We start from the raw sequence: 112720 nt of genomic DNA on the forward strand, positions 1-112720 counted from the left end.
ACGGTGGTGCATCACCCCGAGGACGCCCGGATCCTGCACCGGCAGATCCGCGCGCTCGTGGACGCCGGTCATGAGGTCACGTATGCGGCCCCGTACACGGCGCGGGGCGTGATGGCCCGCTCCTGGGTGAACGGCGTCGACCTTCCCCGCGCCGCCGAGCGCAAGCGGTTCGCGGCCGTGCGCGCCGCGCGCAAGGTGTTCAAGCGCATGCGCGGGCAGGTCGACCTCGTGGTCATCCACGACCCTGAGCTGCTGCTCGCGGTGGTGGGCATGCGCAAGCGGCCCCCGGTGGTCTGGGACGTCCACGAGGACACCCCGGCGACGCTGTCGCTGAAGCCCTGGCTGCCCGCGTTCCTGCGCCCGCCGGTGCGGTTCCTGGCCCGCCTGCTCGAAGGCACGGCCGAGCGGCACCTGCACCTGCTGCTCGCCGAGACCGCCTACGCCGGACGGTTCCGCCAGACCCACCTGGTGGTGCCCAACGAGACCTGGGTGCCCGACGAGGTGACCCCGCCGGGTGACGACCGGGTCGTCTACCTCGGCTGGCTGTCGGGCGCGCGCGGGGTGCGCGAGGCCATCGAGGTGGCCCGGCTGCTCCAGCCGTACCGGGTGGCGGTCGAGCTGATCGGCTACGCCGACCCGCAGTCGCGGCCGACGCTGAACGAGGCGGTCGCGGAGGGCGTGCTGGAGTGGCGCGACTTCATGCCGAACGACGAGGCTCTCAAGCGGCTCGACGGCGCGCTGGCGGGGCTCTCCCTGCTGCACGACGAGCCCAACTACCGGCACTCCATGCCCACGAAGATCGTGGAGTACATGGCACACGGCATCCCGGTGATCACCACCCCCTCGCCTCGCGCGGTGGAACTGGTCGAACGCTACGACAGCGGCATCGTCGTGCCCTGGCAGGACCCCAAGGCCGTGGCCCAGGCGGTGCTCTTCCTGCGAGACGACGCCAGGGAGCGGTATGGCCGGGGCGCCCGAGGGTATGCGGCGGCTCGTGCGAACCACCACTGGCCCAACTCGGCCCGCCGTTTCGTCTCTCAGCTGGAGGCGTGGGCGGGCGTCAAGAGCTGACCTCCGGTACGGCGGGTCCCCCGCCGCCCGCCCGGCTCCTTATGTCTGCCTGATCACAAGAACGGTAGTGTCCTGAACGTGCGCTGGCTCATCGCTTTCCTGGGCGTGGCGATCCTCGCAGGGGTGGCGGCGTTCGTGGTGACCACCCCCGTCGGGAACGGCTCCCCGACGGCGGGGAGCTCGTCGCTCGCGGCCTCGCCCTCGTCCTCGTCGTCCTCGTCGCCCTCCGCCTCCCCCTCGGTCCCGGTGCCGGAGGTGGCCGAGTTCACCGACCCGTGTGGAACGTTCGACACGACGATGCGCTGGCCGTACGCGATCACCGGCTACTGGCTGATCCCGACCGCCGACCACTGCACCTGGCGCCGGCAGTTCGGCGCGATCCACGAGGTGGGCGGCGACACGGTGATCCGGATCGGCTGGGGCCTGCAGGCGCGCAACGTCGACGACGACGGCCGGATCCTCGACGGCGAGGGGAACGTCGACGCCCGCTACGAGCCGTGCGAGGAGGACGGGGTGCCGTGCGCGCTGGCGGCGGAGAACGACCTCAAGGCCGCCAACCCCGGCAACCGGGTGAGCTGGACGTTCGTCTACCGCACCGACGAGGCGTTCGGTCCCGACCTGTTCCGCTGCCCCGAGTTCGAGCGGAAGATCGTCACGGAGAAGACCGTCTTCTACCGGATCGTCGCCACCGACGACGGCACCGACGACGCGAGCTGCGAGAACATCCGGGCCAAGGGACGCGGCTATCACGTGATCCTGGTCGCGGCCGCGCACGAGGACAGCCTCACCGAGTTGCTCGACCTCGGCGACCGGTTCGGGGTGAAGGTCTACCCCGCGCTGCCGCTCGCCCCCCGCGACCCGGCGCAGAAGACCCGGGCCGCCAAGCAGGGCACCGACACGCTCACCACGCTCACCCGGCGGATCATGCAGGACTACGGGGCGCGCTTCCAGGACCGGGAGTCGCTGGGCGGTTTCTACCAGCCGTTCGAGCTGCAGATGCGCGAGATGAAGTACATCGGGGACTCCGAGGCCGACCACCCGACGCTCAGGGTCTACGCCTCGCAGCACGAGATCGTCGAGCAGGAGATGCCCGGCAGGCCCGTCCTCGTCAGCCCCTACCTCGACGCCCGCAAGGAGCGGCCGTTCAGCGCCACCCCCAAGCAGGTCGCCAGGGGCTTCGAGGCCCTCGTCAGGACCGGCGTCGGGATCATCGCCCCGCAGGACAGCCGGGGTACCGGCAAGGTCGGGCTGTTCTGGCCCGACCAGCGCGAGGACGAGGTCGACGAGCGGCTGCGCTCGGTCGTCGACGAGAAGACCAACGGCGACGCGTACCACGGCTCGACCCGCGACTACTATCGCGAGATGTCCCTGGCCAGGACCAGGATGGTCGAGCAGGGTTTCAACGTGCAGCTCTGGGCCAACGTCGAGGCCTTCGAGCCGACCGGCGAGGAGCGGTGCGCCGCGGGTTCCGAGCGGGGGCGCACCGACAAGGAGCGGCTCGACACGGCCGTGGCACAGGTCGGGCGCTACGTCTCCAAGATCGTCTCCTACATGTGGAGCGACTTCTACACCTGCGGCTCCCCGTCCCTCGCCGAGGAGATCGCCCGCGACCACGACCGGCCCATCGCGGCCGACGCGATCCGCATGCCGCGCGACATCCAGGACGGCGTGGAGATCCGCGGCTACAACATCCCCATGGGCTCCAAGATCACGCTCACCTGGAAGGGCCAGGAGGAGCCCCACGTCGTCGACGTGGCCGGGGTGAACCTGACCGAGCCGCCGCCGGACCTGCCGGTGCGGATGAGCACGGCGTGGATCCCGTTCGACTGGTCCAAGGTGCCGGACGACACCTGGGTCCAGGTCTCGGTCGCGGCGGCCGACGGACGCGCCGCCACCGAGCCGCTGCACGTCCGCGTGCGGGTCTGACCGGTGTAACGTGCCTGCCATGGTGCCGCGCATTCCCGTCAGCGTGGACCTTGTCGTCCTCACGGTGCGCCGCCAGGTGCTGAGCGCGCTCGTCTGGCGGCGTGACAACCCGCCGTACGAGGGACGCTGGGCCCTGTCAGGCGGTTTCATCCAGCTCGACGAGGACCTGCCCGCGGCCGCGGCCCGGGTCCTCGCGGAACGGGCGGGCCTGCCGGGTGCCCCCGTGCACCTGGAGCAGCTCCAGACCTACGGCTACCCCGACCGCGACCCGCGCCAGCGCGTGCTGAGCGTGGCCTACCTCGGTCTCGCCCCGCACCTGCCGACCTCCACCGAGGCGCACATGAGCTGGCAGCCGGTCTCCGCGCTGCTGCGCGAGATGGCCTTCGACCACCGGCGCATCATGGTCGACGGGATCGAACGGGCCCGCGCCAAGCTGGAGTACACCCCGCTGGGCGCGGCCTTCTGCCCGCCGGAGTTCACCGTCGCCGAGCTGCGCCGGGTCTACGAGATCGTCTGGGGCCGCCCCCTCGACCCGCGCAACTTCCACCGGAAGGTCACCAAGGCCGAGGGCTTCCTGGTGCCCACCGGCGGCACCACCACCCGCGACGGCGGCCGCCCCGCCAAGCTCTACCGCCGCGGCCCCGCCGTGGCGCTGCACCCCCCGATGCTCCGCTCCCTCAAGGAGTAGCCGGTTCCCCGCCGTCGCCGGAGCCCCGCTGTCGTGAGCCGTGGGGCCTCGCCGCCGATCAGAGGTCGTCGATCTCCGTCAGGTCGACGTCGACGTCGAACGGGACGCTGAGCTTCAGCCGGTCGTGGTGGATCCCCATGAGCGCGTAGGCCTTGGTGGCCGGGTCCAGCTCGTAGACGTAGACGACCGGGCGGCCGTCCTTCTCCTCGATCCGCCAGAAGTGGTCGATGCCCGCCTGGGCGTACAGGACCGGCTTGCGCTCCCGGTCGCGGATCTCCGACTCGGCGGAGACGACCTCGACGGCGAGGACGACGTCGGCCGGCTGGTAGGTGGTCTGTTTCGGATCCTTCACGGCTTCGGCGTGGACCACCAGGAGGTCCGGCTCGGGACGTTGCCGCTTTCCGAGCGTCATCGTCATCTCCCTGCGAACGCGCAGGTCGGCCGGAACGGTCCGACGTAGCGCGCTCTCCAGGAGAAAGAGCGTCGACATGTGGAAGTTGGTCTGGGGGCTCACGAAGACGAGAGTGCCATCGACGAGTTCCGTGTGGGGAGGGATCCCTCGAAGCCGGTCGAGGTCCTCGGCCGAGAAGCCCTCTTCGGGGGGAAACACCCAACTGGGCAGCGGCTCCAGCTCGGGCGACCCCGTCTCGTCCGCCTCGGTGTTCGGCGCCTCGGCGCTCGGCCTCTCGGCCAGCGGTGCGATGCTCATGTCGTCCTCCCGGTCGGGCACGCCTCTCACCTCCAGTGTTACAGGATGCCCCATCCGCCCGCTGCTCATAAAGTAAGGCCATGCCTCGTTTCCGCGCGATCCTGGACACGATGCCCGCCTACCGTGCGGGCAAGGCCGTGGTGTCCGCCGACGGCCGGTCCTACAAGCTCTCCTCGAACGAATGCCCCTACGAGCCGCTGCCCTCGGTGGTCGAGGCGGTCGCCAGGGCGGCGACCCAGATGCACCGCTATCCCGATCCTGCGGCCACGGAGCTGACCGGGGCGATCGCCGAGAGGTACGGCGTCCCGGCCGAGCACGTCGCCCTCGGCGCGGGCTCGGTGACGGTGGCCCAGCAGCTCTTCGAGACCGTGAGCGAGCCGGGCGCCGAGGTGATCTACGCCTGGCGGTCCTTCGAGGCGTACCCGCTCCTGGCCGACCTGGCGGGGGCGACCTCGGTGCGGGTCCCGCTGCTGGGGGAGACGCACCACCTGGAGGCCATGGCCGACGCGATCACCCCGCACACCCGCATGATCTTCGTCTGCAACCCGAACAACCCCACCGGCACGGTCGTGCACGCGGCCGAGCTGGAGGCCTTCCTCGACCGGGTGCCGGAGAGCGTGCTCGTCGTGCTCGACGAGGCCTACCGCGAGTACGTCAGGGACGCCGGGGTCACCGACGGGCTCACCATCTACCGCGACCGGCCGAACGTGGCCGTGCTGCGGACCTTCTCCAAGGCGTACGGCCTGGCCGGGCTCCGGGTGGGCTACCTGATCGCCGACGAGCCGGTGGCGTCCGCCGTCCGCAAGACGACCGTGCCGTTCGCGGTCAACCACCTCGCCCAGGTCGCCGCGGTCGCCTCGCTGGCCGCCGAGGACGAGCTGATGGAGCGGGTCGACGCCGTGGTCAAGGAGCGCGACCGGGTCCGCGAGGCGCTGATCGCCCAGGGCTGGGAGGTGCCGGTGAGCGAGGCCAACTTCGTCTGGCTCCGGCTGGGGGAGCGCACGCTCGACTTCGCCGGTTCGTGCGCGACCGAGGGTGTCGCGGTGCGGCCCTTCGCCGGGGAGGGCGCCCGCGTCTCCATCGGCGACCCCGAGGCCAACGACACCTTCCTGGCCGCCGCGGCGGCCTTCCGGAGCGCCTGACCCGCCCTGACCCGTCTGACCCGCCCTGACCCGTCGGCCCGGCCGCACGCCGGGCCGACTTCCACTCCGGCACGCTCGCGCCGGGCCGTCCCCCGCTCCGGCGACCTCCGCGCCGGACCGCCCTCGCGCCGGGTGCCCGCGGGCTGCACAGCCGGGACGGCCGCGGGCTACACGGCCGCGGGCTCCGGCTTCGTCTCCGGTGCGGGCTCCGGCTTCCTGCGCCGTTCGGTGGAGACCACCAGGGCCACGCCGATGACGATCACCACGCCGGCCGCGACCATCGAGCCGGTGACCGGCTCGCTCAGCACGAGGGCGCCCAGCACGACCGCCACGACCGGGTTGACGTAGGCGTAGGTGGAGATCAGCGAGATCGGCGCGTTGCCCAGCAGCCACACATACGCCGTGAAGGCGACCAGGGACCCGATCAGGATCAGGTAGGCCAGTGCGGTCCACGACCGCGCGGAGACGGTGGCGACGTCGAGGCGCTCGCCCATCACGGCGGCGGTGAGGGCGAGCCCGACACCACCCGCCGCCATCTCGACGGCGCTCGCGGAGAAGGGGTTCGCGGGCATCGGGATGCGGGACGCCAGGAACGAACCGGCCGCCCACGACAGCGACGCCAGCAGGATGATCGTGATTCCGGCGCCGTCGGCCGCGTTGCTCCCGCCGCCCAGCGAGAGCACCGCCACGCCGCCGAACCCGATGAGCACCCCGACGAGCGTCAGCGCCCGCGGCCGGTCCCTGAACAGGACCCTGAAGATGACCAGCCAGAGCGGCGTCGAGGCCACCAGCAGCGCCGCCAGGCCGCTGGAGATGTGCTGCTCGGCCACGGCGACCATGCCGTTGCCGCCGTTCAGCAGCAGCAGGCCGACCAGGGCCGCCCCGCCCGCCTCCTTCCAGGTCATCCGGAAGGCGTCCCGGCCCTTCAGCAGGTACACCGCGGCGCCGAGGACGAGCGCGGCCGTGACGAAGCGGACAGCCCCGCTGAGCAGCGGCGGGATCGTCTCGATCGTGATCATGATCGCCAGGTACGTGGAACCCCACACCACGTAAACGATCGCCAGCGCCCCCCAGACGAGGAGCGCCTTGCGGCTGTCAGCACTGTCTTGACCCATAGCTCATGACAATAGCGGCTGAAACCGACAATCCGCTCGCGGGTTTCGGACCTTGAGATCCGTCGGGGCGGACCGTGACCGGCCGGGTTCCGCGACACCGCGTCCGGTCGGATCCGGCGGAACGCGCTCCGGGGAATCGCGGCCCGGGAATCCTCGCCGTACCGGGACGGGCGAGCCGTAATGGCCGGGCCGGAATGAACGGATCCCGTGAACAGGTCCGGTGAACAGACCAAAATAAACAGGCCGGAATGAACAAGCCACGGTGAACACGCCGGGCCGGGCGGACCGTGGTGAACAGGCCGCGGCGAACACACCGCGAGCCGGCGGGTCACGCCACGCCACGCCGGGCCCGGCGCGCCGTGACCTGGGAGGTTCCGCCGTCCGGGTGCGGCGGAAGCCTCCAGGTCGGTGCGGGCCGTGCGCGGGGCTCAGCGGGTGCCGAGCTTCTCCACGATCAGCCGGTACAGCTGCCGGGGGCGTCCCGGCTGCGGCGTCCGGTTCGGCGGAAGCGGCCACGCGAGTCCCTCGTCTACCAGCGTGCGCAGCAACCGCCGTGCCGTACGCGGGGTGACGCCGAGCATCTTGCCCGCGCCCTCCGCGTCCACCACCGTGTCCCCACCCTCCAGCTTGGCCGCCAGCCGGGCCAGGACCTCCACGCCCTTCGGCTTCAGCGGTCCGGCGCCCTGAGGGGGCATCCTGGGCGCCGGGATCAGCGCCCTGCCCTCGCGGTCGACCGCGAAGCCCTGGGCCTGCTTGCCCGCCTGGGTGCGCGCCAGCGCGGCCCTGGCGTGCGACTCGGCGTCGTGGGTGGTACGGCCCATGCCGACGCCCACCTCGACCGCCAGGCCCAGCTCGTCGCGGACCCGCGCGGCGAACGGCAGGACCCGGAAGCCCTCGGTGGCCGCGGCGACCGACCCGCGGGTCGCGGTGACCATGTAGCTGTGGTCGTCGACCGCGGTGACCGACGCGTTGATCCGGTTGGCCTCCTGCACCAGCAACCGGTGCAGGGACAGCCGGAGCTCGTCGCGCCAGTAGCGCGGCGCGGCCCGGCGGACCGGCTCGCGCAGCGTGGGCACCTCCACCAGGACCACGGTGAGCTGCGACTCCTCCAGTCTGTGGTGCGCGCCCAGCAGGGCCGCCGTGTGCAGCGCCGTGCGCACCGCGGCGGAGGTGGGGCGGATCCTCACCACGGGCACCCCCGCGGTCTGGAGGCGGTCGGCGACCGCGGGCAGACAGGTGAGCGCCCCGCTCGTGCTGCCCTGGCGGGCGAGGCGTTCATGGAAGGCCGCGATCGTACCGGTGGCGCCCGGTTCGTCGCGGCTCTGCACATCCCCTGAGGGAAGGCTCAAATCGTTGTACGCCTCCTCGACCTCCGCTCTGCCCAGGACATCGATGCTGACCCTGCGCGGGTCTATCCGCTCGTCCAGCGCGGCCCTCGCCAGCGCGGCGATCAGCGCGGCGCCGCCGAGCTGGACATACGTCGCGGGCATCGTCAGCACCCCCGATCGCCGGGCCAGGTCGTAGGGGACCGGGCTGGCGAACAGGCATGCGTCCACCCCGGCTCCCAGCCGGGTGACCTTGTCGGCTGCCTCCTGCTCGTCACGGTATGCCGCCGCCACCAGGCGGCAGGGTAACGGGGCAGCCGCATGCCCCATCAACATCACCCGTTCGACGAGGTCATGGGGGCCCACCACACCGATAGTGAGGTCCGGTGTCATGGCACCCGGGCGTGACACTCGTGGCGCTTCTTCGGCCCGCTCGACCAATGTTCGTCCCATCATGCCGTCCGTTTGTTTTCGGCTCTCTTTTGGAACGATCGCTCGCGAGGGCCGTAATGTCACGCCCGATTTGCGGCCAATTCCGGAAGCAACTTCCGGGTTAAAGCCATGACTGGCATCGTTTACACAGGTCAGAGCGGTTTTTGAGCGTCTCAAACCTGCTGATTATGAAGCTGAAATCTCTCGCCGCACATCGGCCCCCAGGGACTGCATACGCTCGGCCAGATAAGAGTGCCCGCGGTCGATGAGATATCCCGATTCGATCACGGTCTCCCCCTCGGCGGCCAGGCCCGCGAGCACGAGCGCGATTCCCGAACGCAGATCGTGCGCGGTCACCTGTGTCCCGGTGAGCGGAGTGGCACCGCGAACGACAGCGCTGTTCTCTTTCACTTCAATATCGGCGCCCATCTTGTTCAGCTCTGAGGCCAGAGCGAAACGCCCGTCGAAGATGCGTTCATGAATGTAACTGGCGCCGTCGGCGAGGCAGGCGACCGTCATGATCGGCGACTGCAGGTCCGTGGCGAAACCGGGGTAGGTGTCGGTGATCACGTTGATCGGGCGCAGCGGGCGGTCCCTGCGCACGTGGAGCACCGCGCCGTGGTCGGCGAACTCCACCCCCATCTGCTCCAGCTTGTAGCGGACCACGCCGAGGTGGTCCAGGTCGGCGCCGACCAGGTTGACCTCGCCGCCGGTGACGGCGGCGGCCATGGCGAACACGCCCGCGTCGAGGCGGTCCGGCATCACGGTGTGCTCGACGGCCTGGAGCTCCTCCACGCCCTCCACGGTGATGAACCCCGTGCCGCCGCCGCTGATCTTCGCGCCCATCCGGGTCAGCATCTCGATCACGTCGAGGACCTCGGGCTCCAGCGCCGCGTTCTCGATCACGGTGGTGCCGCGCCCGAGGGCGGCGGCCATGATCAGGTTCTCGGTGCCGGTGTGCGAGGGGGTGTCCAGGTACAGGGTGGCGCCGGTGAGGCCCGCCGACTTGACGTGGATGACCGAGTCGCCCTCGTCCACGAGCGCGCCCAGGCGCTTGTAGCCCAGGTAGTGGAAGTCGAGGTTGCGGCTGCCCAGGTTGCAGCCGCCCACGCCCTCGATGATCGCCTCACCGAGGCGGTGCAGCAGGGCGGGCACGAACAACACGGAACCGCGGAAGCGACGGGCGATCTCGGCGGGCAGGACCGGGCTGCTGAGCGTCGAGGCGTCGATCACCAGCGTGCGCTCCGCCTCGTGGAGCTCGACCGTGGCACCGACCGTCTCGGCCAGCTCGACCGCGCGGCGGACGTCCTCGATGATGGGGACGTTGCGCAGGACCGTCCGGCCTCTGGACGCCAGCAGCGCCGCGCCGATCATGGGAAGCACGGCGTTCTTGGCACCCTGGATGAAGGCGGTTCCACGAAGTGGGTTGCCACCGCGCACGCGGTAACGGACCATGCGTCATGCTCCTTGAAGTGGTTCGGGTGATTCATGTGGCGCGGGGCGGCAGCCGAGGTTTATCGGCCAACAGTAGCCGTTGGATGCCCCTGAACCGGCCACTTCAGGGGGGAACTACCCCTCGGATCGCCGGTAATCATCGGCCCTCGCGGCGGCGGGCGCCGGCGGCCCGCCCGCCCGTGCTCCCCGGTGTCCCCGCGCCCCTTCGACCATGTCTCCCGCACCGCTCGCGGCCGGACCGCGCAGAAGATCATCTCATGGCCCGGCGGCCGCGGTACAGGGAGGGGCGCGGCCCTGACGGGCGGGCGTCATCTGCTCTTCGTGCCGCCCGCGGCGGTGAGCGGTGAGGCGGCCGACAGGAGGTTGTCGGCCCTCTGGTCCACGAAGCGGGTGACGACCTGCTGGCCGTACCCGAACGCCATCGCCCAGACCAGGATCGCGGGCTGCGAGCCCAGCCCCGCGAAACCGGGCACGAAGCCCGAGTTCAGGATCAGCAGCCCGAGTACCGAGGTGGCCACCCCCGCGGGCGCCTTGAGAAGGTTCTGGACGACCGCCAGCGAGTAGCGGGTGGACAGCTCCGAGCGGGTCGACAGCGAGGCCGCGGTGGCCAGCGCCGCGCCCAGCATGCCGATCAGGGCCACGAGCGGGACGTCGCCGTGGCCGGGCTGCAGGCCACCCGTCGGGCAGATCTGGGCGGGCATCAGCCCCTGGGTGCGGATCACCGACTGGTTGCCGCACATCGGGATGACGTTCGGCCAGATCGCGCCGATGACCACCACGCCCAGCACGATCAGGCTCAGCATGACCACCCCGCCGAGCAGCAGGTTGCGGAAGCTGCGGACCCGCCCGGTCTCCATCGCCTGCGCGGTGTACGCGGCCCGCAGCACCGACTGCATCAGCGGCCTGTCGTTCTCCCCCAGGTCCCCCGCCGCGAGCCTGGCCTGGAGGTGGACCAGCCGGGGGTCGTCGCCGGGCAGGTACGCCCGGCCGATCGCCGCCACCTCCGGGCCCCGCCCGCACAGCTCCGCCGTCGGCAGCACGCCGTACAGCATCACGGTCGCGCTGTTGACGTTGGACCAGGCGCCCTCGATGGCCTGGCCGGTCAGCCAGCGCCGCACGCCGTGCCTGCTGCGCGCGTACGTCTCCGCGCGGGCCAGGTGCGTGCCGATGCCCTCGCCCACCGAGACCAGCTGGCCCGCCTCGTCGCGCATCGTGAGGGCCCGCTCGGCGTCGGCCCTGATCTCCTCGCTGCGGGTGGCCACGTACACCCGCCAGGTGCCGGGCCAGCGCAGCACGCCGGTGTCGCCGATCCGCTCGGGGGGGATCGCGGGGTCAAGCGACATCGTTCCTCCGAAGGGAGCGGCCCGGGACGGGCACTGCCGACTGCCCCAGGCTTACCGCGACATGCCGATCAGGCGCTATGCCTCTCCGGAAAAACGCGGGTTCAGGCGCCGCGGCCCGCGATGTCGGTGCGGTGGTGCGAGCCGCGCATCCGGATGCGCTCCACGGCCTCGTAGGCCGCCGCCCGGGCGGCGGGGACGTCGGGCCCGGTGCCGACCACGCTGAGCACCCGGCCCCCGTTGGAGACGATCCGGTCGCCGTCGAGGGCGGTGCCCGAGTGCAGCACGTAGGCGTCCTCGACCGGGTCGGACAGCCCCTCGATCACGTCGCCCTTCACCGGCTCCGCCGGGTAGTTCTCCGCGGCGATCACCACGGTCACCGCGGCGCCGTCGCGGTAGGAGAGCGGCCCGAACCGGTCGAGCGTCCCGTTCGCGCAGGCGAGCAGCAGGCCGGCGAGGGGCGTCTCCAGCCGGTCCAGCACGACCTGGGTCTCCGGGTCGCCGAACCTGGCGTTGAACTCGATCACCTTCGGGCCCTTGGACGTGAGGGCCAGCCCCACGTACAGCACTCCCGTGTACGGTGTGCCGCGCCTGGCCAGCTCGGTCACGGTCGGCATGACGGTCTCGGCCATCACCTGGTCGGCGAGGTCGTCCGGCGCCCACGGCAGCGGGGTGTAGGCGCCCATCCCGCCGGTGTTGGGGCCCTGGTCGTCATCGTAGGCGCGCTTGTGGTCCTGGGCGGGCTGGAGCGGCACGGCGGTGGAGCCGTCGCAGAGCGCGAACAGCGACACCTCGGGGCCGTCGAGGAACTCCTCGATCACGACCCGCCCGCAGGCGGCGGCGTGCCGGAGCGCCTCGTCGCGGTCGCCGGTGACCACCACGCCCTTGCCGGCGGCCAGGCCGTCGTCCTTGACCACGTACGGCGTGCCGAACTCGTCGAGCGCGGCGGCGACCTCCTCGGGCGTGACGCAGGTGTGCGACCGCCCGGTGGGAACGCCCGCCGCGACCATGACGTCCTTGGCGAAGGCCTTGGAGCCCTCGATCAGGGCCGCCTCGCGCGAGGGCCCGAAACAGGGGATCCCGGCCTCCCTGACGGCGTCGGCGACCCCGGCGACCAGGGGGGCCTCGGGGCCGATCACGACCAGGTCCGCCCGGAGTCTCCCGGCCAGGCCGGTGACCGAGGCCGGGTCGGTGGGCGCCACCGGGTGCAGGGTCGCGACCTGCGCGATACCCGCGTTTCCGGGAGCACAGTGAACCTCGGTGACCTGGGGGTCCGCCGCCAGCGACCGGCACAGGGCATGCTCACGCCCGCCGGATCCAATCACAAGAACGCGCACTCGTCAGAGCCTATCGTCCCCCCGGCGTCCCCCTCGGGCCCGCGCCCGCCACCCCCGGGTCTCGCGGCCCCGGACGGCTTTCCGAGCCCGCGTCCGCCATGCTTTTCCCGTCCCCGCACGGAGGAGGCCGGCACTTCGGGAGGCCCGGGCCGGTCGCGGATCCGCGGAGTCGTCCACAGCCTGTGGACAACTCCGGGTGCCTGCGCGGGGGGAAGTGCCGTAAAGCGCGTGTGAATTTTGTCTGGTTCTACATGATCAACACTTGAACCTGGGAGTAAACTGAGAGACACCCTCCCGATCGTGTTACTTTTGGGTGGCTTTGCGTGTCTCTTGCTGATTGGAGGTGGTTCGGGATGTCCTCTGGCGATCCCAGCAGTACGTGCTCGCGCACGCCTGCTGTGCGCACCCTCGACCACCCCATCTCGGTGCCCGACCGGCGCCGCACGCATCACCTCCCTCACCGGGGGTGACATCGCATCGCGTGTGGATCCCGCCAGGTTGGGCGGGAAAGGCTCGCCATGCGCTCCTCGCTTCTTTTTCCCCGTATCAAGCACACCCGTACGATCCGTGCCGCGCACACGCCTGCCGTCTCGCTCCGTGAGCGGATGACCGGCGTCTGCGTCCCGCCGAGCGACTCGCTCGTCGAGTACGCCGCCTACGTGGGCGGCAAGAAGATCGACGCCCTGGGCATCCCCGACGCCCTGGAGATCGTCCGCGCCCACAACGCCGCCGCCGCCGACGGGGGCTCCGGCGGGGGCAACGCCTTCGTCTGGGTCGGCCTGCACGAGCCCGACGCCCCCGAGGTCGAGTGGCTGGCGGAGGTCTTCGCCCTGCACCCGCTCGCCGTCGAGGACGCCGTCAAGGCTCACCAGCGGCCCAAGGTCGAGCGCTACGGCGACTCGGTGTTCGTGGTCCTGAAGACCGTCGCCTACATCGACCACGACGTGCTGACCGCCACCAGCGAGATCATCGGCACCGGCGAGCTCATGGTGTTCGTCGGCCCCGACTTCGTGGTGACCGTGCGCCACGGCAGCCACTGCCCCCTCTCGGAGGTGCGCGCCCGCCTCGAGGACAAGCCCAAGCTCCTCAACCGGGGCCCCACCGGGGTGCTGCACGCGATCGCCGACCACGTCGTCGACAGGTACCTCAGCGTGGCCGACCGGATGCAGGCCGAGCTGGAGGACGTCGAGGCCATGGTCTTCGCCGACGTCAGCGCCCGCGACATCGGCCGGATCTACAACCTCAAGCGCGAGATGATCGAGATGAAGCGGTCCGTCATGCCGCTCCAGTCGCCGATGTCCACGCTGGCCCAGCGCCGGATGATCCCCTCCGAGATGCGCGAGTACTTCCGCGACGTCGTCGACCACCTCGCCCGCGTCTGCGAGCAGGTCGAGTCGTCCAACGAGCTCTGCAACTCGATACTGCAGGCGGCGCTCGCCCGCTCCAACGCGCTCGCCAACGAGGACATGCGGAAGATCTCCTCGTGGGTCGCCATCATGGCCGTCCCCACGATGATCGCCGGCATCTACGGGATGAACTTCGAGCACATGCCCGAGCTCGACTCCGTGTTCGGCTACCCGCTGGTGATCGGCGTGATGGTCATCGCCTGCACGCTGCTCTACCGGGGCTTCCGCCGCAACGGCTGGATGTGATCCCCCGGCTCCGCACCCCGGTCCTCAGGCGCTCAGGGGGTGCGCGAGGGTGATCGGACCGGGGACGCGCATGCCCCGTCCGGCCCACAGGGCGATCATCCGGTCGGGATAGTCGGTGACGATCGCGGCCGCCCCGAGGTCGAGCAGCTCCGCGGCCCGCCCCGGGTCGTTGACGGTCCACACGGCCAGCGGCAGGTCGGCCTTCTCGGCCAGCCGGGCGAACTCCCGGTCGACCATCACGTGCTCGGGGGAGAGCGTGGTGCCCCCGGCCTCGGCCGCGGCGGCCGGGACGTCGCCGTCGAAGTCCTCCAGGCGGAGGCCGTCGAGCCAGACGCTGTCCATGGTGGCGCGCTCGATCAGGGCGTACCGCCGGGTCGCGGGGGCCAGCGAGCGGGCGATCCGCAGGACGCGCCAGTCGAAACTGAGGATCGCCGCCCTGTCGAGCCGGTGGTGCCGGTCGAGCTCGGCGACCACCCTCTCGGTGAACTCGGCGGGGTCGGCGCTCAGGTCGGGCCGGGTCGGGTCGGATTTCAGCTCCACGTGCACCCGCACCCCGTCGGCGCCGTACGCGTCCATCAGCCCCAGCACGGAGCCCAGGGTCGGCATCCGGGTGTTCGGCACCGGCACCTGGGTCGGGGCGAAACGGTCGTCGGGGTGGCGCGGCACCCGTACCCCGCACTCCAGCGTGCGCAGCTGCGCCAGGGTGAGCGCGCCGACGGGCCGGCCCACGTACGGGAAGGCGGGGTCGCCCGCGAAGGCGGGACGGACGTCGGCGCTGGTCACCGGGGACACGGTGAGATCGTGGGTGAGCACCAGCCGCCGGTCGGCCGTCAGCGCGACGTCGAGCTCCAGCGCGTCGACACCCAGTTCGAGGGCGTGGGCGAAGCCGGGCAGGGTGTTCTCGGGACGGAGCCCGCGGGCGCCGCGGTGACCGTGAATCTCGGCATGCACACAGGGACCTTATCCACCCCGAGCGCCGATCGTCCGGTACGGCTCGCCCCTCGGCGACGCCGGGCGCGGGCCGTACCGGCGGAAACTAGAGCATCGAGTGGATCTGGAGCGTCTCGGTGCGGCCGGGGCCGACCCCGACGGCCGAGATCCTGGCGCCGCTCATCTCCTCCAGGGCCTTCACGTACGCCTGCGCGTTGGCGGGCAGGTCATCGAAGCTCCGGGCGCCGGTGATGTCCTCCTTCCAGCCGGGGAACTCCTCGTACACCGGCCTGGCGTGGTGGAAGTCGGTCTGGGTCATCGGGATCTCGTCGTGGCGGACGCCGTCGACCTCGTAGGCGACGCAGACGGGGATCGTGTCCAGGCCGGACAACACGTCCAGCTTGGTGAGGAAGTAGTCGGTGACGCCGTTGATCCGGGTGGCGTAGCGGGCGATGACCGCGTCGAACCAGCCGCAGCGGCGGTTGCGACCGGTGGTCACCCCGTACTCGCCGCCGGTGGTGCGCAGCCACTCGCCCATCTCGTCGTCGAGCTCGGTCGGGAACGGGCCGGCGCCCACGCGGGTGGTGTACGCCTTCAGGATGCCGATCACGCCGGTGAGCCGGGTCGGCGGGATGCCGGAACCGGAGCAGGCGCCGCCGCTCGTCGGGGAGGAGGAGGTGACGAAGGGGTAGGTGCCGTGGTCGATGTCGAGCAGGTTGCCCTGCCCGCCCTCGAGCAGCACGACCTTGTTCTCGTCCAGCGCCCTGTTGAGAACCAGCGAGGTGTCGGCGATGTGCGGCGTGAGGCGCTCGGCGTAGCCGAGATACTCCTCCAGGACCTTGCCCGCGTCGATCGCCCGGCGATTGTAGATCTTGGTGAGGATCTGGTTCTTCTCGCCCAGCGCGACCTCGATCTTCTTCTGCAGGATGCCCGGGTCCAGCAGGTCCTGGACCCGCACGCCCATCCGGTAGATCTTGTCGCCGTACGCGGGGCCGATGCCGCGCCCGGTCGTGCCGATCTTGGCCTTGCCGAGGTAGCGCTCGGTGACCTTGTCGATGGCCTTGTGGTGGGGCATGATCAGGTGCGCGTTGGCGGAGATCAACAGGCGCTCGGAGGAGACCCCGCGGGCCTCGAGCCCGTCGATCTCGCTCAGCAGCACGCCCGGGTCGATGACGACACCGTTGCCGATCACGGGGACGACGTTCGGGGAGAGCACTCCCGTGGGCAGCAGGTGCAGCGCGTACTTCTGGTCGCCGATGACGACCGTGTGGCCCGCGTTGTTGCCCCCCTGGTATCTGACGACGTAGTCGACCTGGTCTCCGAGCAGGTCGGTCGCCTTACCCTTGCCCTCATCGCCCCACTGGGCACCAACGAGAACGACAGCCGGCATCGTGAGTCTCCCACCACAAAAACGAAAACCCCTGACGCAATCGCGACAGGGGCTCTTGCGTGGAGAGAATACCCGACGGCGTCCGAAATGGGGATCTCCCACCTCGCGAAAGGGGGTGCGGTGAGAGATCCCGGGGGTGGATCGGACGCTGACCGGCGGCTCAGCGAGGCGGATCAGGGGTGGGACCGGCCGCGGGGCCGGGGGTGGGACATCGCCTGGTCAGCGGCTTGTCAGCTCCTCGGACGCCTCGGCGCTGGAGTCCTTCAGGAACTGGAAGCACCGCTCGGCCTCCTCCTTCTCCCCGATGCTCTGGGCGGCGCGGGCCAGCGCGTGCAGGCAGCGCAGGAACCCCTGGTTGGGAAGGTGCTGCCAGGGAATCGGGCCGTGCCCCTTCCACCCCGCCCTGCGGAGCTGGTCCAGGCCGCGGTGGTAGCCGGTGCGGGCGAAGGCGTACGACGTCACGGCGTGCCCCGCCGCGAAGTACTCGTCCGCGAGTACGGCCCAGGCGGCCGGGTACGCGGGGAAGCGCGCGGCGACGTCGGATGCTTGGGCGCCGGATTCCAGCGCCTCCCGGGCCTCGGGCAGGTCCGGGAGCAGGGTGGGCGGCGGGCCGGCGAGGAGGTTCTCGTGCGATTCCATAACGACAGTCCTACCCGGTGTACCCGCGTCAGGCCAAGATCGGCCCCCGGAGTCTTTCCGGAAGCCGATCTCTCGCGATCTCCGCCGTGGCGCTTTCGCGGCCTTAGGAGATCTTCGTGCCCGCGGACTTCAGGTGCTGGGCCGCCTCGACGATGCGCGCCGCCATCGAGGTCTCGGCGGCCTTGCCGTAGGAGCGGGGGTCGTACACCTTCTTGTTGCCGACGTCGCCGTCGACCTTGAGCACGCCGTCGTAGTTCCTGAACATGTGGTCGGCGATCGGGCGGGTGAAGGCGTACTGCGTGTCGGTGTCGATGTTCATCTTCACCACGCCGTAGGAGATGGCCTCGTGGATCTCCTCGAGCAGCGAGCCGGAGCCGCCGTGGAAGACCAGGTCGAACGGCTTCTCCGTGCCGTACTTGGCGCTGACCGCGTCCTGGATCTCCTTGAGCACGCTCGGGCGGAGCTTGACGTGGCCCGGCTTGTAGACGCCGTGCACGTTGCCGAAGGTCGCGGCGAGCATGTAGCGGCCCCGCTCACCCAGGCCAAGGGCCTCGGCGGTCGCGAGGGCGTCCTCGGTGGTGGTGTAGAGCTTCTCGTTGATCTCGCCGACGACGCCGTCCTCCTCGCCGCCGACGACGCCGATCTCCACCTCCAGGACGATCCGCGCGCGGGCCGTCTTCTCGATGAGCTCCCTGGCGATCTCCAGGTTCTCGTCCAGCGGCACGGCGGAGCCGTCCCACATGTGCGACTGGAAAAGGGGATCCTCGCCCCTGGCCACCCGCTCGAGGGAGATGTCGAGCAGCGGGCGCACGAAACCGTCCAGCTTGTCCTTGGGGCAGTGGTCGGTGTGCAGGGCGATCGTCACGGGATAGTTGGCCGCGACGACGCGGGCGTACTCCGCGAGCGCCACCGAGCCGGTCACCATGTTCTTGACCGTGGTGCCCGAGAGGAAATCGGCACCGCCGGTCGACACCTGGACGATGCCGTCGCTCTCCGCCTCGGCGAACCCCCTGAGCGCCGCGTTGAGGGTCTGTGACGAGGTCACGTTGATGGCCGGGTAGGCGAAACCGCCCGTCTTGGCCCGGTCGAGCATCTCGGCGTAGACCTCTGGAGTAGCGATAGGCATCGTGTCATCTCCCTGGAGACGGCTGTGAACAGCTGGCGCGTGGCTATGAGGACATAGCCCGTGGGCCAGTATCCCGGGTTCATGCCCGGCCGGATAGCTCCAGTACCACTTCGATCCGTACCGATGCGCCCCGGCCGTGTCTCCAACCTATCCCCGGCCCCTCCCCGGCCGGAGAGCCCGGGGGGCGCACGACCTGGGCGGGTACGGACGATCTTCCAGATCGCGGTTCTTCCTGACCGATCCGCCGGGACGGTCGTGAAATCTCCTCACGAACCGCTAACCTCCACAGTGTGGGACGCCACAGGTCTGACCCCATGGGTATCGCGCGCCTGGTCCTCGTCGGACTGGCGGTGCTGGCGCTCGTCGCCCTGATCGTGTTCGGAGTCCTCTCGCTGTTCGGCAGCCTGGGCTCCGGCGCGGACACGGTCGCGTCGCCCGCCCCCTCGGCCGGCGTGTCGTCCGCCGCCGTCTCCCCGCCCCCCTCCGCCACCCCCGAGCGCGTCCCGACGGTCCTCGTCGAGTGCCTGCGGGAGCACTGCCCCACGGTCTTCCTGAAGGTCACCGGGGGCGACGTGCTCCTCGACCGGGAGCTGACCCGCGGCGAGCAGTTCCAGGCCTTCGATCCCAAGATCGACGTCGTCCTGGCCGACTCCGCCGCCGTCCGCGTCCAGGTGAACGGGGCCGTCCGCTCCCCGGGCAAGGCGGGGGAGCGCCAGGAGTTCACGGTCTCCCGCGGCTGATCCCGGCTCTCCCGCCGGCTCCGGATCCCCCGCGCGCAAAGCCCTCCGGCGCTCCGTGCACGGCTCCAGGCCAGAGCGGACTCCAGGCCGGATCGGGCAGTGGTCGGCGGGTGCTGCTCTAGGCCAGGCCGAGGTCGGCCAGGTCGTAGGCGGTCAGGTACGGCAGTCCTGCCCCGGTGATCGCCGCGGCGGCCCCCCGGTCCACGATCGTGGCGACCGCCACGACCTCGGCGCCCGCCTCGCGCAGCGCCTCCACGGCGGTCAGCGGGGATCCGCCGGTGGTGGAGGTGTCCTCGACCACCAGCACCCGCCGTCCCGACACGTCCGGTCCCTCGATCCGGCGCTGCATGCCGTGGGTCTTCTGCGCCTTGCGGACCACGAACGTGTCGAGCCTCCCGCCTCGCGCGGCCGCCGCGTGCATCATGGCGGTCGCCACCGGGTCGGCGCCCAGCGTCAGGCCGCCGACCGCCTCGTACTCGAGGCCCTCGGTGATGTCCAGCATGACCCGCCCCACCAGCGGCGCCGCCTGCCCGTCAAGGGTCACCCTGCGCATGTCCACGTAGAAGTCGGCCTCCATGCCCGAGGACAGCACGACCTTGCCGTGCACCACGGCCTTGCCCTTGATCTCCGCCAGCAGGTTCTCGCGATCGCTCATGGCACAAGGTTAGGGCGATCCCCGAACCCGTCCGATCGGACCCCGCCGGGAAACCGGGCCGCCGTAACGCGAGTTTCGGGCCGGAGGTGGCAAAAGTGCAATCCGGGTTTACTCGCGGCGCGTACTGCGGGATTATCCGGCAGGCAACTCCAGGTAATGGCGAGGTCACAATGAGTGTGAAAACATCTCAAGGCGATGCTGAACTGCTGGCTGCCACCAGGAACGGCGACGTGGCCGCCTACCGGGTGCTCCATCAGCGGCACGCCCCCGCGGCGCATGCCCTGGCCCGCCTGCTCCTGCCGGGCGAGGCCGACGTCGAGGGCGTCGTGGAGAGGACGTTCGCCGATGTCCACCACGTGATCGCCCGGGGACACGGGCCGGAACAGGCGTTCCGCGTCCACCTCCTCACCGCCCTCCGCCGCACCGCCGACGCCTGTCCCGGTACGACCGGCACGGGGAACGGCCCGGCGGCCGCCGCACCGGAAGTCGCACCGGAAGCCGGCAGGAAGGCATCGGGGGAGACCGGTGAGCGGGCGGAGGGGGAGGACGGAGAGAGCGCGGGCGGGGAGGGCGGAGGGGGCGGAGAGATCGGCGAGCGGGCGGAGGGAGAGATCGGCGAAGGGACGGACGGGGAGGCCGACGAAGACGAAAGGGCGGACGGGGATGACGGGGGGACCGGCGAGCGGGCGCGGGGGGAGATCGACGAGCGGGCGGACGGAGAGTCCCCTTTCGGTCCGCGCGCGTTTCTCGTCGACCCGTCGGTGGCGGGCCTGGAACGCTCACCGGTGGCCAGGGCGTTCCTCTCCCTGCCCGAGCGGTGGCAGTTCGTCCTGTGGCACGCCGAGGTCGAGAGGCTCAGGGCCGAGGACGTCGGGCTCCTGCTGGGCCTGACGGTCAACGGCGCGGCCGCGCTCGCCCACCGGGCACGGGAGGGGACGCGCCAGGCGTGCCTGCGCATCCACCTGGCCGAGACGTCCGCCCCCGAGTGCCGGCCCGTGCTGATCAGGCTGGGTCCCTACACCCGCGGCGGCCTGCCCAGGGAACAGGGCAGGATCATCGAAAGGCATCTGGACGGCTGCTCCGGCTGCCGCGCGGTGCTCGCGGAGCTGACCGGTATCGGCCAGGGCATCCGCTCGGTGATCGGACCGCTCGTCGCCGGTCCCGCGTTCCCCGCCTACCTGACGGCACTCGCCAGGATGGGCGCCACGGCGGGCGGCGGGCTGTCCGGGCGCTGGCACCGGGCTCCCCGGTCCGTACGGCGCGCCGTCGCGACCGGTGCGATGGCGACCGCGGTCGCGGTGGCCGCGGCCCTCGTGCTGGTGTCGGCCGAGGAGCCCGCCCCCGGGCCGAGCACGGCCTCCGAGCCGATCGTCGTGGCCCCCGCGCCCGGTTCCCCCGCCCCGCGGGGGTCCTCGGACGGGCCGGACACCTCCGGCTCGTCCGTACCGTCACTCTCCGGGCGGCCGACGGGTCCCGACCGCGAGCCCGCCGGGACCGGGACGACGTCAGGATCCGGTGGGGCGAGTGCCGGTGCGGCACCCGGCGCAGGGCTCGGGGGAACGGGAGCCGGGAGCGGTGACCCGGCCGGGACGCCGCCGGGGACGGCGGGAGCGGGACAGGACGGCCGGACGGGTTCCTGGCTCGCCCCCCGCCTGGTGGCCAAAATCGACGCGCTCGGCGCCCTGGTCAGGTCCGAGGCCGGGATCGTCGTGGTGCGCCTCCGCAACGCGGGCCGAGGGCGGAGCGAGGAGGTCGTCGCCGATGTCGGCCTGCCGCGAGGCGTGACGCTGCCGTCCGGGTCCCGCAGGGGAAACGCCGTCGGCGGCGTCACGCCGGTCGGCACGGTCGACGGCTGGTCCTGCCGGGCGAGAAGCCGGGGCGCCCGCTGCGTCCGCGGCCCGCTGCCTGCGGGCCGGGCCACGGCGGTCTTCCTGAGGGTCCTGGTGTCGGGCGACGCGCCCTACGGGGCGGTGCCCTCGGTCACGGTCTCCACCGCGGGGACGCGGGTGGCGGCCAGGTCGCGCGGCGGGGTACGGGCGACGGGGGCCCCGGCCCGGTTCGCCACCGACGGCAGGGTGGCCGTCTCCGCGATCGGCAACACCCTGATGAGCTGCGCGCCCTCGGAGCCCGCGTGCGAGGCCGCCCACTCGCGGCGGGGCGGCAGGCGCGACAACAACAGCTGGGAGATGCGCCCCCTCGACCGCGACGGGGACCCGTCGACGAGCAGTTCGAGCGCCGCCCGGCTCGTCGTGCCGGCCGCGAGCGAGGTGGTCTGGGCGGGACTCTACTGGTCGGCGAGCGCGCCCCCCAGCGAGCGGATCAAGCTCAAGGTGCCGGGCGAGGAGCGGTACCGGCAGGTCAGGGCCACGCAGGTGGTGGAGCGGGAGCTCCCCGCGGGGCGCGGCTACCAGGCGTTCGCCGACGTGACGCGTCTGCTGGGCACGGCCCGCGGGACGTACTGGGTGGCCGACGCCTCGGTGCGGTCCGGGGTGGCGCGCCATGCCGGCTGGAGCCTGGTGATCATCGTGGCCGACCCGCGCCGGCCGTACAGCCAGGCCGTCGTCGTGGACACCGCGACGGTGCTGGACGGGGGGCACCGCTCGGCGCGGATGCCGCTCGGAGGGCTCACCCCCTCCGGCTCCGACGCCCCCGCGAGGCTGGCCCTGGTGACCTGGGAGGGTGACGCGGGCGTCATGGGCGATCGGGTGAGGCTCGGCGGCCGGCCCCTGCGGCCCGCGGGCGGGGAGCAAGACCCGCGCAATCCCTTCGACGGGTCCGCCGCCGGGGCGCGGGGCACCGGCACGACCTTCGGCACGGACGTGGACCGCTTCCGGACGCCCCTCGGCCGCGACCCGGTGCTGGAGCTCAGCACGCACCAGGACGTCCTGCTGTTCGGCGCGGCGGCGGTGAGCGTACAGACCGCCTTCTGACGGGGCGCGCCGTTCGCCCGGGTCCGCTGTGCGGCGAAGGCGTCATGCGGGGTGTGGGGGCACATGGGGCGGGGCGGCGGGAAACCCGAGCGAGTGGCACCTCGCCGGGGGGATCCACGAACGGGACAAACTGGTACGGTCGGCGTGAACGATCCAGCGTATGGTCGAGCGCGGGTGGAATCGTCGGGATTCACCCTCGGATGGTCAGCTGCTTGATTACCCTGAGGAAGGGCCGTCTGTCCGGTCTCTTAGGGGTTCTTTCAGGCTTGTCTGAACCGAAGGATCGGGCCACGTAGGAAGGGCGGTGTCGTGTGGATCGTTGCGCGCTGTTCGTGGACGCCGGCTACCTGCTGGCCGACGGCGCGATGGCGGTGCACGGTACCCGCCACCGCGAGTCCGTCTCCTGGGACTACCCGGGGCTGCTCCAGCTGCTCAACAAGCTGTCGAGAGAGCGCACCGGCCTGCCGCTGTTGCGCTGCTACTGGTACGAGGCGACCGTGGAGGGCCGCCGCACCCCGGAACACGACACGCTGGCCGACATCCCCGGCCTCAAGCTCCGCCTGTCGCGCATCCGCCCCGGCCGTCGCGAGGGCGTCGACGCCCAGGTCCACCGCGACCTGATGACGCTGGCCCGCAACGGCGCGGTCTGCGACGCGGTCGTGGTCAGCGGTGACGAGGACCTCGCGCAGGTCGTCTGCGACGCCCAGGACCTCGGCATCCGGGTCACGGTGGTCCACATCAGCGCCGACGGCAGCTGGGCCGTCTCCCGCACGCTGCGCCAGGAGTGCGACGACCTGATCGAGATCGGCGCCGGTCATCTGCGCCCCCACGTCAGCCTGCTCAGCGGCGAGACGCCCGCCCTGGTGGCCAACGGCCACCAGCACGGCTCCGGCAACGGCCAGCCCGCCACCTCCCGCGGTGCCGGCGGGAGCAACGGCGCCCCGGCCACCAGCCCCATCCCCGCGGTCCAGACCTCCCGCGCGGCCCACGCCCAGCCCGCGCTGCCCTCCACCTACCCGAGCTACACCCAGGAGTCGCCGATCACCCCGGTCGCTCCCGCCGCACCGCCGTCCCCGCCCTCCTCGCCGTCCCCGCCCGCCTCCGCGCCCTCCCACGCGGCCGTCGGCAACCAGACCGGCCCGCTGCCGGCCGCGCCGCAGTACTCGCTGGGCAACACCGGCGGCATGCCGAGCTACCAGTCCCCGCAGATGGGCGCCTACACCGGCCCCCAGCCGGCCCCGGTCCCCCCGCAGAGCTCCGGAACCGGCACCGCGACGACTCTCTCCGACGCGGTGCAGGCCGCCCACAAGGAAGGCCACGACTTCGGCGAGTCCGTGGCCAAGGACGCGCCCGCCCTGTGGCTGGAGGCGGTCCTCGCCCGTAAGCCCCGGATGCCCTCGGACCTGGAGGCGCGCCTGCTCCAGGGCTCCTCCCTGCCGATCGACTTCCTCCTGCACGACGAGGTCCGCCACGCCCTGCGCCGCGGCTTCTGGGACGCCCTGGAGCGCGCCCGCCGCTGAGACGCGTAAGCGCGCTCAGGACCGCAGCGCGAGAACGGTCCGTCAGGTAAGTGCGTCGAAGCCCGCGCGCAGGTGGCTGAGGCGGTTGGACAGGTCGGCCACCGGTCCCGCGAGGCCGGGGTCGCCGCTCTTACGGACCAGCTCGGCGACCCGGCCGAGCTCCTCCTCGACGGCGGCCAGGCGCCTGGACAGCTCGGGCAGCACGGCGGCCTGGTCGGACGCCTCACCGGGCGGCAGCTCCGCGCCGAGGCGCTCGCGGAGCATGGTGGCCTGCTCGGCCAGCCTGCGGTTCATGTTGTAGAGCTCCACGAACACCGCGACCTTGGCCCGGAGCACCCACGGGTCGAAGGGCTTGGTGAGGTAGTCGACGGCGCCCGCGGCGTAGCTGCGGAAGGCGTAGTCGGGCGCGCTGTCGACCACGGTCAGGAAGATGATCGGGATGTTGCGGGTGCGCTCGCGGCGCTTGATGTGGGCCGCCGTCTCGAACCCGTCCATGCCCGGCATCCGGACGTCGAGCAGGATCAGGGCGAACTCCGTGCCGAGCAGGGCCTTCAGCGCCTCCTCACCCGACTTCGCCCGCACGGGTACCAGATCGAGCGAGCTGAGAATGGCCTCGAGCGCGATCAGGTTCTCCTCCCGGTCGTCGACCAGGAGAATCTTGGCTCTGTCCGGCATCGATCACACGCCTTCGTTGGAGTCGCCGGCCGGCTTGCCCCGGGTCAGCCAGCCGCGCAACCTCTCCAGGAGGCGGTCGACGTCCACGGGCTTGGGCACGTAGTCGGAGGCGCCGGACGCGATGCTTTTCTCCCGGTCACCTCGCATGACCTTAGCGGTTAGCGCGATGATCGGCAGATCCGCGAACTGGGGCATCCGGCGGATCGCCGAGGTGGTGGCCCAACCGTCCATCTCCGGCATCATGATGTCCATCAGGACGAGGGCGACGTCCTCGTTGCGCTCGAGCTGCTCGATGCCCTCGCGGCCGTTCTCCGCGTAGATCACCGTGGAGCCGTAGCGTTCGAGCACGCTGGTCAGCGCGAACACGTTGCGGATGTCGTCGTCCACGATCAGGATCTTCGCCCCGGTCAGCGGGTCGTCGCCCTTCCACGGCTTGCCCTCGCCCTGCGGGAACTGCGGCAGGGGCATGTCGTCGTTGAACGTCAGCTCCGGCAGGTCGTCCGGCTCCTCCAGCACGCCGACGAGCGCCGGGTTGCGGGGGGAGGCGCTGGGGGTGCTCGCCCCGCCGTCGCGCGAGGCCAGCGGTCCGCCGTACGACGGGGGCAGGTAGAGGGTGAAGGTGCTGCCCTCGCCGACCTCGCTGATCACGTGGATCTCGCCGCCGAGCAGACGGGCGATCTCGCGGCAGATGGACAGGCCCAGGCCCGTCCCCCCGTACTTGCGGCTGGTGGTCCCGTCGGCCTGGCGGAACGCCTCGAAGATGACCTCCAGCTTGTCGGAGGCGATCCCGATGCCGGTGTCGACCACCTCGAAGGCGAGGATGCCGTCGGCGCCGCGCAGGGTGTCGTCCACGAAGGAGACGGTGCGGCCGGCGTGGATCACGCGCAGCCGCACCTCTCCCTTGGGAGTGAACTTGATCGCGTTGGAGAGCAGGTTGCGCAGCACCTGCTGGAGGCGCTGCTCGTCGGTGCGGAGCTCCTGCGGGATCGAGGGGTCGACCTCGACGGTGAACGACAGGCCCTTGTCCTGGGCGAGCGGCGCGAAGGTGGCCTCGAAGTAGTCGACGAGCTTGGGCAGGGAGATCTGCTGGGGGTGGATGTCCATCCGGCCCGCCTCGACCTTCGACAGGTCGAGGATGTCGTTGATCAGCTGCAGCAGGGCCGAGCCGGCGCCGTGGATGGTCCTGGCGAACTCCACCTGCTGGGCGGTGAGGTTGCCCTCGGCGTTCTCGGTGAGCAGCTTGGCCAGCACGAGGAGGCTGTTCAGCGGGGTGCGCAGCTCGTGGGACATGTTGGCGAGGAACTCGGACTTGTAGCGGGAGGAGACCGCGAGCTGCTCGGCGCGCTCCTCCAGCGTGCGGCGGGCCTGCTCGATCTGGAAGTTCTGGATCTCGATGGCCCGGTTCTGCTTGGCCAGCAGCGCGGCCTTGTCCTCCAGCTCGGCGTTGGAGCGGCGCAGCTCCTCCTGCTGGCGCTGGAGCTCGTCGGAACGCTCCCGCAGCTCGGTGGTGAGGCGCTGCGACTCGGTCAGCAGGTCCTCGGTCCTGGAGTTGGCGATGATCGTGTTCATCGTGACGCCGATGGTCTCGACGAGCTGGTTCAGGAAGTCGTGGTGGATCTCGCTGAACTCGCTGAACGAGGCCAGCTCCAGCACGCCGAGCACCTGCGTCTCGAACAGGACCGGCAGCACGACGATCTGCGCGGGCGTGGAGGTGCTCAGTCCGGTGTCGACGGTCAGGTAGCGGGCGGGCACGTTGCCGAGGATGATCCCCCTGCCCTCCATCGCGGCCTGTCCCACGATTCCCTCGCCGGTCGCGAACCGCTGCCGGGGGCCGTTGCCGGAGCGGGCGCCGTACCCGGCGATGAGGTGCAGGTCGCGGTCGCCGGTGGGTTCGGCGAGGTAGAAGGCGCCGTAGTGGGCCGACACCAGCGGGGTCAGCTCGCTCATGATGAGCTTGGCGACCTCCATCAGGTCGCGGTGGCCCTGCATGAGGCGGGAGATCCTCGCCAGGTTGGACTTCAGCCAGTCCTGCTCCTGGTTGGCGGTGGTGGTGTCGCGCAGCACCGCCACCATCATGTTGATGTTGTCCTTCAGCTCGCCGATCTCGCCCTCGGCGTCGACGGTGATGGAGCGGGTCAGGTCGCCGGTGGCCACGGCGGTGGTGACCTCGGCGATGGCGCGCACCTGGGTGGTCAGGCGGGCGGCGAGCTCGTTGACGTTCTCGGTGAGGCGCTTCCAGATGCCCTCGGCGCCCTCGACGCGGGCCTGGCCGCCCAGCTTGCCCTCGGAGCCGACCTCGCGGGCGACGCGGGTGACCTCCGCACCGAAGGACGACAGCTGGTCGACCATGGTGTTGATCGTGGTCTTCAGCGCGAGGATCTCGCCCTGCGCGTTCACGTCGATCTTGCGGGTCAGGTTGCCGGACGCGACCGCGGTGGTGACCTCGGCGATGTTGCGGACCTGGTAGGTGAGGTTGTTGGCCATGGAGTTGACGTTGTCGGTGAGGTCCTTCCAGACCCCGGAGACGCCGCGTACGCGGGCCTGGCCGCCGAGCTGGCCCTCGGTGCCGACCTCGCGGGCGACGCGGGTGACCTCGTCGGCGAACATCGACAGCTGGTCCACCATGGTGTTCAGGGTGTCCTTGAGCTGGAGGATCTCGCCCTGCGCGTCCGCGGTGATCTTCTTGGACAGGTTGCCCTGGGCGACGGCGGTGGACACCGCGGCGATCTGGCGGACCTGGGTGGTCAGGTTGTTCGCCATCACGTTGACGTTGTCGGTGAGGTCCTTCCAGGTGCCGGAGACACCGGGCACCTGCGCCTGGCCGCCGAGCTGGCCCTCCGAGCCGACCTCGCGGGCGACGCGGCTCACCTCGGAGGCGAACGACGACAGCTGGTCGACCATGGTGTTGATCGTGGTCTTCAGCGCGAGGATCTCGCCCTGCGCGTTCACGTCGATCTTGCGGGTCAGGTTGCCGGACGCGACCGCGGTGGTGACCTCGGCGATGTTGCGGACCTGGTAGGTGAGGTTGTTGGCCATGGAGTTGACGTTGTCGGTGAGGTCCTTCCAGACCCCGGAGACGCCGCGTACGCGGGCCTGGCCGCCGAGCTGGCCCTCGGTGCCGACCTCGCGGGCGACGCGGGTGACCTCGTCGGCGAACATCGACAGCTGGTCCACCATGGTGTTCAGGGTGTCCTTGAGCTGGAGGATCTCGCCCTGCGCGTCCGCGGTGATCTTCTTGGACAGGTCACCCTGCGCCACCGCCGTGGAGACCGCCGCGATGGCGCGGACCTGGGTGGTCAGGTTGCCCGCCATCACGTTGACGTTGTCGGTCAGGTCCTTCCAGACCCCCGAGACCCCGCGCACCTGTGCCTGGCCGCCGAGCTGGCCCTCGGTGCCGACCTCGCGGGCGACGCGGGTGACCTCCTCGGCGAACGCCAGCAGCTGGTCGACCATGGTGTTGACGGTGTTCTTCAGCTCGAACATCTCGCCGACCGCGTCGACGGTGACCTTGCGGCTCAGGTCGCCTCGCGCGACCCCGGTGGTCACCGCGGCGATGTCGCGGACCTGCGCGGAGACGCGGCTGGACATGGTGTTGACGGCCTCGGTGAGGTCGCGCCAGCTTCCCGACATGCCGCGCACGTTCGCCCGGCCGCCCAGGCGGCCCTCGGTGCCGACCTCCCTGGCCACCCGCGTCACCTCGGAGGTGAACAGCGAGAGCTGGTCGACCATGCCGTTGATCGCCTTGCCGAGGCGGCGCACCTCGCCCCTGGCACCGCGGTCGAGGTCGATCCGGCGGGACAGATCACCCTTGGCCACCGCGTCGATCACGTCCGCGGCCCCGCTGACCGGGCCCACGAGCGCGTCGATCAGCGTGTTGACCGAATCGACGCTCTCGGCCCATGAGCCCACGCCGGGACCGGGGGTGAGGCGCTCGCCGAAGCGGCCCTCCTTCACCACCTCGCGGCGGACCCGGTGCAGCTCGTTGGCCAGGTGCTCGCGGCGATCGGCCACCTCGTTGAGCAGCAGGCGGATCTCGCTGAGGATTCCCGGCGGGGCGTGCGGCACCCGGCGGCGGAAGTCACCGTCGCGCCAGGTGATGAGCGTCTGCAAGATTGGTCGCAGATCCGATTCGCTGTAACGTCGCTCCTCGACGTCGGGCACGGTGTTGACCGTGGTCATATGACCTCCTTGACTCCCGGGGGCGCAGCCGTGAGTCACCCCAGTCTGTCACGGTGCGCAATGTGTAGTCCCACCTTCGATTCACCCCATGTCAACGGGAAGTGTGGTAGTCACGGAACAGTGACCAGTGCTCCACGCGCCGTCCTGGCGGCGACCTTCGCCCCAGGACACACGGCCGTTCCTGCCGCCAGGCGGTTCACCATCGAGGTGATGACCGCCTGGGCCGCCGCGTCCGTTCTGGCGGTCGCCGAGCGGCTGGCGGCCGACCTGTCGTCACAGGTGACCGATGCCTCTTTTGAGATCGTTTGGAGCCATCTGGGCGACGGGCTGCAGATCGAGGTGCGCCAGAAGCGGGCCCCCGACGGGAGCCCCGGCGCCCCGTCCGTACCGGTGGAGGAATGGGGTGTCACCTTCGCCGGTCAGCAGCGTACGCACTGGGCCAGGATCCGGCTGCCCGGCTCCTCCGGGCGGCCGTCCTCGGAGTGGACCGCCGAGGAACCCAGCCGCGGGCCGATCTGGATGGGTTTTCTCGCCGACGCCAGCGACCTGCTGGCGGGCACCCTCGACCCTGACATGGTGCCCGCGATCATCTCGCAGATCGTGGTGCCACGGCTGGCCACCTGGTGTGCCGTCTACACCTGGAGCAACGGCGGCGGCCCGCAGCGTCCAGCCTACCTCTGGCACACCGACGAGCGGCGCATCGACGAGCTCCGGGAGGAGCTCGCCAGCGTCCAGATCCCGCAGGCCGGCGGCTCCATGCAGTTCGCCGACTCGCAGGTGCTGGTCATCCCGCTCCTCGCGCGCGGGCGCACGCTGGGCGCGATGTGCCTGGGGCGGCCCGACCGGTTCGCCGAGGACGTCTTCCAGTACGCCGAGGACATCGGCCGCCGTGCCGCGCTCGCCCTGGACAACGCCCTGCTGTACGCCACCCAGGCGGCGGCCAACCGGGCCCTGCAGCGCAGCCTGCTCCCTCCCGACGAGCCCGGCGAGATCCCCGGTCTGGACCCCGCGGTGGTCTACGAGCCCGCGGGGGAGACCAACGAGGTCGGCGGGGACTTCTACGACCTCTTCGCGGCCGGCGACGGCTCCTGGCGGTTCGCGGTGGGCGACGTCTGCGGGACCGGCCCCGAGGCCGCCGCGGTCACCGGCCTGGCCCGCCACACCCTGCGCCTGCTCTCGCGGGAGGGGTACGGGGTGGCCGCCGTCCTCGACCGCCTCAACCAGGCGATCCTGGAGGAGGGCGAGCGCGCCCGCTTCCTGACGCTGCTGCACGGGGAGATCAGGCCCGTGCCGACCGGCCTGGACGTGGCGATGGTCTCCGCGGGGCACCCGGAGGCGCTGCGGCTGCGGCCCAGCGGCGTCGTGGAGGCCGTGGTGACCTCGCAGTCGCTGCTGGGCGTCTTCCCCGAGGCGACCTTCAAGGCGGAGCTCGTCCATCTCGACCCCGGTGACGTGCTTCTCGCGGTGACCGACGGGGTCACCGAGCGTCGCAGGGACGGGCGGCTGCTCGACGACGACGGGGGGCTGGCCAAGCTGCTGGCCGAGTGCGCGGGGCTGTCGGCGAGGGCGGTCGCCGAGCGGATCCGCCGCGCGGTCCAGGACTTCGCCCCCGAGCCGAGCGCCGACGACATGGCGATCGTGGTCCTGCGCGCCCGCTGACGGGGTCGCCCACCCGGGGGAGGAGGCCCGTTGACGGGGCTGCCCACCGGCCGGACGGGCCGTTGACGGGGCCGTCCACCTGCCGGGCGAGATCGCCCGCACGACCCGGGGACCGTACGGGCGAGACCGTCACCCTCTCACCGGGCGATGTGGGCTATATATCGGTATTCACGTGCTTTCTGGCGAAATCCAGCTGGGCCGACATCTGCGCGATCCGCTCGGAGACGACCAGGGAGCCGTGACCCGCGTCGTAGCGGTACACCCGGTGCTCGTGGTCGCGCTCGGCGAGCCGGGCCACGTACGCCTCGATCTGCCCGATCGGGCAGCGCGGGTCGTTCTCCCCGGCGAGGATCAGCAGCGGGGCCTCGACCTGGTCGACGTAGGTGATCGGCGAGCTGTTCGCGTACCGCTCGGGCTGCTCCTCGGGCGAGCCGCCGAGCAGCGCGCGGTGGTAGGAGCGCAGCGCCTCCGTCTCCTCCTCGTAGGTGGCGACGTGGTCGGCGATCGGCACCGTGGCGATGCCCGCCGCCCAGATCTTGGGCTGGGTGCCCAGGCCGAGCAGCGTGAGGTAGCCGCCCCAGGAGGCGCCGGACAGCACCAGCCGGTCGGGGTCGCAGACGCCGCGGTCGACCATCGTGTCCCTGACGGCGGCCACGTCGGCCAGCTCGATGTGCCCGACGTCGCCGTGCAGGGCGTTCCGCCAGGCCGAGCCGTATCCGGTGGAGCCCCGGTAGTTGACCCGTACGACCGCGAAGCCGAGATCCACCCAGGCTGCCACCTGCGGCACGAAGGAGTCGTCGTCCTGGGCGGTGGGCCCGCCGTGCAGCATGAAGACCGTGGGGAAGGGGCCCGAGCCGCGCTCGGGGCGGGAGACCAGGGCGTGGATGCGGCCGCCCGGCCCCTCCACGTCCACGTCCTCGACCGGGACCGACGGGGGCGAGGTGGGGCCGCCGTGGTTCATCACCACGTGGCCGCTGGTCGACCGGATCAGCGGCGGGTGGGCCCCGCTGGACCAGGAGTACTCGACGGAGCCGTCGGGGCGGGGGGCGGCGGCGTCGATCACGCCGTGCTGGGTCTCGATCGGGAAGAGCCCGCCGCCCGGAAGGTCGTAGCGGGTCAGATAGGTGCGCCCCCGGTTGCCGCGCACGACGAGCAGCGAGCGGCCGTCGTCGTACCAGTCGGCGGTGATCTCGCCCGGGTCGCGCAGCCAGATCTCCCGCTGGTCGCCGGTCTCGGGGTCCCAGACGAGGGGCTCGCGGCGGCCCCTGCGCTCGTGCAGGGTGAGCAGGCGGCGGTCCCCGGACAGCGGGGCGAAGCGCAGGCCGACGACCCCCTTGCCGGGACCGTCGTGCAGGTCGCCGACGACCTCGCCGTTGCGCCGGAGCACGCGCAGCCCGGGGTGCCTGGCGTCGCCGTGCTCGCTGTGGCTGATCGCGATCAGCGAGCCGTCCAGGGAGACCGCGGAGACGGCGGCCGCCTCGGTGTGCTCGTAGATCGTCCGCGCGGGCTCGCCCGGCCGTACGAGATGGATGGTGAAACCCTGTCCGGGCCTGGCCATGCCGACGACCGCGTCGCCCGTCGCCGAGAGCCCGAGCCCGGCGGGGAATCCGGGGGCGAGGTCGACCGGCTGGTCGGGGCCGCCGTAGAAGGGCTGGCGCATCCACCGGCCCCACTCGTCGCCGTCGGTGTCGTCGAACCACCAGATCCACTGCCCGGTGGGATCGATCGCGCCGTGCGAGGTGCCCTTGGGACGCGAGGTCGCCTGACGGGCGGAGCCGCCCGCGCGGTCCCAGGCGTAGACCTCCCACGCCCCCGAGGCGTTGCTGCGGTAGACGGACCGGCTGGGAGCCTGGCTCGCCCACACGGGCAACGTCGCGCGCGGCGCACGGAACCTGGCCTGCCAGCGCTCCTCCGCCTTCATATGGCGCTTCCCTCCGTCAAGGTGTCAGCTTCACGCGTCCAGGCGCGGGCTCGCCGGATTGCGGTCCAGTATGTCGCCTTCACCGGCTAATTGCTTGAGTAATGTCAGGGAATTTCGGACTAAAAGTCACATCAGTAACAGGTGCCCCGAAGGGGCTGTCAAGCACACAGCTTGCTCAGAGGTGGTGCTTAAAGATAGACATACGGAAAGAAGCCTCCACGAGGCACATTTCTGGGAGTTCTGCGATCTTTCTTCGCATAACTTCCGTGTCCGTATGCCAGGCGCTGGGCCCCATTCCCACGACCGCCTCGACCGCATCATGCCCCAGGGCCATCTCGAACGCGAGAGTGCTCCGGCCGGTCTCGACGAAGTGCTCGTTCAGGCTCTCCGCCACACGCCGCTCCTTCGAGTCGTCCACCGACAGGAGCCCCAGCCGCTCCACCAGTGGCGATAGGTGCCGCGAGGTCGGTGTGACCACTACGAGCTCACCGTCCCCCTTGAGCACTCGTGCGAACTCTGCCCCATTTCTGGGGGCGAACACATTGAGAAGCACATCTATCGTGTCATCTCCCAGCGGCAGCGGTCTCCACACGTCGGCCACGACCGCCCCCAGCCGGGGATGGGCCCGCGCGGCCCGTCTGATCGCGTGTTTGGAGACGTCCAGCGCCACCCCGGCGGCCTCCGGCAGCCCGTCGAGCGCCCGCGCGAGGTAGTGGCCCGTCCCGGCACCGGCGTCGGCCACCACCCTCGCGTCGGTACGGCAGGCGCCGGCGACCGCCTCCGCCAGCGGGGCGTAGTGCCCGGCGGCGAGGAACGCGTCCCTGGCCGCCACCATGGCCGCGCTGTCGGCCGTTCCCGGCACCCGGGACCCCGTCAGCAGGCTGACGTATCCCTGCCTGGCCACGTCGAAGCCGTGCCCCAGGGCGCACCGCAGGACCCGCTCCCCGAGCTCCAGGGAGCCGCGGCAGACCGGGCAGGCGAGGTGTTCGACGACATCGTCCAGCATCTCCCCATCATCTCGCGTCCCGCCGAAGCCGAATCGTCCCGACGGACGCGGACCCGCGGGGGTCTGCGGGGGTCTTCGGGGTCTTCGGGGGTCTGCGGGGGTCTTCGTGGGTTCGGGGACGGCGGATCAGGCGGTCTGCTGGATCTGCCGGAGGAAGGCCGCGTTGGAGGGGGTCTCACTGAGCCTGCCGGTGAGGAGTTCCAGGGCCTGCTGCCGCTCCAGGCCGCCCAGCGTGCGGCGCAACCGCCAGGTGAGCTGCCGCTCCTGAGGGTCGAGGAGGATCTCCTCGCGGCGGGTGCCGGAGGCGTCGAGGTCGACGGCGGGGTAGAGGCGCTTGTCGGCGAGGGCGCGGCTGAGGCGCAGTTCCATGTTGCCGGTGCCCTTGAACTCCTCGAAGAGGCTGTCGTCCATCCGTGAGCCGGTCTCGACCAGCGCGGTGGCGAGGATGGTGAGCGAGCCGCCGTCGCGCAGGTTGCGGGCGGCGCCGAAGAAGCGGCGCGGGGGGAGCAGCGCCGTGGCGTCGATGCCTCCGGCGAGGGTGCGCCCGCCACCGGGGGCGAGGTTGTTGTACGCGCGGGCGAGCCGGGTGAGGGAGTCGAGCAGGAGGACGACGTCGTGCCCGGCCTCGGCGAGGCGCTTGGCGCGCTCGACGGCGAGTTCGGCGACGGCGGTGTGGTCGCGGTCGGGACGGTCGAACGTGGACGCGGCGACCTCGCCGTGGATGGACTCGCGCATCTCGGTGACCTCCTCGGGGCGCTCGCCGACGAGCACGACCATGAGGTGGCAGTCCGGGTGGTTGGCGGTGATCGCGGCGGCCAGGTCCTGCAGGACCATCGTCTTGCCCGCCTTGGGCGGGGCGACGATCAGCCCGCGCTGGCCCTTGCCGACCGGCGTGAACAGGTCGACGACCCTGCCGGTCAGCGATCCGGTCTCCAGGCGGAGCCGGTCGCGCGGGTGGATCGGGGTCATGTCCGCGAAGTCGGGCCGGTGCCGCCGGGCGGCGGCGCCGTTCACGCTCTCCACCCCCTCCAGCCTCTCGTACGGGGCGCGTGCGGTGGCCACGACGTGGTCGCCGGGGCGCAGGCCGTACTCGGAGATCTGGGAGGGGGGTACGCGGACGTCGCGCGGGGACGGCAGGTAACCGCCTGTCCGCAGGTGTCCGGTCCGGTCGCGGACGTCGAGCAGGCCGGTCACGGTCTCGGCGGGGGCGTCGCGTCCGGGGGACCGTCCGGCCGTGGTCGCGCCGTTCCCCCGAGGGGCCTTCCTGATGGTGCCCGAGTCGCCTCCACGGGGACGCGGCACCTTCTTGGCAGTGATCTTTTCGACGGTGGGTTCTCTGAAAACGGGTTCGGCGGTCATGAATGACCTTTCACGGGAGATCGGGAGATCGGGACCGCACGCCTGGGACAGGGGCGGTGCCGAGAGAGAAAAGCGAGAAACGGGGGCGGATCATCGCACGCGGCCTAGCCAGCGGTGCGTCACGCCCGGTATCACGGTAGCACCGTTGCCCCATCCCGAACAGGAGAGCGGATGCTACATCAACCCATAACGGTCGCCGGGGTCGAGGTGTTCCCGCTGTGCGACGCGGTGGGACCGATGGGCGACGCGATCCGGCGCCCGATGCCGCAGATGTTCCCCGGTGGCCGCCACGGCGAGTCGGACGAGTGGATCCTGCACTTCCACTGCTACCTGCTGCGCGACGCGGCGGGCCGCACGGTGCTGGTCGACACCGGCATCGGTCCCCGCGACTCGCCCGCGGCGAGCTGGGCGCCGGTGCCCGGCGCCCTGGGCGCGGAGCTGGCCCGGGTGGGGACGGCCCCCGAGGAGGTGGACGCGGTGGTCATCACGCACCTGCACAGCGACCACGCGAGCGGTGCGGTGGTCGCGGGGGCGCCGGTCTTCGCCGACGCCCGGCACGTCCTGCAGCGCGCCGAGATCGACGCGGCGGGCGAGGCGGTCCTCGACCACGTCGTCCGGCCGCTGGGCGAGCGGGTGCAGGCGGTGGACGGCGGGGCGGAGGTGCTGCCCGGCATCCGGGTGCTGCTCACCCCGGGGCACACTCCCGGCCACCAGGTCGTGCAGGTCGGCGATCTGGTGCTGACCGGCGACGTGGTGCTGCATCCGGTGCAGCTGGAGGACCCGTGGGTGCCCTACCTCTACGACGCCGACCCCGAGCTGGCCGCCACCACGCGCGTGGAGCTGCTCGACCGGGTCAGGGCGGAGGGCGGGATGATCGGCACCGCCCACTTCGCCGAGCCCTTCACCAGGATCGTCTGAGCCGGGGTCGTCAGGAGCTCGTCCGGACGGCGGCGGCCGGGAGCAGGCGGCGCCGCGCCTTGCCCCGGTAGCGGACGACCTGGACGGCGCCCAGTGCCCAGATCGGGTACTGGGTGGCGAACGCCCACCGGAAGGAGTCCAGGCCGGTGTCGCCCAGGAGGTCGAGGGTGACGCCGATCAGGGCGATCACCACCACGGACGCGACGAAGCCGCCGCCGTTCACGATGCCGGTGGCCGCGCCGATCCGGGTGGCCGGGTTGAAGGTCCTGGCGTAGTCGAAGCCGATCATCGACCCGGGGCCGTTCGCCGCCAGCACCACCACGAGCGCCACCAGCAGCCAGAACGGCGCCCGTCCCGGCCAGACCAGCACGGCGGTCCACGCCCCGGCGGTGGTGCCGATCACGATGAGCACCATCCGGGAGCGGTGGAAGGGGAACCGCCCGGCGAGATAGCCGAGCAGCGGCCCGCACACCATGCCGCACAGGGTCAGCGTGGTCAGCAGCACGCCCGCCGTCGCGGGGGTCAGCCCCTGGCCCTGGACCAGGAACGGATATCCCCACAGCAGCAGGAACGCCGCGCCTGAGCACTGGGTGGCGGCGTGGGTCCACATGCCCAGCCGGGTGCCCGGCTCGGCCCAGGCGGCCTTCAGGCTCGGTGGCTCCCCCGTACGTTCGGGGCGGGGGTCGCGCAGCACCGTGACCAGCAGGAACGCGGAGACCAGGCCCAGGACGGCGGCGCCCAGGAAGGTCGGCGTCCAGCCGTACGTGTGCAGGGAGTAGATGAGGGGGACCGCGGAGGCGATCGCGCCGAGCTGGCCGAGCAGGCCGGTGAGCTGGACCATCAGCGGGTTGCGGCGGGCGGGGAAGGACAGGCCGACCAGCCTGATCACGCTGATGAACGTCATCGCGTCCCCGCACCCGATCAGCGCCCGCCCGGCGACCCCCGGCAGCAGCCCTCCGGCCAGGGCGAAGACGAGCTCGCCGCAGGCCATCACCGCGGCACCCAGGACCAGCATGCGCTTGGAACCGAGGCGGTCGACCAGCATTCCGACGGGCACCTGCATGCCCGCGTAGACCAGCAGCTGGCACATGGCCAGGACCGAGAGCCCCGCCGCGCCGACGTCGAGCCTCGCCGCCGCCTCGATGCCCGCCACGCCCAGTGACTGCCGGTGGAAGACGGCGATGACGTAGGCCACCACGCCCGTGGCCCAGAAGAGGATCGCCATGGACCGTGGTGTCATGGGGGAAATATTACTTTTTACGTGTTTTAGGAATGCGATCGGGTCCGCGAGGGACGCCGGGATCAGCGGCGCGGGTAGCGGATGAGCAGGCTGGCGTGGACGTCCTGGTCCCCGAGGACGGCGTACGCGTGCGGGACGTCCGACCGCCAGGAGATGTGCTCGCCGGGACCGGCCCGCAGGGGAGCCCCGGCCGGTCCGGCGCTCAGCGTTCCGGCGAAGACGGTGACGTGCTCGGTGACACCCTCGTGGTGGGCGGGCGAGACCTGCGTCGTCCCCGCCCGGAGCACCAGCCGGTAGAGCTCGTACGTGACCTTCTCGTCCTCGAAGACCTGGAGCAGCGTCCCCTCGACGGCCGTGCCGTGGACGACGGGGACCACCTGGGCTCGCCCGCTCCCGCCCGCGTCCACCGGCGGCGGGGTGCCGACGGCCATCGCCAGAGGGACGCCGAGCTCGGCGGTGATCGCCCAGAGGGTCTCCAGGGTGGGGTTGCGGGTGCCGTTCTCCAGGCCGGAGAGCGTGGCCTTGCCGACACCGGCGGCGCGGGCGAGGGCGGACAGGGAGATGCCGCGCTCCTCGCGCAGCCGGCGGATCCGCCGCCCGATGTCGGGGGTGCCGCCGTCCACGGCGGGTTCGCCGGGTGCGCCGGCGTTCCCTGAGAGCCGGTCGAGCGCGTCGGTGTCCGCCGAGGGTGTGCCGGCCGCACGGGTGGCGGCAGCGGGCCGGTCGGGCGTGCCGGTGTCCTTGGGGGGCCTGGGGCTTTGTGCTCCGGAGTCCATGGGGCTATCGTGCAGCACAAGAACCGTTCCGTTTACGGAACGGGCGGCGCCGTCCCCCGAGGACCGAACATGACACGCGTGCTTCAACCCGTGCTGGCCGGAGTGGTGGCCGCGGTGGTCGGTTTCGCCAGCTCCTTCGCCGTGGTCCTGGCAGGGCTCAGGGCGGTGGGCGCCGACCAGCGGCAGGCGGCGTCGGGGCTCCTCGTCCTCTGCGTGGCCATCGGCGTGGTGGCCGTCTGGCTGAGCCTGCGGCAGCGCGTCCCGATCGTCATCGCCTGGTCCACTCCCGGAGCGGCGTTGCTGGTCGCGACCGGTGCCGTGCAGGGCGGTTTTCCCGCCGCGGTCGGGGCGTTCGCGGTCTCGGGACTCCTTCTCACCGCCGCCGGTCTCTTCCCCGTCCTGGGCCGGTGGATCGCGTCCATCCCCACGCCGATCGCCGGTGCCATGCTCGCCGGGGTCCTGCTCGACCTGTGCGTCGCGCCGGTCAGGGCGCTCGCCGAGATACCGCTGATGGCGGGTCCCGTCGTGCTCACCTGGGCGCTGCTGAGCAGGTTCGCCCGCAGGTGGGCGATCCCGGTGGCCCTCCTCGTCGCCGTCGTGGCCATCGCGCTGACCGGTCCCGGGCTGGGCGCGGTGGACGTACGGCCGGTACTGGAGGTCACCGTCCCTTCCTGGAACGCCCAGGCGATGGTCGGCGTCGCGCTCCCGCTGTTCCTGGTCACCATGGCCGCGCAGAACGTGCCGGGCATGGCGGTCCTCGCCGGGTACGGCTACCGCCCCCCGCTGCGCGGGATCCTCGTCTCCACCGGCCTGGCGAGCACGCTGGCCGCCCCGCTGGGCGGCCACGCGGTGAACCTGGCGGCGATCAGCGCCGCGCTGTCCGCCGGGCCCGACGCCGACCCCGATCCGGCCCGCCGGTGGATCGCCTCGGTCGCCTCGGGCGTCTCGATGATCGTCCTTGGGATCGGCTCGGGGCTGGCCACCGCGCTCGTGCTGCTCTCCCCGCCGCTGCTCGTCGAGGCCGTCGCCGGCCTCGCCCTGCTCGGCGCGCTCGTCTCGGCCGTCGTCTCGGCCGTCGCCGACCCCGAGGGCAGGGAGGCCGCGGTCGTCACCTTCGTGGTCACCGCGTCGGGACTGACGCTCCTGGGCGTGGGCGCCGCGTTCTGGGGGCTCGTCGCGGGCGGGCTCATGACGCTCCTGCACCGTCGCGGGAAACCCGCTCGAACCCCGGCCGACGGGGCGCCGGTGGGCGAGGCCCCGGTGGGCGAGACCGTGCCGGATCAGGGGCAGGATCCGGGCGCGGACGCGGGCGAGGGAGGTCCGGGCATGCCTCAGCCGGTGCGGCCTGCGGGGCGCACCGGCTGAAAGGGGATGTGACTAGCGGTGGTCCGAGCGTCCGTGGCGACCGGCCACGAGCTGGTCGGTGGAGGGCTGACGGGGCACCTCGACCCGGGGGTGGGGCGCGGTGTCCTCGACGCGGTCGTCGACGCCGTCGCGGTCGCGGTCGACCGCGGGGGTCGTGGCCGTGGTCGTGGCGGTCGCGGGGGTCTCTTCGAGCTTGCGCTCCAGCTCCCGCTTCTCCTCCTCCAGGCGGGTGACGCGGTCACGCGCCTCCATCCGCGAGGCGCGGAGGCTGCGACGCTTCACGGCCGAGCGCCGCATACCGGAGAACATCATCCCCAGGCCGAGCAGGAAGACCGCTCCGGTGGCCACGCCCGCGAAGAAGAGCTCCAGCTGGGTGAACTGGAACAGGCGGTCGAACACGGTGAACGAAGCGGTGGTGGTCGATGCTGCGGTCTCGTCCCAGGAGACCGCGATCACGGTCGCACCCGCGAGTACGATCAAGAGAAGTCCCAGCACTATCATGTGGCTACCACCTCAGGCTTTGGCTGTTGTGGTAGCCACTGCTGCCCTCGGCGAGCGGGATTATTCATCGGATGCCGATGGTTGCCAGGGAATGTGAAGGACGAGCTGCCGCGAAACGCCACGAACATTGACGTCGTCGTCATCGGCGCGGGGCAGGCGGGGCTCTCCAGCGCCTACTTCCTGCGCCGGGCCGGGCTGGACTTCACGGTGCTCGACCGCTCCCCCGGGCCCGGCGGCGCGTGGCAGTTCCGCTGGCCGTCCCTCACCCTCGGCGCCACCCACCACGTGCACGACCTGCCGGGGCTGCCGCTGGGCGCCGTCGACACGACCCGGCCCTCGGCCGAGGTCGTCTCCGAATACTTCGCCGCCTACGAGCGGGCCTTCGAGCTGCCGGTACGCCGCCCGGTCGAGGTGCGGGCCGTCCGGGAGGGCGCGGAAGGGCGGCTGCTGGTGGAGACCGGGGCCGGTGACTGGTCGGCACGCGCGCTGATCAACGCCACCGGCACCTGGGACCGCCCGTTCTGGCCCCGCTATCCGGGCCAGGAGACGTTCCGGGGGCGCCAGCTCCACACCGCCGACTACGTGAGCCGCGAGGAGTTCGCGGGCATGCGCGTGGTGGTGGTCGGCGCCGGGGCCTCGGGCGTCCAGCTCCTGATGGAGATCGCGGAGGTCGCCACGACCACCTGGGTCACCCGGCGCCCTCCCGCCTTCGTCAGGGGGCCGCTCAACGAGAACCTCGGCCGCGAGGCCGTCGCCAGGGTCGACGCCCGCGTCCGAGCCGGGCTCGTACCGGGCAGCGTGGTCGGGGCCACCGGATATCCGGTGACCCCCCAGGTGGAGGCGGCCATGGCGGCGGGTGTCCTCGACCGGCTGCCGATGTTCGACAGGATCACCCCCGAGGGCGTGGCCTGGGACGCCGGGCCAGGTGGGCCCGCCCGCCTGGTCAGGGCGGACGTGATCCTCTGGGCGACCGGCTTCCGGCCCGTCGTCGGCCACCTGGCCCCGCTGCGCCTGCGCGAGCCCGGCGGCGGCATCCGGGTCGAGGACACCCGGGCCCTCCTCGACCCCCGGGTTCACCTGGTCGGCTACGGTCCCTCCGCCAGCACCGTCGGCGCCAACCGCGCCGGCCGTACCGCCGTGCGGCACGTTCGCCGCCTCCTCGCCGCACCCGCCGCTTCCGGACAGCCGGTCCCCTCCGCGGCGGCGTAGGGGATCACGGCCGGAGCCAGGACGTCGCCGGAGATGCCACAGGGCGGCAATACGGATCTCCCGGAGATTCCGGGCCTGCCGCGGCAGGTTTAGGGTTGACGCCCATGGACCGTACCCGCCTGTATCGCAACGGCGTCCTGGAGGCCGAGGGCTTTCCCATCGACGACATCTCCGAACACGTGGAGGACGAGTCCGCCGTCGTCTGGTTCGACCTCTGCTCGCCCACGAAGGCGGACCTGGCGAAGATCAGTGAGGAGCTCGGTCTCCACCCCCTCGCGGTCGAGGACGCGCTGCACAGCCACCAGCGTCCCAAGCTCGACACCTACGACAGCCACCTGTTCATCACCGCCTACGCGGCGAAACTGGTGGAGACGGGGATCGACTTCATCGAGGTCTCGATCTTCGCGACCAAGAACGCCCTGGTCACCGTGAGAGAGAACCCCGAGCTCGACATCGACGACGTGATCAGGCGCTGGGACGCCAACGCCGGCATGGTCAGGTTCGGGGTGCCGTACCTGCTGCACGGCCTGCTCGACCACATCGTGGACGGCTACTTCGAGGTGCTCCAGGGGGTGGACGACCGGGTCGAGGAGCTGGAGGACGATCTCTTCCAGGACAACCCCGGGGACATGCCGCACATCCAGCGCCGGACCTACGACATGCACAAGAAGCTGGTGCGCTTCCGGCGGCTGGCGGTGCCGACGCGCGAGGTCGTGGGCAGCCTGTTGCGCAGGGAGGACGTCCTGGATCCCAAGCTGGCCCCGTACTACCAGGACATCTACGACCACACCCTGCGCACCGCCGAGTGGAGCGAGTCCCTGCAGGACCTGGTGAGCAACGTCCGCGAGGCCCACATGAACCAGCAGGGGTTCCGGCTCAACGACATCATGAAGAAGATCACCAGCTGGGCGGCCATCATCGCGGTGCCCACGATGATCACCGGTTTCTACGGGCAGAACGTGCCCTACCCCGGTTTCGCCCAGTCGGTCGGGTTCTGGACGTCCACGATCCTGATCATCGTGGGCACGGTGCTGCTCTACCGGGCGTTCAAGAAGCGCAACTGGCTCTGACCCGGTCGCCGTCCGCCGCCGCCCACCGGGTCACCTGATCGGCCGGGAGACCGCCCGCCGTAGCCTGGCCTCAGGGGAGAACGGCCGGGTCCGGCCCGGCATCCGGCAGGGATTCGGCGATCGGTGAGGGACGGGCTGCATGGCACGCGGACGGCTGCGCGTCTACCTGGGGGCGGCCCCCGGGGTGGGCAAGACCTTCGCGATGCTGGCCGAGGGGCGTGGGCTCGGGGAGCGCGGTACGGACGTGGTGGTCGGGCTGGTGGAGACGCACGGTCGCGAGCGCGTCGAGAGGCTGCTGGAGGGGATGGAGATCGTCCCGCGGGTGGCGGCGGAGCACCGCGGGGCCGTGTTCGGCGAGCTGGACGTGGACGCCGTCATCGCGCGGAGGCCGGAGGTCGTCCTGGTCGACGAGCTGGCCCACACCAACGTGCCGGGCTCGCGCAACGCCAAGCGCTGGCAGGACGTGGAGGAGATCCTGGAGGCCGGGATCGACGTGGTCTCCACCCTCGACGTCCAGCACCTGGAGTCGCTCGGGGAGGCCGTCGAGGAGATCACCGGGGTGGTCCAGCGCGAGACGGTGCCCGACGAGGTGGTGCGGCGGGCCGGGCAGGTGGAGCTGGTGGACATGACCCCGGAGGCGTTGCGCCGCCGGGTGGCGCACGGCGACGTGTACGCGCCGGAGAGAGCGGACGCGGCACTGTCGACGTACTTCCGGCCGGGCAACCTGACGGCGCTGCGCGAGCTGGCGCTGCTGTGGGTGGCGGGAGAGGTCGGCGACAGCCTCGGCCGCTACCGCGCCGAGCCCCGCGTCGCCGGGGTGCGGGAGACCCGGGAGCGGGTGGTGGTGGCGCTGGCGGGGGGCCCGGAGGGGGAGACCCTGGTGCGCCGGGCGGCGCGGATCGCGGCCAGGTCCCCGAGGGCGGACCTGCTGGCGGTGCACGTGACGATGGCCGACGGCCTGGCGAACGCCGATCCGGCGCGCCTGGCCCGGCAGCGCGCGCTGGTGGAGAGCCTGGGCGGCGGCTACCACCAGGTGGTGGGCGACGACGTGCCGCGGGCGCTGCTGGACTTCTCCCGGCGGGTGAACGCCACGCAACTGGTGCTGGGGGTCTCCCGGCGCGGACGGCTCGCGCGGACCCTGTCCCGGGGGGTCGGGGTGACCACGGCCGCGGCCTCGGGGACCGTCGACGTCCACATGGTCACCCACGAGGGGGTGGGGAGGTCCGGCGTCCGCGGCCCGTCGCGCGCCGCGCTCACCCGCTCCCGCAGGCTCGCCGGCTGGGGGACGGCGCTGCTCGGGCTCCCCCTGCTCACCGCCGTCCTCCTGGGCCTCGGTCACGCGACGTTGCCGAGCGTGATACTGCTGTTCCTGCTGATGGTGGTCTGCGTCGCGCTGGCCGGCGGCATGTGGCCCGCGATCACCGCCGCGGTGGCCGGATTCGCCCTCCTCAACTGGTACTTCACGCCGCCGTTCCACTCGCTGGCCGTGACGCGACCGGAGAACCTGCTCGCCCTGGTCGTCTACGTGCTGGTCGCGATCATGGTGAGCGCGGTCGTCGACCTGGCGGCCCGCCGCGCCAGGGAGGCCGCCCTCGCGGGCGCGGAGGCCGAGGTGCTGGCGACCCTCGCCGGATACGTGCTCCGGGGCGAGGCGGCGCTGCCGTCCCTGCTCTCCCGGCTCAGGGAGATCTTCGGGCTGGCCTCCGTCACCCTGCTGGAACGCCGGCCCGACGGCCCGTCCGGCCCGTCCGGCCCGGAGACCTCGGACGGTCCCGACGGCTCGGATCGCTCGGACGGCTGGCGGATCGTGGCGACCGGGGGCGGGGAGCCGTCCACCCGTCCCGGCGTCGCCGGCACCGACGTGGTCGTCGACGACGACCTGGTACTGGCCGTACGCGGGTGGCTGCCCGGCACGTCCGGCCGCAGGGTGCTGGAGGCGTTCGCCGCCGAGGCGGCGGTGGCGCTGCGCCACCACCGCCTCGCCGAGCAGGCGGGGCGACTGCGCCCGCTCGCCGAGGCCGACAGGATGCGCACCGCGCTGCTCGCCGCGGTCAGTCACGACCTGCGCACCCCGCTCGCCTCGGCCAGGGCGGCCGTGGAGGGCCTGCGCGCCACCGACGTCGACTGGTCGCCGGACGACAGGGAGGAACTGCTCGCCACGGCCGACGAGTCCCTGGCCAAGCTGGACCGCCTGGTCGTGAACCTGCTCGACATGAGCCGCCTGCAGGCGGGGGCGCTCGGGCTGACCCTCCAGCCGACGGCGCTCGAGGAGATCGTCCCCCGGGTCGTCGACGAACTGGGCCCGCCGCACGACCGGGTGCTGAACCGCCTGCCCGAGGATCTCCCCGAGATCGCCGCCGACCCCGCGCTGCTCGAACGCGTACTGGTCAACCTCGTCTCCAACGCCGTCCGTTACAGCCCGCCGGGCGTCGCCGTGCTGGTCGGCGCGAGCGTGGACGGCGACCACATGGAGATCAGGGTCGTCGACCGGGGGCCGGGCATCCCCGAGGAGTCGCGCGACCGGGTCTTCATGCCCTTCCAACGGCTCGGCGACCGCGACAACGCCACCGGCGTCGGTCTCGGCCTCGCGCTCTCCCGGGGGCTGGCGGAGGCGATGGGCGGCACCCTCGTACCGGACGAGACACCGGGCGGAGGCCTCACCATGGTCCTGACCCTGCCCGTCTTCCCGCGGCACCGGGCCGCGCCCGCACCTGTGGAGGACCTGTGACGCGCATCCTCGTCGTCGACGACGAGCCCCAGCTCCTGCGGGCGCTGCGGATCAACCTGGCCGCCCGCGGGTACGAGGTGGCCGTGGCCGGCGACGGCGCCGCCGCCCTGCGCCAGGCCGCCGACAGGCACCCCGACCTGGTCGTGCTCGACCTCGGCCTGCCCGACATGGACGGGGTGGACGTCATCCACGGGCTGCGCGGCTGGACCACCGTCCCGATCATCGTGTTGTCCGGCAGGGCCGAGGGCCGCGACAAGGTGGAGGCCCTCGACGCGGGCGCCGACGACTACGTCATCAAGCCGTTCGGCGTCGACGAGCTGCTCGCCAGGATCCGCGCGGTGTCGCGTCGCGCCTCGGTCACCGAGGAGGAACCGGCCCGGTTCGTGATCGGCGAGCACGAGGTGGACCTGGCGGGCAAGACCGTCTCCGGCGGCGTGCGGCTGACCCCCACCGAGTGGCGCCTGCTGGAGATCCTGGTCCGCAACCCCGGCAAGCTGATCACCCAGCGCCGCCTGCTGAACGACGTCTGGGGCGCCGCCTACGGCAAGGAGACCAACTACCTCCGCCAGTACATGGCCCAGATGCGCAAGAAACTGGAGCGTGACCCCGCCCACCCGGTCCACCTGCTCACCGAACCGGGCATGGGCTACCGCTTCCAGCCCTGACCGCTTCCGGCCCCGACCGGCCGCCCTCCGGGTACGGTCTCAACCAGCGGACACCCCCGTGTCAACCAGGGGATTGCCGGGAATCGGTCAAGCACGAGCCTGTAGACCCTTCTGGAGGCATGGGTGAGCACGCGGGGGGTGGTCACCGTGATGCTCGGCGCCGCGGTGCTCTTCTCACTGTCGACGCACGACGACACGCGCGCGAGGGCCGCGCCGGCCCGGGTCGCGCCGCTGGACAACCCGGACGGTGTGGGCCCCGGACTGGCGCCCGTCAGGTCGACCGGAGACCGGGGCATCGCCGTCAGGCTGATCGGGAGGCTCCGGGTCGGGCCGATGGGTTCCAAGGCCGGCTACAGCCGTGCCAGGTTCGGCGAGAACTGGGCCGACACCGCCAGGGGAGTGCCGTACGCGCGCAACGGCTGCCGTACCCGCGACGACCTGCTGGCCCGCGACGGCGAGGACGTGCGCTACCGTCGCGGATCCGACTGCGTGGTCGTCTCCATGAAGTTGCGCGATCCCTACACCGGCCGGATCGTCCGCTGGACCAAGAAGCGTTCCGACGAGATCCAGGTCGACCACGTGGTCCCGCTGTCCTACGAGTGGCGGATGGGGGCCTCCCGCTGGCCGCTGTCCAAGCGCAAGCGCATCGCCAACGACCCGCTCAACCTCCTGCCGGTGTACGGCGACGCCAACGAGGCCAAGGGCGGCTCGGGACCGGCGTCCTGGCTCCCTCCCGTACGCGGGGTCCGCTGCGCCTACGTCGTCCGCTTCGCCCAGGTGGCCCTGAAGTACAACCTGCCGGTCACCCGCGCGGACAAGACCGTCATGCTCGCCCAGTGCCGGTGACACCCGCGCGGCCGCTCAGAAGCGGCGAAGCAGGGCCTGCTTGGCGGTGGTGAACTCCTCGTCGGTGAGAACGCCGTCCTTGTGCAGGTCACCGAGTTCGCGCAGGCGGCGCAGGAGCGAGTCCGGGTCGTCGCCGCCGGCGGGTGCCGCGGGTGCGGTGGCCTCGATCGCCGGGGACTCCGCGGCGGCGGGCAGCCGGGCGCCCGAGGGGTGCGGCAGCCTGGCGAGGATCGCGGCGACGAGCAGCGCCGTCGTGCGGGTCTCCTTGTCGAAGCCCCACAGGACCAGGCAGCTCGGGTCGTGCTTGGGAGCGAGCTTGTGCGGTGCCACGCCCTTCGGGTGGAAACGGAGGTAGCCGTTCTCCAGGCCCGCGGTCGGGAACCACTCCACGCCGTTCAGGTCCTTCAGCGCGATCCGCTGGGGACCGGCCGACTTCTTGGCCTCCTCGGTGGCCCAGTTCCATTCGAGGCGGATCGACTCGCCGTCGAACGTCGCCGTGCCGTCGCCCGCCGGAACCACCACGGGCAGGGCGGGGCCGGGCATGAGATAGCGCTCCGAGGGACCGTCCGGCACCTGCTCGATCACCAGCGCGTTGCGTACCTCGTCGACGAAGTACTCGGCGGCGCCGGTGCGGTCGGCGTCCACGACCAGCTGGTACGGGTCGGCGGCGTCGGCGATCCGCCCGCCCGCCGCCTGGTTGAACGGGTCGGCGCCCTCGCGCAGCCGCAGCCGCAGCCTGCCGCCCTTCTTGCCGGGCTCGTAGGCGATGCCGGCCACCGCCTCCAGGGGCACCCGCACCTCGCCCAGCAGCTGCCGCAGTTTCTTCACGCTCCGGTCGCGGCCGGGGACGATTCGCAGGAGCTCACCGTCGAACGTCCAGGTTCCGTCACGCACCATGACCTCCGCCATACGGCGATCGTATGGCGAGCCGGTCACATGACGCGCATGATCGAGCGTCGAATCGTCCGGGACGGCGCGACGCGAACGGTTCGGCTTTCGATCGGGCGTCGCGGTCTTCTATTCTTCGAATATTCTTCGAAGTCGACCAGGCCACCTTCGGAGCCGCTCCACAACCGTCTTCCCAGCCGGTCGCCGACCGCCTCCGGAGCCGATCACCAGCAGGCGAAGGAACTCCCGTGACCTCTCCGGCCCTGACCATCGACGAGCTGACCGCCCGGCGAGACGGCGCCCAGCGTGACTACGACGCGCTCGTCCGGCGCGGTCTGTCCCTCGACCTGACACGGGGCAAGCCGTCGGCGCGGCAGCTCGACCTCTCCGAGGCGTTGCTGGACCTGCCCGCCGGTCACACCGCCGCGGACGGCACCGACTGCCGAAACTACGGCGGGCTCCAGGGCCTGGCCGAGCTCAGGGAGATCTTCAGCGGCCCGCTGCAGGTGCCCGCCGCCCAGCTCGTCGCCGCGGACAACTCCAGCCTCTCGCTGATGCACGACTCGATCGTCCACGCCCTGCTCGGAACGCTGCCCGGGGCCGAGCGCCGCTGGGCCGACGAGCCGCGGATCGCGTTCCTGTGCCCGGTTCCCGGGTACGACCGCCACTTCGCCCTGTGCGAGCGGTTCGGCATCGAGCTGATCCCGGTGCCGATGAACGCCGAGGGGCCGGACATGGACGTCGTGGAGCGCCTCGTGCTCGACGACCCCCAGGTCAAGGGCATCTGGTGCGTGCCCAAGTACAGCAACCCCGGCGGTGTCTCCTACGGTGACGAGACGGTGCGGCGCCTGGCCGCCATGCCGGCCGCCGCCCCGGACTTCCGGATCTTCTGGGACAACGCCTACGCCGTGCACCACCTGACCGACACGCCCGTGGAGATCGCCGACATCCTGGCGCTGTGCGCGGAGAACGGCAACCCCGACCGTGTCTTCGTCTTCGGCTCCACCTCGAAGATCACCTTCGCCGGTTCCGGCGTCTCCTTCTTCGGCTCGTCCCCGGCCAACGTGGCCTGGCTGCTCGGGAACACCGCCAAGCGCACCATCGGCCCCGACAAGCTCAACCACCTCCGCCACGTGGAGTTCCTGCGCGACGAGAACGGCCTGGCCGAGCACATGCGCCGCCACCGGGAGCTGCTCCGGCCGAAGTTCGACGCGGTCGAGACGATCCTCACGAAGGAACTGGGCGGCAGCGGCCTGGCGACCTGGTCCAGCCCCGCGGGCGGCTACTTCATCAGCCTCGACGTGCTGGAGGGTTGCGCGCGCGAGGTGGTGCGGCGGGCGGGAGAGGCGGGCATCGCCCTCACCCCCGCGGGCGCCACCCACCCGTACGCGACGGACCCTCGTGACAGCACCATCCGCATCGCTCCCACCTATCCCGAGCTCGACGAGCTGGAACTGGCCATCTCCGGCCTCGCCACCTGCGTGCGCCTCGTCGCCACCGAGAAGCTCCTGGAGGGTGCCCGCTAGGCACCCGCCGGGCTGTCGGTCACCGGGCCGCGCTCCCGGGTGCCGAGATCGCGTACGCGGCCAAGGCGTTCCCCGCCACGACGTGGGCCTGGACGTGGGCCTGTAGGAGGCCGGCCCGCGGAGACCTGCGGCGGGTGAGGAATGGCGCAAATGAACGTAGGGAAAGGGTGAAGAGAACACCTCGACATTGGCCTGCGGGCATTTCCCGGGCTTTCATGGAGGGGCAGAGACCGACCCCTTCGGCGAATGTCTGCTCCGCAACGAATGTCTGTTTTATGAAGGAGTGGTGGCGATGTTCGGGACCGAACCGGCGGGATTCTCGCTCGCCGGAGGATTCGTCGCCGTCGTCGCCGCCGCCATGGCCGCCTCGCTGCTCCTCGCGCCGGCGGAGGTCGCCGGCCGCGTGCTGATCATGGCGATCGCCGTGTGCGCCTACGCCGCCTGTGGAGTCCGCGCCGGGGTCGCGCTGGCGACGGCCGTCATGGCGTGGTTCTTCGGTACCGGATTCCTGGTCAACGGTGCCGGGGAGCTCAGTTTCGGCAGGCCGGACCTGGTCCGCCTCGGCATGCTCGTCGCCGTCGCGCTGGGCGCGAACGCGTGCACCGCCGCGTACCGGGTGGTCGCCGCCAGGCGCAGGCTCCGCGTCCCGCTGGCCGGAGAAGACCCCTCGCGGCTGGTCCTCGTCCGGAACTGACGCGCCCCCGGCCCGAGGGCCGCATGATCCGCGGACGTCCTCCGAACGGTTCCCCTGCCGTGCCCGGCCGGTGCCGGGCACGGCATTCTCCGCTGTCCGATGAGGCTCCGCGGGGGTTCAGGCCGGCGGTGTCTCGTTGGTGAACTTGTCGCAGTTGGCGGGGTACGCGGGAGGTCCGAGAGGCGTTCCCGGAGCGAAGAAGCCTCCCGTCACCGGAACCGGGCGGCCGAGCAGGCATTTCGTCCAGGAGACCTGACCGGCCGAGTTCTGAACCGTGAGGTGAAGGTACGGAAGGGCGCCGTCCTGAAGGACCGTCGCCGCGACGTCCACCACATCGGTGGGATGGCCGGGGACCGTCGAAAGGTCGTGCCAGCGTGGAGTCGTTCGCGGGTCGCGGATCCGCGCCGTCCCGTCGCTCCGAACCGACGCGGTGATCGGTTCGAGAAGCAGGTAGGCCACGGACACGGCGGACGTCGGCGCCGCGGGGCCCGCGGGCCCCGCGGGTCCCGCCGGGCCGGGTGCGCCGGGCGTGCCCGCGGCTCCCGTGGCGCCGGTCGGTCCCACCGGTCCGGCGGCACCCGGTTCGCCCGCGGGGCCGACGGGTCCCGCCGCGCCCTCCGGGCCCGCGGGCCCGGGGGCACCGGTGGCTCCCGCGGGTCCTTCCGGGCCGATCGGCCCGATCGGTCCAATCGGCCCGATCGGTCCGATCGGCCCGATCGGACCGGCGGGTCCCGCCGGTCCTTCCGCTCCCGCGGGTCCTTCAGGTCCGATCGGGCCTGCCGGTCCCGCGGGTCCGACGGCTCCGGCCGGTCCTTCCGGCCCGATCGGTCCCGTGAGCCCCTCGGCTCCGGCCGGGCCGCTGGGGCCGGCCGGACCCATCGGCCCGGCCGGACCGATGGCGCCCGTCGCGCCCACAGGCCCCAGCGCGCCCGCGGGACCCGGCGCGCCAGGTGCGCCGGGGGCGCCGGTGTCACCCTTCGCTCCCGTGGCTCCCGCCGGTCCGGCCGGACCGGCCGGACCCATGGCGCCCATCGGGCCCGCCGGTCCTTCGGGTCCCATCGGTCCCATCGGCGCGAGCGGGCCGTCCGGAAGGCTCGCCTCGACCGGATCCGCCGGGTCAGCCGGTTTCGCCGGTTTTTCTGGGTTCGCCGCGTTCGCAAGGTTCGCCGGGTTCGCGGACTCCGACGGCAGTCCGAGGTTCGACGCCTTCCTTCCGCTGTCGCGGCCCTCCCTGTTCTTTCCGCCGGCACGGCTGTGCTTGCCGGGACGGTCACGGTCACACGCGCAGTACCTCCCCTGGCACTTGCAGTCTTCCCGCTTGAGGGGTCTCATCAGGAACACACGCGCGTCGTCCAGCGGGCTGGTCACCCTCCGAACCGGAACGGTCTCGCCACCGGCGTCTCGCGTGTCGAGGGGACTGATGCCTGTGGTGTCGGTTATGGCGTTGGCCGGCGTCTGACAGGAAAGCGCCAGGACGGCACCGATCGCTGTTGTCGTTACGGACCAGTTTCGAGCACGTTTGCCGGAATCAATAATTTGAGCCCGTCTTCTACCGCTAGAAGTCATCGCATTCCATGTCTTTTATGATTCCAGGGAATCGGATTTCTTGAACCGCGACGGTGGCGGCAAGCAGGAGTTACCCGATGATCGACACGGCAAAGCGCAACCCTCGTTAACAAGGTTTAAACGGATTCGTCAACGGCGGGGATGTGTCCAGGTTGTTGAGCTTGAAAACCGTGTGCTCCAGAGATTTCCTGTCCTGTGGGCAATGACCGGAATTTAGGGTTCTTGGATGTCGCGAGAATTTTGGCGTGATTCACCGGCCGTGGCCCGCGATAAGGTCTGTGCGGTTTTCGCCAATGATTTTCCGATCCGGATCCGGCGTCCGCCGCCGCTTTTCAGCTGCCGGGACCGGCCGGGCTCACGACTGCCCGAGTGGCCTTCCCGTGAACTGGAGGGAAAGAACCGCGCGACCACGCGAGCCCCTCCGCCTCGACCGCTCCGGCGGCGCGAGCCCCCGTCCCGCTCGCTCCGCCCCGGGAAGCTCTCGTACGCGAGACCGGACCAGGAACAACGCGGAGAACACGGCTCTTACGCAGGTCCAACACACGAGCTTGAGACCGTCACGGTGGGCTGGAGTGCTCCGCCGTTGGCGAACGTGACGCTCCACCGGTTGCCGATCACCGACTCGGAGGTGATCACGTCGACCCCCAGGGCGCTGCCACTCCATTCTCCGGCGACGACGAGCGTGCCCGCAGGGCATACGCCGCCGAGAACGGTCACCGTCGTGTCAGCGGGAACGGGAGTCGGCGTCCCCGCGGCGACCTGCCTGGTGGCCAGGGCGCTCGACCCCGCGGGTCCCGCAGGTCCCGCCGGACCGACGGGACCCGGCGCGCCGTCGGCGCCCGCGGGTCCGGTCGTTCCGGCGACTCCAGTCAGGCCGATGGGTCCTATCGCGCCGTCCGCGCCCGCTGGTCCTGCGGGTCCTGCGGGTCCGGCGGGTCCTGTCGCGCCGTCGGCGCCTGCTGGTCCTGTCGCTCCGTCCGCGCCTGCGGGTCCTGGGGCTCCGTCCGCTCCTGCCGGTCCTGCGGGTCCGGCGGGTCCGGCGGGTCCTGGGGCTCCGTCGGCGCCTGCGGGTCCCGCCGGTCCTGGGGCTCCGTCCACGCCTGCGGGTCCCGCCGGGCCTGCCGGACCGGCGGGGCCGCGCAGCCCGATGCCCGGCAGCCCGTCCTCGCCGTCACGGCCGTCGCGGCCGTCGCGGCAACAGCAGCGCCTTCTCCCGCACTTGCATTTCTTCCGCGCGACGGTTCCCATCCCATGGATACGCGAACGGTCGCACCTTCCGGCCGCCTCACGAACCGGAGCGGCCACGTCACCGATGGTCCTCGTTTCGAGGAAGGGGATTCCCGTGATGCCGGTGACGGCGTCAGCCGGAGCCTGACAGGAAAGCGCCAGGACAGCGCTGATCGTTGCCGCGACGGGCCAGTTTCGAGCACGTTTGCCGGAATTGATAACCGAAGTCCGTCTTCTGTCGCTAGAAGTCATCGCGTTCCATGTCTTTTGTGATTCAAGGGAGTCGGATTGCTTAAACCGCGATAATGGCGGCAAGCAGGAATTACCCGATGATCGACATGGCAAAGCGCAACCCTCGTTAACGAGGTTTAAACGGATTCGTCAATTGGAGGAATATGTCCAGATTATTTGATTTTCCCGTCGCATGTACTCGGCGGATGGTCGTTCTCTGGGCGCGCGCCTCCGCGATGAGGGTCATCTATTATCCGTATGGATTTTTCAGACAGTCGTCAGCATATGGATTATTCAGTTTTTTCTGCCCTTTTTGGTGCATCGCCCGATGCCTTCCGGTGCTTTCGCGCCGTCGAACCCGAGCCGGCCGGTCCCCGTGTGTCCCGGCCGTACTCCCGGCTAGCTGGACTCCCTGACCACGAGCTGGGTCGGAAGGATCACCGGGGCGGCGGGCTCGCCTCGCAGCAGGCCGAGCAGCAGGCGGGCCGAGGCGGCGGCCTGCTCGCCCATGGGGCTGCGTACCGTGGTGAGCGGGGGGTCGGTGTAGAGGGCCGCCTCGATGTCGTCATACCCCACCACCGCCACGTCGTCGGGCACCCGCCGGCCCGCCTGGCGCAGCGCCCGCATGGCGCCGATCGCCATCAGGTCGTTGGCGGCGAACACCGCGTCCAGCGCGGGGTCGTCCTCGAGCAGCTGCGTCATGGCCTCGGCTCCGGAGATCCGGGTGAAGTCGCCGATGGCCACGATCGAGCGCCGTCCGGTCTCGCTCAGGACCTCGCGGTAGGCGCCGATCCTGTCCTGGGCGGCGGACATGTCCAGCGGACCGGAGATCGTGGCGATCCGGCGCCGTCCCCGTTCCAGCAGGTGTCGCACCGCCTGGGCGGCCCCTCCGGTGTTGTCGTTGTCGACCCACGGCACGTCCAGCCGGAAGGTGGGCCTGCCGTGGGAGACGAGGGGGACGCCGGTGGCGGCGAGTGCCGCCGGCAGGGGGTCGGCGCCGTGCATCGACACGAGCATGACCCCGTCCACGTGGCGGGCGGCCACGAACTGCCGGGCCCGTACGCGGGCGTCGTCGGAGCCGGCGAGCATGAGCATGACCTGCTTGCCCGCCGCCTCGAACTCGCGGCTGGCCGCGCGCACGACGGTGGAGAACATCGGATCGTCGGAGACGAGTCCGGCCGACGGGTCGGAGACGATCACCGCGATGGAGTCGGTGCGCCGGGTCACCAGGCTGCGCGCCGCGGGGTTGGGGATGTAGCCCAGGTCGTTCACCGCCCGCATGACGAGGTCGCGGATGTCGGAGGCGACCGTCGGCTCACCGTTCACCACCCTGGAGACCGTTGACTTGGACACGCCGGCCCGGGTGGCGACAGCCTCCAGGGTGGGTCGTCTCATGTGGTTCTCCCGCAGTTCGTACCGCCCGCTGACCGGTGGTGCCTGAACGTGCGGTCCCACCCTTCCCAAGCTTAATCGATGATCATGAAGAGAGCGCTCCCTCACAAAGGGTGACCGGAAGTGGGATTTCTGTCAATGTCCCGAACTCGTCCGAATTTTCCCTCGCGATAGCCGCCGGAGGAAATCGGAGAAATCGCTCCCCGGGAAGGATCTCCTTAGTCCCAGTTCACAGCCCGTTGTAACGATGCAAACGATTGTCCGGGAGCGCTCCCTGAGATGGACGGTTGATTGCCGGATCATGTGTGGCCCGTTTCGTCCTGGTTAAACGGACACTTGACAGCCCGTGTCGGACGAGAGCAATCTCTGGTTGAGAGAGCGCTCCCCGACCCGATACCGGTACGCACCCCCCACTCTCCGAGGAGACGCGATGTCCTCGTCCCGAAGTCCCGGCCGCCGCATGGCCCTGCTGATAGCCGCGGCCGTCACCCTCGTCACGTCCTGTCTCGCGATCATGCCCGCGGCGGCCGCCGACACCCTGCTCTCCCAGGGCAAGACGGCGACCGCCTCGTCCTCGGAGAACGTGGCCTTCCCCGCGTCCGCGGCCGTCGACGGCAACGCGGGCACCCGCTGGTCCAGCGGGTTCAGCGACCCGCAGTGGATCCAGGTCGACCTCGGCGCCGGTGCGACCATCACGCAGGTGACGCTGAACTGGGAGGCCGCCTACGGCAGGGCCTTCCAGATCCAGACCTCGCCCAACGGCACCACCTGGACCCCGATCCACTCCACGACCACCGCCACCGGCGGCAACCAGACGCTGGCCGTCAGCGGCACCGGCCGCTACGTGCGCGTGTACGGCACCCAGCGCGCCACCCAGTACGGCTACTCGCTCTGGGAGTTCCAGGTCTACGGGACCATCGGGGGCACCGACCCCACCCCGACTCCCACCCCTGACCCCGACCCCGGCGCGCTCAAGCTGCTGTCCTACGGCAGGCCCGGCGCGGCCTCCACCTCCCAGAGCGACGGGAACTGCTGGGAGTGCACCCCGGCCAGGGCGTTCGACCGCGACCCCGCCTCCCGCTGGGCGACCAGCTCCACCACCGGCTGGGTCGACCCGGGCTGGATCTCCGTCGACCTCGGCGCGACCGCGCAGATCAAGCAGGTCGTCCTCCAGTGGGACCCGGCCTACGCCAGGGCCTTCCAGATCCAGGTCTCGGACAACAACACCACCTGGACGCCGATCTACTCCACGACCACCGGCACCGGTTTCAAGCAGACGCTGACCGTCAACGGCACCGGCCGCTACGTGCGCATGTACGGCACCCAGCGCGCCACCCCGTACGGCTACTCACTGTGGGAGTTCCAGGTCTGGGGCACCGGTGGCGCCCCGATCACGCCGCCGCCGCTCCCGCCGGACCCGGCCAACCCGCCGACGACGCTCGTCTGGAGTGACGAGTTCAACGGTGGCGCGGGCACCAGACCCGACGCGGCCAAGTGGACCCAGGACCCGGGCACCGGCCCGAACAACGAGCTCGAGTACTACAAGCCCGAGAACACCGCCATGGACGGCAACGGCAACCTCGTCATCACGGCGCGGCAGGAGACCACCGCCGGATCGTCCTGCCCCGGCGGACCCTGCCAGTACACCTCCGGCCGCATCAACACCGGCGGCAAGTTCACCTTCACGTACGGCAAGGTCGAGGCCCGCGTCAAGGTCCCGAAGGGCAACGGTCTGTGGCCGGCGTTCTGGATGATGGGCGCCGACTTCCTCACCGGCAGGCCCTGGCCGTACAACGGGGAGATCGACATCCTCGAGGTGCTCGGCAAGGACGTCAAGACCTCCTACTCGACCATCCACGCTCCCGCCTACAACGGCGGCGGCGGCATCGGCGCCCCGTACACGCTGCCCAGCGGCGCGGACTTCTCCGACGACTTCCACGTCTGGGCCGCCACCTGGAACAGCAAGGGCATCGTCTACACCCTGGACGGCCGGACGGTCCTCACCCTGAGCAAGGAGCAGGTCGAGGCGACGCGCGGGCCGTGGGTCTTCGACCACCCGTTCTACATCATCCTCAACCTCGCGGTGGGCGGCGACTGGCCCGGCCCGCCGGACGCCGGCACCGGCTTCCCCAAGCAGATGCTCGTCGACTACGTGCGCGTCTACAAGTAATCCCCCCGCTCCGGCACGGCTCTCCCGGGCCGTGCCGGAGCCTCCCCGGAACCGGAGCCCCAACGGCCGAAAGTCCCCCAAAAAGGAGTCCATCCATGCACCCGGCACTCTCCCCGGCCCGCCTGCGACGCCGGTTACGTCCGCTGACCCTGGTGACCGCCATAGTGGCGCTGCTGGGCACGTCCCTCGTCATCCACACCACCCAGGCAAGCGCGACGTCGAAGGCCCAGGCGGGGGGTTCGTCCGCCGCGGTCGTACGGGTGGCGGAGTTCCTCGCCGACTGCCCCTTCAGCCACCGGCTGCCCGACGACCCGATCATCTTCCCGGGCCTGCCCGGCGCGTCGCACATGCACAGCTTCTTCGGCAGCACCACCACCAACGCCCACACGACCCTCGCGTCCCTGCAGAGCTCCCCCACCAACTGCAACCCGCGCACCGACCTGTCGTCCTACTGGGTGCCGACCCTCTACAACGGCGACACCCCGGTGGAGCCGACCATCACCACGTTCTACTACCTGGGTGAGGGCGTGCGCGACGACATCGTCGCCCGGACCCAGCCGCTGCCGCTGGGCCTGCGGATCGTCGCGGGCAACGCCAAGGCGACCACCCCCAACGACCCGACCAGCAACGCCCGCTGGTCGTGCCTGCACGCCGGTCACGTCCCGCCGTCCAAGGACTTCGTGACCTGTCCGGCGGGCACCATGATGGAGTCCTACCTGGACTTCCCGCAGTGCTGGAACGGCAGGGACCTGGACTCGGCCGACCACAAGAGTCACATGGCCTATCCGGTCAACCAGGCCTGCCCGGCCTCGCATCCGGTGCCGGTGCCGAAGCTGCGCCAGGTGCTGCGCTACCCGGTGAACGGGAACCCGGCCAACTTCCGGCTGGCGTCGGGCCGCGGGTACACGATGCACGGCGACTTCTTCAACGCCTGGCCGGTGGCCGAGATGGAGCGTCGCGTGCGCGACTGCATCCGCCCGGTCATCAAGTGCGGCGCGGACGGTACCCCGTCCTGACGCCCGGAGTGTGCCGGATTCGCGTTCCGTCCTGACAACGGTGTGCCGCCCCGGTACCTCGTTGACGACGGTGTGCCGAACCGGCAGCCCGTTCCGACGGCACCGGTGCGGGAGCCGACCTCCGCACCGATCCCCGTGCCGTCCCCGGCGGCGGGACCCGGAGCATCGGGTCCCGCCGCCGACGGGCGTCGCGAGAAAGCTCGAAAAGGGAGAGCCGGCTCGAAAGGGAAACTCGAGGGGAAGGTGAAAGGAAGGCGATGGGGAGGCTCGAATACGCCTACTGGCTCTCGCCCTCGCCGGCCTGCGCCTGCTCGTCCTGCTCGGCGAGCGTGCCGCACTTGTAGCCCGCCTCCCGTTCGGGCTGGAGCTGGATGCTGCCGAGATTCGTGGTCTCGATCGGGCGCCGGAAGGTGTCCAGCTTGTCGCAGTCGTAGAAGACGTACGTGCCCTCACTCTCTCCGAGCAGCATCATCCACCGGCCCTCGTAGAGGGGCTTGTCGTCCTCGGCGTTCTTGATGACGGTCCACTGGTCCTGGAACCCGACGTAGGGCAGGAGGTCGTTGGCCTGTCCCGTCTCCTGGACCTCGATCGCTCCCGTGATCATCTGCAGGATCAGCAGGAACCCCAGGCCGATGCCCGTGAGAGCGCCGGTGAGCACCTTCATGCCGGCGCGGCCGACGGGCTTGCGGCGCAGCAGCCGGAACGGCACCAGGAACGTCAGCACGCCCAGCCCCACCGCCACGACGACCATGGCGGCGATGTCGAGATCGCCGACGAGGCTCAACAGGCCCCAGTAGGTCGCGCCGCACCACAGCGCGGCGATCAGGGCGGCGATCCAGGGGCGTTGCCGTGCGGCCGCCGTGAGCCTTCCGATCGCGCCGCGGGTCATCTTGTTGACCAGCCAGCCGAGGCCGACGACGAGACCGAGAAGCGGCACGACGATCAGCAGGAGCAGGATCAGCGTCCCCATCAACCTGCCGAGCAGGACGGACTGGTCGATGCCCGCCTGCTGTGGGCTGATGTTGAACACCCCGTACATCTGCTCCACGCCGAGGTAGAGGACGGCGTAAAGCGCGACACCGATCGGGACGATGATCGAGCCGATGCGCTCGATCATCGCCAGGACGCCGGTGTTCTCCTCCTCGACGGGAGGTTCGGCCCGCACGGAAGGTTCAACGGGGGGTGCGGGGGGAATGTACGTAGATCGCTCTGAAGTATCCTGACTTGTCACGAAGGACGATGTTAAGTCATAGCGGTTGACACGACGTTGATTGAACATAAACGCGCCGAGTCGCGCCACCAGCTGGGAGAGCCCGAGGACCGCGCCGTTCCCGGAGCCGCCGAAGGGCCCTCCCGCCACCCGGGCCTTCCCCGAATCACCGTGTCCGGTGGGCCGGAGTGTTCCCATTAACACCCGTGATGTCCTCCTGATCTGTGAAAAGTAACTATAAGTTTTTGCTGCGCAACCCAAAGTAATGGGGTTAGCCTGCCTACCGGCACAGGCTGACGGCGACGAGAACTGCGAGCACGGCGGGGACGGCGAGGACATGGTGACGGAAGGCGCGGTGGCCATGGTCACCGGTGCGGCACAGGGCATCGGCGAGGCGGTGGCGCGAGCCCTGACCGCGACGGGCACGCGCGTCGCCGCGCTCGACGTGAACGCGGAGCGGGTCGAGCGCGTCGCCGCGGGGCTCGGCACCGCGGTCGCCTATCCCTGCCAGGTCACCGACAGCGTCGCCGTCGACGACGTGGTCGCACGGGTCGAGGCCGATCTCGGCCCGATCGGGCTGCTCGTCAACGTCGCCGGAGTGCTCTGCTCAGGACCGGCCGTCGCCACCAGCGACGACGACTGGGCCCGCACCTTCGCCGTCAACACCGGCGGGGTCTTCCACCTGTCCCGCGCGGTCGCCCGCCGGATGATCCCCCGCAGATGCGGGGCGATCGTCACCGTGGGTTCCAACGCCGCGGGCGTGCCACGGATGAACATGTCGGCCTACGCCGCCTCCAAGGCCGCCGCCGCGCAGTTCACCAAGTGTCTCGGCTTGGAGCTCGCGCCGTACGGCATCCGCTGCAACGTGGTGTCGCCCGGCTCCACCGACACTCCCATGCAGCGTGCCCTGTGGACCGGCGGCCACGACGCCCGGACGGCCATCGACGGATCGCCGGCCACTTTCCGGGTGGGCATCCCCCTCGGCAGGCTGGCCGACCCCGCCGACATCGCGGACGCCGTCCTCTTCCTGGCCTCCGACCGTGCCAGGCACATCACCATGCAGGACCTGTACGTCGACGGGGGCGCCACGCTCCGGTCGTAGCGTCGCCCCCTCCCGTTCCTGGACCCCTCTCGACAGGAGACCTCTTCACCATGTCGTCGAACGACACCCTCACCATGTCTCGAATGCCCGACCTCCTGGGAGATTACGAGCCCGGCACCTTCTTCTTCACCTCGCCGACCCGTACCCTGCTCGCCCGGGGGGTGTTCCGGGAGGTCTCCGATTCCGGGACGGCGAGCCTGCAGGGACGCGTCGCCTCGGCCCTGCGCGACGCGTTGGACTCCGCCCACCCCAACCCCGTCGTGGTGGGCGCGATTCCCTTCCGCGACGACCGGCCCGCGCGCCTGCTGGTGCCCGCCGCCGTCTGCTGGACGAGCCCGCCGGCCGGTCTCTCCGCCGCCCCCGAGCGGATCACGGGGACGTTCACCGGGTTCGGTCCGGTCTCCGACCCCGGCGACTACGTGCGCGGCGTGGAGAAGGCGCTGGTCAAGCTGACCGCCGGAGAGCTCAAGAAGATCGTGCTCGCTCGCACCATGGACATCACCCTGGGCGCCCCCGTCGACGTCGGCCGTGTCCTGCGCAATCTCGTCCGGCGTGACCCGCAGGCCTACGGCTACGCGGTCGACCTGCCGTCGAGCAGCGACACGGCCCGTACCCTCCTGGGAGCCAGCCCCGAGTTGCTCGTCTCCCGCTCGGGCCGCCGGGTCACGACGAACCCGCTCGCGGGGTCCGCGCCCCGCCACCCGGACCCCGTCGTCGACCGCGAAAGGGCCCGCGCCCTCCTCGCCTCGGACAAGGACCTCCGCGAGCACGCCCTGGTGATCGAGAGCATCGTGGAGGCGCTGCGCCCGTACTGCCGCGAGCTGTCGGTCCCCGCCGGGCCCTCGCCGCTGTCCACCGCCTCCATGTGGCATCTGTCGACCCGGATCACCGGCGTGCTGGACGACCCGGCGGTCACGTCGCTGGAACTGGCCACGGTGCTGCACCCCACCCCCGCCGTCTGCGGTACGCCCGCGGGCGCCGCGCGCGAGGCCATCGAGGAGATCGAGTCGTTCGATCGCGGCCTGTACGCGGGCCTGGTCGGGTGGGGCGACGCGACGGGCGACGGCGAGTGGGTCGTGACCATCCGCTGCGCCGAGGTCGCCGACCACACCCTGAGGCTGTTCGCGGGCGCGGGGATCGTCGCGGGGTCGGTGCCGGAGACCGAGCTCGCCGAGACCACCGCCAAGTTCCAGACCATGCTCCGCGCCGTCGGCCTGGACCAGGACCGCTGACCCGCCGGCGCGGGGGACGACGCGCCACCGCGGGAAAGATCCGTCATCGCAGGAAAACCGCAGGAAAGGAGACAGTGCCCGTGGCCCTTCCCCAGATCGCCTCCTACCCGCTGCCGGGGGAGGACGATCTTCCCGAGAACCGGGTGAGCTGGCGTCCTGATCCGTGCCGCGCCATCCTGCTGGTCCACGACATGCAGAACTACTTCCTCGCCCCCTTCGCCGCCGACGCCTCGCCGCTGAACGGGCTCATCGCCAACATCGGCCTCCTGCGTGACGCGTGCGCCGCGCGGGGGGTTCCCGTCGTCTACTCGATGCAGCCCGGCGGTCAGAGCGAACACGAGCGCGGCCTGCTCCAGGACTTCTGGGGCCCGGGGGTCCCCTGCCTCCGGGAGAGCGAGATCGTCGCGAGCCTTCTTCCCGCGCAGCCCGACATCCTGCTCACCAAGTGGCGCTACAGCGCCTTCTGCAGGACCGACCTGCGCGCCCGGATGGAGGCCATGGGACGCGACCAGATCATCGTCTGCGGTGTCTACGCGCACATCGGCTGTCTCATGACCGTCTGCGACGCCTTCATGCAGGACCTCCAGCCGTTCCTCGTCGCCGACGCCGTCGCCGACTTCTCCCTGGAACACCACACCATGGCCCTCACGTACGCCGCACAGCGCTGCGCGGTCACGGTCGTCACCCAGGGCCTGCTGCGCGACTGGGAGCTCGCGGCGCCGCCCGCAGAGGTGGTCGGTGGCGAGTAGCGGGGATCCGGTTCGCGAGGCTGCCTCAAATACTGTCGGGGGGTATCCTTCAACAGGGGAGGCCGAGCGGAGGGGGAGAGATGCACGGATACACCGCCAACAAGCAGGACCATCTACGGCGGTTGCGCCGGATCGAGGGGCAGGCGCGGGGCCTGCAGCGGATGGTCGAGGAGGACAAGTACTGCATCGACATCCTCACCCAGGTGTCGGCGGCCAACCGGGCCCTGCAGTCCTTCGCGCTGTCCCTGCTGGAGGAGCATCTGGCGCACTGCGTGGCCGAGGCCACCGCCAAGGGCGGCGCCGAGGCCGAGGAGAAGGTCAGGGAGGCGTCCGACGCCATCGCCAGACTCGTCCGTTCCTGAACGCGTCGCGACGGGCGTCGCCGTTCCCGAGCCCGATGCGGACGATCACGCGCCGATCTTCTCGGCCAGCATGCGCTGGAAGTGGGCGCAGCCGGTGAAATCCTCGTGGTCGCAGTCCAGGGCACATTCGATCAAGTGGAGCGACGACAGCGCCTGGGCGACGCGTCGTGTCAGCTCCGCGTGCCTGCGGCGCAGGATGTCGCGTCGCGCCTCCGGATCAGAGGTGGAGATCACCTCCCGGATGTCGGCGAGGGAGAACCCGGCTTCCTTGGCGCGCAGGATCATCGCGACGCGATAGAGATGGTCACGGTCGTAGCGACGACGGTCGGCCCTGACGCGGGCGGGGGTAAGCAGTCCCATGGACTCCCAGTGGCGCAGGACATGGGTGGGCAGGCCGAACCGCTGGGCGATCTCGCCGATGCTCATCATCGCGCCGTCGTCGCTTGACTTCATGTCGACATTAAGTCGCATCCTCGATGACATGTCCAACAACACCACCACGAACCGAGCGGACCATGCGGGCGACGCAGACCGAGCAGGGTGGAAGGGCCGGGAGGAACCGGGAGGCGACCCCGTCATCGCGCTGATCCGGGTGCTCGACGCGCTCGACGCCCTCTCCGATTTCGTCCGGTTGCGTGCCCGCTCCTACGACCTGCTCCACCTCACACCGAAGGCATCCGTGGTCGACGTCGGCTGCGGGACCGGCCTGGCCGTCGCCGAGATGGCCGGACGCGGCGCACGGGTGACCGGCGTCGACCTCAGCGAACTGATGATCGCCGAGGGCCGCCGGCGCGAGCCCGGCGCGGATCTCCGCGTCGGCGACGCCCGCGAACTGCCGTTCCCGGACGGGGAACTGGCCGGGTATCGCGCCGAGAAGCTCTACCACGAACTCGACGATCCCGCCGGGGCGCTCGGCGAGGCGCGACGGGTGCTCGCCGCGGACGGGCGCGTCGTCCTGATCGGGCAGGACTGGGACACCTTCGTCATCGACTCCGACACTCCGGCACTCACCCGGACCATCGTGCACGCCCGCGCCGACCTCATCCCCACCCCCCACGTCGCCCGCTCCTATCGCGCCCTCCTGCTGGACGCCGGATTCGACGACGTCACCGTGGAGGTCCACACCGCTGTCCTCACCGGCCCGCTGATGTTGCCCATACTCTCGAGAACCGCCGGTGCCGCCCGTGACGCCGGCGCCATCACCGCGGATGACGCCGACGGGTGGATGGCGGAACAGGCCGAACGCGCGCGTACCGGACGGCTCCTCCTGGCCATGCCGCTCTTCGTCGCGGCCGCGCGCCGCCCCTGATAAAAAGCGCTGGACAGCCAGTTACGGGGCTGGGGAAGCGGGTGATACCGGTATAGAGCTATTCCGTAGGATCCGCCTCGTGCGCGTCCCGATGGTCGGGATCGACGGCGAGCACGACATGGAGCAGGTCCTCGATGGCGTGGGCGAGGCGCTGGTCGGACAGCTCGTACCGGGTCTGGCGCCCCTCGGGCACCGCGACCACCAGGCCGCAGCCGCGCAGGCACGACAGATGATTGGACACGTTCTGGCGCGTCAGTCCGAGCTCGTCGGCCAGGCGTGCCGGGTAGGTGGGTCCCTGGAGGAGAGCGATGAGCATCCGGCAACGGTTGGGGTCGGCCAGCGCCCTTCCGAGACGGGCCATCGCGTCAAGGCGTGTCGCGGCGGTGAGCATGGTCATCACAATACATTAGTTGCTGTATATACAGTGATTGCTGTATAAACACTGGGAGCTGTACCGACGGGGATGGAGCGTCATGGGGCACGGGCACGGGCACACGAAGCCGACGGCGACCGCGGCACACCGCGGGCGCCTGGTGGTCGTGCTGCTGCTGACCATCGGCGTGCTCGTCGTCGAGGTCATCGGCGCGGCGCTGTCGGGCAGCCTGGCGCTGCTCGCCGACGCCGGGCACATGGCCACCGACGCCGCGGGCATCGCGCTGGCGCTGTTCGCCGTCTGGATGGCCGGCAAGCCGGCCAGCGCCCGGCGCACCTTCGGCTACCAGCGGGCGGAGATCCTCGCCGCCGCGATCAACGCGGTCGTCCTCCTCGCCCTGAGCCTCTACATCCTGTACGAGGCCGTCCGGCGCTTCGCCGATCCCGAGCCGGTCGGCGGAACGGTGATGCTCGTGGCGGCCGCGGTCGGCCTGGCCGCCAACGCGGTCGGGCTGTGGCTGCTGCGCCCCGGCCAGACGGAAAGCCTCAACCTGAGGGGCGCCTACCTGGAGGTCCTCGGTGACCTGCTGGCCTCGGTCGCGGTGATCGTCGCCGCGGTCGTCATCGCGCTCACCGGCTGGACGACGGCGGACCCGATCGTCTCCGTCGTCATCGCCCTGCTGATCGTGCCGCGCAGTTGGAACCTGCTGCGCGAGGCCGTGGACATCCTGCTCGAAGCGGTTCCCCGGGGGGTCGACCTGGAGGAGGTCCGCAGGCACCTGCTGGAGACGCCGGGTGTCATCGACGTCCACGACCTGCACGCCTGGACCATCACCTCGGGGCTCCCCGTCATGTCCGCCCACGTCGTGATGGCGGACGGCGTCCTGGTGGACGGCTCCTTCGGCCCGGTGCTGGACCGGCTGCACGAGTGCCTGGCCGGTCACTTCGACGTCGAGCACTCCACCCTGCAGCTGGAGCCCGCCGGTCACGCGGACCACGAGGGCGCCCGGCACCGCTGAGAGGGCACCCGGACGCGGGTGTCATGGCCGCTCAGGGGGTCTGGAAACCGGCCTTGGCCAGCACCTCCGCGCCCTGCCGCGACAACACGAGGTCGACGAACCGCCTGGCCGCCTCCGGGGCGGGCGCGCCGGACAGGACCGCGATCGGGTAGTCGTTGATCGCTTTTTCGGCCTCGGGGAAGTCGATGCCCCGCACCTTGCCGCCGGAGGCGATGACGTCCGTCCTGTAGACGAGGGCGGCGTCGACCTCGCCGAGCTCGACCTTGGTCAGGGTGGCCTTGACGTCCTGTTCCAGCGTGACAGGGGTGACCTTGAGCCCGGCCGCGTCCAGTGCCCTGACCGCGGCGCCGCCGCAGGGCACCTGCTCGGCGCACAGGGCAACCTTGACCTTCGGGTCGGCCAGGTCCGCCAGGTCGTCGACCTCGGCCGGGTTGCCGGCAGGGACGGCGATCTGGAGGGTGTTGCGCGCGAAGACGGCCGGGCCGGTGGCCATGGAGACGTCGGTGACGGTCTTCATGGTGGCGGGACTGGCGGCGGCGAAGACGTCGGCGGGGGCACCCTGGACGATCTGCTGAGCCAGGGTGGCGCTGGAGCCGAAACCGAACCGTACCGTCGTGCCCGGATGCGCGGCCTCGAAGGCCTTGCCCAACTCGGTGAACGTACCGGTCAGCGACGCGGCGGCGAGCACCGTCAGCGTCGTGGCATCGCCCTCGGAGGAGGCCGGGGCGGACGCGGGAGCCGGATCGCCGGCGCCGCAGCCGGACAGGACGGCGGCCAGGGCGAGGGTGAGGGGAACCGTGACGGCCCACCGGGAAAGACGCCTGGACAACGAGGGCTCCTTACTGACTCACCGTGCTGATCCGGAACGTCGCCGGGAACAGTCACCATACCTCGCACATTCATCTGTACAGAAGAAAATCACTGGCAAACAAGCCATCCATCACCATTTTTCCCAGCATCTGCGATACCAGGGGACCTTCCGCGCGGACCGGTGCACCGGTCCGGCCCGGGAGCGCGGCCGGTCCCGGAGATCGGTGGTGTGTGGACGGGGTGCGTGAGAGGAGGCATGCTGCACTTCGCGTCCACCGAATGCCGGAATGAATGGATCAGGTATGGATCTGCTGCCCTTCGCCGCGGAGCACGCGACCACGGTCGCGGGCTGGCCCGCCTCGCCGCGAGAGGTCGCGATGTGGTGCGGGCGGCACGAGTTCCCCCTGCCGGCGCGGGTCGTCGCCGACTGGCAGCAAGGGGAGGACGTGCGCTCCCACATGCTCTTCGCGCAGGGGGACCCGCTCGGCTACGGGGAACTGTGGGTCGACACCGAGGAGGGAGAGATCGAACTCGCCCGGATCATCGTGGCCCCCGGTGCCCGGTGCAGGGGAGTCGGGCGGGAACTGGTGCGAGGACTGGCCGCGCTGGCTCGGGACGCGGGCTACGCGAACGTCTTCATGCGCGTGCACCCCGACAACGACCGGGCCCTGCGGTGCTACCGGGGAGCCGGTTTCCTGCCGGTCGACGCCCACCTGGCGGCGGAGTGGAACGTCTCCCAACCTGTTGACTACGTCTGGCTGCGGCACATCGGCTCCGGCGAGCCCGATCACCCCTCCCAGGCGGGCTGATCTTCGCCGAGCTTTCATTCGTGAACCGGGCATTGATTTCACCGGAACAGGTGAAACATTTAAGTCACATGATTTAAACGATTTTCCGAGGTGAGGGCCGCGCGGCCGGAGTCGTGCCGGCGTGGCCTTCGCGTACGCTCCCGTGCCGTCGCCCAAGGGGTCAGATCGGCCTGCTCAGGCCGTTGAAACGGCTCAGGGCCGACGAGCGGCCCGGTATCGCTCGTCACCGGCGATGTCGCACCGGCGCTCCCCGGCTCGCGGTGGAGGAAACGGCCAGAGCTCAATAAGGAATGGCTCTCGGGCCCGATAAGCAACCCTTATGACACATGCGTTGTCCCATCGGTATTACCGCACCTAGCGTAAATGTAAGCCGTGGCCGGACCGAGCGGAGGAGGACACGTGAAATTCGGGATATATCCTGCCTATATTGGAGGCCGAGATGTCACCGGCGACAACGCGCGGTTCGTCCACACGCTCACCGTTCGGGCCCTCATGGAGGACACCTTTCCCAGCCTGCGGCTCAAGCGCGACCTCGACCTGGGAGTCGCCGATCCGCACGCGGCAGGGGAACGTGTCGTGGGAGCATGTGTCGTCGCCGACGAGAGCATGACGGCTCTGGCCCTCGAATCGGCCGCCCACGCCGCTCCCGAATGGGGCCGCGTCCCGCTCACCGAGCGGATCGAGATCGGACGCCGCATCGCGGAACGGATCCTCGAGCACCTCGATCCCCTCGTCGAGATCCTCGTCGCCGAGGGCACACCGCGCTCCGCGGCCGAAGGCATGATCGGCGGGCTCCCGTTCACCAGCTGGAGCCGGGAGACACTCGAATGGTGCGCCGGGCAGATGGAGTTCCGCCGGCAGGACGGCGAACGCGAGATGATCCTGCGCCGCGTTCCCGACGGCGTCGTCTGCATCAACCCTCCCCAGAACGCCGCGGCGGTCAACGCGCTGAACGGCCTCACCGCTCTCCTGGCCGGCAACGCCGTGGTGGTGCGGGCGCCCCGTGGGGTCGCGCTCAGCTGCATGTACGCGATGCGGGAGATCGCGGCGCCGGTGCTGGAGGAGGCGGGAGCGCCGCGAGGAACGCTCAACGTCCTCTGCGGACCGCCCATGCTCGACGCCTGGATGGCCAGCGAGCACGTCGACGACGTCCTCTACTTCGGGGGCAGCAAGAAGGGGCTCGAGTTCGAGACCGACTGCATCGCCGCGGGCAAGAAGCCGATCCTGGAGCTCGCGGGCAACGACTGCTGCGTGGTGTGGCACGACGCCGACCTGGACGCCGCGGTGGAGACCCTCACCCAATTCTTCATGAACTCCGGCCAGATCTGCAACGTGCCCAACCAGGTGATCGCCCATCCGGAGATCGCGGACGAGCTCATCGAGCGACTGGTCACGGCCACCAGGAGGATCCAGCCCGGATACCCGGACGAGGCCGGTGTGGTGCTCACCCCGGTCCTCGGGGTCGACTGGTTCTTCGGCTGCCTGGCAGAGGCACTCGCCAAAGGCGCGAAGCTCGTCCACGGCGGCCGTCGTCTCGAAGTGGACGGCTCGCCGTCCGACACCGGTTTCTTCGTCGAGCCGAGCATCGTCCGGGTCGACGGCCTCCGGGACGCCAGGTCGCTGTCGGTGGTCCGCGACGAGACGTTCTTCCCGCTGCTGCCGATCATCGTCCCCGAGACCGGCGCGACGGACGACGCCCTGCTGGAGGAGGTGCTGGCCTTCGTGAACGGCAACGCGTACGGCCTGCGCAACTCCTTCTGGTCCACCGGGAACCCGACGATCGAGCGGTTCCTGGAAGGCGTCACCAACGGCGGCAACCTGAAGATCAACGATTCGCACACCGCCTTCCTGCCCTTCCTGCCCAACCAGGGCGGACCCGGCCTCACCGGCGGTGCCTTCGGCGAGGCGAGTCACCCCATGCTGCGCACCACCCATCTGCAGGGCGTCAGCGTCATCCGCCCGGCGGGCTGACGCGGACCGATGCGGACCGACGGCGGACCGACGGCGGACTGACAAGGAGCACCCGTCATGACATCTCGCATTCTGAAGGCCACGGTGCCGGCGACGGCCGCCGAGGTGATCGAGCGGCTCGGTGACGAGCCGGCATTCCCCGCGTACGCCCGTGACATCGTCTCCGTCTCCGACACCGGCGACGGGCTCCGCCAGTGGGTGCTGGCCTTTCGCGGTGGTACGGCGAGGTGGGTGCAGCGCAGCCGGGGGCCAGGAGGCGGCCCGCAGCCGTATCGCATCGAATTCGAGCAGGTCAGTGGGGATTTCCAGCACCTCAGGGGCGCCTGGACGAGCACGGACCTTCCTGACGGCTGCGAGGTCGTGTTCGATGTGAACTACAGCACGAGCGTCCCCCACCTCGCGGGGGCGATCGACTCCGCCGTCGGGCGGGTACTGGTCCGCAGCGCCCACCAGATCATGTTCGCCGTCGGAGGCGCGGTGCGTGTCACGGCCGGCGACCGGCACCTTCGGGACCTGCCGGAGGGCTTCACGCCGGAAGGGATCATGGGCGACGCGCTTCGGTGACGTTCCGGATCCCCGTGACCAGGGCGCGCCGGGGCGGGCATCCACGTTCGTCGGCACGGTGTCGCCGGAGGTCCGATGTGGACGGGTGCGGCCGGGTGAGGATGAATTCCTGTCGCGAGCCGATCGTCCGCGTCGAATCACCTTTTTGGTCGAGTCGCCTTTTCCATGGAACAGGCGTGACCGCTCAGAGGATCCTGAGGACGCGATTCGCGGAAATCCGGATTGTCACGGCCGGTTGCGTGCTCGGTGACCCGGTGCCGATCAAGTCGCCCTTTGAATGATCTTGATGCCCTCGTGGCGCACGACCGCCGAATCCGGGAAAGCGAAAGGCCGTTCCTGATTTCTCAGAAACGGCCCTTGACCTCGGGACTTTACTCAACGTCGGGGTGACAGGATTTGAACCTGCGGCCTCTTCGTCCCGAACGAAGCGCGCTACCAAGCTGCGCCACACCCCGGTCACACGCCCGGTCTTGCTCGTGCTTGGAAAAGTCTAGCGGACTTCGTGGGTGCTTGCGTCGCCGCGACGGCGGGGCATCAGGGTCAGGAGGCTGGCCTCGGGGTAGCAGGCGAAGCGGACCGGAGCGTAGGGGCTGGTACCGAGGCCGGCGGAGACGTGGAGGTAGGCGGAGTCGTGGCGGCTCATGCCCTTGACGCGGGCCCGGTCGATGCCGCAGTTGGTGACCAGGGCGCCGTAGAAGGGGACGCAGAGCTGGCCGCCGTGGGTGTGTCCGGCGAGCAGCAGCTGGTAGCCGTCGGCGGCGAAGCGGGTCAGGTTGCGGGGCTCCGGCGAGTGCATCACGCCCAGGCGCAGGTCGGCCGCCGCCGGGGCGGGACCGGCGATCAGGTCGTAGCGGTCGAGGTTGATGTGGGAGTCGTGGATGCCGCCCACGGCCACGTCGAGATCGCCGACCTTGAGGCGGGCGGTGGTGTTGTTCATGTCCAGCCAGCCCTCGGCGGCCATGGCGGCGCCCAGCTCCTCCCAGGGGAGAGTGGGGATCTTCTGACCGTAGTCGGCCTTGGAGGTGCGCCAGAGATAGCGTGCGGGGTTCTTCGGCCGCGGCTCGTACATGTCGTTGGAACCGTAGACGAACAGGCCCGGGCGCGACAGCAGGGGCTCCAGGGCGTGCATGAGGGGCGTGATCGCGTCGGGGTGCGAGATGGAGTCGCCGGTGTTGACCACCAGGTCGGGGTTGAGGGCACCCAGCGAGCGCACCCAGTCGATCAGCCTCCGCCTGCCGGGGGTGAGGTGCAGGTCGGACAGGTGGAGGATGCGCACGGGCCGCTGCCCCGGCTCCAGCACGGGCACGTCGAAGCGGCGCAGCCGGAACGCGTTGCGCTCGACGACCGAGGCGTACGCGAGGCCGGCCAGGCCGACACCGAACAGGGACAGGGGCACCGCGGCTGCTTTCCTCACCTTCTCATCATGCCCGAGATCGGGCCCTCGAACGGAAACTCGGGATACAGCGGGGCTGGTGAGGCGGCAAGATGGACGCCATGAGCGCATTGAAGGACAAGCTGAAGGCCGATCTCACGGCCTCCATGAAGAGCAGGGACGAGATCCGCACCCGCACGATTCGCATGGCCCTCGCGGCCGTGAACGTCGAGGAGGTCTCGGGTAAGACGGCACGCGAGCTCAGCGACGACGAGGTCGTCAAGGTGCTGGCCAAGGAGGCCAAGAAGCGCCGCGAGGCGGCCGAGGCGTTCAGCGGTGCCGGCCGGGTGGAGCAGGCTCAGGCGGAGGTCGACGAGCAGGCCGTGCTGGAGGCGTACCTGCCCGCGCAGCTGTCCGACGAGGAGCTCGCCGGGCTCGTGGACGAGGCCGTCGCCGAGAGCGGTGCCACCGGGCCGCAGGCCATGGGCCAGGTCATGAAGCTCGTGAACCCGAAGGTCGCCGGACGCGCCGAGGGCGGTCGCGTCGCGCAGGCCGTACGGGCTCGCCTGGCGTCCTCCTGATCCGATCGATCCGACCGGTTCGACTGATCCGGAGTGGTCCGAACTGATTCAACCGATCCGGCCGGTCCGAGAACGAGCGCGAGGCGGCGCACACCGGCCCGGTCCGGCCCGTCGGGACGCGCGGCCCCTGCCGCGGGGCCCGTACGGCCAGAGCCCTTCTCGCCGGACCTTCGAAGGTCCGGCGAGAAGGGCTCTGGCGTTCCGGGGCCCTGGCGTTCCGGGGCCCTGGCGTTCCCGGGCTCCGGTGTCGCTACGGGACCACCGGGGCGATCGGGGCACCGCCGTTCGGGGCACCGCCGTTCGGGCCGAACGGGAAGCCGTTGTTGACCTCCCGGTTGTCGCCGCCGTCCGGCGGCCCGAACGGGCCGTCGCCGTTGTCACCCCGGTCGTCGCCCCGGTCGTCCCTGGGCCCGTCGCCGTCCCCGCGCTTCGGCGGAGGCTTGGGCGCGCACCGGCCGGCGGAGCAGCCGCCGAAGCGCTCCATGTTCACCGGGGTGAAGGGGGTCGCCTCGACACCCTTGAGCGCGCCGAGCATGGAGTTCTTCCAGATCCGCCCGGAGATTTCGGCGCCGTACACGTAGCTGTAGTAGCGCCCGCCGATGGTCACGCCGATCAGGTCGTACTTGAAGGCGCCGCGCGGGTCGCCGAGGCTGACCGCGGAGGCGAGGTCGGGGGTGAATCCGGCGAACCAGGCGGCGGTGTAGTCGTCGGTGGTGCCGGTCTTGCCCGCCGCCGGACGGCCGATGCCGCCGACCCCGCTCATCGTGCCCTTGGTGAAGACCCCGGACATGATGTGGCTGGCCGCGTCGGCGACCTCCTCGTCCAGGACCTGCTTGCACTTCGGCTTGTAGGAGGTCTTCTTGCCGTCGCGGTCGGTGCTCTCGGTGATCACCATCGGGCTGCAGTAGGTGCCGCGGGCGGCGATCGTCGCGTAGGCGGCGGAGACCGTCACCGGGTCCATCTCGTTGATGCCGAGCGTGAAGGTCTCGAACTCCTTCAGAGGCTTGCCGTCGGCGCGCTCGATGCCCAGGCTCTTGGCCATCTTGACCGTCTCGCAGAGGCCGACCTCCTGCTCCAGGCGCATGAAGAAGGTGTTCACCGACCCCAGGGTGCCGGTGATCAGGGTCTTGAAGCCGCCACCGCCCTCGCTGGAGTTCTTGACCTCGTGGTCGGGCTCGCCGACCGCCTTGCCCTTGCAGTTGCGGAACGCGCTGTGGCTGGGCGCCCGGTAGCCGGAACCGGTGCTGAAGCCGTCGTTCAGCTTCATGCCCTGGTCAAGGGCTGTCAGCAGGGTGAAGGGCTTGAACGTGGAGCCCGCCTGGAAACCCGCTCCGCCGCCGTGTTCCCGGTCGCCGACGAGGTTGTAGCTGATCTCGTTCTTCTTCTTGTTCCTGCCGAAGTTGCGGCTGGCGGCCATCGCCTTCACGGCGCCGGTGCCGGGGACGATCATCGCCTGCGAGGCGACCGGCTTGTCGCTGGTCTTGACGTATTCCTTGATCGCCTTCTCCGAGGCCTTCTGGGCCTTCGGGGTGAGCGTCGTCTTGATGACCAGACCGCCCCGCTGCAGCAGCCTCTCGCGCTGCTTGCGGGTCTTGCCGAAGTCCTCGTTGGTCGCGATCTCCTGCCGCACGTAGAGGCAGAAGTACGGGTAGGCGCTCTCCTCGCAGCCGCCGGGGGCCTCGATGTTCTTGAACCCGAGCTTCTTCTTCTTGGCCTCCTCGGCCTCCTGCGGTGTGATCTTGCCGAGCTCGGCCATCCGGTTCAGCACGATGTTGCGCCGCTCCAGCAGCCGGTCGCGGGCGGCCTTGCCCGCGTTCGGGTCGGTCACGCTCGGGTTCTGCACGGCCCCGGCGAGGGTGGCCGCCTCCCACAGGGTCAGCTTCGAGGCCGGCTTGTTGAAGAAGCGCCGGGAGGCGGCCTGGATGCCGTAGGCGCCCGCGCCGTAGTAGGAGATGTTCAGGTAGCGCTCGAGGATCTCCGACTTGGTGTACTTCTCCTCGATGGCCAGCGCGTAGCGCAGCTCGTTGAGCTTCCTGGAGAGCGTGGGCGCGATCGCGGCGTCCTGCTCCTCCTTGGTCTCCGCGGCGTTGACGAGCACGAGCTTGACGTACTGCTGCGTGATGGAGGAGCCGCCCTGGACGACCCCGCCGCCCGAGACGTTCTTCACGGCCGCGCGGAAGGTGCCCTCGATGTCGATCGCCCCGTGTTCGTAGAACCGGAAGTCCTCGATCGCCACGATCGCCGTCTTCATGACGTCGGCGACCTCGTCCAGTCTCACCGACTCGCGGTTCTCGAAGTAGAACTGGGCGAACTGCTTGCCGTTGGCGTCGAGCAGGGTGGTCTTCTCGGCGAGGGGGGGCTCCTTGAGCTCTTCGGGGAGAAGACGCAGCTCGTTCGTCGCCGCGTTCACCGTCATCCCCGCGCCGCCCACGGCCGGAAGCGCCACGGCGGCGACGAGCACACCCGTGACGGCGGCCGCGCCGAGCAACTTCAGCACATTACCGGCAGCGCCGATCACAGACCCCTGGTCTTTGCCTTGAGCTTGCACAGGACCCAGGGTACGTCGGACGGATGGCGCAAACGGTAACGGAACGCCATCTTAGCTTGGCTTTGTCCTGTTATCTCAGGCAGGTGACTAGTCATTCCCGGCCAGATGGCCGTGGATGACCATGTGAGAATTTGGTCCCGCCGGGGTCTGTCGGCCCGAACGTCTGGTTGCGTACGTTCTCTTTCTGCAGCAATTGAATACCGAGGCCCGACGCCCGCGCCCGTCGGCCCAAGTCACGACTGACCACCTAAAGGGGAGTGGGGTCGAATGTGGATCACGGATTGGACCTCCCGTGCGGCCTGTAAGGGTGCGGATCCTGACGCTTTGTTCGTTCAGGGTGCTGCCCAGAACCGAGCGAAGCTGATCTGCCGAGGATGCCCGGTCCGGACCGAGTGCCTCGCCGATGCGCTGGACAATCGCATCGAGTTCGGGGTGTGGGGCGGGATGACCGAGCGCGAACGCCGAGCGCTGCTGCGCCGGCGACCGGATGTCGACTCCTGGCGGGACCTGCTGGAGTTGGCCAAAGAGGAATACGAGCGGACTAATGAGCTGATCGCCGGCTGAGTTCGCGCCCATCCCGTACGGCTGGCGCCGAGCGCCAGCCGTACACGCGTGTCACGGGCCGGAGAGCGCACGGTCACGTGTGTTCTCCGGGTCCGCGTCCGCCCGGCGGCGGCTTCTCCGGGTCACCCGACGGTGGCGCCCGAAGCGCCGCCCGGGCCCGATCCGGGGTCACACCGCCGTACGGCTAGCGGGCGGCCAGGAGGTCGCCCACCTCGCGCAGCCCCTCCAGGTCGTGCACGTCCTGCGCCATGGCGGGGACCCGCGCCACGGGCACGGTGGGATGGGCGGAGATGAAGTGCTCCTCCTCGCGTCGCTCGCGAGCGGCCAGCTGCATCCGTCCGGCGTGCAACCGCAGCACGGCGGAGGTGAGCTCGTGCTCGCCGCGCGACTCCAGGTCCTCCGCGGCGGCGGTGCTCCGCGCCCCGGACAGCATGGACGCGGGCGAGCGGTGCACCCGGTTGACGACGAGACCCGCCAGGGGCATGCGCTCCTCGGCCAGCCTCTCCACGAAGTAGGACGCCTCGCGCATCGCGTCGCGCTCGGGCGAGGCCACGACGACGAACGCCGTCCCCGGGGCCTGCAGGAGCCGGTAGGTCTGATCCGCCCGAGCCCTGAAACCACCGAAGACGGCGTCCAGCGCGGACACGAACGTCTGCAGGTCCTTGAGCACCTGCGCGCCCAGCAGCTTGGTCAGCGCCCCGGCGACGATGCCGAAACCCGCGTTGAACAGCTTGAACGCGCTGCGTCCCCCGGCCTTGGCGGGAAGCATGAGCACCCGGATCAGCTTGCCGTCGAGGAAGCGGCCGAGCCGCTCGGGAGCGTCGAGGAAGTCGAGCGCGGAGCGGGACGGCGGGGTGTCGACGATGATCAGATCCCACTCGTCCGACCGCCTGAGCTGGCCCAGCTTCTCCATCGCCATGTACTCCTGCGTGCCGGAGAAGCTGGACGACAGGGACTGGTAGAAGGGGTTCGTCAGGATCTGGCGGGCCCGCTCGGGGTCGGCGTGCGCCTCGATGATCTCGTCGAAGGTCCGCTTCATGTCGAGCATCATGGCGTGCAGCCGGCCGTCCCCCTCGACGCCCATGACGGGCCTGGGGGTGTTGTCGAGTTCGGTGAGTCCCATCGACTGCGCCAGCCGCCGCGCGGGGTCGACCGTGAGCACCACGGCGGAACGGCCGCGCTCGGCCGCGCGCAGCCCCAGCGCCGCCGCGGTGGTGGTCTTCCCGACACCGCCGGAGCCGCAGCAGACGACGATCCGGGTGTTCGGATCGTCGATGATCGCATCGAGGTCGAGGAACGGAGGGGTTTTCACGCTGCTCCCTGGGTGCGGATCGATTCCGCCAGCTCGTACAGCCCCGACAGGTCCACCCCGTCGGCCAGCAACGGCAGGTCGTAGCGGGGACGGGCGGACTTGTCCAGCGACAGCCTCTCATCCCGTTCCAGCTCGGTGCGGCGGGCGTGCTCGGCGATCTCCTCGGTCAGGGCCTCGGCCATCGCGACCGCGGCGGGGCCGCCGTCGGTGAGTCCGGCGGCCTTGAGGCCGAGCACCAGCTCGGCCGGGTCGAGCCTGTCCTCGGCGGCGGCGTCCAGGACGGCGGCGGGGAGCAGCGACTCGCGGATCATGTTGACGAAGATCCCGCCGGGAGGGAGCCCCGCGGCGCGGAGCTCGCGCAGGCCGTCCAGAGTCTCCTGGACCGGCATCTCCTCCAGGAGCGTGACGAAGTGCACGGCGGTCTCGGGTGAGGAGACGACGCCGTTCACCAGGTCGGCGTGGTTCTTGATCGGGCCGACCCTGGCCAGGCCCGCGACCTCGTTGGTGACGTTGAGGAAGCGCGCGATCCTGCCGGTCGGCGGCGCGTCCAGCACGACCGCGTCGTAGGTCCTCCTGCCGTTCTTGCCCTTGCGCCGGACGGCCTCGCTCGTCTTGCCGGTGACCAGGACGTCGCGGAAGCCGGGGGCGATGGTGGTGGCGAAGTCGACGATGCCGATCTTGCTGAGCGCCCGGCCCGCCCTGCGCATGCCGTAGAACATCTCGAGGTACTCGAGCATGGCCTCCTCGGCGTCGATGGCCAGCGCGTAGACGTCCCCGCCGCCGGGCGCGACGGCGATCTTGCGCTCCTCGTACGGCAGGGGTGGCAGGTCGAAGACCCGGGAAATCCCTTGGCGGCCCTCGACCTCGACCAGCAGGACCTTTCTGCCACCCGCCGCGAGGGCGAGCGCGAGTGCGGCGGCCACCGTGGTCTTGCCGGTGCCGCCCTTGCCGGTGACGACGTGAAGGCGTACGCCGTCCCAATCGGTGTCGCGAGCTCTCACCCTTCGAAGGCTACCCAACGGCTACTTGACAACTCCTCGGCGCCTTCCCCCGGAGAGTTCGCACCGGCACGCCCCTCCGGCGGGCGAGGGCGGCCGGGCCCGGTCGCGGGCGCCCCTTCGGAGAGCGGGCGAGATGCCTCCTTTGTTGACATTCGCTACGGATCGCCCTGTTCAGCGCGGTCGTGCGGCCCGTACGCGCCGGAGCCGGGCCCGCCGGGGATCCGGCGCGCGGTCCGGGAGACCGTACGGGTTCGTGTCGCTAATCGATCGGACTCGCAAAGTAAATATGCAGATTCTCACAGCGGGACGTCCCGGGGTCCGGCGGTTCGGGGTGGGCCGCTTGCCGGGGGCGGTCTCGCTAATGTGTCCCGCATGACGAAATGGGAGTACTCGACGGTGCCGCTGCTGGTCCACGCGACGAAGCAGATTCTTGACAACTGGGGCCAGGACGGCTGGGAGCTCGTCCAGGTCGTGCCGGGTCCCAACCCCGAGCAGCTGGTCGCCTACCTGAAGCGGCCGAGGCAGTGACGGCCGAGGAGAGACTGGCGGAGCTGGGCCTGACCCTGCCGGAGGTGGTGCCGCCGCTGGCGGCGTACGTCCCGGCGGTACGTTCCGGCGACCACGTCCACACGTCGGGGCAGCTCCCGATCGTGGACGGCAAGCTGATGGCCACCGGCAAGGTCGGCGCCGAGGTGGACGTCCAGGACGCCTACGAGCTCGCGAGGGTGTGCGCGCTCAACGCCCTCGCCGCCGTCGCGTCGGAGGCCGGAGGACTGTCGAACATCGTCCGCATCGTCAAGGTGGTCGGTTTCGTGGCCAGCGCTCCGGGCTTCACCGGCCAGCCACAGGTCGTCAACGGCGCCAGCGACCTGCTCGCCGCGGTGCTCGGTGACGCGGGCAGGCACGCCCGCAGCGCGGTCGGTGTCGCCGTCCTCCCGCTGGACGCGCCGGTCGAGGTCGAGGTGATCGCCGAGGTCCGCTGAGGTCGCCCGGGTGCCCCGGTGGATCGGCTGAGGTCGTCCGGACGCCCCCGGTGGACCGGTGAGGTCCTGGCGGCCCCGGGGGCCATCGGAGGCGGGGCCCCCTGGCGGCCGTTGAGGCCCGCCGGCTGCGGCCGAGGTCCCTGGGGAGCGGCCGGGCTCGCCGGGGCCGCACGGGTGCCGTGGGGGCTCGCCAGGGGCCGTACGGGCGCGCCGTGCCACGGGGCGCCGATGCGGACCCGCGATTGTCCGCGACGGTGCCGTGCCACATGATTGACCTGCAACCGAGTGATGTTCTGGTGGAGGGTCTCAATGGGCGGTATCCCGCTTCCCGGTGAGTTGGGCGAGCGCGCACGCGACATCCTGGCCGGGCGGGTCGCCCCCGTCCCGGCCCGGGACGCCGCCACCGTGGTCGTCCTCCGTGAGGAGGCCGGCGGGCTGGAGGCGTACCTGCTGCGGCGCAAGGCGAGCATGGCCTTCGCCGCGGGGGCCTACGTCTTTCCCGGCGGGTCGGTCGACCCGCGCGACACCGACCAGGTGATCGACTGGGCGGGTCCTCCGCCCGCCGCCTGGGGCGAGATCTTCCGCGCGGACGAGCGGACCGCCCGGGGCCTGGTGTGCGCCGCCGTACGGGAGACGTTCGAGGAGTCGGGGGTGTTGCTGGCCGGTCCGTCCGCGGAGGCCGTGGTGTCCGACACCACCGGCGACGACTGGGAGGCCGACCGGCTCGCCCTGATCGGCAAGACCCTGTCCTTCGCCGACTTCCTCGACCGGCGCGGCCTGGTCCTCCGCTCCGACCTGCTCCGTCCCTGGGCGCACTGGATCACTCCCGAGGTCGAGACCAGGCGCTTCGACACCCGGTTCTTCGTCGCGGCGCTCCCGGCGGGCCAGCTCACCCGCGACGTCGGCGGCGAGGCCGACCAGGTCGTCTGGCTCCGGCCCGCCGACGCGCTCGACCAGGGCGGGACGGGCCGGATCTTCCTGATGCCCCCGACGTACCGCACGCTCACCGAGCTGAGCGCCTACGAGAAGGTGCCCGAGGTGCTCGCGGCCGATCGTGAGATCGTGACCTTCATGCCGGCGATCGCGGAGGTGGACGGGGAGATGCGCATCGTGCTCGACGACGACTACCGGTTCGGCGCGCGGTGAGCGGGCTGCGGATCCCCCTTGAGGGACCGGACGGGGCCGGTACGGACCACGCGCTCAACCTCCTCGCCCCGAACCCCTCCGAGATGACCCTGGACGGCACCAACACGTGGGTGATCGGTCTCCGGGAGCCCGGGGAGCCCGGGAAACCCGGAGAGTTCGGGGAGGAGGTGCTGGTCGTCGACCCCGGACCGGACGACGACGAGCACCTCGCGCGCCTCGCCGATCACCTGGAGGGCCGCCGTGTCGTCGCGATCCTGCTCACCCACGGACACCACGACCACAGCGGCGGCGCCGCGAAGTTCGCCGGACTGGTCGGGGCGCCCGTCAGGGCCCTGGATCCCGCGCACCGGCTGGGTGAGGAGGGGCTCGGCGACGGCGACGTGCTCACGGCCGGGGAACTGGAACTGCACGTCGTGGGCACGCCCGGTCACTCGTTCGACTCGCTCTGCTTCTGGCTGCCGCGGGACCGGGCGATCCTCACCGGTGACACGGTGCTCGGCCGCGGCACCACCATGATCGCCCCGGACGGCGACCTGGCCGACTACCTGCGCTCCCTCGACCTGCTCCGGGCGAGGGCCGAGCGGGTCGGGGCCGAGGCGCTGCTGCCCGGCCACGGTCCGGTGCTGCCCGACCCGATCGGCGCCCTGGACGGCTACATCGCGCACCGGCGGCAAAGGCTCGACCAGATCCGGCAGGCCAGGCGGCGGGGGGCGGCGACGCCCCGGGAGATCGTCGAGATCGTCTACGCGGACGTGGACAGGTCCCTCTGGCCCGCCGCCGAGATGTCGGTCCGCGCGCAGCTCGCCTACCTCGACGGTTAGGCCCGCCTCCGGGGCGGCCCGCTCCTCGGAGCGGCCGCCTTCGGAACGGTCCTTTCCCGGCGCCCGTCCTGCCGGGGCCTCCCGGGCTTTCCCAGGGTTCCCCGAGGTCTTCGGGGTCCTCGGGAAGGCGGCTCAGCGCGAGCGGTTGTGCAGCCGCTCCAGGTCCATGATGACCACGGCCTTGGCCTCGATGCGCAGCCAGCCTCGCTGGGCGAAGTCGGCCAGCGCCTTGTTCACGGTCTCCCGCGAGGCGCCGACCAGCTGGGCCAGCTCCTCCTGGGTGAGGTCGTGGTGGACCCGTACGCCGTCGTCGATCCGCTGGCCGAAGCGCTCGGCCAGGTCGAGCAGGGCCTTGGCCACCCGGCCCGGCACGTCGGTGAAGACGAGGTCGGCCAGCACGTCGTTCGTACGGCGGAGGCGCTGGGCCAGGGCCCGCAGCAGGTGGAGGGCGACCTCGGGCCGGCCGGTCAGCCAGGGCCGCAGGTCGTCGTGTCCGAGCCCGGCCAGGAGGACGTCGGTCAGCGCGGTGGCCGACGCCGTACGGGGACGGGGATCGAACAGGGACAGTTCGCCGAACATCTCGCTCGGACCGAGCACGCTGAGCAGGTTCTCCCGGCCGTCTGGCGAGGTCCGGGAGAGTTTGATCTTGCCTTCGAGCACCACGTAGAGGCGGTCTCCGGTCTCGTTCTCGCTGAAGAGGGTCTGTCCCTTGGACAGTTCCACCTCGGAGATGCTCGTGCGCAGCGCGGCGGCGCTCTCACGGTCGAGCGCGGCGAACAGAGGGGCCTTGCCCAGCACGTCGTCGGAGTTCACAGTGCCTCCTGTTTCACGGCTCACGCAGTCATTGTGACCCATCCCATCGTGCCGCTCTCCGGGGGGCCTTGGGCGTAGGCTGACGGAGTGCTCCGCAACGTCAGCCCTGGTGGTGAATCCCAGCTTGCCCTGGTTCGTCGAGCCCGTCGAATGGACCGGATTCTGGCGGAAACCTATCCTGACGCCCACTGCGAGCTCGACTTCCGCGATCCTCTCGAACTGCTGGTCGCGACGATCCTGTCCGCCCAATGTACGGACAAAAGGGTTAATACGGTTACTCCTACCCTTTTTGCCAAATATCCCACAGCGGAAGACTACGCCGGTGCCGACCGGGCCGAGATGGAGGGGATCATCCGGCCCACCGGTTTCTTCCGCGCCAAGACCAACAGCATCATCGGCATGGCCCAGGCCCTGTGCGAGCGCCATGGCGGCGAGGTGCCCGGGAAGCTGAAGGACCTGGTCGCCCTGCCCGGAGTCGGCCGCAAAACGGCCAACGTCGTGCTCGGGAACGCCTTCGGGGTGCCCGGCATCACCGTCGACACCCACTTCCAGCGGCTCACCCACCGCTTCCGCTGGACCTCGGAGACCGATCCGGTGAAGATCGAGCAGGTCGTCGCCGAGCTCATCCCGAAGCGCGACTGGACGATGATGTCCCACCGTCTGATCTGGCACGGCCGCCGCGTCTGCCACGCCCGCACACCGGCCTGCGGCGTCTGCCCGCTCGCCGCGCTCTGCCCCTCCTACGGCATCGGCCCCGTCGATCCGGTCCGGGCCGCCAAGCTGGTGCGCCCCGGCCCCTTCTCGTGATTTCTCCTTCATCGTCGCCGGGTGACCGTCCGGCCGGTGTTCCCGCGTCCCGCGGATCCGCGGACACCGGGAAGCGCGGGGCGGGACACCGCGTTGCAGAGAACCGGAGGTGTGCCCGTGGAAGAGGTCCCTGGGTGGTTGGAAACGCTGGCGGAGCGGGTCACGGGAACGCCGGTGACCCCGATGTTCCGCCCTCCGGCGTCCGGGGGGCGGGCGGCCGCGGTGCTCCTGCTCTTCGGCGAGGGGCCGCTCGGGCCTGACGTGCTGCTCATCCAGCGGAGCTCGCGCGGGCGCACGCACGCGGGACAACCCGCGTTCCCCGGCGGCGGGGTGGATCCCGAGGACGACGGCCCGATCGCCGCCGCGCTGCGCGAGGCGAGCGAGGAGACCGGTCTCGACCCGGCGGGCGTCCGGGTGCTCGGGACCATGCCCGAGCTGTACCTGAGCCACAGCGACAACCGGGTGACCCCGGTGCTGGGCTGGTGGCACACGCCCTGCGTGGTGCACGCGGCCTCGCCCGACGAGGTGGAGTCGGTGGAGCGGGTCCCGGTCCGCGAGCTCGTCGACCCGGCCAACCGGATCAGGCTGCGCCACCCGAGCGGTCACATCGGACCGGCGTTCCGGGTGCGCGGGCTGCTGGTGTGGGGGTTCACCGCGGGAGTGCTCGACGGGGTGCTCGGCGGTTCGGGTTTCGAGCTTCCCTGGGACCGGTCACGAGTCGAGGACATCCCGCCCGACGTCCTCAACCTCGCGTCCCGTTGACAGGGCGAGGCCGAGGCGGGCCCAGTCGGCCACGTCCTCGTCGGGGTCGAGGGTGAGCCGCCGCAGCGCGGCCAGGCCCGTCGGGTCGGGCGGGCTGCCCATGATGTTCGGCAGCGCGTAGGCGGCCCCGTACCTGATCCGGGGATCGTCGTGCTCGGCGAGGGCGATCACCGACGGCAGCGCGCGGCGGTCCCTGAGGTGACCGAACGCGATCAGCACCGAGTAGAGCACCAGGCAGTCGTCCTCCTGGACGGACAGGGCGCGGAGCACCGGCAGCGTCCGGTCGACGAAGCCGAGCCGCCCCAGGATGTCGACCCCGAGCATCCGCTCGGCGGTGGTCCTGCCCGAGCACAGCCTCCGTGCCGCGGTGAAGGTCTCCAGATCGCCACGTTCCTGCAGCTGGGTGATCGCGCGCCAGCGGGCCGCACCCTCCTGGTCGCGTTCTCGCAGTGCGGTCTCGATGAGAGACTCCACGGCCGCCGCCCCTCCGATCATCGCCATCCGGCCACGATAACCGCAGAGACCTCGCAGAAGGTGTGCACGCGCGGGGCGGCGGCTGGATACCGTAAGGGAGTGAGCGGTGATCTCCTCGATCTCATCCTGATCGCCCTGATGGTGGCCTTCGCGGTGTCGGGATACCGCCAGGGGTTCATCATCGGTGCCCTGAGCTTTGTCGGTTTTGTCGGTGGCGGGCTGCTGGGCATGTTCATCGCCCCGCCCATCGCCGGGGCCGTGGTCGACGGCGAGACCGAGCGTGCCCTGCTGGCGATCGTCATCGTCTTCCTCTCCGCCACGGTCGGGCAGTTCGCGTCGTCCACGATCGGCGCGGTGGTCCGCAGCCATGTCACATGGGAGCCCGCCAAGGTCGTCGACGCGGTCGGCGGCACCTTCGCGAGCGCCTTCTCCGTGCTGATCATCGCGTGGCTGATCGGCTCGCTGCTGGCGTCGTCGCAGTTCACCCTGATCAGCGAGCAGGTCAACAGGTCCCTGCTGCTGACCACGGTCGACCAGACGCTGCCCAGCGCTGCCAAGGAGCTGCAGGTCCCCTTCAAGAACTTCATCGACACCTCCGGTTTCCCCAAGGTGTTCGACGCCATCGGAGGCGGCCAGCTCGTCGACGTCTCGCCGCCCGACCAGAGCGTGGCGGCGAAGGGCAACCGGCAGCTCGATCGCGCGCGCCGGGGCATCGTCAAGGTCCAGGGCGTGGCCACGAGCTGCCGCAAGCACATCGAGGGCACCGGCTTCGTCTACGCCCAGAACAAGATCATGACGAACGCGCACGTGGTCGCCGGGGTCAACCAGGGGCTGCAGGTCACCGACTACCTCGACAAGACCCACCCGGCCAAGGTCGTGCTCTACAACCCCGACCGTGACATCGCCATCCTCCACGTCCCCGGGCTCAACATGCCCGTACTGCGCTTCGACGGCAGCGCGAAGAAGGGCGACGACGCGATCGTCGCCGGATTCCCGCACGGCCACGGCTACACCATGAACGTGGCCCGCATCCGGGTGCAGCAGAAGGCCAAGGGGTTCAACATCTACGAGCGCAAGAGCGTCGTCCGCGACGTGTACGCCATCCGCGGCCTGGTCCGCCAGGGCAACTCCGGCGGCCCGCTGCTCACCCCCGACGGCAAGGTCTACGGCGTCGTCTTCGCCGCGGCCCTCAACCAGCAGGAGACCGGCTACGTGCTCACCGCCGCCGAGGTCGCGCCGGACGCCGAGGACGGCTCCAGGCTCTTCAACCGGGTCGACACCCAGGAGTGCGACCAGAACTAGCGCCTCGCCCGCGTCCGGACGGCGGGGGTGAAGCTCAGAGGAGTTCCTCGATCCTGGCGATGGCCGCCTCGGCCTCCAGGGTGTCGAGCTCGTGGGCGGTCCTGGCGATCCGCTCGTACGGCATGCCGTAGCGGCTGATCCGGTCGGCGCCCCGCGCGAACAGCGTCGCGGCCCCGCGGCGGTTGCCCCGTTGCAGGTGGGTGAGACCGACACAGATCTGCGCCAGTCCCTGCCACAGCTCGCGTTCCTCCTCGGGAGAGGTCTTCCAGCGGCCCTCCAGCACCTCGTGGGCATGGAACGGCCGCCTCTCGCCGAGCAGGCGGCGCGCCTCGGAGAGGGCCTCCTCGGTGCTCGGCGCGTAGTCGTCCGGGATGCGTTCCACGCCCTCGGCGCCGCGCGGCAGCGGGCGCCCGAACGCGTCGCGGGGACGCTGGTTGCGCGGCCTCCCGTCAGGATCCCGGTCCCGCCCGTTCACCGGTCGGGCTCCGGGTCGGCCAACCAGGCGACGAGCTCGGCGTCGAACTCGTCGGGGCGCTCCTCGTGCGGGAAGTGCCCGGCGCCCTCCAGCAGCCGCCACCGGTAGGGGGCGGCGACGTAGCGGCCGGAGCCCTGGGCGGTGCGCGGCAGGATGTGCCTGTCGAGCGCGCCGTGCACCTGCAGGGTCGGCGCGTTGATCTGGGTGCGCATGGTCCTCGCGTAGCGCCATCCGTCCGGCCGGAGCTGGGAGCGGCCGAACCAGCGGTGGTACTCCAGCGCGCAGTGCGACACGTTGCGAATGCGGAACGCGTCGCGGTAGGTCCTCGCCACGTCGTCCTCGGGCCAGCCGGGGCCCGACCACTGGTCGAGCAGCCGCCCCACCCTGGCACCGGAGTTGGCGGTCAGGCGCCGCTCGGGAAGCAGCGGCAGCTGGAAGCCCAGCGCGTAGCGGGCCGCCCTGAACTGGCCGAAGGGCTCGGTGAACAGCGTGGCACGGAGACGGCGGGGGTGCGGAGCCGAGACCGGGACCAGCCGCAGGACCGCCTTGGGATCCGTCACGGCCATGGTCCAGGCGAGCAGCCCGCCCCAGTCGTGGCCGACGACGATCGCACCGGTCTCGCCCAGCGCCCGGATCAGCCCGGCCGCGTCGGCGGCCAGGGTGTGCAGGTCGTAGCCGCGCGGGGGCTTGTCACTGGCTCCGTAGCCCCGCAGGTCGACGGCGACGGTGCGGTAGCCCGCCGCCGGGAGCGAGACGAGCTGGTTGCGCCAGCTCCACCAGAACTGCGGGAATCCGTGGAGCAGCAGCACGAGGGGGCCCGTACCGGCCTCCACGACGTGGAAGCGGGTACCTCCGGCGTGGACGGAGCGGTGGGTCCACGGCCCCTCGATCCTGACCAGGGACTCGTCGGGCCTGCTCACTGGCCGGGTCTCGCCGGGTCGCGACGGCCGTCCGCCTGAACGGTGGGGACCGGAGCCGTGCCGGGAGCGGGCTCGGGCTCGCCGCTCCTGATGGTCTTGAGCGAGCGCAGTGTCCGCTTCATCCCGGTCAGACCCTTGAGCCGCCGCATGCCGATGAGGACCAGCAGCCCGGCTGTGAGCAGGTAGAACAAGGTGACGACCAGGAAGGCGGCCCAGGGCCACATGCCCACGCCGATCAGGGCGTAGGCGATCGTGAACGAGGCGAGGATCAGGCACAGGTGGGCCATGAACGCCGCGGCGCCGAAGAGCCCCGCCGCCGTGCCGACCCGTTTGGCGTCGAACCTGAACTCGGCCTTGGCCAGTTCGATCTCGGCACGGACCAGGGTGGATATGTGGTCGCTGGCGGCGGCGACCAGCGCGCCCAGTGACTCCTCCTGTGGTTCCGCGGGCGGGATATGTGTCATGGACGATCTCCTATCGAGGGCCTTTGTCGAACATCATGCTGCGCGTTGAGGCGGTCGCGCACGCACACCCGCAGCGGAATCGTCGCCGGAACCGGCGTCGCGAGCACGCCGGCGGTCATCGCGTACCTGTCATCAAATATCTGCGTCGTCAAGACTTCAGACTTTAGTCCCGGAGAGGAAGGGAGGCGGGGGACTGCACCGGTTTGGTGAGGTCTCGGCTGTCCGGTGGTGAGAACCTGCACCACAGACCCACCGCCGGGCGGGTGGGATGCGTGGGATGTGAAGTCTGTACGGGACCGTTTGCTCCTTGGTCGGGACCGTTGGGCTCTTGGCGGGGACGGCGGGCGCCGGGACGACCCCGGCCCGTGCGGGCGGGAACTCCCCGTTCTCCGCGACCTTCGGCCCCGGAGAAGATGTCAACGGGCCGAGAGCTACCCCGGCGGCGGCCCGGTGAACGTCGCAGGCCCGTGAGACCGGACCGGTGGGACCGGACCCGTGAGGCCGTGACCCGTGAGACCGGACCTGTGGGACCGGATCGGTGAGAAAAGCCTCCCGAGCGGCGAGTTCTCGTCATCGGAGACGCGACCGGAGGTGTCTTCGAGGACTTCCTCGGAGACGTCGACGGAGAGGTCGCCGGAAAGCCTTAAGCGGTCCCGCCTTTGGACGGTCCCGCCTTCGGAGGAACCGTCCGAAGGCCCCTTCCGCGAGCCCACCCGAGCCCACGGAGTTCGCGGGCCGGCGGGGAGCTCACGGAAGGACGTGCGCGGAGGGCTTTTCGCGGGGACTCGGAGTGATCAAGAGGTTCGGCCTCTCCGGGCGGGCCGTGTCTCCTGCGTCTCCGACATCTCCGACATCTCCGACGTCTCCGGCTCACCCGGGTGTCCCGGCTCGCTCAGTCCTCGCTCTTGGCGCTGGGCAGTTTCTCCGAGATGAGGTTCATCACCGTGCTGTCGGCCAGGGTGGTGACGTCGCCGACGCTGCGGTTCTCCGCCACGTCACGCAGGAGACGCCGCATGATCTTGCCGGAGCGGGTCTTGGGCAGCTCGGGGACCACCAGGATCTGGCGCGGCTTCGCGATCGGGCCCAGCGCCTTGGACACGTGGGCGCGCAGCTCGGCCGCGATGTCCGCGCCCTCCTCGGCGTTGCCGCGCAGGATCACGAACGACACGATGGCCTGCCCGGTCACCGGGTCGGTCGCGCCGACCACGGCCGCCTCGGCGACCTTCGGGTGGGAGACCAGCGCCGACTCGACCTCGGTGGTGGAGATGTTGTGCCCGGAGACGAGCATGACGTCGTCCACCCGGCCGAGCAGCCAGATGTCACCGTCCTGGTCCTTCTTGGCACCGTCGCCCGCGAAGTACATGCCCTCGAAGCGGGACCAGTAGGTGTCGATGTAGCGCTGGTCGTCGCCCCAGATCGTGCGGAGCATGGAGGGCCACGGGTCGCGGATCGCGAGGTAGCCGCCACCGCCGTTGCCCACGCTCCGGCCCTGGTCGTCGACCACGTCGGCGGTGATGCCCGGCAGCGGGCGCATGGCCGCGCCGGGCTTGCCCTCGGTGACGCCGGGCAGCGGGCTGATCATGACGGCGCCGGTCTCGGTCTGCCACCAGGTGTCGACGACCGGGGTACGGTTGCCGCCGATGTGCTCGCGGTACCAGACGTACGCCTCGGGGTTGATCGGCTCACCGACGCTGCCCAGGATCCGCAGCGAGGACATGTCGTACTTGGCGGGGATGTCGTCACCCCACTTCATGAACGTACGGATGGCCGTCGGGGCCGTGTAGAGCAGCGTGACCCCGTACTTCTGCACGATCTCCCAGAACCGGCCGCGGTGCGGGGTGTCCGGGGTGCCCTCGTAGATGACGCTGGTCGCGCCGTTGGCCAGCGGGCCGTACACGATGTAGGAGTGGCCGGTCACCCAGCCGATGTCGGCGGTGCACCAGTAGACGTCGGTGTCGGGCTTGAGGTCGAACACCGCGTCGTGGGTGTACGCGGCCTGGGTGAGGTAGCCGCCGGTGGTGTGCAGGATGCCCTTGGGCCTACCGGTCGTCCCGCTGGTGTAGAGGATGTAGAGCGGGTCCTCGGCGTCGTTCGGCAGCGCCTCGTGGACGTCGGGCTGCCGGTCCACGACGTCGTGCCACCAGACGTCCTTGTCGGTCTGCTCGACGTCCTGGCCGGTCCGCCTCACGACGAGGACGTGCTCGATGCCGGGGCACTCCGCGACGGCCTCGTCCACGGTGGGCTTGAGCGCGCTGGGCGCGCCGCGGCGGTAGCCGCCGTCGGCGGTGACCACGAGCTTGGCGTCGGCGTCCTTGATCCGGCCGCTGAGCGCGGCGGAGGAGAACCCGCCGAACACCACCGAGTGGATCGCTCCGATGCGGGCGCAGGCCAGCATCGTGATCGGCAGCTCGGGGATCATCGGCATGTAGATCGCGACCCGGTCGCCTTTGCCGACCCCCAGCTCCTGGAGCGCGTTGGCGGCCTTGGAGACCTCGCGCAGCAGGTCGGAGTAGGTGAGCGTACGGGTGTCGCCCTCCGGCTCGCCCTCCCAGTGGTAGGCGACCTTGTCACCGCGGCCCGCCTCCACGTGGCGGTCGACGCAGTTGTAGGCGATGTTGAGCTCGCCGCCGACGAACCACTTGGCGAAGGGCGGGTTCCACTCAAGGGTGGTGTCCCAGCGCTTCGACCAGGCCAGGCGGTCGGCCTGCCGTTCCCAGAAGGCGAGGCGGTCCCGCTCGGCCTCCACGTAGGCGTCGGCGGTCACGTTCGCGGCCGCGGCCAGCTCGGCAGGAGGTGCGAACCGCCGGGTCTCGTGCAGCAGGTTCGACAGCGTCTCCTGGGTCTCACGCGACTCGGAACCAGGGGTCTCCGGGGCCACTACGCACTCCTCACGTACTGCTATCGACTGGTCGTGTCCCACTTCACCAGGCCACCCGTGCCCGCCACAAGAGGTCTAGACAGGTCTGTACCAATCGGTGATGGGGGATCATATGCATTCAAAACGCCTTGATTTTGGGGATAATCACCCTCGAAACGTTGCGTTTTCGACACCGTAGGAATGTAGACGGCGTTATTCAACGCGCAGCGGCGGCGCGGTGCGCCGGGCGGTGTCATGTGCTCGGTGAACGGTTCGACCGCTGTCGCCCGGGGTGACCTTCCGGGAGGACCTCCGGGAGCCGGATTCCCGCGGCCGGTCCTTCTCCCGGCTTCCCGGTCTCCCGGCTTTCCCGCCTCCCGGGAGAGGGCCTCCCCGAGCGCCTCCGCCGGTCTGGTCGGGGCCTCGCCGAGCGGTCCCGATAGGGTCGGGCAGCGTGAACGACCCATTGGCTGTCATCGCGGGAATGCCCGGAGTGTCCGAGGCGGTCACCGACGCGCGCAAGGCCGTCGACCGGCTCTACGGGCACCGCGTGCTGCGGCGCAAGAGCCCGGAGGTGTCGGCCAGATCCGCGCTGCGCGGTGCCCGCGCGTCAGCCGCCCTGGAGGGTGTGGACGTGCCCCTCGACGTCATCCCCGAGGTCACCGATCCCGTGGTGCAGGGCGCGCTGCGGGTCTCGGCCGAACTGGGGCGGCTCGGCGCCACCTGGCGCACGGCGCCCCGCCAGGTGCTGGCCAGGCTGCACACGCTCGCCGCCTCGGGACTCACCGGAGAAGGCGGCGCGGGAGACCTCGGCCGCCCGAGGGCCACCGCCGCGGCCCCCGACCCGCTCGGCCTGGGCGCCGCCCCCGGGCCGCAGGAGGCGGTGGCGCGGGTGGACGGGCTGGTCCAGCTGGTGACGGCCTCCTCGAAGGCCCCCGCGCTGGTTCTCGCCGCCGTCGTACACGCGGAACTGGCCGTACTGCGCCCGTTCGGGACGGCGGACGGGGTGGTCGCGCGCGCGGCGGAGCGGCTGACGCTGGTGGAGTTCGGCCTGGACCCGAAGTCGCTGGTGGCCGTCGAGGTGGGCCACCTCGAACTCGGCCCGGCCTACGGGGAGGGGTTGCGGTCGTACCTGAGCGGTACCCCCGAGGGCGTCGCCGCGTGGGTGCGGCACTGCGCGTCGGCGGTCGCGCTGGGCGTGCGCGAGGCCACGGCTATCTGCGAGGCCATGCAGCGAGGCTGACCTCGGGCGGGTCACCGCTTGCCCGCGTCTCTGCGCGACGGCTGATTTCGCTCGTGCCCCTGGGCGCGGCTGACGCTGCTCGTGCCTCTGGGTGACGGCCGACCGCGTGCTTAATCACCGAACGTCACTGATTACGGACATCCCGAGTGGTCGTCCTCACGAACCGACGGCGCCCCTGGTGTGGGGCGCCGTCGCCGACACGTTCCTACCGGGTTACCAAGCGTGCACCTGATAATCGCTGGAGCGGGACAAGCCCGCTCGAGCGCGCCTCCCGCGGCTGGCGGCGCGTGGGTACTCGGCGGCCGTGCCCGGACAAGTGGTCCGTGAAACCTTTGTACGTCCGATCCGCGCTGATGGGAACCCCTAGGAGCAAGACCTTTACGGATCGGGGGACATTAATGGACGAACCATCTGTTATGCCGTTTTATCCTCCGGGAGACCTGGACGGCATGGCGCTCGGCGGGTGGCCGGACACCCTGATGATGATCACCGAGTGTGACCGTCGCCCGCCCGCGCGCAGAGCGCATCTTGGCAGGGCCGTATCCAGAGACTGGACCGTTACATTAAAAAAAGTAGTGGAAATCGGGGATTACTCCTCGACGAAACTTGAGTTGATCGGGCAGCATGAGGTGGTATCTCCCCAAACCGGAGTAACTGCGCATGGGTTGCATCGCACTCCCCTCGCCATGCTCTGGCAGCTGTTGAAAGCTTTCTTCTGAAACGGGACCGGCTCTACCCCCCCAGAGCCGGACCGGTTGGCGACCCCCGCTCTCCCCCCCCGGCGGGGGTCGCCCCTTTTTCCGCCGCCCTCTGCCCGGTTTCTCCGGCCGTTCTCTGCCCGGGAGGCACGCCTCCCGGTCTCGTTCCCGGCACGGCGGCCTCCTCGGCACGTCCCTTCGCCTTCCGGGTACGGACTCTCCCCCTCCCGCACCGGCGGACCCCTATGTACGGGCTCCTATATGGACGTTCTGGCTCGTACAGACTTATGTGCGGGCGCTCCGGGGCGTACGGGTGTGCGCGTGGACGTACCGGCCGCGGGTTTTCCACAGGACGGACCGTTGGCGGCCGGTTGTCCACAGTGCGGCGTTCGGTATCCCGAGGAGGGGCGGTCGTCACGGAGAGTGGGGCTCCCGCACCTCAGGGAGGTATCCGTGGACCGCCCGCTGGTCATCACCGAAGACCACGACCTGCTCGACGACCTGCTCCGTGTCGCCGCCGCGGCCGGAGCCGAGCTCGATGTCGCCCACGTGCCCGCGCACGCCCGGCCCTACTGGAACCGCGCCCCGCTGGTCGTCGTCGGTGGCGACGTGGCCGACGCCCTGGCCGCGACCGGTCCGCCGCCTCGCCCCCGCGTCTTCCTGGCCACCCATGCCTCCGAGGATCCCGACACATGGCGCAGGTGCGTCGCGGTCGGAGCCCAGGGCGTGTTGGAGTTGCCCGCCGCGGAGCGGCGGCTGGCCGACGAGTTCGCCGACGCCGTCGAGCCGCCCGCGAGACCCGGATCCGTGGTGTGTGTCGCGGGCGGGCGGGGAGGAGCGGGAGCCAGCGTCCTGGCGGGTTCGCTGGCACTGGCCGCGTCCCGGCAGCGCGTCCGCACCCTCCTCGTCGACGCCGACCCGCTCGGCGGAGGCCTGGACCTCCTGCTCGGGCAGGAGGAGTCCGACGGAGCGCGCTGGTCCGACCTGGTCGCCCGTGAGGGCAGGGTCAGTTACACCGCGCTCCAGGCGGCCCTGCCGACCTACGGCGGGCTGACGTTGCTCTCCTTCGACCGGGGCAAGGTCGACCCGATCCCGGCCGAGGCGATGCGCTCGGTCCTCGAGGCGGGCCGCAGGGGCTTCGACCTGGTGGTCGTCGACCTGCCGCGCCACCTCGACCAGGCCGCGGTGGAGGCGCTCGGACGAGCCGCCACGACCCTCCTGGTCGTCACCGCCGACGTGCGCGGCGTGCTCGCCGCGGCCCAGGTGCTCGCCGGGCTGTGCGGGCACACGGGCGAGGTGCGGGCCGTCGTGCGCGGCGGGGTCCTGAACGGTGACGTGGTGGCGACCTCGCTCGGCATCCCGTACGGCGGCAGCCTCCCCGACCAGCCACGTCTCGCCGCTGCGCTCGATCGGGGCGACGTTCCCCCACTCGGCCGCCGCACCTCTCTCGGCCGGTTCTGCGCCGCGTTCCTGCACGAGCTGTTCGGACCGGACGCGTGAGGCGGGCCGAGAGCGCCGTGACGGTCTCGCCGGAGTTGGTGGAGGCGGTCCGCGTACGGCTGGCCAGGACAGGCGTCGAGCCCAGCGCCGCGCACGTCACGGTCGCCCTGCGGGCCGAGCGGGCGATGCTCGGCGACGCGGAGATCCTGGCGGTGGCCCGGGTCCTGTGCGCCGACCTCATCGGGGCGGGTCCGCTGGAGCCGTTGCTGGCCGAGGCCGAGGTCACCGACGTGCTGGTGAACGGCCCGCGCGAGGTGTGGGTCGACGACGGCGGCGGGCTGCGCCTGACCTCGATCGTCTTCCCGGGCGAAGACGCTCTCCGGCGGCTCGCGCAGCGTCTCGCCTCCGCGGCGGGCCGGCGCCTCGACGACGCGTGCCCGTACGTCGACGCCCGCCTCGCCGGAGGCGTCCGGCTCCACGCCGTCCTTCCGCCCGTGGCGCCCAACGGCACCTGCCTTTCCCTGCGGCTCCCGCCCAGACGCACCTTCACCCTTCCCGACCTGGTCGAAGCGGGCGCGATCAGGGCCGACAGCGTCACCGTTCTGACCGCGGTGATCGAGTCGAGGCTCGCCTTCCTGGTCACGGGCGGCACGGGTACGGGCAAGACGACCATGCTCTCCGCCCTGCTCTCCCTCGCCCACCCCGGGGAGAGGCTGCTGCTGGTCGAGGACTCCGCGGAGCTGAGACCGCTTCATCCCCACGTCGTCCGCCTGGAGTCGCGCCCGGCCAACCTTGAGGGCGCCGGTGGTGTCGGCCTGCGCGACCTCGTCCGCCAGGCCTTGCGGATGCGCCCCGACCGGCTTGTCGTCGGAGAGGTCAGGGGGGCCGAAGTCGTGGACCTCCTCAGCGCTTTGAACACCGGGCACGAGGGAGGTTGCGGCACCTTGCACGCCAACACCGCGACCGATGTGCCACCCCGCCTGGAAGCGCTGGGATGCGCGGCGGGTCTCAGCAGGGAGGCGGTCCACAGCCAGATCGCCGCCGCCCTGGACGTCGTCGTCCACCTGGTCCGTGACCATGCCGACGGCCGCCGTCGGGTCGCCGAGATCTGCATGATGGTCCGCCGCCCCTCGGGGCTGGTCGAGGCCGAAGCGGCCCTCACCTTCACGCCGGACGGCCAGGTGATCCCCGGTCCCGGCCTGCCCGCTCTCGCGGCCCGAGCACCCGGCATCGCGGATCCGGGGCCGACGATGTCCGCGCCCGATCACCACCGGGAGTCTCGACCGGATGCCCCCGGCCGGCCGAGCTCCGACGAGCCGGTGTCGTGGCCGGTGGCACAGCCGGTGTCACGGCCGGTGGCACGGTCGGCGCCGTGGCCGGTGTCACGGTCGGCGTCATGACGGCGACCGCCCTGGTCCTCGCCGCGCTGGCTGCGTGGTTGTGGGCGGGAGCGGATCCCGGCACCGCCCGCCTGCGCCGGATGAGACGTCGAAGCATGGTCGCCGTCGCCTCGGGTTCTCTCCGCGAGAGATTCACCGCCCGGTCGCGGCCCTCCAAGCGCGTGGATGCCTGGCGAGCCGCGTCGATCGAGCTGTGCCAGGGCCTCGCCGCGGAGCTCGCGGCGGGGCGGACGGCGGGTGAGGCGCTGGCGCGGGCCGTGGGGGCGGCGGGGTTTCCCGATCCCGTCGCCCTGCGCCCGCTGGTCGCGGCCGCGAGAGACGGGGGCGACGTCCCGGCCGCTCTGCTGGCGGTGGCGCCGGAGCACGGAGGTGAGGCGTTCCGAGGGCTGGCCGCCTGCTGGAAGGTGAGCGTGACCGCCGGGGCGGGTCTGTCCGTTCTCGTCGATCGTGTCGCCGATTCCCTGCGAGAGGCCGAGACCCATCGTCACGACGTCGCCGCCCAGCTCGCCGGTCCCCGGGCCACGGCCCGGCTGCTCGCGGGTCTACCCGTTCTCGGTCTGCTGATGGCGGCAGGTCTCGGCATGCGCCCGCTGCACTTCCTGTTCGGCAGCCCGGCGGGTGCCGGTTGCCTGGTCGTCGGCCTCGCGCTCGACGCCTGCGGGTTGTGGTGGACCCACCGTCTGGTCACTCGTGCCCGGCAGGGCGGATGACCGCGCGACCAGGTCAGAGAGGCGGCCGGGTCGGAGAGGATGAGAGACAATGATCGTTTTGCTCGCCGTGGTGTTCGCCGGAATCGCCGCTCGGCTGTGGAGCAGCCGCAGAGAACCCGCCGACCGGCTCCGCCGTGTGCGGCGCTCACCCCCTCCGGTCAGGTTCCCGGAGATGTCGCGGGAGGCCGAGGCGTCCGCGTTCTCCCTGTCCGCGGGGGTGGTCCGCGATCCCTCCGCGCGCGTGGTCCGCGACGCGCCGGCGCGCATGTTTCGCGATGCCTCCGCGAGCACGGCTCGCGGCACAGCCGGGAGGAGGGGCCACGATGTGTTCGGGGGACCGGCCTGTGGGCCGGTGGGGCGACGGCGGCCGGGGCGGGGTGAGGTCGCGGCCGCCGTCGCTCCCGGGCTGGCGGCGTTCCTGGCCGTGGGAGGTCTGGCGGGGGCGGTCGCGGGCGTCGCCGGTTTCGGGATCGCGCTGGTGGTCCTGCGAAGGCGGGAGCCCCCCGAGCTGCGCGGGGAACGCCGGAGGGTGACGGCGGATCTGCCACTGGCGGCCGATCTCATGGTCGCCTGCCTGCGCGCCGGCCAGCCGATCACCGGAGCCATCGACGTGACGGTGGAGGCGATCGGCGGGCCGCTGGGCGAGCGGCTGGCCCGGGTGAGTGGCCGGCTGAGACTGGGAGCGGCGCCGGAGAGCGCCTGGCAGGCCCTGGACTCCGAACGCTCGCTCGCCCCTCTGGCTCGGGCCATGAGCCGGGCCGCGCTGAGCGGCGCACCGGTGGCCGATGTCCTCATCAGGCTGTCCGACGACTCCCGCCGCGCCGCTCGCGCCGCGTCGTCGGCAGCCGCCCAGCGGGTGGGGGTCCAGGTCGTCGCCCCCCTGGGATTGTGTTTTCTCCCCGCCTTCGTCTTTTTGGGAATCATCCCCGTCGTGGCCGGTCTCGCCGGTGAGGTGCTGCTTCCCTGAGTTATCCACAGGGTTTTCCCCGACAGGCCAGGGTTATCCACAGGAAAACGATGATTCCTGTGGACAGAGCTCTTGAAATTTCCCCATCTGGCCCCTGAAACGGCTCTCCTCGTTCGAAGAGGTCCGTTTCGTGCTTTTTTGGCGACATTCTCTGCTGCTGGCCTGTGGACAACCCGAGGTTCTTCCACAGAATGCAGTTCGAGTCAACGAGGCCGCAGGCGTATGGAGAACCCTGGCGTCACCGGCCGGACGGTGGGTCCGGCGGAGATCTCCAGGAGGAGCAGATGACTCGAACCAGTGCCGTTCACGCGCGGCGTGACTGGTCGCGGTGGCCGCGTGCCCGGTGGGCGCTGCTGACCGCCGGCGCGCACCGTGACCGAGGCATGTCCACGGCCGAGTACGCGGTCGGAACGATCGCCGCCTGCGCTTTCGCCGCCCTCCTCTTCAAGGTGGTGACGAGTTCAGACGTCCAGCAGATGATCACGGCTTTGATCAACCGAGCACTCAACGTGGCCGGATGATCCTCCCGGCGTCGGTGACCTCCTCTCGCCGGTCGAGAGGTTCGGTGACCGCGGAGACGGCCGCTGCGCTACCTGCCCTCATGGTCGTGCTGGGAGCGGGGCTGTGGGCCGTGGCGGCGGTCGAGGCGCGACTGGAGTGTGTGGACGCCGCGCGGGCCGGGGCTCGGGCCGCCTCGCGCGGCGAGCCGCTCGAGCGGGTCAGAGGCGGCGTCCTGTCGATGGTTCCGGCGGGCGCCCTGGTCACGGTGACCCGGAGTGCGGAGACGGTGCGGGTGGAGGTGTCCGTGGACGTCAGGCCTCGCTGGGGCGCCTCGCTCCCGAGCGTGACCGTTCACGCGACCGCCGTGTCCGTCACCGAGCCGGGGCTGGAGCGGTAGGTCGTGGCTCGTGGCCGGGGCCGGGGCCGGGGCTGGAGCGGTGGGCCGGGGCTCGTGGCCGGGTTCGCAGGGGTCACAGCACGGCCGCTTCCGGCCGCTCCCGGCCACGCCCGTGGCGGCGGCGCGCGTCATGCGTCGACCAGAACCGTGTGCCGACCGGGAAACCAGGAAACCTGGAAACCGGGCCAGGAGAGAAGGGGAGAGGACGTGTCCGCGGCAAGGCGAGAGGCGGTACGTGGATGAGCGGAGAGAACACGCAGCGAGGGTCGGCGACGATCTGGACGGTCGGGCTCATGGCGCTGGTCTTCGCGGTCGCGGCGGCGGTCGTGTTCGCGGGTGTGGCCAGGGTCGCGCGCCACCGGGCACAGAGCGCCGCCGACCTGAGCGCGCTCGCCGCCGCCCGGCTGGCCTTCGCGGATCCCGGCCGAAGCTGCGCGAGGGCCTCCTCGCTCGCCGCGGACAACGAGGCCAGGGTCACTCGCTGCTCTCTCGGCGACGGCGGCATCGCGGACATCGAGGTGACCGTGGAGGTGTCCCTGCCCCTGAAGGGGCCGGTGGCGATCACCGCCAGGGCGCGTGCGGGCCCCGTGCACATCGCTGACCCCGGCCCTTGACGGCGGTCCGATGAAACCCGGCTGTCACGTTCGCGGCTCGTCCTGGGAGAGCAGGACGGCGAGAAGCCGGAGGGCTCCGGCCTTGTCGAGGGGTTCGTTGCCGTTGCCGCACTTGGGAGACTGGATGCACGACGGGCAGCCGCGTTCGCACTCGCAGGAGGCGATCGCCTCGCGGGTGGCAGTGAGCCAGTCGTGCGCGCGGGCGTAACCACGTTCGGCGAAACCGGCGCCGCCCTCGTGGCCGTCGTAGACGAAGACGGTCAGCAGCCCGGTGTCGGGATGGAGCTCCGTGGAGACACCCCCGATGTCCCAGCGGTCGCAGGTCGCGAAGAGCGGCAGCAGGCCGATGGAGGCGTGTTCGGCCGCGTGCGCGGCACCACCGAGGTCCACGCCCTCCTCGGCGAGGGGGACGAGCGCCGAGATGGGCAGCGTCCACCAGACGGCGCGGGTCCGCAGCGTGCGCGGGGGCAGGTCGAGGGGTTCGTCCCCCATGAGCTCGCCGCTCTGGGCTCGGCGCTTGAGATAGGCCACCACCTGGCTCGTCACCTCGACCGCGCCGAAATGGAGCTCTCCCTGCCCGAGGGGGTGCGAGCGAAGGGACTCGATGACCGAGATGTCGGTGACGTCCCTGGCGAAGGTCGTGTAGTCGGGGGTTCCGGCCTCGACCAGCGCGACCCCCGCCTCCAGATCGAGTTCGGCCACCAGGAACGTCTCTCCCTGGTGCACGTAGACGGCGCCGGTGTGCACGGCCGAGTGGGCCGAGGGCTCGTCCACGGTGCCGAGCAGCCGCCCGGTGGACATCTCGACGACGTGAACGGGCGCGGCGCCCGCTCCCCGGATGTCGGCGAGGTCGGTGGCGCGTCTCCTGCTGGTCCAGAACCAGCCCGCGGAACGTTCCCTGAGCAGGCCGTTCCCGACCAGGTCCGCGAGGACCTCCTTGGTGGTCGGGCCGAAGATGTCCAGCTCGTCGTGGGTCAGCGGGATCTCGGCCGCCGCCGCGCACAGATGGGGCCCCAGCACGTACGGGTTGCCGGGGTCGAGCACGATCGACTCCACGGGACGGCCGAACAGGGCCTCCGGATGGTGAACGAGATAGGTGTCCAGGGGGTCGTCCCTGGCGATCAGCACCGCCAGCGCGTCCTGCCCCTCCCGCCCGGCCCGCCCGGCCTGCTGCCAGAGGGAGGCGCGGGTTCCCGGCCACCCCGCGATGAGCACGGCGTCCAGCCCGGAGATGTCGACGCCGAGTTCCAGCGCGTTGGTCGTCGCCAGGCCGAGCAGTTCGCCGGAGCGCAGTGCCCTTTCCAAACCCCTGCGATCTTCGGCCAGGTATCCCGCCCGGTAGGCCGCCACCTTGCCGGACAGGTCCGCGGGCGCCTCCCCGTCGGCGATGAGGTCCTGGAGTCTGGCCCGCGTCGTGAGGGCCACGGTCTCGGCGGCCCGGCGGGAGCGGACGAAGGCCAGGGTCCGCACGTCGGAGGCGACGAGGTCGGCCAGGATGTCCGCGCTCTCGGCGGTCGCCGGGCGGCGGACCGGGGCCCCGCCCTCGCCCCGCAGATCGGTCAGGGGTGGTTCCCACAGCGCGAAGGTGGTAGCACCCCGGGGAGAGGTGTCCGCGGTCACCTCGGCCATCTGGAGGCCTGTCAGGCGCCTCGCGAAGATTCCGGGCTCGCTGGCCGTCGCCGAGGAGAGCAGGAAGGTCGGGCTGGAGCCGTAGCGGGCGCAGATCCGGCGCAGGCGGCGCAGGATCTGCGCGACATGCGAACCGAACACGCCCCGATAGCCGTGGCACTCGTCCACGACGACCATCCGCAGCCGCCGCCAGAAGGGCGACCACTGAGCGTGACGGGGCAGCAGGCCGCGATGGAGCATGTCCGGGTTGGTGAGGACGTAGTTGGCGTGCTTGCGCACCCAGGCCCGCTCCTCGAAGGAGGTGTCGCCGTCATAGGTGGCGGCCCGGAGGCCGGGAGGGTCGAGCTCGCGCAGCGCGCGGAGCTGGTCGGCGGCCAGCGCCTTGCTGGGCGACAGATAGAGGACCGTGCCGCCGTCGAGCGTCGATGAGAGCGCCGGGACCAGGTAAGAAAGGGATTTGCCCGACGCGGTCCCTGTGGAAATGATCACGTTTTGGCCACGGTGGATCAGGTCCGCGGCCTCGGCCTGATGTGGCCACAGGCCAGAAATACCGTGGTTCGCCCAGCGCGTAACCAGCCGCTGGTCGACCCAGTCCGGCCAGCGGGTCTCACCGGCCTGACGTGCGGGAACGCGCTCCACATGGGTGACACGGCCATGACGTGCGGGAACGTCGAGAAGACGGCTGAGGGCGGTGCCCGCGCCGAGGGGCGAGGATGAGGGCGGGGTCACTGGTTTCCAGTCTCACATCTGTGGGCAGAGTCGCCGGGAATCGTGATTTCGTATAGACACTGAGCGTACGCATGGTTGAATGCCGCGCGTCGGGGCTTGTCGTCCGGGGGCCACCCGGTCCCAGGAGGGCACGCCCGAATCGGTACTTTCGCAGGCAAGGCGCTGGAGGATCTGTGGATCTGAAGTTGGACCACCATTCCGAGGACCGTCTCACCATCGTTGAGGTCGAGGGTGAGATCGATGTCTACACCGCGCCCAGATTGCGTGAGCTCCTGATCGACCTGGTCAACAAGGGGAATTTCCACCTGCTCGTCAACATGGAGAAGGTCGACTTCCTTGACTCCACGGGCCTTGGTGTCCTGGTCGGCGGGCTCAAGCGAGTTAGGGCGCACGATGGCTCACTGGAGCTTGTCTGCACCCAGGAGCGCATCTTGAAGATTTTCCGGATCACCGGGCTGACAAAGGTCTTCGGGATCTACGCCTCGGTCGACGAGGCCAAGGAAGCTCACGGTCGAGACAAGTAGTCGTGGCTACCGTCGAGCTGACGTTCAGCGCTCTCCCCGCGCACGTGCGGACGGCACGCCTGGTCGCCACGGCTATCGCCAGGCGCACCGGCGTGCAGGAGTCGCTGCTGGACGAGGTAAGGCTTGCTGTCGGTGAGGCATGCTCGCGGGCCGTGGAGGCACATCGCCTCCACTGTCCGGGAGAGCCGATCCGGATCGAGCTACGTGATGACTTGGGGCGTTTCGAGGTGACGGTCACCGACTCCGCCCCCAGTGATAGTGACGAGCTGGAGCACGATCGCGCCCTTCTCGGGTTCGACGATCCGTTCGGGCAGCTTCCCGATGACCTGATGGCCGGTTTCGGCATCGCGGTCATCGCGGGGCTGGCCGACGACGTTCAGGTCTACCCGAGCCAGAAGGGCATGTGCATTCGCATGAGCTGGCCGGCGGCGACGAACGGAATGTCTCCGGTCTGACAGAGAAGACTTCGGCGACCGGGCGTGTCCACACGGACACGCCCGGTTGTTCGTTGGGGGTCGAGTGGCCCTGGAGGGCGTGGTCCGGGCAGAGGATCCGCCCGATGGCGTCCCCGTGAAGAGGGCGTCCCCGTGAGAGCGCCCGGGCCGTTCGGGGCGGGGATCTCAATTTCGGTCTAAACTTAATTTAGATGTTTCTTGTCTGAAACTAGGGAGAAACAGGGGTGGGCGGGACAGGTGTGACGGGTGAAATGACCTCATAAGCAGGTCGGTCGTCAAGAGGCGCTGGTCGTGTCGCCAAATGGGCGTGGGCGGAGGCTTCATATCCGCGTCCTCGCTGCGTAGACTCCCGGAACCGGCCAAGGTTTATCCTTCGGAGCGGCCCGCACGCGAGCCGCCCTCCGTGGGGGTCTGCAACTGGAAGCGGCACTGCCAACCATCCCGGATGTGCGCCGCTTCAGCCGCCTAACCTCACCGCAGCGCACTCCGGGCAGGACGTGTTCCCGTCTTGCCAAGGAGACTCGGATGTCTGTGCTCCATCTCGCCGCTGCAGAGCCAGCGGTATCCCTGAGTGGTCACCACTTCACCATCGTGATCGTGGTCGCCGCCGTCGCCCTGCTCGCACTCGCCGTCGCCGGCACATTGGTGCGGGAGGTGCTGGCCGCCGACCAAGGCACCGAACGTATGCAGAACATCGCGCGAGCCGTCCAGGAAGGGGCTTCCGCGTACCTTACGCGGCAGTTCCGGACGCTCGCGTTGTTCGTCATTCTGATCCCTTTCCTGCTGTATCTCCTCCCGGCCGAGACGACCAGCGTGAGGATCGGCAGATCGGCTTTCTTCGTCGTCGGCGCGCTGTTCTCCTCGCTGACCGGATTCATCGGCATGTGGCTGGCGGTCCGCGGCAACGTCCGCGTCGCCGCCGCGGCCCGCGCGTCCGGTGAGAAGATCGCCATGCGGATCGCCTTCCGCACCGGCGGCGTGGCCGGAATGATCACTGTTGGCCTCGGCCTCTTCGGCGCGGCCGTGGTGGTGATCATCTATCAGGGCGACGCCCCGGCCGTGCTGGAGGGCTTCGGCTTCGGCGCCGCGCTGCTCGCCATGTTCATGCGAGTCGGCGGAGGCATCTTCACCAAGGCCGCCGACGTCGGCGCCGACCTGGTCGGCAAGGTCGAGCAGGGCATCCCCGAGGACGATCCGCGCAACGCCGCCACCATCGCCGACAACGTCGGCGACAACGTCGGCGACTGCGCGGGCATGGCCGCCGACCTGTTCGAGTCCTACGCGGTCATGCTGGTCGCCAGCCTGATCCTGGGCCGGGTGGCCTTCGGCGTCGAGGGGCTGGTGTTCCCGCTGATCGTGCCCATGATCGGTGTGATCACGGCGATCATCGGCATCTTCGTCACCGCCCCGCGCGCCGGCGACCGCAACGCGATGGCCGCGATCAACCGGGGTTTCTTCATCTCGGCGGCCATCTCGGCGATCCTCGTCGCCGTCGCGGCCTACCTCTACCTGCCGGCCAGCTTCTCCGGGCTGACCAACGTGAGCCCGGAGATCGCCGCGGTCACCTCGGACCCGCGCCTGATCGCGATCGGGGCGGTGCTCATCGGCCTGGTGCTGGCGAGTGCCATCCAGATCCTCACCGGCTACTTCACCGAGACGAACCGCCGTCCGGTGCGGGACATCGGCGAGAGCTCCCGTACGGGTCCCGCCACGGTCATCCTGTCCGGCATCAGCGTCGGCCTGGAGTCGGCGGTCTACTCCGCGCTGATCATCGGAGCCGCCGTCTACGGAGCCTTCCTGCTGGGCTTCGGCAACGTCACCATCGCCCTGTTCGCCGTGGCGCTGGCAGGCACCGGCCTGCTGACCACGGTCGGCGTGATCGTGTCGATGGACACCTTCGGCCCGGTCTCCGACAACGCCCAGGGCATCGCCGAGATGTCCGGTGACGTCGAGGGCGAGGGCGCCCAGGTGCTCACCTCGCTGGACGCCGTCGGCAACACCACCAAGGCCATCACCAAGGGCATCGCGATCGCCACGGCCGTGCTCGCCGCCACCGCGCTGTTCGGCGCGTTCCGCACGGCGGTCGAGACCCAGCTGGCCGGCGCGACCGAGAGCGTGAAGACGGCGCTGGGCTCGTTCAGCTCGTTCACCCTGAGCGTCGACTCCCCGAACGTGCTGGTCGGCCTGATCATCGGCGCCGCGGTGGTGTTCATGTTCTCCGGCCTGGCGATCATGGCGGTCGGCCGCGCGGCCGGGCGGGTGGTCTTCGAGGTGCGCGAGCAGTTCCGCACCAAGCCGGGGATCATGGCGGGGACGGAGCTGCCCGACTACGGCAGGGTCGTCGACATCTGCACCCGCGACTCGCTGCGGGAGCTGGCCACGCCCGGCCTGCTGGCCGTGCTGACCCCGATCGCCGTCGGTTTCGCCCTCGGGTACGCCCCGCTCGGCGCGTTCCTGGCCGGTGCCATCGCGTGCGGCACGCTCATGGCGGTGTTCCTGGCCAACTCCGGTGGTGCCTGGGACAACGCCAAGAAGCTGGTCGAGGACGGTCACCACGGTGGCAAGGGCTCGCCGGCCCACGAGGCCACCATCATCGGTGACACCGTCGGCGACCCGTTCAAGGACACCGCAGGACCGGCGATCAACCCGCTCCTCAAGGTGATGAACCTCGTGGCGCTGCTGATCGCCCCGGCCGTGGTGACCTACGCCGACAACACCGCGCTGCGCATCGGCATCACGGTGCTGGCGGTGGGCATCGTCGTCGCCGCGGTCGTCATCTCCAAGCGTCGTTCGGCGGGCATCGCCCCGACGGAGGAGAACAACTCCGACCGGGAGCCGGAGCAGGTCTCCAGCTGAGCAATGTTTGACGACAATGTTTGACGGAGGGGTGCACGGGCCGCGTGCACCCCTTCGGCGTGTGCGGGCCACCCCGGTGGGAAACTGGCCGGTATGGAACAGCAGCCCTCCGGAGGCAAGACACTCGTCCTCATCCTGCTGGCGATGGTCGCGGTGTTCGCGGTGATCGTGGGTCTGGCCATGTGGGCGTCGCGATGACGGCGCGCACGCTCGTCGTCCTGCGCCACGCCAAGGCGGTTCACACCTCCGGCCTCGCCGATCGCGAGCGTCCTCTCACCGAGGTCGGCGAGCGCGACGCCCTCAAGGTCGGCGCGGCCCTCGCCGGCATGGACCTCACCCCCGACCTGGTGCTCTGCTCGCCGTCGGTACGGACCAGGCAGACCGCCGACCTGGCGCTCCCCGGCGCGGACATCCTGATCGAACCGACCATATACGAGGCCTACCCCGACGAGCTGCTCACGCTGATCCGGCGGAGCGACCCGGAGGTTGGCACGCTGGTCCTGGTCGGTCACAACCCCGGGGTCCACGAGCTGGTCACGCAGCTCACCGCCGCCGACGGCGACGCCGGGTTCCCGCCCGGCGCGTTCGCCGTCATCGAGGTCGACGGCGAGTGGGCCGGGCTCGACACCGGCCGCGGGATCGCCCGCTGGACCCCCAGGAAGCACTGAGACGGAACCCCCGGAAACACCGGGCCGAGGCCATCGGGAAGCACCGAGACCCGGCGCGGTTCCGGGAGGGGAGCCGCGAGGGGCGCGATCGGGGGTGGCATGCGAGGGCTCACCGGCGCGCTGCGCGCCGACTTCCGGCTCTCCGGTCGTCCGGCCTGGGGCTACGGCCTGTTGTGCGCGCTGGTCATCTGCCTCCCCCTGATGTCCGGTGTCCTCCTCGGTCACCTCCGGGAGGGCGCCTCGGTGGCCCTGGGCGGCTATCTCACGCTCTTCGGCGACACCCCGGGACAGCCGTACGGTGATCGTGTCCGCAGGCTGATCGTCAGCACGACCACGGTCACGCTCGGTGGCGGTCTCGGAGCGCTCGTCCAGCCCGGTCCCTGGCCGGTCGCCGTCGTGGTGGTCGGCCTGGTCGCGGCGGCGGGCGTCTACTGGCCGGCGCTGGGCATCCCCGCCGTGCTCTCCGTGACCCTGGCGTACTTCGCGCTCCCCGGCGTGAGCGTGCCGCTCCACATGGGGACCACGGCCGCCGGCGGCCTGCTGGCCGTGCTGCTGGTCGTGGCGGTCTGGCCGGTACGGCGTCTCCGGCCGCTCCACAGGGCCGTGGAGGAGGCCGGTACGGCGCTGGCCGACCTTCTGGCGGCAAGGGGAAGGGCGCCGCTCGCGGACGAGAGCTGGGAGCCGCTGCGCCACCGGGCCGTCACCGCGCTGAAGGACCTGGACAGGGCGCTCTCCCTCTACCGGATCTCCGTGGAGGACGACCGGTCGCCGGATCGGCTCCCGGCCACGCTGAACCGCGTCTTCCAGCAGACGATCGCGCTGCGCGTACTGCGCGCGGCGGCCGTGGAGGCGGGCATCGGGACGGAGTGGGTCCGGGAGCTGGACGAGGCGGTCGAGGCGCTGGCCCGCGCGCTGCGGGAGGCGGTGCTGCTCGGCGGTCCGTCGGAGGTCCCGGAGGCGCTGGCCGCCATCGGGCGGTTCGCCGACCGGGTGGACGAGATCCGCGTGGCCGCCCGCGCGGGCGGCGCCCCGCTGCCCGCGGCCGTGCTGCTGGGGCAGATCCGCCAGGGTGTGGACCGGATCGCGATGGCGGTGCGCTCGGTGGCGCGGCAGGCCGCCGAGAGCGTCGAGACGGGCCCCCGCCTGCCGAGGTTCGTACGGCCCCGCAGGCCGGCGGTGTCGGCCGGCCGCCACCCGGTCCGGGTCGGGCTGGCGGTGGTCACGGCCATGACGCTGATGGCGCTGGTCCACGAGCACTACGCGAAGTGGTTCGTGGTGACCGTGGCGGTCAGCCTCCGCCCCGCCTACCGCGACACGGTGGAGCGGGTGCTGCTGAGGGTGCTGGGCACGGCCGTGGGCGCGGTGGCCGCCGCGGTGGTGCTGGCGGTCGCGCCGGGGCACCTGCACCTGACGCTTTTCATCTCCGTCTGCGCGGCGCTGGGCTTCGCGCTGCGCGGGTCCGGTTACGGATACTGGGCGATCTTCTCCACGCCGCTCTCGCTGATGCTGTCCGGCTTCTCCCTGCCGCTCGACTGGGGCGCGGCGGTGGCCAGGGTGGGACTCACGGTCGCGGGCGGCGCGCTGGCGCTGCTCTTCGCCCGGCTGCTGTGGCCCAGGGGACACCGGGCCCGGCTGACCGCCGGGATCGCGGAGATGCTCGACAGCCACGCCGTCCTGGTGCGGTCGCTGATCGACCGGGACGCCGCCCAGGTGGACATCCGGGGCTTCGCCGCGGCCGACGCCGCAGGGCGGCTCACCGACTCCCTGGACCTGCTGGACAAGGAACCGGGCGGCAGCGCGCCACGGCGGCTCAGGGAGTCGCTGACGGCGGCCGGACGGCTGCGGGACAACGCGTTCGCGCTGCTGGCGGTGCCGCCGCCCGAGGAGGGGCGGGACCCACGGTGACGGTCCTCGATCTCGTCGCCGACCGGCTGGAGAAGGTCGCCGAGGCGGTCAGGACGGAGGAGGCCGGGGTGCCGCCCGACGATCTCGACGCCGTGCTCGACGAGTTCGGCGCGCACGTGGACGCGCTGGCCGCCCGCCGCCTGGACGAGCTCGCCGAACTGGCCGAACTGGCCGATGCCGATCCGCACGAGGACGCGGCCGACAGGATGACCGGCCTGCGCCGGCGCGTCAGGCACGCCGCCGCCGCGCAGCCCGCCCTGCGCGGTCTCGGCGCCGAAGCCGTACGACTGGCCGCTCTCACCACCCCGAGAAGCCGGTAGCCCGCCGCTCCGGGGCGCGAGCGGTTCACCGCTCCGGGGGGCAGGTGGCTCATCGGCCGAGCGGGCCGAGGCGCAGGTGGCCGCGACCGTCCGCGACCGTCCGCGAGCCCGGTACGGTCAGCGGTCGGCGGCGGTGACACCGTCCTCGGCGTCGGCGTCCTCCACCTCGGCGCGGGGAATGCCGAGCAGGTAGAGGATCGAGTCGAGGTAGGGCACGTTGACCGCGGTGTCGGCGGCGCGGCGGACCACCGGCTTGGCGTTGAACGCGATGCCCAGGCCGGCCGCCGCGATCATGTCCAGGTCGTTGGCGCCGTCGCCGATGGCCACCGTCTGGCTGATCGGGATCCCCGCCTCGCGGGCGAAGCGCTCCAGCGCCCGCGCCTTGCCCGGCCGGTCGACGATCTCGCCGACCACCCGCCCGGTCAGCGCGCCGTCGACGACCTCCAGGGTGTTGGCCGCGGAGTAGTCGATCCCGAGGTCCTCCACGAGGGCGTCGGTGAGCTGCGTGAACCCGCCGCTGACGATCGCGAACCGGTAGTCGAGCCGTTTGAGCGTCCGTACCAGCGTCCGGGCGCCGGGAGTCAGCACGAGCTCCCTGCGTACCTTCTCGAAGACCTCCTCCGAGAGGCCCTCGAGCAGCGCGACCCGGCGGCGCAGCGACTCGGCGAAGTCGAGTTCGCCGCGCATCGCCTCCTCGGTGACCCTGGCGACCTCCTCCAGGCAGCCGGCGTGCGCCGCCAGCAGCTCGATCACCTCGGCCTGGATGAGCGTCGAGTCGACGTCCATCACGATCAGCCGCTTGGCCCTGCGGTGCAGGCCGGTCCGCTGCACGGCCACGTCGACCTGCTGGGTGTGCGCCTCGATGGCCAGCTCCGCCCTGAGGGTGTCGGGGTCGGCGCCGGAGAGGGACAGCTCGATGCAGGTCACCGGGTAACTGGACAGGCGTTCGATCCGGTCGATGTTGGCGCCGGCCGCGGCGATCCGCCCCGCGATGCCCGCCATGGCGGCGGGCTGCAGCGGCGCGCCGAGCACGGTGACGTTGAGTCGCCCCCTGCGCCGCTTCTCCTTCGGGTCGGAGCCGGTGGACAGCTCCACCTGCAGCCCGAGATCCTCCGCGGTCCGCTCGACGGCGGTCCAGAGGGCACCGAGGGTGCCGCCGGTGCCGGTCGGCGTGTCGCCCGCGTAGGAGACGAGGACGCCGAGGGTGAGCCGGCCGCGGATGACGACCTGCTCCACGTCGGCGACGATGACGGGGAAACCGGCCAGGACCGAGAAGAGGCGTGAGGTCACGCCCGGTCGGTCGGGGCCGTTCAACGTGATCAGGAGCGTGCGCTGGTTCATCGGTTCCTACGGTACTTGGCTCCGGATCGGGCCGTGAATGTGGTTCATCATCCGGACGCCTGGAGTTCGTGGGGCACTCCGGTCCCGTGTCACCTGCGACTGTCTTCATGAACTCATGACGACCCTTCCCATGGAGCCGCGCCTCGCCCGCTACAGCGTCGGGCTGGCCGCCACCGCCGTCGAGATGCGCGAGGCCCAGCGCCTGCGTCACCGGGTCTTCGCCGAGGAGATGGGGGCCAGGCTGGACAGTCCCATCACCGGCCTGGACGTCGATCCGCTCGACGCCTACTGCGACCACCTCCTGGTGAGGTGTGACGACACGGGTGAGGTCGTCGGCACCTACCGGCTGCTCGGCCCCCGCCGGGCCGACCGCCTCTACTCCGACTCCGAGTTCGACCTGGGCGCGCTGGCGGGCATCCGGGGGAACATGGTGGAGGCAGGCCGGGCCTGCGTGCACCCGGGCCACCGGGGTGGCGCGGTGCTCGGGCTGATGTGGGCGGGAATCGCCCGCTACATGGTGGCCGGAGGGTACGGCTGGCTGGCCGGGTGCTGCTCGGTGCCGGTGGCCGACGCCGCCGAGATCATGGAGCGGGTGCCGCTCTCCCCGCCCGGCTACCGCGTCACGCCGCACCGCCCCTGGCGGGCGGATCCGATCTCCGCCGTGCCGTCGCAGTGGGAGGACCCGGTCTCAGCCGTGCCGTCGCAGCGGGAGGAGCCGATCTCCGCCCCCTCGCGGCGCGAGGACGCCTCCGCGTCCGCCACGAGGCCGGGACGGGCGCTGCCGCCGCTGCTGCGCGGGTACATGCGGCTGGGCGCCTGGGTCTGCGGCCCGCCCGCCCACGACCTCGACTTCGGTACGGCCGACTTCTTCGTACTGCTCTCGATGGCCGAGGCGGACCCCCGCTACCTGCGCCACTTCCTGGGAGCCACCTCGTGAACCCGTGGATGCCGACGGCGCCGTGCGGGCCCGCCGGATGTCTCCTCCCGCCGGGATCGAGGGCCGCCGGGCCGCGCAGGGCGCTGCGACTGGCGGCGATCGCACTGGTCGTCCTGGCGGGGACGGTGCTGGCGCTCGCGGCCCGCGGGCTCGGCACGACGGGCAGGATCCGGCTGACGAGCGCCTGGTCCCGGCTGGTACTGCGGGCCGTCGGCGTACGGGTCGAGGTGCGCCGGGGTTTCACGTTCATGGCCGGCTCCGTCTCCCGGCCCCGTCCGGTCGCCGGCGGGCCGTCCGGGGCCGCTCCGCTGATCGTGGCCAACCACGTGTCGTGGCTGGACCCGCTCGTCATGGCGGCGGTCCTGCCGAGCCGCCTGCTCGCCAAGCACGAGATACGGGTGTGGCCGGTGATCGGTCTGCTGGCGGCCGGGGCGGGCGCGCTGTTCATCGACAGGGACCGGCTCTCCGCGCTGCCCGAGGCCGTCGACGGGGTGGCCGCCGCGCTCGCCGACGGTCACCCGGTGGCGGCCTTCCCCGAGGGGACGACCTGGTGCGGACGCGGGATGGGCTCCTTCAGGCCCGCGGTGTTCCAGGCGGCCCTGGACGCCGGGGCCCCGGTCAGGCCGGTGGCGATCAGGTATCTGGAAGGGGAGGACGCCCTGGCCACCGGGCCCGCCTATGTCGGCGACGACCCCCTCTGGGCCTCGATCCGCCGCGTGGTGGCCGTCCGGAGGCTGACGGTGGAGGTGACGATGCTGCCCGCGGTGTGGGGACGTGACCGCAGGGAGCTGGCCTGGGCGGCCGAGTCGTCCGTCGCCTCGGTGCTGGTCGCCGGTGCCGCGCACGGTCTCCCCGTCGCCGCCTGACGGGGAGGCGGGCGCCGGTGGCCACCGACGCCCGGAAACCTCGTCGGCCGGGCCCCTTCCCGGCCGGGGCCCTTTCTGAAGGGCCGGTACGCCGCCTCGGACGGCGTTCGAACGTGGACCGTGCCAGCGGCGCCGGGGGACCGGTCCCCGGAATCGGGGACAAGGAGACAGGGAGACAGGGCTCAGGCCGAGCCCAGGTAGGTGATGACGGCCGCCACCCGGCGATGGGTGTCGGGGCTGTTCTCCAGGGCGAGCTTCATGAAGATCGAGTTGACGTGCTTCTCGATGGCCGAGACCGACAGGTGCAGGGCGCGGGCGATGCCTCCGTTGGACAGGCCGTGCGCCATCTCCCTGAGCACGTCCAGCTCCCTGGGCGTCAGCTCCGCGGGCGGGGGGCCGCCGCGCACCCCGCGCTTGGCCAGCAGGCCCTCCACCACCTTGGGGTCGATCACCGAGCCGCCCCCGGCCACCGACCTGATCGCGCCGAGCAGCTCGTCGATGTCACCGACCCGGTCCTTGAGCAGGTACGCACGGCCCTCGGTGCCGTCCCTGAACAGGTCCAGGGCGAACATCGCGTCGGAGAACTGGGAGAGCACCACGACCCCGATGTCCCGTGAGGTGGCGCGGATGCGGTGCGCCGCGTCGATGCCCTCCATCCCCGGGCGGACGAGATCGGCCGAGCCCGGCATCCGGATGTCGGTGACCACCACGTCGGGGCGCAGTCGCCCGGCGGCGTCGAGCAGCTCGTCCGCGGTGCCCACGGCGGCCACCACCTCGATCTCACCGGAGGTCTCCAGGAGCCTGCGGGTGCCCTCGCGCACCAGGTAGTGGTCCTCGGCCAGGACCACTCTCAGTTCAGCCATGAATCGCGCACCGCCGGAAACTCGCCGTGGGAACCATGGGGAGATCCTGCCCGGTACGGGGTGGCGTGCATATGAGGTTGCCCGCACCCCGTGGTCCCGGAGCGTGAAAGGGAGCGGGCCCCGGCCTGTGGCAGGACGGGGCCCCTCGAAAAGTGGGATCAGCGCACGATGCTGGTCTTGACCTTCTTCACGAAGTACCAGCTCTTGATGCCCATGCGCTCCAGTTCGTCCCTGGAGAGGTTCTCGGCACCGGTCGGGACGTCATAGGCGTCGACGCCGAGGATGGCCTGCGCGGTCCGTCCCGACTTCTTGCCGAGCTTCACGGTGATCGCGATGGCCTCGTAGTCGTCGACCTCGACGATGTCGGGGCTCCAGCACCAGAGCCCGTCATCGTAGTTGTCACACGAGGTGCCCTTGGGGGCGGAGATCGAGACGACCTTCGAGCCCTTGGGCAGTAGGCCGCCCGTGAAGAAGTAGTCGGCCTGGTGCGGGCCCTTGTTGACGGCCTTGATCTTGTAGGTGATCTTCCCGCCCGCCTTGACCTTCTTCGGCGCGGAGACGGTGACCGCGAAGGTGGAGTACGGCTCCGCCTTGACGGCCGCCGCCGGTGCCTGCGCCGAAGCGGCCGAGGAGGGGGCGGCGAGGAGCATGCCGCCGGCCAGCGGGGTGACCAGAGCAATAGCAACGATCTTGGAGATCGGGTGGCGCATCAAACGTCTCCCAGCTGAAGAGTCAAGGGGACGCCTGGAACGTCCCATAAAGTCCGCAGCGTTTTATCACATATGGAGATGTAAAGAGAAATTATATTCTGCTACGTGATTTGAACGGAACAGTTGGGTGCGGCGCCGTACCGGACGACACGGGCCCCCGGCCCGCCCGTCCGGCGCGTGCCACATCGCCGCTCACCAAGGCGTTTCCCGGCGTTGTAATATCCACTGCTTTCGGTAATCGCCCCTGGTCAGAAGGTGCCGGGTGAAAAACGTGGCTAGCGGAGAACCCGGGTCTTCACCCGCACGTACTTGACGTCGGTGCCGACGTCGATGCCGTGAATGTCGAGGGTGCCCAGCCCGCCCGCGGGAACGTCGATCGAGGCCGAACCGAAATCGGCGGTCGCGGTGCCCCGGGCGCCGTCCCTCAGCCAGACCCTGACCTTGAGGGTGGCCGTCCTGCCGGGGTTCAGGGTGTCGAACAGGCAGCCCACCTCTCGCCCCGAGACCTCGCAGTACGAGCCGGAGGGCTTGCCGACGATACGGACCTTGGAGACCTGCGAGGGAAGGCGGCCGCCGACGTAGGCGATGTCGGTGTACCACTCGCCGACGTTCTTGACCCTGAGCGTGTAGACGTACGAGTCGCCCGCCCAGGCCCTGCGCGGGTAGGAGACGGTCGTCTTCAGCGGCGCGAGCGGCTGGTCCACGACCCCCTGTGGCGCGGTGGTCGGGAAAGCCGCGGCGTTCGCGGTCCCGGGGGTGAGCAGCATGCCTCCCGCCAGGGCGATGGCGGCGAAGGCGGTCAGGTGCCGGCGCATTTCTTTACTCCAGTCGGAATTCGGTGATCCCCGGTGATTACCGGCCCAGCATGCGGGGCCCGACTTGGAAAACCCTTGTGACTGACTGGCCGGCTACCCGGTGATCAGGTGGACGTCGCCGAATTCGTGCCAGAGATAGCCCTCTCCGAGCGCCTCCGCGTACGACCGCGAGAGCAGCTCGCGGCCGGCGATCGCCGACAGCATCAGCAGGTGGCTGGAGCGCGGCTCGTGCAGCCCGGTGAGCAGGCCGCTCACCGCCCTCACCCCGACCTCGGGAGTCACGATGTGCGAGGTCCAGCCGTCCGCGGCCCGGACCCGGCCGGTGGCCAGCGCGGCCGTCTCCAGCGCCCGGACCACGGTCGTGCCGACCGCGATCACCCGGCCGCCGGACTCGCGCGCGAGCTCCACCTGCCGCGCGGTGGCCTCGGGCACCTCGAACCGCTCCGGGTAGGGCGGCTCGTCCTTCTCCGGGGACGCCACCCCCGTGTGCAGGGTGATCGGTGCGATCCCGACCCCGCGCGACACCAGGGAGGTCACCAGCCCGGTGGTGAACGGCCGCCCCGCGCTGGGCATCTCCGCGCTGCCGGGCCGGACCCCGAACACGGTCTGGTAGTCGGCCAGCGGCCAGTCCCTGTCCACGTAGGAGTAGCGGATCGGCACGCCGTACCGGCGGAGGTAGTCCGTGACCTCGCGGTCCAGGCTCGCCCGCCACAGACGCGGCGTCTCGCGCCCCAGCAGCCGCAGCGTCGCCCCGCCGGGCAGCGGCAGCCACTCCCCGTCCGCGCCGCCGCGGTAGGGCTCACCGGCCGTCTCCGTGTCCCCGAGGCCCCCGAGAGCCCCGGCGCCCGCGCCCGCCGAAGGACCCCGCTCCCGGAGGCGGCGGAGCTCGACCAGCCAGGTCCCGTCCTCGCGTTCGGTGGAGAAGTGCACCGCGAGCCGGTCCAGCCGGACGGCGGCGGGGAGCGTGCCGGAGTTGTTGACCACCAGCAGGTCGCCGGGGCCGAGCAGGCCGGGAAGATCGGCGAACGCGTGGTGGCCGACCTCTCCGGTGCCCCGGTCCGAGACCAGCAGGCGCACCCCGTCGCGGGCCAGCCCCCGGGCCTCCGGCGGCTCGTGCGCCTCCAGCTCGCGCGGGAGCACGAAGTCCGCGGCCATGGCGTCCGCCGCGGGCAGGCTCGCCACCCCGCCCCGTCCGCCGGTGCCCCAGCCCCCCGTACGGTCCTCTCGCCCGCTCATCCGTGCCTCACCCGGCCGCTGTCCGGGCGGTCGGCGATCAGCCGTCGCAGGGTGGGGACGACGGTCTCCGGGCCCGGGGCCTCCGCCGCCTCCCCGGCACCGACGGCGTCGGCGAGCATGGCGGTGGACATCTCGCCCGGATCGACCCACCAGACCGCGACGTCCGGCTCCTCGACGGCCAGCACGTGGGAGAGCTGCTCCAGGGCCGCCTTGGTCGCGCCGTACCCGCCCCAGCCCTCGTACGCCTCCACCGCCGCGTCGGAGGAGATGTTCACGATCGCGCCGCGCCGTTCCCTGAGCCCGCGCAGGTTCGCCTGGATCAGCGCCAGCGGGGCCAGCACGTTGACCCGGAACAGCTCCTCGAGCGTGTCGGCCGGGTATCCGGCCAGCGGTGGCAGCGGGACCGCGCCCAGTCCCGACGCGTTGTTGACCAGCAGGTCCAGCCCGCCGTGTTCCCGTACGGCGAGCGCCAGCCGGTCGCGATGAGCGGGGTCGGCGACGTCCCCGGCCAGGGCGAGGGCGCCGAGCTCGTCCGCGGCGGCTCGCAGCGCGTCCTCGCCCCGCGCGGTGAGGATGAGCCGCCAGCCGTCGGCGGCGAGGGAGCGGGCCAGTTCCAGGCCGAGGCCGCGGGAGGCGCCGGTGATGAGTGCGGTCTTCGTCATGCCTCGACGCTAGGAGCCGCCCGCCCGCCGCACATCGGCCGCCGGACCGGGCCCGGGGTGGGCTGATGGGCCTAGGACCGATGGCGTACGCGGCGGGCGCCCGCCGCCGCCTAGAGTCGGTTCGTGAGCCCCGAGAGCGAGGAGAGCGAGGACCGGGACGCCGTGCTGCACGCGGTGAGCTCGGCCGTCCTCGCGGTGACCAGACACCTGTCGGTCCGGGAGGTGCTCCAGGTCATCGTGCGGTCGGCGCGGCGGTTGCTGGACGCCCGCTACGCCGCGCTGGGCGTGCCCGACGACCAGGGGGCGTTCGCCGAGTTCGTCGCCGAGGGCATCTCCGACGAGCAGTGGGACGCGATCGGGCCGATGCCCCGCCAGCACGGCATGCTCGGCGCCATGCTGCGCGAGGGCGCGCCGGTCCGGCTGCCCGACATCCGCAGGGACCCCAGGTTCGAGTACTGGCCGCGCGCCCATCCGGTGCTCAAGGACTTCCTCGGGGTGCCGATCCTCGACGGGGACGAGGTACTCGGCATCATCTTCCTGTCCAACAAGCGGACCCCCGGCGGCTTCACCGAGG

The 112720-nt window shown here is 71.0% G+C and carries 99 protein-coding genes and 1 tRNA gene (2 of these 100 cut by a window edge); 56 read left to right on the plus strand and 44 right to left on the minus strand.

What is annotated here, in order from left to right; genetic code table 11:
- The 3 genes from ACTOQ3_RS13750 to ACTOQ3_RS13760 all read left to right on the plus strand — a co-directional run.
- Positions 1 to 1071, plus strand: the 3' portion of a protein-coding gene (locus tag ACTOQ3_RS13750; protein ID WP_440083772.1) for a glycosyltransferase. 18 nt of this gene lie to the left of the window's left edge; only the last 1071 of its 1089 coding nucleotides appear in the window; the start codon falls outside the window, past its left edge; it ends in the stop codon at positions 1069 to 1071.
- 78 nt (positions 1072 to 1149) lie between these two features.
- Positions 1150 to 2997: a DUF4434 domain-containing protein gene (locus tag ACTOQ3_RS13755; RefSeq protein ID WP_440083773.1), complete on the plus strand. Its 1848-nt coding sequence runs from the start codon at positions 1150 to 1152 to the stop codon at positions 2995 to 2997.
- A 19-nt stretch (positions 2998 to 3016) separates the two neighbouring features.
- The gene (locus ACTOQ3_RS13760) at positions 3017 to 3685 is read left to right on the plus strand and encodes an NUDIX hydrolase (protein ID WP_362834754.1); all 669 of its coding nucleotides are present in this window, start codon (positions 3017 to 3019) and stop codon (positions 3683 to 3685) included.
- Between the two features lie 58 nt (positions 3686 to 3743).
- Here ACTOQ3_RS13760 and ACTOQ3_RS13765 read toward each other — a convergent pair whose 3' ends face one another.
- The gene (locus ACTOQ3_RS13765; protein WP_440083774.1) at positions 3744 to 4394 is read right to left on the minus strand and encodes a Uma2 family endonuclease; all 651 of its coding nucleotides are present in this window, start codon (positions 4392 to 4394) and stop codon (positions 3744 to 3746) included.
- Positions 4395 to 4474: 80 nt separating this feature from the next.
- On the opposite strand from ACTOQ3_RS13765, the gene hisC reads away from it, so the two are divergent.
- Positions 4475 to 5536 (plus strand): histidinol-phosphate transaminase, encoded by a 1062-nt coding sequence (gene hisC, locus ACTOQ3_RS13770; RefSeq protein ID WP_440083775.1) that lies wholly within the window; start codon positions 4475 to 4477, stop codon positions 5534 to 5536.
- Positions 5537 to 5703: 167 nt separating this feature from the next.
- On the opposite strand, the gene ACTOQ3_RS13775 is transcribed toward hisC, so the two are convergent.
- From ACTOQ3_RS13775 to purD, 5 genes are all read right to left on the minus strand, one after another.
- Positions 5704 to 6651, minus strand: coding sequence for an EamA family transporter (locus ACTOQ3_RS13775; RefSeq protein ID WP_440083776.1), 948 nt, complete (start codon positions 6649 to 6651; stop codon positions 5704 to 5706).
- Positions 6652 to 7079: 428 nt separating this feature from the next.
- On the minus strand, positions 7080 to 8369 hold the full coding sequence (locus ACTOQ3_RS13780; protein WP_344746819.1) for a GTP cyclohydrolase IIa: 1290 nt from the start codon (positions 8367 to 8369) through the stop codon (positions 7080 to 7082).
- Positions 8370 to 8594: 225 nt separating this feature from the next.
- The gene (gene murA, locus ACTOQ3_RS13785; protein ID WP_362689773.1) at positions 8595 to 9863 is read right to left on the minus strand and encodes a UDP-N-acetylglucosamine 1-carboxyvinyltransferase; all 1269 of its coding nucleotides are present in this window, start codon (positions 9861 to 9863) and stop codon (positions 8595 to 8597) included.
- Between the two features lie 308 nt (positions 9864 to 10171).
- The gene (locus ACTOQ3_RS13790; RefSeq protein ID WP_440067715.1) at positions 10172 to 11206 is read right to left on the minus strand and encodes a hypothetical protein; all 1035 of its coding nucleotides are present in this window, start codon (positions 11204 to 11206) and stop codon (positions 10172 to 10174) included.
- A gap of 101 nt (positions 11207 to 11307) precedes the next feature.
- Positions 11308 to 12540, minus strand: coding sequence for a phosphoribosylamine--glycine ligase (purD, locus tag ACTOQ3_RS13795; protein ID WP_440083777.1), 1233 nt, complete (start codon positions 12538 to 12540; stop codon positions 11308 to 11310).
- A gap of 605 nt (positions 12541 to 13145) precedes the next feature.
- Between purD and corA the strand changes: the two genes are divergently transcribed.
- The gene (corA, locus tag ACTOQ3_RS13800) at positions 13146 to 14192 is read left to right on the plus strand and encodes a magnesium/cobalt transporter CorA (protein ID WP_440083778.1); all 1047 of its coding nucleotides are present in this window, start codon (positions 13146 to 13148) and stop codon (positions 14190 to 14192) included.
- Between the two features lie 24 nt (positions 14193 to 14216).
- Here corA and ACTOQ3_RS13805 read toward each other — a convergent pair whose 3' ends face one another.
- From ACTOQ3_RS13805 to fbaA, 4 genes are all read right to left on the minus strand, one after another.
- Positions 14217 to 15143 (minus strand): glycerophosphodiester phosphodiesterase family protein, encoded by a 927-nt coding sequence (locus tag ACTOQ3_RS13805; protein ID WP_440083779.1) that lies wholly within the window; start codon positions 15141 to 15143, stop codon positions 14217 to 14219.
- An 85-nt stretch (positions 15144 to 15228) separates the two neighbouring features.
- A complete protein-coding gene (locus ACTOQ3_RS13810; RefSeq protein ID WP_440083780.1) occupies positions 15229 to 16512 on the minus strand; it encodes an adenylosuccinate synthase in 1284 nt (427 codons plus the stop codon).
- A gap of 219 nt (positions 16513 to 16731) precedes the next feature.
- Complete coding sequence (locus ACTOQ3_RS13815) at positions 16732 to 17151, minus strand: DUF3151 domain-containing protein (protein WP_362689791.1); 420 nt, start codon at positions 17149 to 17151, stop codon at positions 16732 to 16734.
- Positions 17152 to 17254: 103 nt separating this feature from the next.
- On the minus strand, positions 17255 to 18277 hold the full coding sequence (gene fbaA / locus ACTOQ3_RS13820) for a class II fructose-bisphosphate aldolase (protein ID WP_440083781.1): 1023 nt from the start codon (positions 18275 to 18277) through the stop codon (positions 17255 to 17257).
- 314 nt (positions 18278 to 18591) lie between these two features.
- Between fbaA and ACTOQ3_RS13825 the strand changes: the two genes are divergently transcribed.
- Positions 18592 to 19017, plus strand: a complete 426-nt coding sequence (locus ACTOQ3_RS13825; RefSeq protein WP_440083782.1) for a hypothetical protein — start codon at positions 18592 to 18594, stop codon at positions 19015 to 19017.
- Between the two features lie 118 nt (positions 19018 to 19135).
- On the opposite strand, the gene pyrE is transcribed toward ACTOQ3_RS13825, so the two are convergent.
- Entirely contained in the window at positions 19136 to 19672 is a 537-nt protein-coding gene (gene pyrE / locus ACTOQ3_RS13830) for an orotate phosphoribosyltransferase (RefSeq protein ID WP_440083783.1), read from the minus strand.
- Positions 19673 to 19848: 176 nt separating this feature from the next.
- Between pyrE and ACTOQ3_RS13835 the strand changes: the two genes are divergently transcribed.
- Together ACTOQ3_RS13835 and ACTOQ3_RS13840 are read left to right on the plus strand one after the other, a co-directional pair.
- On the plus strand, positions 19849 to 22602 hold the full coding sequence (locus ACTOQ3_RS13835) for a zf-HC2 domain-containing protein (RefSeq protein ID WP_440083784.1): 2754 nt from the start codon (positions 19849 to 19851) through the stop codon (positions 22600 to 22602).
- A 311-nt stretch (positions 22603 to 22913) separates the two neighbouring features.
- Positions 22914 to 24122 (plus strand): NYN domain-containing protein, encoded by a 1209-nt coding sequence (locus ACTOQ3_RS13840; protein WP_440083785.1) that lies wholly within the window; start codon positions 22914 to 22916, stop codon positions 24120 to 24122.
- A gap of 42 nt (positions 24123 to 24164) precedes the next feature.
- Here the strand turns inward: ACTOQ3_RS13840 and ACTOQ3_RS13845 are convergent, their stop codons facing one another.
- Complete coding sequence (locus ACTOQ3_RS13845; protein ID WP_440083786.1) at positions 24165 to 24797, minus strand: response regulator; 633 nt, start codon at positions 24795 to 24797, stop codon at positions 24165 to 24167.
- A 3-nt stretch (positions 24798 to 24800) separates the two neighbouring features.
- Entirely contained in the window at positions 24801 to 28976 is a 4176-nt protein-coding gene (locus ACTOQ3_RS13850; RefSeq protein WP_440083787.1) for a HAMP domain-containing protein, read from the minus strand.
- 120 nt (positions 28977 to 29096) lie between these two features.
- Here ACTOQ3_RS13850 and ACTOQ3_RS13855 point away from each other — a divergent pair, with 120 nt between their 5' ends.
- Entirely contained in the window at positions 29097 to 30635 is a 1539-nt protein-coding gene (locus ACTOQ3_RS13855; RefSeq protein ID WP_440083788.1) for a PP2C family protein-serine/threonine phosphatase, read from the plus strand.
- Positions 30636 to 30789: 154 nt separating this feature from the next.
- Here ACTOQ3_RS13855 and ACTOQ3_RS13860 read toward each other — a convergent pair whose 3' ends face one another.
- The 3 genes from ACTOQ3_RS13860 to rho all read right to left on the minus strand — a co-directional run bounded on the left by ACTOQ3_RS13860 (position 30790) and on the right by rho (position 34921).
- Positions 30790 to 32556 (minus strand): S9 family peptidase, encoded by a 1767-nt coding sequence (locus ACTOQ3_RS13860; protein WP_440083789.1) that lies wholly within the window; start codon positions 32554 to 32556, stop codon positions 30790 to 30792.
- Positions 32557 to 32731: 175 nt separating this feature from the next.
- Complete coding sequence (locus ACTOQ3_RS13865) at positions 32732 to 33562, minus strand: putative RNA methyltransferase (protein ID WP_440083790.1); 831 nt, start codon at positions 33560 to 33562, stop codon at positions 32732 to 32734.
- 126 nt (positions 33563 to 33688) lie between these two features.
- Positions 33689 to 34921 (minus strand): transcription termination factor Rho, encoded by a 1233-nt coding sequence (rho, locus tag ACTOQ3_RS13870; RefSeq protein ID WP_440083791.1) that lies wholly within the window; start codon positions 34919 to 34921, stop codon positions 33689 to 33691.
- A gap of 171 nt (positions 34922 to 35092) precedes the next feature.
- On the opposite strand from rho, the gene ACTOQ3_RS13875 reads away from it, so the two are divergent.
- Positions 35093 to 35839 carry an MBL fold metallo-hydrolase gene (locus tag ACTOQ3_RS13875; RefSeq protein ID WP_440083792.1) on the plus strand — a complete coding sequence of 249 codons (747 nt, stop codon included), beginning with the start codon at positions 35093 to 35095 and terminating at the stop codon, positions 35837 to 35839.
- A 10-nt stretch (positions 35840 to 35849) separates the two neighbouring features.
- Here the strand turns inward: ACTOQ3_RS13875 and ACTOQ3_RS13880 are convergent, their stop codons facing one another.
- Together ACTOQ3_RS13880 and ACTOQ3_RS13885 are read right to left on the minus strand one after the other, a co-directional pair.
- On the minus strand, positions 35850 to 37079 hold the full coding sequence (locus ACTOQ3_RS13880) for an MFS transporter (protein WP_440083793.1): 1230 nt from the start codon (positions 37077 to 37079) through the stop codon (positions 35850 to 35852).
- Between the two features lie 62 nt (positions 37080 to 37141).
- Complete coding sequence (locus ACTOQ3_RS13885) at positions 37142 to 37855, minus strand: helix-turn-helix domain-containing protein (RefSeq protein ID WP_440083794.1); 714 nt, start codon at positions 37853 to 37855, stop codon at positions 37142 to 37144.
- Between the two features lie 69 nt (positions 37856 to 37924).
- Between ACTOQ3_RS13885 and ACTOQ3_RS13890 the strand changes: the two genes are divergently transcribed.
- Positions 37925 to 39220: a benzoate/H(+) symporter BenE family transporter gene (locus ACTOQ3_RS13890; RefSeq protein ID WP_440083795.1), complete on the plus strand. Its 1296-nt coding sequence runs from the start codon at positions 37925 to 37927 to the stop codon at positions 39218 to 39220.
- Positions 39221 to 39232: 12 nt separating this feature from the next.
- Here ACTOQ3_RS13890 and ACTOQ3_RS13895 read toward each other — a convergent pair whose 3' ends face one another.
- Entirely contained in the window at positions 39233 to 39700 is a 468-nt protein-coding gene (locus ACTOQ3_RS13895) for a hypothetical protein (RefSeq protein ID WP_440083796.1), read from the minus strand.
- A 114-nt stretch (positions 39701 to 39814) separates the two neighbouring features.
- Between ACTOQ3_RS13895 and ACTOQ3_RS13900 the strand changes: the two genes are divergently transcribed.
- The 5 genes from ACTOQ3_RS13900 (at position 39815) to ACTOQ3_RS13920 (ending at position 46239) form a co-directional block, all read left to right on the plus strand.
- Positions 39815 to 40930 carry an FAD-dependent oxidoreductase gene (locus ACTOQ3_RS13900; protein ID WP_440083797.1) on the plus strand — a complete coding sequence of 372 codons (1116 nt, stop codon included), beginning with the start codon at positions 39815 to 39817 and terminating at the stop codon, positions 40928 to 40930.
- Positions 40931 to 41034: 104 nt separating this feature from the next.
- A complete protein-coding gene (locus tag ACTOQ3_RS13905; protein ID WP_440083798.1) occupies positions 41035 to 42000 on the plus strand; it encodes a magnesium transporter CorA family protein in 966 nt (321 codons plus the stop codon).
- Positions 42001 to 42139: 139 nt separating this feature from the next.
- A complete protein-coding gene (locus ACTOQ3_RS13910) occupies positions 42140 to 44728 on the plus strand; it encodes a DUF4118 domain-containing protein (protein WP_440083799.1) in 2589 nt (862 codons plus the stop codon).
- Positions 44725 to 45393 carry a response regulator gene (locus tag ACTOQ3_RS13915; protein ID WP_440067761.1) on the plus strand — a complete coding sequence of 223 codons (669 nt, stop codon included), beginning with the start codon at positions 44725 to 44727 and terminating at the stop codon, positions 45391 to 45393. The genes ACTOQ3_RS13910 and ACTOQ3_RS13915 overlap by 4 nt, the downstream gene beginning before the upstream one ends.
- Positions 45394 to 45516: 123 nt before the next feature.
- Complete coding sequence (locus ACTOQ3_RS13920) at positions 45517 to 46239, plus strand: HNH endonuclease family protein (RefSeq protein WP_440083800.1); 723 nt, start codon at positions 45517 to 45519, stop codon at positions 46237 to 46239.
- Positions 46240 to 46254: 15 nt separating this feature from the next.
- Here the strand turns inward: ACTOQ3_RS13920 and ACTOQ3_RS13925 are convergent, their stop codons facing one another.
- Entirely contained in the window at positions 46255 to 47148 is an 894-nt protein-coding gene (locus tag ACTOQ3_RS13925) for a DUF4429 domain-containing protein (protein ID WP_440083801.1), read from the minus strand.
- A 227-nt stretch (positions 47149 to 47375) separates the two neighbouring features.
- Here ACTOQ3_RS13925 and ACTOQ3_RS13930 point away from each other — a divergent pair, with 227 nt between their 5' ends.
- Together ACTOQ3_RS13930 and ACTOQ3_RS13935 are read left to right on the plus strand one after the other, a co-directional pair.
- Positions 47376 to 48653, plus strand: coding sequence for an aminotransferase class I/II-fold pyridoxal phosphate-dependent enzyme (locus tag ACTOQ3_RS13930; protein WP_440083802.1), 1278 nt, complete (start codon positions 47376 to 47378; stop codon positions 48651 to 48653).
- A gap of 292 nt (positions 48654 to 48945) precedes the next feature.
- On the plus strand, positions 48946 to 49347 hold the full coding sequence (locus ACTOQ3_RS13935; RefSeq protein ID WP_440083803.1) for a hypothetical protein: 402 nt from the start codon (positions 48946 to 48948) through the stop codon (positions 49345 to 49347).
- A gap of 117 nt (positions 49348 to 49464) precedes the next feature.
- On the opposite strand, the gene ACTOQ3_RS13940 is transcribed toward ACTOQ3_RS13935, so the two are convergent.
- Positions 49465 to 49806, minus strand: a complete 342-nt coding sequence (locus ACTOQ3_RS13940; RefSeq protein ID WP_440083804.1) for a hypothetical protein — start codon at positions 49804 to 49806, stop codon at positions 49465 to 49467.
- Between the two features lie 2964 nt (positions 49807 to 52770).
- Positions 52771 to 53766 (minus strand): LacI family DNA-binding transcriptional regulator, encoded by a 996-nt coding sequence (locus ACTOQ3_RS13945; protein WP_440083805.1) that lies wholly within the window; start codon positions 53764 to 53766, stop codon positions 52771 to 52773.
- Between the two features lie 427 nt (positions 53767 to 54193).
- On the opposite strand from ACTOQ3_RS13945, the gene ACTOQ3_RS13950 reads away from it, so the two are divergent.
- Positions 54194 to 55933, plus strand: coding sequence for a discoidin domain-containing protein (locus ACTOQ3_RS13950; protein ID WP_440083806.1), 1740 nt, complete (start codon positions 54194 to 54196; stop codon positions 55931 to 55933).
- 95 nt (positions 55934 to 56028) lie between these two features.
- Entirely contained in the window at positions 56029 to 56949 is a 921-nt protein-coding gene (locus ACTOQ3_RS13955) for a DUF1996 domain-containing protein (protein ID WP_440083807.1), read from the plus strand.
- A 277-nt stretch (positions 56950 to 57226) separates the two neighbouring features.
- Here ACTOQ3_RS13955 and ACTOQ3_RS13960 read toward each other — a convergent pair whose 3' ends face one another.
- Positions 57227 to 58114 carry a hypothetical protein gene (locus ACTOQ3_RS13960; RefSeq protein ID WP_440083808.1) on the minus strand — a complete coding sequence of 296 codons (888 nt, stop codon included), beginning with the start codon at positions 58112 to 58114 and terminating at the stop codon, positions 57227 to 57229.
- 382 nt (positions 58115 to 58496) lie between these two features.
- On the opposite strand from ACTOQ3_RS13960, the gene ACTOQ3_RS13965 reads away from it, so the two are divergent.
- The 4 genes from ACTOQ3_RS13965 to ACTOQ3_RS13980 all read left to right on the plus strand — a co-directional run bounded on the left by ACTOQ3_RS13965 (position 58497) and on the right by ACTOQ3_RS13980 (position 61604).
- Complete coding sequence (locus ACTOQ3_RS13965) at positions 58497 to 59261, plus strand: 2,3-dihydro-2,3-dihydroxybenzoate dehydrogenase (RefSeq protein ID WP_440083984.1); 765 nt, start codon at positions 58497 to 58499, stop codon at positions 59259 to 59261.
- Positions 59262 to 59344: 83 nt separating this feature from the next.
- A complete protein-coding gene (gene dhbC, locus ACTOQ3_RS13970; protein ID WP_440083809.1) occupies positions 59345 to 60493 on the plus strand; it encodes an isochorismate synthase DhbC in 1149 nt (382 codons plus the stop codon).
- 80 nt (positions 60494 to 60573) lie between these two features.
- The gene (locus tag ACTOQ3_RS13975; RefSeq protein ID WP_440083810.1) at positions 60574 to 61242 is read left to right on the plus strand and encodes an isochorismatase family protein; all 669 of its coding nucleotides are present in this window, start codon (positions 60574 to 60576) and stop codon (positions 61240 to 61242) included.
- An 80-nt stretch (positions 61243 to 61322) separates the two neighbouring features.
- Positions 61323 to 61604: a metal-sensitive transcriptional regulator gene (locus tag ACTOQ3_RS13980; RefSeq protein ID WP_362689891.1), complete on the plus strand. Its 282-nt coding sequence runs from the start codon at positions 61323 to 61325 to the stop codon at positions 61602 to 61604.
- A gap of 45 nt (positions 61605 to 61649) precedes the next feature.
- Here ACTOQ3_RS13980 and ACTOQ3_RS13985 read toward each other — a convergent pair whose 3' ends face one another.
- A complete protein-coding gene (locus ACTOQ3_RS13985) occupies positions 61650 to 62057 on the minus strand; it encodes a MerR family transcriptional regulator (protein WP_440083811.1) in 408 nt (135 codons plus the stop codon).
- Between the two features lie 28 nt (positions 62058 to 62085).
- On the opposite strand from ACTOQ3_RS13985, the gene ACTOQ3_RS13990 reads away from it, so the two are divergent.
- A complete protein-coding gene (locus ACTOQ3_RS13990) occupies positions 62086 to 62913 on the plus strand; it encodes a methyltransferase domain-containing protein (protein ID WP_440083812.1) in 828 nt (275 codons plus the stop codon).
- Positions 62914 to 62971: 58 nt separating this feature from the next.
- On the opposite strand, the gene cmtR is transcribed toward ACTOQ3_RS13990, so the two are convergent.
- Complete coding sequence (cmtR, locus tag ACTOQ3_RS13995; protein WP_440083985.1) at positions 62972 to 63304, minus strand: Cd(II)/Pb(II)-sensing metalloregulatory transcriptional regulator CmtR; 333 nt, start codon at positions 63302 to 63304, stop codon at positions 62972 to 62974.
- An 82-nt stretch (positions 63305 to 63386) separates the two neighbouring features.
- Between cmtR and ACTOQ3_RS14000 the strand changes: the two genes are divergently transcribed.
- Positions 63387 to 64304, plus strand: coding sequence for a cation diffusion facilitator family transporter (locus ACTOQ3_RS14000; RefSeq protein WP_440083813.1), 918 nt, complete (start codon positions 63387 to 63389; stop codon positions 64302 to 64304).
- A 31-nt stretch (positions 64305 to 64335) separates the two neighbouring features.
- On the opposite strand, the gene modA is transcribed toward ACTOQ3_RS14000, so the two are convergent.
- Entirely contained in the window at positions 64336 to 65133 is a 798-nt protein-coding gene (modA, locus tag ACTOQ3_RS14005) for a molybdate ABC transporter substrate-binding protein (protein WP_440083814.1), read from the minus strand.
- A 283-nt stretch (positions 65134 to 65416) separates the two neighbouring features.
- Between modA and ACTOQ3_RS14010 the strand changes: the two genes are divergently transcribed.
- From ACTOQ3_RS14010 to ACTOQ3_RS14020, 3 genes are all read left to right on the plus strand, one after another.
- Complete coding sequence (locus ACTOQ3_RS14010; protein WP_440083815.1) at positions 65417 to 65923, plus strand: GNAT family N-acetyltransferase; 507 nt, start codon at positions 65417 to 65419, stop codon at positions 65921 to 65923.
- 492 nt (positions 65924 to 66415) lie between these two features.
- Positions 66416 to 67894 (plus strand): aldehyde dehydrogenase family protein, encoded by a 1479-nt coding sequence (locus tag ACTOQ3_RS14015; RefSeq protein ID WP_440083816.1) that lies wholly within the window; start codon positions 66416 to 66418, stop codon positions 67892 to 67894.
- A gap of 57 nt (positions 67895 to 67951) precedes the next feature.
- Complete coding sequence (locus ACTOQ3_RS14020) at positions 67952 to 68458, plus strand: type II toxin-antitoxin system RatA family toxin (protein WP_440067799.1); 507 nt, start codon at positions 67952 to 67954, stop codon at positions 68456 to 68458.
- A gap of 381 nt (positions 68459 to 68839) precedes the next feature.
- Here ACTOQ3_RS14020 and ACTOQ3_RS14025 read toward each other — a convergent pair.
- Positions 68840 to 68913, minus strand: a tRNA-Pro gene (locus ACTOQ3_RS14025).
- Between the two features lie 35 nt (positions 68914 to 68948).
- On the minus strand, positions 68949 to 69872 hold the full coding sequence (locus ACTOQ3_RS14030; protein WP_440067801.1) for a metallophosphoesterase: 924 nt from the start codon (positions 69870 to 69872) through the stop codon (positions 68949 to 68951).
- A gap of 80 nt (positions 69873 to 69952) precedes the next feature.
- Here ACTOQ3_RS14030 and ACTOQ3_RS14035 point away from each other — a divergent pair, with 80 nt between their 5' ends.
- Positions 69953 to 70411: a GatB/YqeY domain-containing protein gene (locus ACTOQ3_RS14035; protein ID WP_362689915.1), complete on the plus strand. Its 459-nt coding sequence runs from the start codon at positions 69953 to 69955 to the stop codon at positions 70409 to 70411.
- Positions 70412 to 70661: 250 nt separating this feature from the next.
- Here ACTOQ3_RS14035 and ACTOQ3_RS14040 read toward each other — a convergent pair whose 3' ends face one another.
- Complete coding sequence (locus ACTOQ3_RS14040; protein ID WP_440083817.1) at positions 70662 to 72908, minus strand: transglycosylase domain-containing protein; 2247 nt, start codon at positions 72906 to 72908, stop codon at positions 70662 to 70664.
- 318 nt (positions 72909 to 73226) lie between these two features.
- On the opposite strand from ACTOQ3_RS14040, the gene ACTOQ3_RS14045 reads away from it, so the two are divergent.
- Positions 73227 to 73523 (plus strand): WhiB family transcriptional regulator, encoded by a 297-nt coding sequence (locus ACTOQ3_RS14045; protein WP_012887233.1) that lies wholly within the window; start codon positions 73227 to 73229, stop codon positions 73521 to 73523.
- A 184-nt stretch (positions 73524 to 73707) separates the two neighbouring features.
- Here ACTOQ3_RS14045 and ACTOQ3_RS14050 read toward each other — a convergent pair whose 3' ends face one another.
- Together ACTOQ3_RS14050 and ACTOQ3_RS14055 are read right to left on the minus strand one after the other, a co-directional pair.
- Positions 73708 to 74835: an ArsA family ATPase gene (locus ACTOQ3_RS14050; RefSeq protein WP_440083818.1), complete on the minus strand. Its 1128-nt coding sequence runs from the start codon at positions 74833 to 74835 to the stop codon at positions 73708 to 73710.
- Entirely contained in the window at positions 74832 to 75836 is a 1005-nt protein-coding gene (locus ACTOQ3_RS14055) for an ArsA-related P-loop ATPase (protein WP_440083819.1), read from the minus strand. The genes ACTOQ3_RS14050 and ACTOQ3_RS14055 overlap by 4 nt, the downstream gene beginning before the upstream one ends.
- Before the next feature lie 372 nt (positions 75837 to 76208).
- Here ACTOQ3_RS14055 and ACTOQ3_RS14060 point away from each other — a divergent pair, with 372 nt between their 5' ends.
- The 4 genes from ACTOQ3_RS14060 to ACTOQ3_RS14075 all read left to right on the plus strand — a co-directional run bounded on the left by ACTOQ3_RS14060 (position 76209) and on the right by ACTOQ3_RS14075 (position 78786).
- Positions 76209 to 76364, plus strand: a complete 156-nt coding sequence (locus ACTOQ3_RS14060; protein WP_344742745.1) for a DUF4177 domain-containing protein — start codon at positions 76209 to 76211, stop codon at positions 76362 to 76364.
- Positions 76361 to 76819, plus strand: a complete 459-nt coding sequence (locus ACTOQ3_RS14065) for a RidA family protein (RefSeq protein ID WP_440083820.1) — start codon at positions 76361 to 76363, stop codon at positions 76817 to 76819. Before ACTOQ3_RS14060 ends, ACTOQ3_RS14065 begins: the two co-directional genes overlap by 4 nt.
- A 309-nt stretch (positions 76820 to 77128) precedes the next feature.
- Positions 77129 to 77965 carry an NUDIX hydrolase gene (locus tag ACTOQ3_RS14070; RefSeq protein ID WP_440083821.1) on the plus strand — a complete coding sequence of 279 codons (837 nt, stop codon included), beginning with the start codon at positions 77129 to 77131 and terminating at the stop codon, positions 77963 to 77965.
- Positions 77962 to 78786 carry an MBL fold metallo-hydrolase gene (locus ACTOQ3_RS14075; protein WP_440083822.1) on the plus strand — a complete coding sequence of 275 codons (825 nt, stop codon included), beginning with the start codon at positions 77962 to 77964 and terminating at the stop codon, positions 78784 to 78786. The genes ACTOQ3_RS14070 and ACTOQ3_RS14075 overlap by 4 nt, the downstream gene beginning before the upstream one ends.
- A gap of 132 nt (positions 78787 to 78918) precedes the next feature.
- Here ACTOQ3_RS14075 and ACTOQ3_RS14080 read toward each other — a convergent pair whose 3' ends face one another.
- On the minus strand, positions 78919 to 79599 hold the full coding sequence (locus tag ACTOQ3_RS14080; RefSeq protein ID WP_329088899.1) for a Crp/Fnr family transcriptional regulator: 681 nt from the start codon (positions 79597 to 79599) through the stop codon (positions 78919 to 78921).
- A gap of 150 nt (positions 79600 to 79749) precedes the next feature.
- Between ACTOQ3_RS14080 and nth the strand changes: the two genes are divergently transcribed.
- Together nth and ACTOQ3_RS14090 are read left to right on the plus strand one after the other, a co-directional pair.
- Positions 79750 to 80406: an endonuclease III gene (nth, locus tag ACTOQ3_RS14085; protein WP_440083823.1), complete on the plus strand. Its 657-nt coding sequence runs from the start codon at positions 79750 to 79752 to the stop codon at positions 80404 to 80406.
- A 117-nt stretch (positions 80407 to 80523) separates the two neighbouring features.
- Positions 80524 to 81168: an NUDIX hydrolase gene (locus tag ACTOQ3_RS14090; RefSeq protein WP_440083824.1), complete on the plus strand. Its 645-nt coding sequence runs from the start codon at positions 80524 to 80526 to the stop codon at positions 81166 to 81168.
- Here ACTOQ3_RS14090 and ACTOQ3_RS14095 read toward each other — a convergent pair.
- Positions 81118 to 81669 (minus strand): HEAT repeat domain-containing protein, encoded by a 552-nt coding sequence (locus ACTOQ3_RS14095; protein ID WP_440083825.1) that lies wholly within the window; start codon positions 81667 to 81669, stop codon positions 81118 to 81120. The genes ACTOQ3_RS14090 and ACTOQ3_RS14095 overlap by 51 nt on opposite strands.
- Positions 81670 to 81741: 72 nt before the next feature.
- Between ACTOQ3_RS14095 and ACTOQ3_RS14100 the strand changes: the two genes are divergently transcribed.
- Complete coding sequence (locus ACTOQ3_RS14100; protein WP_440083826.1) at positions 81742 to 82944, plus strand: MarP family serine protease; 1203 nt, start codon at positions 81742 to 81744, stop codon at positions 82942 to 82944.
- Positions 82945 to 82978: 34 nt separating this feature from the next.
- Here the strand turns inward: ACTOQ3_RS14100 and ACTOQ3_RS14105 are convergent, their stop codons facing one another.
- The 4 genes from ACTOQ3_RS14105 to acs form a co-directional block, all read right to left on the minus strand.
- A complete protein-coding gene (locus ACTOQ3_RS14105; RefSeq protein WP_440067825.1) occupies positions 82979 to 83419 on the minus strand; it encodes a DUF309 domain-containing protein in 441 nt (146 codons plus the stop codon).
- Positions 83416 to 84339 carry an alpha/beta fold hydrolase gene (locus ACTOQ3_RS14110; RefSeq protein WP_440083827.1) on the minus strand — a complete coding sequence of 308 codons (924 nt, stop codon included), beginning with the start codon at positions 84337 to 84339 and terminating at the stop codon, positions 83416 to 83418. Before ACTOQ3_RS14110 ends, ACTOQ3_RS14105 begins: the two co-directional genes overlap by 4 nt.
- The gene (locus tag ACTOQ3_RS14115) at positions 84336 to 84803 is read right to left on the minus strand and encodes a phage holin family protein (protein WP_440083828.1); all 468 of its coding nucleotides are present in this window, start codon (positions 84801 to 84803) and stop codon (positions 84336 to 84338) included. Before ACTOQ3_RS14115 ends, ACTOQ3_RS14110 begins: the two co-directional genes overlap by 4 nt.
- Positions 84804 to 85695: 892 nt before the next feature.
- Entirely contained in the window at positions 85696 to 87681 is a 1986-nt protein-coding gene (acs, locus tag ACTOQ3_RS14120; protein WP_440083829.1) for an acetate--CoA ligase, read from the minus strand.
- A gap of 433 nt (positions 87682 to 88114) precedes the next feature.
- Between acs and ACTOQ3_RS14125 the strand changes: the two genes are divergently transcribed.
- From ACTOQ3_RS14125 to ACTOQ3_RS14165, 9 genes are all read left to right on the plus strand, one after another.
- Positions 88115 to 88903: an oxidoreductase gene (locus ACTOQ3_RS14125; RefSeq protein WP_440083830.1), complete on the plus strand. Its 789-nt coding sequence runs from the start codon at positions 88115 to 88117 to the stop codon at positions 88901 to 88903.
- 398 nt (positions 88904 to 89301) lie between these two features.
- Positions 89302 to 89622, plus strand: a complete 321-nt coding sequence (locus tag ACTOQ3_RS14130) for a hypothetical protein (RefSeq protein WP_440083831.1) — start codon at positions 89302 to 89304, stop codon at positions 89620 to 89622.
- Positions 89623 to 90054: 432 nt separating this feature from the next.
- Entirely contained in the window at positions 90055 to 91101 is a 1047-nt protein-coding gene (gene ssd / locus ACTOQ3_RS14135; RefSeq protein WP_440083832.1) for a septum site-determining protein Ssd, read from the plus strand.
- The gene (locus tag ACTOQ3_RS14140) at positions 91098 to 92441 is read left to right on the plus strand and encodes a TadA family conjugal transfer-associated ATPase (RefSeq protein ID WP_440083833.1); all 1344 of its coding nucleotides are present in this window, start codon (positions 91098 to 91100) and stop codon (positions 92439 to 92441) included. The genes ssd and ACTOQ3_RS14140 overlap by 4 nt, the downstream gene beginning before the upstream one ends.
- Positions 92438 to 93151 carry a type II secretion system F family protein gene (locus tag ACTOQ3_RS14145; protein ID WP_440083834.1) on the plus strand — a complete coding sequence of 238 codons (714 nt, stop codon included), beginning with the start codon at positions 92438 to 92440 and terminating at the stop codon, positions 93149 to 93151. Before ACTOQ3_RS14140 ends, ACTOQ3_RS14145 begins: the two co-directional genes overlap by 4 nt.
- 49 nt (positions 93152 to 93200) lie before the next feature.
- The gene (locus ACTOQ3_RS14150; protein WP_440083835.1) at positions 93201 to 94118 is read left to right on the plus strand and encodes a type II secretion system F family protein; all 918 of its coding nucleotides are present in this window, start codon (positions 93201 to 93203) and stop codon (positions 94116 to 94118) included.
- Between the two features lie 284 nt (positions 94119 to 94402).
- Positions 94403 to 94639, plus strand: a complete 237-nt coding sequence (locus ACTOQ3_RS14155; RefSeq protein WP_440083836.1) for a DUF4244 domain-containing protein — start codon at positions 94403 to 94405, stop codon at positions 94637 to 94639.
- A 44-nt stretch (positions 94640 to 94683) separates the two neighbouring features.
- Positions 94684 to 95016 carry a TadE family type IV pilus minor pilin gene (locus ACTOQ3_RS14160; protein ID WP_440083837.1) on the plus strand — a complete coding sequence of 111 codons (333 nt, stop codon included), beginning with the start codon at positions 94684 to 94686 and terminating at the stop codon, positions 95014 to 95016.
- Between the two features lie 239 nt (positions 95017 to 95255).
- Entirely contained in the window at positions 95256 to 95630 is a 375-nt protein-coding gene (locus ACTOQ3_RS14165) for an Rv3654c family TadE-like protein (protein WP_440083838.1), read from the plus strand.
- A gap of 24 nt (positions 95631 to 95654) precedes the next feature.
- Here ACTOQ3_RS14165 and ACTOQ3_RS14170 read toward each other — a convergent pair whose 3' ends face one another.
- Positions 95655 to 97898 (minus strand): DEAD/DEAH box helicase, encoded by a 2244-nt coding sequence (locus ACTOQ3_RS14170; protein WP_440083986.1) that lies wholly within the window; start codon positions 97896 to 97898, stop codon positions 95655 to 95657.
- A gap of 263 nt (positions 97899 to 98161) precedes the next feature.
- Between ACTOQ3_RS14170 and ACTOQ3_RS14175 the strand changes: the two genes are divergently transcribed.
- The 6 genes from ACTOQ3_RS14175 to ACTOQ3_RS14200 all read left to right on the plus strand — a co-directional run bounded on the left by ACTOQ3_RS14175 (position 98162) and on the right by ACTOQ3_RS14200 (position 104716).
- Complete coding sequence (locus tag ACTOQ3_RS14175; protein WP_030916965.1) at positions 98162 to 98512, plus strand: STAS domain-containing protein; 351 nt, start codon at positions 98162 to 98164, stop codon at positions 98510 to 98512.
- Between the two features lie 2 nt (positions 98513 to 98514).
- A complete protein-coding gene (locus tag ACTOQ3_RS14180; RefSeq protein WP_329088933.1) occupies positions 98515 to 98967 on the plus strand; it encodes an ATP-binding protein in 453 nt (150 codons plus the stop codon).
- Between the two features lie 525 nt (positions 98968 to 99492).
- Positions 99493 to 101823, plus strand: a complete 2331-nt coding sequence (locus ACTOQ3_RS14185; protein WP_440083839.1) for a sodium-translocating pyrophosphatase — start codon at positions 99493 to 99495, stop codon at positions 101821 to 101823.
- A gap of 194 nt (positions 101824 to 102017) precedes the next feature.
- Entirely contained in the window at positions 102018 to 102491 is a 474-nt protein-coding gene (locus ACTOQ3_RS14190; RefSeq protein ID WP_440083840.1) for a SixA phosphatase family protein, read from the plus strand.
- Between the two features lie 99 nt (positions 102492 to 102590).
- Entirely contained in the window at positions 102591 to 104396 is a 1806-nt protein-coding gene (locus ACTOQ3_RS14195) for an FUSC family protein (protein ID WP_440083841.1), read from the plus strand.
- A complete protein-coding gene (locus ACTOQ3_RS14200; protein WP_440083842.1) occupies positions 104393 to 104716 on the plus strand; it encodes a hypothetical protein in 324 nt (107 codons plus the stop codon). Before ACTOQ3_RS14195 ends, ACTOQ3_RS14200 begins: the two co-directional genes overlap by 4 nt.
- A 117-nt stretch (positions 104717 to 104833) precedes the next feature.
- Here the strand turns inward: ACTOQ3_RS14200 and serB are convergent, their stop codons facing one another.
- Complete coding sequence (gene serB, locus ACTOQ3_RS14205) at positions 104834 to 106057, minus strand: phosphoserine phosphatase SerB (protein ID WP_440083843.1); 1224 nt, start codon at positions 106055 to 106057, stop codon at positions 104834 to 104836.
- A 115-nt stretch (positions 106058 to 106172) separates the two neighbouring features.
- Here serB and ACTOQ3_RS14210 point away from each other — a divergent pair, with 115 nt between their 5' ends.
- Together ACTOQ3_RS14210 and ACTOQ3_RS14215 are read left to right on the plus strand one after the other, a co-directional pair.
- Positions 106173 to 106994, plus strand: a complete 822-nt coding sequence (locus tag ACTOQ3_RS14210) for a GNAT family N-acetyltransferase (RefSeq protein ID WP_440083844.1) — start codon at positions 106173 to 106175, stop codon at positions 106992 to 106994.
- Positions 106991 to 107860, plus strand: a complete 870-nt coding sequence (locus ACTOQ3_RS14215; RefSeq protein WP_440083845.1) for a lysophospholipid acyltransferase family protein — start codon at positions 106991 to 106993, stop codon at positions 107858 to 107860. The genes ACTOQ3_RS14210 and ACTOQ3_RS14215 overlap by 4 nt, the downstream gene beginning before the upstream one ends.
- A 182-nt stretch (positions 107861 to 108042) precedes the next feature.
- Here the strand turns inward: ACTOQ3_RS14215 and ACTOQ3_RS14220 are convergent, their stop codons facing one another.
- The 5 genes from ACTOQ3_RS14220 to ACTOQ3_RS14240 form a co-directional block, all read right to left on the minus strand.
- Positions 108043 to 108723, minus strand: coding sequence for a response regulator transcription factor (locus ACTOQ3_RS14220; RefSeq protein WP_362689997.1), 681 nt, complete (start codon positions 108721 to 108723; stop codon positions 108043 to 108045).
- 158 nt (positions 108724 to 108881) lie between these two features.
- A complete protein-coding gene (locus ACTOQ3_RS14225) occupies positions 108882 to 109433 on the minus strand; it encodes a hypothetical protein (RefSeq protein ID WP_440083846.1) in 552 nt (183 codons plus the stop codon).
- 275 nt (positions 109434 to 109708) lie between these two features.
- The gene (locus ACTOQ3_RS14230; protein ID WP_440083847.1) at positions 109709 to 110248 is read right to left on the minus strand and encodes a hypothetical protein; all 540 of its coding nucleotides are present in this window, start codon (positions 110246 to 110248) and stop codon (positions 109709 to 109711) included.
- A 93-nt stretch (positions 110249 to 110341) separates the two neighbouring features.
- Positions 110342 to 111484: an S-adenosylmethionine:tRNA ribosyltransferase-isomerase gene (locus ACTOQ3_RS14235; protein ID WP_440083848.1), complete on the minus strand. Its 1143-nt coding sequence runs from the start codon at positions 111482 to 111484 to the stop codon at positions 110342 to 110344.
- Positions 111481 to 112146 (minus strand): SDR family NAD(P)-dependent oxidoreductase, encoded by a 666-nt coding sequence (locus ACTOQ3_RS14240; protein ID WP_440083849.1) that lies wholly within the window; start codon positions 112144 to 112146, stop codon positions 111481 to 111483. Before ACTOQ3_RS14240 ends, ACTOQ3_RS14235 begins: the two co-directional genes overlap by 4 nt.
- A gap of 123 nt (positions 112147 to 112269) precedes the next feature.
- Here ACTOQ3_RS14240 and ACTOQ3_RS14245 point away from each other — a divergent pair, with 123 nt between their 5' ends.
- Positions 112270 to 112720, plus strand: the 5' portion of a protein-coding gene (locus tag ACTOQ3_RS14245) for a GAF domain-containing sensor histidine kinase (RefSeq protein ID WP_440083850.1). 689 nt of this gene lie beyond the right edge of the window; only the first 451 of its 1140 coding nucleotides appear in the window; the start codon lies at positions 112270 to 112272; its stop codon lies beyond the right edge, outside the window.

It is taken from the genome of Streptosporangium sp. LJ11 (assembly GCF_051918945.1).
Classification (GTDB): Bacteria; Actinomycetota; Actinomycetes; order Streptosporangiales; family Streptosporangiaceae; genus Streptosporangium.

What these genes read in the sequence shown, in the direction of transcription:
- ACTOQ3_RS14045 (WP_012887233.1), top strand. Translation starts at nt 73,227, where the DNA reads ATGTGGATCACGGATTGGACCTCCCGTGCGGCCTGTAAGGGTGCGGAT.
- ACTOQ3_RS13825 (WP_440083782.1), top strand. Translation starts at nt 18,592, where the DNA reads ATGGGTATCGCGCGCCTGGTCCTCGTCGGACTGGCGGTGCTGGCGCTC.
- murA (WP_362689773.1), bottom strand. Translation starts at nt 9,863, where the DNA reads ATGGTCCGTTACCGCGTGCGCGGTGGCAACCCACTTCGTGGAACCGCC.
- ACTOQ3_RS14150 (WP_440083835.1), top strand. Translation starts at nt 93,201, where the DNA reads ATGATCGTTTTGCTCGCCGTGGTGTTCGCCGGAATCGCCGCTCGGCTG.
- ACTOQ3_RS14000 (WP_440083813.1), top strand. Translation starts at nt 63,387, where the DNA reads ATGGGGCACGGGCACGGGCACACGAAGCCGACGGCGACCGCGGCACAC.
- ACTOQ3_RS13950 (WP_440083806.1), top strand. Translation starts at nt 54,194, where the DNA reads ATGTCCTCGTCCCGAAGTCCCGGCCGCCGCATGGCCCTGCTGATAGCC.
- ACTOQ3_RS14210 (WP_440083844.1), top strand. Translation starts at nt 106,173, where the DNA reads ATGACGACCCTTCCCATGGAGCCGCGCCTCGCCCGCTACAGCGTCGGG.
- ACTOQ3_RS14060 (WP_344742745.1), top strand. Translation starts at nt 76,209, where the DNA reads ATGACGAAATGGGAGTACTCGACGGTGCCGCTGCTGGTCCACGCGACG.
- ACTOQ3_RS14155 (WP_440083836.1), top strand. Translation starts at nt 94,403, where the DNA reads ATGACTCGAACCAGTGCCGTTCACGCGCGGCGTGACTGGTCGCGGTGG.
- serB (WP_440083843.1), bottom strand. Translation starts at nt 106,057, where the DNA reads ATGAACCAGCGCACGCTCCTGATCACGTTGAACGGCCCCGACCGACCG.
- cmtR (WP_440083985.1), bottom strand. Translation starts at nt 63,304, where the DNA reads ATGCTCACCGCCGCGACACGCCTTGACGCGATGGCCCGTCTCGGAAGG.
- rho (WP_440083791.1), bottom strand. Translation starts at nt 34,921, where the DNA reads ATGACCGCCGAACCCGTTTTCAGAGAACCCACCGTCGAAAAGATCACT.
- ACTOQ3_RS13955 (WP_440083807.1), top strand. Translation starts at nt 56,029, where the DNA reads ATGCACCCGGCACTCTCCCCGGCCCGCCTGCGACGCCGGTTACGTCCG.
- ACTOQ3_RS14020 (WP_440067799.1), top strand. Translation starts at nt 67,952, where the DNA reads ATGACATCTCGCATTCTGAAGGCCACGGTGCCGGCGACGGCCGCCGAG.
- ACTOQ3_RS13980 (WP_362689891.1), top strand. Translation starts at nt 61,323, where the DNA reads ATGCACGGATACACCGCCAACAAGCAGGACCATCTACGGCGGTTGCGC.
- ACTOQ3_RS14130 (WP_440083831.1), top strand. Translation starts at nt 89,302, where the DNA reads ATGGACGAACCATCTGTTATGCCGTTTTATCCTCCGGGAGACCTGGAC.
- ACTOQ3_RS13760 (WP_362834754.1), top strand. Translation starts at nt 3,017, where the DNA reads ATGGTGCCGCGCATTCCCGTCAGCGTGGACCTTGTCGTCCTCACGGTG.
- ACTOQ3_RS13890 (WP_440083795.1), top strand. Translation starts at nt 37,925, where the DNA reads ATGACACGCGTGCTTCAACCCGTGCTGGCCGGAGTGGTGGCCGCGGTG.
- ACTOQ3_RS14230 (WP_440083847.1), bottom strand. Translation starts at nt 110,248, where the DNA reads ATGCGCCGGCACCTGACCGCCTTCGCCGCCATCGCCCTGGCGGGAGGC.
- hisC (WP_440083775.1), top strand. Translation starts at nt 4,475, where the DNA reads ATGCCTCGTTTCCGCGCGATCCTGGACACGATGCCCGCCTACCGTGCG.
- ACTOQ3_RS13765 (WP_440083774.1), bottom strand. Translation starts at nt 4,394, where the DNA reads ATGAGCATCGCACCGCTGGCCGAGAGGCCGAGCGCCGAGGCGCCGAAC.
- fbaA (WP_440083781.1), bottom strand. Translation starts at nt 18,277, where the DNA reads ATGCCTATCGCTACTCCAGAGGTCTACGCCGAGATGCTCGACCGGGCC.
- ACTOQ3_RS13985 (WP_440083811.1), bottom strand. Translation starts at nt 62,057, where the DNA reads ATGAAGTCAAGCGACGACGGCGCGATGATGAGCATCGGCGAGATCGCC.
- ACTOQ3_RS13910 (WP_440083799.1), top strand. Translation starts at nt 42,140, where the DNA reads ATGGCACGCGGACGGCTGCGCGTCTACCTGGGGGCGGCCCCCGGGGTG.
- ACTOQ3_RS13780 (WP_344746819.1), bottom strand. Translation starts at nt 8,369, where the DNA reads ATGACACCGGACCTCACTATCGGTGTGGTGGGCCCCCATGACCTCGTC.
- ACTOQ3_RS13790 (WP_440067715.1), bottom strand. Translation starts at nt 11,206, where the DNA reads ATGTCGCTTGACCCCGCGATCCCCCCCGAGCGGATCGGCGACACCGGC.
- ACTOQ3_RS13990 (WP_440083812.1), top strand. Translation starts at nt 62,086, where the DNA reads ATGTCCAACAACACCACCACGAACCGAGCGGACCATGCGGGCGACGCA.
- ACTOQ3_RS13935 (WP_440083803.1), top strand. Translation starts at nt 48,946, where the DNA reads ATGTTCGGGACCGAACCGGCGGGATTCTCGCTCGCCGGAGGATTCGTC.
- ACTOQ3_RS14095 (WP_440083825.1), bottom strand. Translation starts at nt 81,669, where the DNA reads ATGGCGATGATCGGAGGGGCGGCGGCCGTGGAGTCTCTCATCGAGACC.
- ACTOQ3_RS13905 (WP_440083798.1), top strand. Translation starts at nt 41,035, where the DNA reads ATGGACCGTACCCGCCTGTATCGCAACGGCGTCCTGGAGGCCGAGGGC.
- ACTOQ3_RS14190 (WP_440083840.1), top strand. Translation starts at nt 102,018, where the DNA reads ATGACGGCGCGCACGCTCGTCGTCCTGCGCCACGCCAAGGCGGTTCAC.
- pyrE (WP_440083783.1), bottom strand. Translation starts at nt 19,672, where the DNA reads ATGAGCGATCGCGAGAACCTGCTGGCGGAGATCAAGGGCAAGGCCGTG.
- ACTOQ3_RS14235 (WP_440083848.1), bottom strand. Translation starts at nt 111,484, where the DNA reads ATGAGCGGGCGAGAGGACCGTACGGGGGGCTGGGGCACCGGCGGACGG.
- ACTOQ3_RS14185 (WP_440083839.1), top strand. Translation starts at nt 99,493, where the DNA reads ATGTCTGTGCTCCATCTCGCCGCTGCAGAGCCAGCGGTATCCCTGAGT.
- ACTOQ3_RS13850 (WP_440083787.1), bottom strand. Translation starts at nt 28,976, where the DNA reads ATGACCACGGTCAACACCGTGCCCGACGTCGAGGAGCGACGTTACAGC.
- ACTOQ3_RS13810 (WP_440083780.1), bottom strand. Translation starts at nt 16,512, where the DNA reads ATGCCGGCTGTCGTTCTCGTTGGTGCCCAGTGGGGCGATGAGGGCAAG.
- nth (WP_440083823.1), top strand. Translation starts at nt 79,750, where the DNA reads ATGGACCGGATTCTGGCGGAAACCTATCCTGACGCCCACTGCGAGCTC.
- ACTOQ3_RS14115 (WP_440083828.1), bottom strand. Translation starts at nt 84,803, where the DNA reads ATGACACATATCCCGCCCGCGGAACCACAGGAGGAGTCACTGGGCGCG.
- ACTOQ3_RS13875 (WP_440083792.1), top strand. Translation starts at nt 35,093, where the DNA reads ATGCTACATCAACCCATAACGGTCGCCGGGGTCGAGGTGTTCCCGCTG.
- ACTOQ3_RS13880 (WP_440083793.1), bottom strand. Translation starts at nt 37,079, where the DNA reads ATGACACCACGGTCCATGGCGATCCTCTTCTGGGCCACGGGCGTGGTG.
- ACTOQ3_RS14015 (WP_440083816.1), top strand. Translation starts at nt 66,416, where the DNA reads ATGGAGGACACCTTTCCCAGCCTGCGGCTCAAGCGCGACCTCGACCTG.
- ACTOQ3_RS14225 (WP_440083846.1), bottom strand. Translation starts at nt 109,433, where the DNA reads ATGCGCCACCCGATCTCCAAGATCGTTGCTATTGCTCTGGTCACCCCG.
- corA (WP_440083778.1), top strand. Translation starts at nt 13,146, where the DNA reads ATGACCGGCGTCTGCGTCCCGCCGAGCGACTCGCTCGTCGAGTACGCC.
- ACTOQ3_RS14010 (WP_440083815.1), top strand. Translation starts at nt 65,417, where the DNA reads ATGGATCTGCTGCCCTTCGCCGCGGAGCACGCGACCACGGTCGCGGGC.
- ACTOQ3_RS13885 (WP_440083794.1), bottom strand. Translation starts at nt 37,855, where the DNA reads ATGGACTCCGGAGCACAAAGCCCCAGGCCCCCCAAGGACACCGGCACG.
- ACTOQ3_RS14240 (WP_440083849.1), bottom strand. Translation starts at nt 112,146, where the DNA reads ATGACGAAGACCGCACTCATCACCGGCGCCTCCCGCGGCCTCGGCCTG.
- ACTOQ3_RS13860 (WP_440083789.1), bottom strand. Translation starts at nt 32,556, where the DNA reads ATGAAGGCGGAGGAGCGCTGGCAGGCCAGGTTCCGTGCGCCGCGCGCG.
- ACTOQ3_RS13775 (WP_440083776.1), bottom strand. Translation starts at nt 6,651, where the DNA reads ATGGGTCAAGACAGTGCTGACAGCCGCAAGGCGCTCCTCGTCTGGGGG.
- ACTOQ3_RS14145 (WP_440083834.1), top strand. Translation starts at nt 92,438, where the DNA reads ATGACGGCGACCGCCCTGGTCCTCGCCGCGCTGGCTGCGTGGTTGTGG.
- ACTOQ3_RS13815 (WP_362689791.1), bottom strand. Translation starts at nt 17,151, where the DNA reads ATGGAATCGCACGAGAACCTCCTCGCCGGCCCGCCGCCCACCCTGCTC.
- ACTOQ3_RS13845 (WP_440083786.1), bottom strand. Translation starts at nt 24,797, where the DNA reads ATGCCGGACAGAGCCAAGATTCTCCTGGTCGACGACCGGGAGGAGAAC.
- ACTOQ3_RS14070 (WP_440083821.1), top strand. Translation starts at nt 77,129, where the DNA reads ATGGGCGGTATCCCGCTTCCCGGTGAGTTGGGCGAGCGCGCACGCGAC.
- ACTOQ3_RS13945 (WP_440083805.1), bottom strand. Translation starts at nt 53,766, where the DNA reads ATGAGACGACCCACCCTGGAGGCTGTCGCCACCCGGGCCGGCGTGTCC.
- ACTOQ3_RS14165 (WP_440083838.1), top strand. Translation starts at nt 95,256, where the DNA reads ATGAGCGGAGAGAACACGCAGCGAGGGTCGGCGACGATCTGGACGGTC.
- ACTOQ3_RS14035 (WP_362689915.1), top strand. Translation starts at nt 69,953, where the DNA reads ATGAGCGCATTGAAGGACAAGCTGAAGGCCGATCTCACGGCCTCCATG.
- ACTOQ3_RS14195 (WP_440083841.1), top strand. Translation starts at nt 102,591, where the DNA reads ATGCGAGGGCTCACCGGCGCGCTGCGCGCCGACTTCCGGCTCTCCGGT.
- ACTOQ3_RS13865 (WP_440083790.1), bottom strand. Translation starts at nt 33,562, where the DNA reads ATGCTGGACGATGTCGTCGAACACCTCGCCTGCCCGGTCTGCCGCGGC.
- dhbC (WP_440083809.1), top strand. Translation starts at nt 59,345, where the DNA reads ATGCCCGACCTCCTGGGAGATTACGAGCCCGGCACCTTCTTCTTCACC.
- ACTOQ3_RS13965 (WP_440083984.1), top strand. Translation starts at nt 58,497, where the DNA reads ATGGTGACGGAAGGCGCGGTGGCCATGGTCACCGGTGCGGCACAGGGC.
- ACTOQ3_RS14220 (WP_362689997.1), bottom strand. Translation starts at nt 108,723, where the DNA reads ATGGCTGAACTGAGAGTGGTCCTGGCCGAGGACCACTACCTGGTGCGC.
- ACTOQ3_RS13925 (WP_440083801.1), bottom strand. Translation starts at nt 47,148, where the DNA reads ATGGCGGAGGTCATGGTGCGTGACGGAACCTGGACGTTCGACGGTGAG.